Source organism: Paenibacillus sp. UASWS1643 (assembly GCF_008693195.1).
Taxonomy (GTDB): Bacteria; Bacillota; Bacilli; order Paenibacillales; family Paenibacillaceae; genus Paenibacillus; species Paenibacillus amylolyticus_B.
On the sequence record NZ_VXKZ01000104.1, the window covers coordinates 57,672 to 173,014 of the forward strand.

Here is a 115,343-nt window from a genome sequence, read left to right on the forward strand (position 1 = left end):
TTGGATAATGTTCTGGCCATAGCCGCTTTGGCAGATGGAGATTTGGCTTTGATTGTCATAGGTATTGCAATCAGTATCCCCATCGTCGTATGGGGGAGCGGGTTAATTGTTGGTTTGTTGAAGCGATTTCCGATTCTTGTATTCGCCGGAGCAGGCATCTTAGCCTTCACAGCAGGTGAGATGGTGATGAAAGACCCCAAGTTAGGAGAATGGCTGGGAGGTATGGCATCAGAGGTGCATACGCTGCTACCCGTAGCAATGGCTTGTCTTGTGGTTGCGATTGGAGGCGCACATAAATTTGTGCGTAAGAACGCATAGTTTAATTTTGGATAAAAGCTTGAACATATGACCGTCTGAACCGTCGGGTTTAGGCGGTTTTGTGTTGAGAGAATACGCTTGTAAATACAACAACCGTGGGGCTAGTCATAAGTTGCACATTTTAGGGTAATACAGGTAAAGGACACACGCAAAGTGCGACATAAAGTATAGTTTTTTGCCGAAACATCGGATACACTAGAAGCAGGATTACAGGTTAAAAATCAACAGTCAGTATGGAATGCGTATCGTTTATTAAGAAATAAAGTACATAGCCATGATATAAGAGGTGATTGCAGATGAGGATGAGAAATGAAAAAGCGATTGGACTATTTATTGCAGCTGCGGGAATTATTATTCTGCTTGGCAAGTTTGGCGTGTTTGGATTTATTGGTCGCAATTTCTGGCCTTTGCTGATCCTGCTGCCAGGCATCGCCCTTCATGCGTTATATTATGCGCGTATTTCACCATCGTGGTCACTCGTTCCTGCCGGCATACTAACGGTGTATGGTGTGTTATTCAGTATAACCAATACATGGGGTGCTGGACTTATGAGCAGGCTCTGGCCAGCAATTTTGCTTGGGATCGCCATAGGGCTGCTCGAATATGGAATGGCTGAGCGTCGAAGACCGGAATATGTATTACCTGCAGCTTTGATCCTTGGTGCGGTATCCATCATATTATTCGGTTTTACCTTGCTGCAAACAGGAATAATCTATGTCCTTGCTGTTCTTTTGATCCTGGGCGGAGTCTGGTTATTGCTTGGACGAGGACGGCAAGGGAGAGGCTGGTAACATTCCCAATGGTCTTTTCGTGCGAAATATCTTGATTTTTACCTATAATAAACTATAATATAAGGGATATAGACATGCGTCGGGATATCACCGACGCTTATTTTGTGAGTAACCTGCGAAATTGCGGGAAGTTTAGTAGATAAGAATTGAAATTGGAAAGGATATGGATACAAACCATGCATTCAAGAGAACACATTCGCAATATTGCGATTATTGCCCACGTCGACCACGGGAAAACTACGCTCGTCGACAAGTTGCTCCAGCAATCCGGTACTTTCCGTGATCACGAAACGGTACAGGAGCGCGCAATGGACTCCAACGATTTGGAGCGTGAACGCGGTATTACGATTTTGGCCAAAAACACGGCTATAACTTATAAAGATTATCTGATCAACATTGTGGATACACCAGGACACGCCGATTTCGGTGGGGAAGTGGAACGTATCATGAAAATGGTTGACGGCGTATTGCTCGTTGTTGATGCTTATGAGGGCTGTATGCCACAAACGAAGTTTGTACTTCGTAAAGCACTGGAGCACAACCTGACACCTATCGTTGTTGTAAACAAAATTGACCGTCCAGCGGCTCGTCCGGCTGAGGTAATTGATGAAGTATTGGACCTGTTCATTGAACTGGGTGCCAACGATCAACAACTTGAATTTCCTGTTGTATATGCTTCCGCATTGAACGGAACATCCAGCATGGAAAGTGATCCTGCTAAACAGGATGACAACATGATGGCGATCTACAATACGATCGTTAGTCATATCCCACACCCTACCGAAAATGTTGAAGAACCACTCCAATTCCTCGTTACTTTGATGGACTACAATGAATACCTTGGCCGTATTGCCATTGGTCGTGTTAACCGCGGTGTGATCCGTCAAGGACAATCGGTAACGGTTATTATGCGTGATGGCAAGAGCAAAACTGCACGTATCGAGAAACTGTTCGGTTTCCAGGGTCTCAAACGTATTGAGACGGAAGAAGCAGGAGCAGGCGACATCGTTGCCATTGCAGGGATCAAGGACATCAACATTGGTGAAACCATTGCCGATCCGAACAATCCAGAAGCACTTCCAGTTTTGAAAATCGATGAGCCTACACTACAAATGACGTTCCTCGTGAACAATAGTCCATTCGCAGGTCGTGAAGGTAAATGGGTAACTTCCCGTAAACTTCGTGAGCGTTTGTTGAAAGAACTGGAAACTGACGTTTCCCTTCGTGTTGATGAAACGGAAAGCCCGGATGCATTTGTCGTTTCCGGACGCGGTGAGCTTCACTTGGGTATCCTGATTGAGAACATGCGTCGTGAAGGATATGAGCTTCAAGTATCCAAACCAGAAGTTATCGTTAAAGAAGTTGACGGTAAGAAAATGGAACCTGTTGAGCGCTTGTTGATTGATATCCCTGAAGAGAGCATGGGTTCCGTAATGGAGAGCCTGGGTGCACGTAAAGCAGAGATGGTTAACATGGTTAACACAGGTAGTGGTCAAGTTCGTCTGGAGTTCCTGATTCCAGCACGTGGTTTGATCGGATATAGCACAAACTTCCTGACATTGACTCGTGGTTACGGTGTTATGAACCATGCATTTGACAGCTACGCTCCAGTAGTATCTGGTCAAGTGGGTGGACGTCACCAAGGTGTACTGATCTCAACTGAAACGGGTACATCTACGTTCTATGGCATGATGGGCGTTGAGGATCGCGGAACGCTCTTCTTGGAGCCGGGTACTGAGATCTACGAAGGTATGATTGTTGGTGAACATACACGTGACAATGATATCGTTGTTAACATCTGCAAAGAAAAACAACTGACTAACGTTCGTTCATCTGGTAAAGATGATACAGTTAAAATTAAAACTCCGATTATCTTCTCATTGGAACAGGCGCTTGAATATCTGAATGAAGATGAATATTGTGAGATCACACCGAAATCCATTCGTCTTCGTAAGAAGATCCTGAATAAATCCGAGCGTGAGCGTGCAGAAAAACAACGCAAAATGGCTTCCAAAGCCTAATAACAACAAAATAATTTATATAAGTTAGCATTTGATGGAACACAGAAGTTAACGATGTTATGCACAGTGGAAGTAGTGAAGGGATCGGAATCGATTCTGCAGAAGCGAAGCGTTCGCCTTTATCCCCGGATTTTACCATTGAAAAATGATCAAAAAAATCTGGGGATAACAGCGATCAAAAGAACGATCCGATACCGGAACGGTCACCTCCGATGTGTGTTTTATTCAGAGTTATCGAAAGGGTTTCACAATAGTTAATTTATATCCTAGCATGAACACGAAAGGAGCTGGCTGTGCATGCAAGCATGGTTCGCATCACACCCGATCGTAGCCTACATCGTCATCTTTGTATTGATTACTTACGTATATAACAAGGTGTTTCGGGTACGTCAGAAATTGCCGCTTGGTAAGGAAATCGTTCTCTATATTTTGATGGCGATGGGCACATTCATGCTTCTTATTTTTCAGATCGACAAGCTGCCCATCATTCAATGTTTGTTGGTCGCGGTTGGTTTGATGTTGTTAGTGAGAGTGCGTTATTTTATTGAAGGTCGTCAAAAGAAAAAAGCGGAAGCTGCCGCTCGAAACTCATAAATCCTGTCTTGTACAGACCATCCGTTTTCCTTAGGGAAAGCGGTTGTCTTTTATTTAGACAAAAACAGATGTGATAAAGGTGTTGAAGATATGAACTCAAATTCGAACGGACTGCCTCCACGGAGACAGGCACCAACACAATCCGGTGCTTCTGGATCGAAGAATGGCAAGGGCAAGCAGCCTAAGAAGAAAAAGAGAATGAATGCTTTTGGCAGAATCTTTTTAAGTCTATTGGTTATTGCCATTCTGGTAGGCGGTGGATATGCGTACTGGGTATACAATCAAGTCGTGGACACAGGCATCGATAAACCAGTACCTCCCGGCATGTCAGCCACAACCAAACCGATCACGATGCTGTTATTAGGCACAGATAACCGTCCTGAAACGGGCACATATCTCTCGGATGTTGTTATGGTGGCTTCGTTGAATCCCGAGACCAAGACGGCAACCATTGTATCTTTGCCTCGAGACACGCGTATTCAATTGGATGGGTACAAATCCAACAAGCTGAATTCCTATTATCCGAGGTTTAAAGCACAGGAAAAAACCACTGGCAAAAATGCAGAGGATCAGATGAAAGAAATGATGAGTAAGTATTTGGATGTAGATATTAATTATACAACCGTACTGAATTTCCAGGCTTTCCGTGATGCTGTTAATGCCGTGGGTGGCGTGGATGTGACCGTGGATAAAAATATGTGTTATAGAGATACAGCCGATGGTACAGATATCAATCTGGTCGCAGGCGCACAACATCTCGATGGTAAAGCAGCACTGGATTTTGTTCGTTACCGCAAATCCAATTGTAATCCAAAGACTGATGAATCCAATGACTTTGATCGTAACAAACGTCAAAACCAAGTGCTGAACTCCATGCTGGATCAGATGAAATCTCTTGGGGGCATTACAAAGATCAGCAAAGTGATTGGTGCAGTTGACAAGAATATGACGACAGATGTGGAATCGGAACAAATGAAAAACTTTATCTCGACGTATTGGAACATTTCCACCGCGGATGTGCATTATACTCCGGTTACCGGAGAGTGGAGAAGTCCATATGTGTATATTAATGAGACGGAACTTGCCAATGCAAGGCAGGCTTTACAAGATACACTTTCAGGTAAAGTAACGGCTTCACCTTCAGGCGAATAACCTACATTCTTTTGGGATTGGAAGCACGTTAATCGGTATGCTATAATAACATAAACCAAGTACAAGAATTGCATAAAGAAGGTTAGGGGGGCTGGTTGAATGTCCGAAGCCGTCACACAATTAACTGAATCTCTTTTACAGCAATTCAAGAATGAGACCTTTGTGCTTCTGAGCACAGTGGATGTAGAATCCGGAGGTCCGACTTCAACAGCCATCTCCTGGATTTATGCGGAGAATGCTTCTACTTTTCGTTTAGCGATCGATCATCGTTCACGTTTAGTGAATAACATGATTACTAATCCGCTCATTACGGTAACTGTCTTTGGAGAAGAGACGGTGTACGCAGTGAATGGACGTGCTGAGGTACGTCAAGATCCGCTGCAGGACGTTCCATTTAATATGTGCTGTTTCGACATTACAATTGAAGCGGTGAGGAATGCTCTGTTTTACGGCGCTCAATTGTCCTCTATGCCTCAATATGTCAAAATATATGATCAGCGTGCTGCTGAGAAATTAGATGAGCAGGTTTTTGCTGCCATGAAAAAAGCCTAGTGAGAGATCACTGGGCTTTTTGTTGTCTTTTGTCAGATGAATGCAGCTGCTGCATTTGTTGTTTTTGATTCATGTGTTCATCCGGATTTTGACGGACTTTGACGTCTTTCGGGAGTTGAGGGATAATTCGTCCCACCATGTCAGCAAGTTCTGAAGCAAAACCGGAGATTGGGTGCCCTTGACGAATATGTTCACCAATTTCTTTAATTCGTTCAGTGACATCTGCATCAGCAGTAACAATGGAATCCAAGCCTTCTGGGTCTTTGCGAAGTGCTTCGGCAACAGCGTATTTGATGGTACCTACCCGAGCACGTTCCAGTTCACCATCAACATCAATACCAACTACGGCTGTATTACCGAGTATGACGCAGTTCGCATCTTCAACACCTTCCACTTGCTTGGCAAGTGCTTTAAGGTGATTGATTCGTTTTTCATTAGGCATCCGGCCACTCTTTGCATCATCCGCAAAGTTGGTATCGTGGACTTCACCTGTATTTTCATTAAGACGATCCAAACGTGAAGGATTCATCCGATCTTCCTGTGCATCGAGCATGTGAGATCCTTTCCTTTGATCTTGCTGAGTTGTAATATTTCCTCCGTAGCTTCTTGGATGTGACGTATGCGGTTCCTGAGAAGCGTTACGTGTGGTACTGTTGCAACCTGTAAGTATAAAGATCAGAAGCAGCGTGCAAACCCATATTTTCATAAATGTTCATCCTTTCTTGGAGTTTTTCAGAATGGTTGACAATTATTTTGCCCTAGTCGAATACATTTATGTATGGGATCATGATTGTCCATGCCGCTGCTGAAAGATCACACTATCCATGCCTTTAACGACGCCGCTTTGGAGGGGATTGAATGAAAAAGATTTTTGTATTGGATACCAACGTGCTTCTGCATGACCCCAATGCCATATTTGCCTTTGAGGAACATGAGGTAATCATTCCCGCGGTTGTATTGGAGGAGATCGACTCCAAAAAAAGAAATGCCGATGAAATTGGGCGTAATGCCCGTAATGTATCCAGATTGTTGGATGGATTACGTGAGCTGGGTCACCTGCACAGTGGGGTGCCTTTGGCTAATGGAGGTAATCTGAAAGTAGAGCTGAATCATCGGAGTTTCGTGAAAGTTCAGGAAATGTTTGGTGAAGTATCCAACGATAATCGCATTCTGGCTGTCGCACTGAATTATCAGATCGAGGAAAATGAAAAGGAAGTAGTTGAGCGTCAGGTCGTGCTTGTCAGTAAAGATGTACTTGTGCGTATCAAAGCGGATGTACTTGGTCTGTTCACACAGGATTACTTATCAGATCGGACGGCAGGACTTAGTGAGTTATATCCAGGTTATACGGCCCTAAAAGTTCATCCGTCAGTGATTGATGAGTTTTACACATATCGTTTTTTACCAATCAAACCGTTACAGTTGTCTTATTCGTTGTATCCGAATGAATTTGTCATTCTCAAGGATGAGATGGGAACCAATAAATCGGCTTTGCTTAAAGTAAATACAGAGGGAACAAAGCTGGAGCCGCTTTTCCTCAGTAATGACAATGTCTGGGGCATTAGCGCACGTAACGCACAACAACGCATGGCACTGGAACTGCTTTTAAATGATGACATCCCGCTTGTTACCATCACGGGTAAAGCTGGAACGGGGAAAACCTTGCTGGCACTTGCAGCAGGTCTGCTTAAGGTAGAGGATGATCATAAATACAAAAAACTGTTGATTGCTCGTCCTGTCGTTCCGATGGGGAAAGATATCGGTTACTTGCCTGGTGAGAAGGAAGAAAAACTACGTCCATGGATGCAGCCGATTTATGATAATCTGGAGTTTTTGTTTGACACCAAAAAAGCCGGAGATATCGATAAAATTCTAATGGGGCTTGGCAGTATTCAGGTGGAGGCCTTAACGTATATTCGTGGGAGATCGATACCTGGACAGTTTATCATTATTGATGAAGCCCAAAATCTGTCCCGCCACGAAGTGAAGACCATTGTATCAAGGGTCGGTGAAGGCAGTAAAATTATTTTGATGGGAGACCCCGAACAGATAGACCACCCGTATCTTGATTCTGCCAGTAACGGCCTGACGTATATCGTGGAACGGTTCAAACAAGAGGGAATCAGCGGACACATCATGCTTGAAAAAGGAGAACGGTCCAAGCTGGCACAGCTTGCAGCTGATTTATTGTAAAATTTAAGGGGTTTATTTCCCGGAAAATGTTGTTATTAAAGCCGGCTCCAGGAGCCGGCTTTTTGCTGAAAAAATAAGTAAGCGTTATTACACAGAACTCGATATGCTCGTATTATGCAAAAATCCGAAAAAGTGTTTTTCGGCAGGGTAGGACAAGAGTACTACTTATTTGTTACAATAATTGCTGCAGGAAAAAACTAGGTGAACAGGGAGGGAAGTTAATGAAGCGTAGACATCAGGTTGTTTTATTCGCGGTATTGCTGCTTTCGTTAACGATCTTGTCACCGAGTTTTGATTTTAGAGGTTCGCAGCTCAATCAGGAACACGACCAGGAAAAGGATGCTTTTCCTGGGTCTTCGTCCCGTAATGAAGATGCTCAAGCTCCACTGGAGATTGTAGTGGCCATGTCGGATGAAGAGTTTCAAGTCTTTCAAAAGATAGCCAAAGAAGTTGCTGCTTCCCAGCTGGTAGAAATTAATCTTCGGAATGAGAAGCCGGATACATATAAGCATGTTTTGGATCTTGAATTTTCACTAGGGGAGAACGGTGATGTTGTTCTGCTTGATAGTGAGGAAGTGCAATACTATGCCCAAAAAGGGTACCTGTATCCGTTAAACGGAACAACATTATCGAAGTCACTAGGAGATACGGTAGTTGGGTTACGGGGAATGACAGAGTGGAATGGTTATCAGTGGGGAATGCCTTTTGATTTTGATCCGTATATTCTGGCTGCACAATCTTCATTTCTGAAAAGAGCTGGTCTGGAGTCATTACCTCGAAATAAAGATCAGTGGGTCAAACTTACTCAACAAGCTATTGCGGAAGGCACCCCTTTAATTACAATGAACATCAATGATATGTACGGGACGAATGCGTGGCTGAATCATTTGGAACCGAGAATGGCACCAGATCAAGTTAAACGAACACAAATAGATTCGCAAACGGGGGATCTTCAGCAGGGGATTCAGTTGATGAATCAGATTCAGCCCCTTATTAGGCTTGAGTCTACCAATCCAGAGTTCTCTCCAACTGCTGACCAAAACGACACACCAATGGTTGTATCATTATTATCTCAATTATTGAATGCGGATCAAGCGAGTACAGTTGATAAAGATTCTTTGAAGCGGATTTCTTTCGAAACCTTGGAAACTGTAAACTCCAGAAGTCTTGTCATTACTGCGGGTTCGTTTGAGGCTGAGGAGGCAAGTAGATGGATTGAAGGAATGACGTCCGCTACGACACAGCTGAAATGGTACCAACAGGTTAACCGGTTGCCCGCAAAGCAACAGGAGCTAGATTTGGAGTCTGAGAAACTCGTTGGACCTTATGACATGACAAAGGGACAATCCTGGTTCTCAACCACCCCAGATGTCCCCGCTGCAACGACCAAAAATCATGCTCTAATAACTCGTTTTCATAAAAAAGTTAAACAATTCTTAAAAGGAGAAATTACAGCGAATCAATACGTAGATAGTATTGGAACGACGAATTAACTTTAAGTTCGTGTTCAAAAAGTCTGATTTTCAACTTCTTGCTGGTGATGCCACAAGGCATCCTTCGTAATCAAAAGCGGACTTTTTGAACAACCTCTTTAAAATGATATAGCTAGTTTTACTTCAAGGATGCCTTCACTTGTTGAAACATCGGTTGCTTTAACAAACGACAGGATTTTCTGTGGATAGAACCCAAGGTCAAATTCTCTTTCCAGCATTCGGCGAGTCGTATCTGGTAGTTCAAGCTGGTTGAATACAAGTTTGTCCACATGAAAACGAATGGAGTTTTGAGGTTCATTTTCTACCGTATAATGTCCTTCAATGCTTAATTGCAACTGATCCCGCTGACCGGAAGCTATAATCTGATCCTGGTTAAACTGAAAGGCAAAGTCTTCAAAGATTGGATTTTGGGAACGCAGAAATGCATTAAGCTCATCCTGCTGAATTAGAATCGTATACGTTGTTCCAGTCGTGGATATGCCTCCGTTTTGTTTTTGGATAAAGTCAGGCAGGTTCTGCATGGCAGATGCCAATGCTTTGAAATATCGTTTCACCTCATAGATGCCGATATTCTCCCAATAAAGGGTTAGTTCATCCATCAGTTTCTGAATCGCTGCCGCATCTCCGCTGGTGGCTATTTGGGCATCCATTTCTTTTTGCAAGGTGACTACACGTTCCCGCTGGTTTTGAAGATTAGTCTTCATTTCGGTTAATTCTGTTGTAGTCTGACGAATCTGAGTGGAAGTCTGTTGCAGGTTGCGATAACGGTCCTGATACTTGTCCAGCACAGCCTGATCCCGTCCGATAATAATCTGGTAATAATCATACAGTACAAACAGGTCTTTGAATGACCTGGCTCCCAGGACCGTCATGAGGAGGCTGTCGCGTTCTCCTGTGTAGTAGGATCTCACTACAGCTCCGGCCCGATCTTGCTGAATATGTATCTGCCCTTCCTGTTCCTGAAGCTGGACGGATAATGTCTCGTATTGTTGAGCCAGCTGTTTCTGCCTTTCGGCGATGCGTTCGATTTCGTGATCGATTTCAACGATGGATAGACTTTTTTGCAATATCTCACGTGTATCCTCAGGTGAAGACTCCCCATAGGCATGGGCTAAAGGTAGCTGGAGTAATAAAATGATGCATAATATAAAGGCTGAAATGCCGTATTGACGTTTCACCGATCCATTCTCCTTTCCACTTCTTAAATGACAATCGTACAGGCTTGTTGTCTTCCAGACAATATATGAAACAAATACGTGAAATATCCTTAGTGGTTACATAACACCATGAACACTCATTTAATCTGAACACAACAAAAAAGCAACCCGACAGATATCGGATCACTTTGATGCTGCAGGTGGATTAGAGCGGCAACCCCATTTCGAATACGGTCCAGTAGCTGAACCCCGTGAATGTTACGATCATATAACCCCAGAAGAGCAATATGTACGTTCGCTCGGTAAATTTCAAGTATCCCAAAATGACAAAAAACGCAGTCTGCAGGAAAAAAAGCAAAGCCATTTCGACCAGATCTCCCGCAAAAGCCATCAGGCCAATTGCAAGCGTGAAGAACCCGAGTACCCGAAACATGCGTGCCACGGTAAATCCTCCTCTCCTAAGTACGTTCATAGATTGTCTACACAACATTATACCGGGAAAGGAAAAACGTGTAAACAAATTTGGATATGAAAGCGAATTCTTTTTTTACTCAAAGTAAGTATAGAGGGATATGTTTTACGTATGTCACGTATGAGCAAGCCTGAATGTGGAAATACATTTTAGTATGAAATCAATTCTATGAACTCTATGAGAGGCATAAGAATGAATGAAGCAGCTTTTATACCTAATTCACATACCGGGCTTCCGGTAATGCGGACGGTTATTTTAGGATGTTGTTAGGAGGGTATTATAGCATGACTGCAGTGAGACAGGATGCTTGGAGTACAGAGGACGATTTGATATTGGCTGAGGTTACTTTGCGTCATATTCGGGAAGGCAGTACACAATTGGCCGCTTTTGAAGAGGTGGGCGAAAAAATAGGCAGAACATCTGCCGCATGCGGTTTTCGCTGGAACAGTTGTGTACGTAAAAAGTATGATTCTGCCATCAGTAACGCCAAGGCACAACGACAAAAACGAAGTTATCTCAGAAAGCAACCAGCTATGCTCGGACCGCAGGTTGCAGCACTGTCTACACTGGACACTGAAGAACATCTGTACAAATCAGATGGGATCACAGACGATTCATTATCGATGGATGCAGTAATCCGCTTCCTGCGACAATGGAAGGGAACAGTGCAGGAGAGTAATCGTCAACTCAAGATGCTGGAGAAGGAGCTTCGCGAGAAAGAAGATGAATTGCTTGAACTACGTCTTGAGAATGACCGTCTTTCCAAGGAAGTGAATGAAGTGCAGACGGATTACCGTGTTGTGAATGACGACTACAAAGCTTTGATTCAGATTATGGATCGGGCTCGCAGACTCGCATTTTTGTCCGAAGAAGAAGAGGAACTTAAGACACGTTTCAAGATGGATGCCAACGGGAATCTGGAACGAATTGAATAACAAGTTCAGACGTTTGATTTGTGAATGTCAGGTATGAACCCGCCACACCTCCGTTATACAACGGCAGGTATGACGGGTTTTTAGTTTGGTGTTTTTGTTCTATTATAGATATTAGAAGAGCAACTACTGAAGCGGAGAGGAGTGCATCATATGATCATTGACATCGTAGGAGCGGGGGCACTGGGTCTTTTGTATGGCGGGAAACTGCTGGTGTCAGGTAACCAGGTCAGATTTTGGACCAGAACAATTGCTCAGGCAAACCTCCTCAGCCGTGATGGAGTAACCATTGTGGAACAAGACGAGGAGATACATATTCTACCGGATCATATACAGGCGAAACCAATAAGTGAGCTGACTGACACATGGAAGAACACACCAGGAGAATGGTTACTGCTCATGGTTAAGCAGACAAGCATTGAAGATTTCATTCATGAGATTAGTCCATTACAAGATCATGTGCTGAATATCGCTTGTTTTCAGAATGGGATGGGCCATCTGGCCAAACTTCAAGCAGCTTTGCCAAAGTCGCTTCTGTGTAGTGCGGTTACAACAGAAGGTGCGAAGCGTACACAGAGTCAGGTGACTCGTGCAGGTACAGGTGAAACCAGGCTGGGAAGGTACAACATACCTATAGTAGCCTCTACCTCTATAGAGGAGAAGAGAACATTTACTCTGTCGGGATCGTTGCAGCAGGCAGGATTTGACTGTACAGTGTCGAATGAAATCGATAAGCTGATATACAGGAAACTATTGATTAATGCAGTCATTAACCCGCTTACAGCATTATGGCGAGTCCCTAATGGAGAATTGATCATCAAGGAAGAACGAAAGAGGCTAATGCGCCAGTTATATGATGAGGTATTGTTGATCTACTCTGCAAGTGGAATATGTTTGGATCAGGATATGTGGGATCAACTAATATCGGTTTGTCGTTCTACTGCCACGAATACTTCCTCCATGCTTGCAGATGTTCTCGCTGGACGTGGTACAGAAGTGAGGTCAATTAACGGTCATATTGTAAGAATGGCACAGAAATTGGACCTTGTTGCACCTACACATGAAATACTGCTTCATCTGATTGAAGGAATGCAAACGGAAGGAGTGAATTAATGGGACTTTTTATTGTGTTGAGCATATTGCCCTTTTTTCCGTTCTTTCTTGTTTATTGGGGAATGTACGTATGGAAAAAAGACAAACGGAACGCCATGCGGATGGCAATGGATGTAACCACTTTTTTTCTTGTTTTTTCAGTATCGGCGTTATTCAACTTAACATTTGATTCGAATTTTGGTTTTTATCTGACACTATTACTCATACTACTAGCACTTGGATTTATCGGAGGTGCGCAAAATCGACTAAAGGGGAAGGTCGATGGGGGTAGAATGTTCCGGGCCGTATGGCGCATGGCCTTCATCATTATGAGTTTCGGGTATGTTTTGTTTACTTTATTTGGATTATTTAGATACTTCATGAAACAGATGTGAGGTTACATAACGCAAAAGAGGCAAAAAATGTGTCGATTTTGTCGAAAACTGAAAAAAACATTACTTTCTGAAAAAGTAATGTAGATTTTTTTGACCGGTGGTTGTATAATCTATAAACATATAAACCATATCAATTTAGGGGGAACGTGTTAGATGAAAAGGAAAAGTCTATTAGTCCTTTTGACGCTGATTTTGGCGTTCGGTACCGTACTTGCAGCGTGCGGATCGAAAAACGAAGGCACAGGTAACACCGATACTGGTTCTGCAAACGAAGGAAATGGTCTTGCTAAAGATCAAATTCTGAAAATCAACCTGTCAGCTGAACCTCCTACGTTGGACCCGGCTCAAGCAAAAGACAGCCAAACCAACACAGTTTTGAAATTCTTGTACGAAGGTCTTGTACGCATCGATGCTGATGGTAAAGAACAAGCAGGCGTAGCTAAAGACTGGACAATCTCCGAAGATGGTTTGAAATATGTTTTCAACCTGAATCCGGAAGCTAAATGGAGCAACGGTGATGCAATCACTGCCGAAGACTTTGTTCGTTCTTGGGAACGTGCTTTGAAACCGGAAACAGCTTCTCCATATGCTTACCAATTGTACTACATCAAAGGCGCTGAAGGTTACAACCTCAGCAAAGATGAAACATACAAAGGTACTAAAGTCACAGATTTCTCACAAGTAGGCGTTAAAGCTACTGATGAGCACACATTGGAAGTAACGTTGGAAAACCCAACACCTTACTTCTTGGGTCTGACAGCATTCTACACGTACTACCCAGTACATGCATCTGCTGACACAAATGACAAATTCTTCACAGACTACAAAAACATGATCGTTAACGGACCATTTGTAATGGATCAATATTCTAAAGGTCAAAAAATTGTTGTGAAGAAAAACGATGGTTACCATGCAGCTGCCGATATTAAATTGGCTCAAATCGATATGTCTCTGACGAACAGCAGTGCTTCCGAACTGCAAGCTTACAAATCAGGACAATTGGATTACACTGGTGCACCTAACGGTGAAATTCCATCCGACCAAATTCCTTCTGTAAAAGCGGAATTGCCGGACGAGTTCAAAGCTACTGGTATTGCAAGTACGTACTACTATCAGTTCAACGTAAACGAAGCACCATTTAACAACGTTAAAATCCGTAAAGCATTTGCAATGGCAATTCAACGTCAGCTGATTGTTGACAAAGTTACACAAGGTGGACAAATTCCAGCATTCGGCTTTGTACCTCCAGGTATCCGTGGTGAAAACGGCGAATTCCGTGATGAGCACAAAGACGATTACTTCACAGAAAATGTTGAAGAAGCTAAAGCATTGCTTGCTGAAGGTATGAAAGAAGAAGGTTACACAACATTGCCAGCTGTTACGTTGATCTACAACACTAGTGATGGCCATGCAAAAATCGCTTTGGCGGTTGCTGACATGTGGAAACAAAATCTTGGTGTTGATGTGAAAACAGAAAACCAAGAGTGGGGCGTATTCCTTGAGAACCGTCAAAACCAAAACTTCCAAGTAGCTCGTGCAGGTTGGTCTGCTGACTACAACGATCCATACAACTTCTTGGAAATGTGGACTACTGGAAACACAAACAATGATTCCAAATTCAGCAACGAACAGTATGACAAAGATGTTAAAGAAACTGTAAAATCTGCTGATCCAGCTGCACGTATGGCTGCATTTGCTGACGCTGAGAAAATCCTGATTCAAGATGAAATGGGCGTTATGCCAATCTATTATTACACTAACGTATCTTTGACTAAGCCTTACCTGAAAGGTGTACAACTTGATTTCAGTGGAGCTATTGACTACACTCGTGCATATCTGGAAGAGAAATAAGTTGTTCTGAAGTCTAATATGAATACTTCGGGATATATATGTGGAATTCCATATATATCCCGATTTTTTGTATGTGCACCGATTTTCCTTATAATTCTTGAAATTTCCGATAAATGGATTGGACTTTATTTCTGTCTAATTCTACAATCGATTTGTATACAAAATATTGTTTGTGGAGGTGTGCAAGGGTTGGTTAAGTATGTGTTGAAAAAACTATTATTTATGCTGCTATCGCTTTTCATACTCGCATCTGCAACCTTCTTCCTGATGAAGGCTATTCCGGGTGACCCTTTTACATCCGAGAAAAAAGTATCGCCTGAAATTCGGGTTTTGCTGGAACAGAAGTATGGATTGGACAAACCGATGTATGAACAATACCTGAAGTATATGGGTGGAATCCTTAAGGGAGATTTCGGAGTCTCAATGAAATATCTCAATCGAGATGTAGCCGGAATGATCGGCGAAACATTCACCGCTTCGCTGAAGCTTGGAGTGTTTGCAATTGTTATCTCCATTATTGTGGGTGTTTTGCTGGGCCTTATTGCGGCAGTTTACCATCGTAAACTCATTGATGATATCACGATGATCCTCGCTGTCATAGGTATAGCTGTTCCGAGCTTCTTGCTTGCTTCACTATTGCAGTATCTCTTTGCTACTAAATTAGGCTGGTTTAACGTTATGGGCTTTGATGGTCCATTGGATTACGTTCTTCCGGTTGCAGCGCTATCTGCATCTCCGATTGCTTTTATCGCTCGTTTGACGCGTTCGAGCATGCTTGAAGTCTTACATGCAGATTATATCAAAACAGCTAAAGCCAAAGGTCTGAAATGGCCTGCAATTATGTTTAAACACGTTGTAAGAAACGGTATTCTACCGGTAGTAACTTATGTTGGTCCAATGACAGCGAATATCATCACAGGTTCCGTTGTAATTGAACAGATCTTTAACATCGGGGGAATTGGTAAAGTATTCGTAGAGAGTATCACAAACCGTGATTACACTATGATCATGGGGATTACAATTTTCTATGGTATCCTCCTGATGTTGGCTCGTTTCTTTACGGATATCGCTTACGTGCTGATTGATCCTAGAATTAAGCTGGAAAGCCGGAAGGGGGCATAACGTTGTCTGGCACGAATAATAAAAAGAATGAAACGGCGAACACGAACCTGACTAGTCAGGCAGCGGTTAAACCGCAAGAAAGTGTATCCCTTTTTAAAGATGCCATGTACAGACTTGCAACCAATAAGGCTGCTATGATAAGTCTGGGTGTATTGGTTCTTGTCGTGATTTTCTCTTTGATTGGTCCAACTTCTTTGTTTACAAGTTATAATTATTATTCCAATGATTTGTTGAATGCCAATGCAGCGCCGAGTGCGGAGCACTGGTTCGGTACGGACGAGCTTGGTCGTGACGTGTGGGTAAGAACTTGGGTAGGAGCACGTGTATCCCTAACTGTAGGTTTGGCCGCAGCCTTGATTGACCTTGTTATCGGGGTTATTTATGGAGCGATCATGGGTTTCTACGGTGGACGTGTAGATGGAATTATGAACAAGTTTTCCGAAATCCTCTACTCCTTGCCGTACATGCTTGTTGTAATTTTGTTGCTGGTTGTACTGGAACCAAGTCTGACAACGATTATCATTGCCCTCACCATCACAGGCTGGATCAGCATGTCATGGATTGTGCGTGGTGAGATTATGCAACTCAAAAACAGAGACTTTATTCTTGCTGCAAGGTCCATGGGAGCAAGCACAGGGCGTCAATTGTTCCGTCATTTGCTGCCCAATGCAATAGGACCGATTCTTGTAACATTGACATTGTCTATTCCAAATGCAATCTTTGCCGAAGCGTTCCTGAGCTTCCTTGGATTGGGTGTATCTGCACCAAGATCTTCACTTGGTTCTATGATCAATGATGCACTTACAGGCTGGACGCTATTCCCTTGGCGGATGTGGTTCCCAGCAGGTCTGATGGTTCTTACAATGCTTGCATTTAACTTGCTCGGAGACGGTCTGCGTGACGCACTCGATCCGAAATTACGTAAATAGAAATAGGAGGTGGGATTATGGAGCCGATTTTAACAGTCAAAGACCTGAGTGTGTCGTTCTCAACACGTTCTGGTGAATTTGATGCCGTTAAAAATGTGAGTTTTGAAATTGGCAAAGGAGAGACGCTGGGGATCGTAGGTGAATCGGGTAGTGGTAAGAGTGTTACCGCCCAAACCATCATGAAATTGATTCCCTCCCCGCCTTCGAAGGTCAAAAGCGGAGAAATTACTTTTCACGGGCAAGACCTGCTGAATAAGACAGACAAACAAATGGAAGCGATTCGTGGTAAAGATATCGGTATGATCTTCCAAGATCCAATGACTTCATTGAATCCTACCATTAAAATTGGTAAACAAATTACTGAAGTATTGCGCAAGCATCAGAACATGTCCAAACAAGCGGCGAATAAAGCGGCTTTGGAGATGCTGGAACTTGTAGGTATTAAAAATGCGGCTATTCGCATGAATCATTATCCTCACCAATTCTCTGGTGGTATGCGTCAGCGTGCCATGATTGCGATCGCACTTGCATGTCGTCCATCCCTTCTGATTGCGGATGAACCGACAACTGCACTTGACGTTACAATTCAGGCTCAAATTCTGGATGTCATGAAAGACATGCAGCAAAAGCTGGGAACATCGATTATGCTGATTACGCATGACCTTGGTGTCGTAGCGGGTATGTGTGACCGTGTTGTTGTTATGAAGGAAGGCGAAGTTGTTGAAACAGGAACAACTGCTGAAATCTTTAGTAACCCTCAACATCCATACACGATTAAATTGCTGAATGCTTTGCCTCGTCTGGACGAGCCCAAAAAGGAAAAACCAGCTCCGGCTGGTATTATCAAAGGCAGCAATAAGCCTCTGGTACAAGTGAAAAACTTGAAACAGTACTTTAATTTGGGTAAAGGTAACATTCTCAAAGCGGTCAATGACGTAAGCTTTGATATCTTTGAAGGTGAAACACTTGGCGTTGTAGGCGAGTCCGGCTGTGGTAAATCCACAACAGGTCGTACTATTCTGCGTCTTTACGAGCCAACTGGTGGAAATGTTAACTTTAACGGAACGGATATCTACAAGTTGTCTCCGCGCAAAATGAAAGAAATGCGTAAAGATATGCAGATGATCTTCCAAGATCCATATGCATCCCTTAACCCGCGTTTCAACGTAATGGATATCATCGGGGAGTCCCTCGATATTCATGGTCTGGCTTCCAGCTCTAAAGAGCGTAAGAGACGAGTGGAGGAGCTGCTTGATCTGGTAGGTTTGAACCCAAGTCATGCACTGCGTTATCCACATGAATTCTCCGGTGGTCAAAGACAACGGATCGGGATTGCGCGTGCACTTGCTGTAGACCCCAAATTCATCATCTGTGATGAGCCATTGTCTGCACTGGATGTATCCATTCAGGCGCAGGTCGTTAAATTGCTTGAAGAACTTCAGCAACGTCTCGGCTTGACGTACCTGTTTATTGCGCATGACTTGTCGATGGTTAAACATATCAGTGACCGTGTCGCTGTAATGTACATGGGTAAAGTGGTTGAGCTCGCAGAAAGTGAAGAACTGTATGCGAACCCTGTCCACCCTTATACCAAAACATTGCTTTCAGCAATCCCTGTACCTGATCCGGAAGTGGAAGCGAACAAACGTCGCATTTTGCTGCCGGAAGAGCATATGAGCCCGATTCAGAATGGATCCGGTGGTCCTGCAAATGACCCGTACAACCTGGAAAATGCTCAATTGATTGAGGTTTCCAAAGGTCACTGGGTTGCAGAACCTTACGTATAACAGGAATATTAAAGCGATATGCTATTATTGATGTATTAAATGCCGCCGACTCGTTCGGCGGTTTTTTTTTGTATTTTAATCACTTTCTTTTGACGAAGCGGCCTTGAATTCGGTACAATCAAGAAAGGCTCTTTGAAGCAGAATAGGAGGCAGACCTCATGAACGGTATTACCGAGGCACTCCGCAGCGGATCAAGACTTGCAGAAGATTATATCTGTTCAAGAGATGCTGCGCGTGGCCTTTACGAGTATGACATTCGCTGGGAATCAGGACTTCAGGCACGTGCCGAGTGGCTGGACCAATCGGAAAACACACGTATTGATCGTCGTGATCTGGCAGAGTATTTACGTATATATAATAAGCGGGTGAACGACCATGGAGAGGTTCATGCGTCCATCACACGTCTTGCAGAACAAGATGCACTAGTGGTTACAGGAGGACAGCAGAGCGGTTTGCTCACCGGACCCCTGTTCGTCATATACAAAGCCGCCAGCGTAGTGGCAGCTGCGCGTGAAGCGGAAGAAAGACTTCAACGCCCGGTAGTCCCAGTATTTTGGATTGCCGGTGAAGACCATGACTGGGATGAGGTTAACCACACATATCTACCTGATCATCAGGGAGACATGAAGAAGGTCAAGTTACAAGGACGATTCGCAGGAAGGGATTCTGTGAGTAATGTTCATGTGGATTCGCAGCAGTGGGTGAATGTACTCGAACAGGTGGAACATCTTTTACCTGATACGATACATAAACCAGGACTGATGAAATGCATCACAGAGATCCATCAATCCAGTTCAAATCTGAGTGATGCATTTGCCCGCATGATATCTGCTTTGTTTGCCAGTAGTGGACTTGTTCTAATGGATGCATCGGATCCAGATTTACGCAGGTTGGAACAGCCCGTGTTTGAGCGGCTGATACGAAAGAATGAAGTGCTGCGCAGCGCATACACACAAGGTGCTTCGCTGGTACAACAAGCTGGTTATGCTATGCCTGCCGAAGTAGCGGAGGATGGAGCCAATCTGTTCTACATTCATGAAGGTACGCGTCTGCTCTTGTTGTTGAAGGACGGTTTATATAATGATCGCAAAGGTTTGGTTTCTTTCACAGAGGAGCGTTTGCTTCAGGAACTGGAAGAACATCCGGAGCGCTTCAGTAACAACGTATTGACGCGACCTTTAATGCAAGATTCCGTACTGCCTGTAGCCGCTGTTATTTTGGGGCAAGGTGAAATTGCATATTGGGGTTTGACTCGGGAAGCATTCCGTCAGTTCGGACTGCAAATGCCCATTTTGTTGCCGCGGTTGTCCTTCACCATTATGGAAGATATTCATTATAAACATATGAAACAATATGGGCTTTCTTTCCAGGATGTACAATATCATATGGAAGAAAAGAAAGAACAGTGGCTCGCACAACAGGAGACGTTCCAGGTAGATGAACAGTTTGACAAGGTACAGGAAGCATTTCTTGAACTGTATGGACCGTTGCTAGATGAGATCGCGGAGATTCATCCGGGGTTGGAACGAATTGGCGATACCAATTTGAGTAAAATCAACGAGCAAATGCAGTATCTGAAACAGCAGACTCACAAAGCCATTGAAGATAAACATAATGTGAGTCTAAGGCACTGGAACGGCATTCAAAACTCCTTGTTTCCAACGGGCAAACCACAGGAACGAGTACATAATGCACTCTTTTACCTGAATCGTTATGGCTCCGAGTGGATCGATGAACTGATTAAGGCCTCAAGCGAATTCCTTGGAGAGCACAAGGTTATTGCACTATAGAGCCCTTTATAATAGAAGAAACACATAAACAAGGAGGATATGGAATGACTACATCTGCGTTGCAAAACAGTATTGTGAAAGATATGGGACTCGCTTCAGAGGGTCATCTGAAAATTGACTGGGTAGAGGCACATATGCCGGTATTAAACCGCATTCGTCGCCAGTTCGAACAGGATCTGCCTTTCAAAGGTTTGAAGGTCGCGATTTGTCTTCATTTGGAGGCGAAAACAGCTTACTTGGCAAAAGTGATTCAAGCGGGTGGGGCGGAAGTAACGATTACGCACAGCAACCCATTGTCTACACAAGATGATGTCTGCGCAGCATTGGTGGAAGACGGCGTTACAGTGTATGCGAAATACAATCCGGAACCTGCGGAATTCAAATCATTGCAACTTCGTGCGCTAGAGGTGAAGCCTGATCTCATTATTGATGATGGCGGAGACTTTGCTACCATTATTGCATCCGAGCGCCCTGACCTCGCAGCAACAATTCGCGGCGGAGCAGAAGAAACGACAACGGGTATTATTCGTTTGAAAGCATTGGCGAAAGAAGGCCAATTGAAGTTCCCAATGGTTGCGGTTAATGACGCATACTGCAAGTATCTGTTCGATAATCGCTACGGTACAGGACAATCTGCATTCGACGGAATTATTCGTACAACCAACTTGGTTATCGCTGGTAAAAACGTAGTTGTAGCAGGTTATGGCTGGTGTGGTAAAGGTGTAGCGATGCGGGCCAAAGGTCTTGGAGCGAATGTGATTGTAACTGAGATCGATCCAATCAAAGCAGTAGAAGCACACATGGACGGATTCCGGGTCATGACGATGGTGGAAGCCGCCAAATTGGGCGATTTCTTTATTGCGGTTACAGGAAATAAGGATGTTATCACGGGTGAGCATTACGATGTGATGAAGGATGGAGCAATCCTGAGTAATGCGGGTCACTTTGATGTTGAAGTGAATAAACCTGAACTGGCCAAACGTTCGGAATCGATTCGCACAGTTCGCCGTAACATTGAGGAGTACCGTTTCAAAGACGGTCGTAAAATGTATCTTCTTGCAGAAGGTCGTCTTGTAAACCTGGGTGCAGCAGATGGTCACCCTGCCGAAATCATGGATACGACGTTTGCCCTGCAGGCACTTGGTCTGCGTTATGTAAGTGAGAATTATGAAAACTTGGGTAAAAACGTTGTTAATGTACCTTATGATATTGACCAGCAGGTTGCCAGCTATAAACTTGAAAGCCTGAATATTGGCATCGACTCCTTGTCAGCTGAGCAAGAGAAATACCTGGATAGCTGGAAATTTTAAGCACTATCCAATAATTACAAGCTGATGAAATGATTCAATAGGTATAGAATGGTATATTGATGATATGGCTCATGTGCGGGTAGATATAAGATTGCCCGTTTAAGGGAAGCGTCTTTGATCCTGAGTGACAGGATCAAGGACGTTTTTTTATGCTGAAAAATTAAAAAATCAAGTAATGCAAGAAGGGTTTTGATTTTTTTGTGCGAATCTATTATGCTTAGGTGGTGGAAAGTGGGGCAAAGTGGGAGAAACGGGTGAGGAGTGAGTGGGCCAATGTTTATGGGGGAGTTCCAACATAGCATTGATGATAAGGGTCGGGTTATCATTCCGGCTAAATTCCGCGAATCTCTGGGACCGTCTTTCGTTGTCACACGGGGTTTGGACCAGTGTCTTTTCGTGTACCCCATGGAGGAGTGGGGGGTCATGGAACAGAAGCTCAAAGCACTGCCATTGATGAAATCTGATGCACGTGCGTTTACCCGGTTTTTTTTCTCGGGTGCAACCGAATGTGAACTGGACAAACAGGGCAGGGTAAATCTGCCGGGCAATTTAAGAGAGTATGCCAAGCTGGACAAGGATTGTGTTGTTCTTGGCGTGTCGAACCGGGTGGAGATTTGGAGCAAAGGCATATGGGAGAGTTATTTCAATCAATCCGAAGAAGCATTCAACGACATTGCCGAAAAGCTGGTCGATTTTAATTTTGATTTATAAAGTCAGGAGGGGTGCAGGTTGTTTCACCACATAACCGTACTCAAAGAAGAGGCAACAGAGGGATTAAACATCAAGCAGGACGGTATATACGTGGACTGCACTTTAGGCGGTGGCGGTCATAGCTCCGTGATTGCTTCCAAGCTCGGTCCAGGGGGACGTCTGATCGCACTTGATCAGGATGATTGGGCTTTGGATAATGCTCGCGAGAAGCTCGCTGCTTATGGAGAACGTGTAACATTGGTGAAAACCAATTTTCGAGATCTGGAACAGGTACTCAAGGATCTGGATGTACCAATGATGGATGGTGTGCCACAGGTCGACGGTATATTGTACGACTTGGGTGTGTCATCTCCGCAATTTGATGAAGGAGAACGTGGATTCAGTTACAATCACGATGCTCCGCTCGATATGCGAATGGACCAGGATGCAATGCTGACGGCCAAAGAGATTGTGAATGAGTGGCCAGAAGAAGAGATTGCTCGAATTTTGTATCGCTATGGTGAAGAGAAGTTTTCGAGAAGAATTGCCCGTGTTATCGTCGGAAAACGAGCGCAGTCTACCATTGAGACGACAGGTGAACTCGTGGAACTGATCAAGGAAGGCATCCCGGCGGCAGCTCGACGTACTGGTGGACATCCTGCCAAACGCAGCTTCCAGGCACTACGCATTGCCGTCAACGATGAGTTGGGTGCGTTTGAGGAAGGCTTGCATCAGGCTGTTCGTTGTCTGGCGCCAGAAGGACGTGTATCTGTTATTACCTTCCACTCCCTAGAGGATCGGATATGTAAACAGATTTTCAGCAGTTATCTGGAAAAATGTACATGTCCACCCGATTTTCCGTTGTGTGTATGCGGCGGCAAGGGGACCCTGCGATTAGTTAACAGAAAACCGTTGATTCCAACGGAAACGGAATTGACCGAAAATTCACGTGCTCGTTCAGCCAAGCTGCGCGTAGCCGAGAAATTGTAGATCAAGAGTGGAGGAGAGAATCGGAGTATGGCATATACACGTGGTAATCTCGCTGTAAAAGAAAAAGCGTCCCAGGAACGTGTGACCCAGCAACGATACAAAGAAACCACCAAAGTGGTGACCCGTCGTACGGGTCTTCCGGCACGCGAGAAGATTTTGTATCTGATTACCCTGGTTGCGGTCATCCTTGTTGGAGGAGCCTTGATGTCTCGTTATGCTCATATCTATGATCTGAACAAGCAGGCTCAGTCCACTATTTCGGATATCAAGGGGTATGAAAAGACGATTGCAGACCTGCAGGTAGAAAAAGAAACATTGAACAACCAGGTCATCGAAAATGCAAAACAACTTGGTTACGTTGAAGCTTCCGGTAAGGATGTCATTTATGTGCCTCGCTCAACAAGTACGAAATCAACTGGTACTGAGTCATCCTCGAATACAGCAAGCAGTAAGTAAAGAGGTGTTCCGATGATAAAAAGAATAAAGATGCGCACGTTGCTTATAGGGGGATGTATTACCCTCTTTTTTCTTGTACTCGTAACCCGAATCTTTTTCATTCAAGTTGTGAATGGCGGTGTATGGCAGGAACGGGCAGCCGGTTTGGTAGAGCGGGAACAGACGATTAAGGCAGCACGTGGGACGATTACGGATCGCAATGGTAACGTTCTGGCTACTGATTCGCCTGCATACACGGTTTCCGTGAATCCTCTATTAATTAATGAACTTGGGATTCAGGATGTAGTGACAGAAAAGCTCTCAGCCCTTCTTGGGAAAAATGAGAGTGAGATGCGTGCTCTGGTCACAGCCAAAAATGCAAAGGGTAAGTTTTTTCAGCAACGTGAAGTGCGCAGTGAAGGATATAAAATAAGTCCTGAACTTGCGGCACAAGTCAACGAGTTGCGTGAAGAACTGCAAGATGAATATAAGGCGCGTAATGCAATTGTGATGGCTCAGGAGTCGAAGCGTTTTTACCCTGAAGAAACACTTGCCTCTCACCTCTTGGGATATATGAGCCGTGATGGGAAAGCTGTCAATGGACTTGAAGTCTCATATGATGAAGCACTGACTGGTACAGACGGATATCTGAATTATCAGAAGGATGCCAAAGGCATTAAACTTCCGGATTCACAGGATAATTATCTGCCACCTCAGAACGGTAAGAACCTTACGCTGACCATCGATGATACGATCCAGTTCTACATTGAGGATGCAATGAAAGAAGCCGTTGCCAAGTATAATCCATTGAGCATGACGGTCATTGCTGCGGACCCAAACACCATGGAGATTCTAGGGATGGCCAACTGGCCAACTTTTAATCCGAATACGTATGGGAGTACACCTGATCAAAAGAATTTTATTAACCATGCTACTCAATCCATCTATGAGCCAGGCAGTACATTCAAAATAGTTACGCTAGCAGGGGCTGTAGAAGAAAAACTCTTCGATCCCAATGCAAGTTTTGAATCCAAACGCATGTATATTGGTGGTTTCCCAATTAGTGATAATGGTCATGCCTATGGTTGGATCTCGTATCTCGAGGGTGTCAAACGGTCAAGTAACATTGCTTTTGTTAACTTGGGTTACAACATGCTTGGCGGTGAACGTCTGCGTCATTACATAGACGAATTCGGTTTCGGCAAAAAGACGGGTATTGATCTGCCAAATGAGGCAGCGTCCCCGATCAAGCCACTGGTTTACAAATCCGAGATTGCCACGGCAGCCTACGGGCATGGTCTTGTACAGGTAACACCAATTCAACAGGTCGCAGCCATCTCTGCGATTGCCAACGGCGGCAAATTGCTGGAGCCACATCTGGTGAAGGAGATCAAGAACCCGAATGATGGGACAACGGAAGTGATCAAACCCAAAGTTGTTCGTCAGGTGATTTCCAAGGAATCTTCCAAACTGGTGAGCGGTTATTTGGAACAAGTGGTTGCAGACCAAACGATTGGTACCGGTCGTAACGCCTATATTGAAGGTTACCGTGTAGCTGGTAAGACAGGTACGGCAAGAAAGGTTGTTAACGGAGCATACAGCAAGTCAAAAGACGTTGTATCGTTTATTGGATTCGCGCCCGTGAATAATCCGAAGATTGCTATACTTGTTGTCATTGACCAACCGGATGGAACCAACATTGGGGGAGGAACCGCAGCTGCGCCGGTGTTCAAAAAGATTGTCAGCCAGACTCTTCAATACATGGGAATACCCAAAGATACAGCCAAAACTCCTGACAAAAAGTCAAAAGAAGTCTCTGTCGTGCAAGCCAAGGCACCTGACCTAAGTGGCAAGACAGCCAAACAGGCCAGAAGCCAGCTTCTAAGCGCAGGTATTGCTTATGTGACTCTTGGTCAAGGTGATAATGTAATTCGGCAGTATCCGGTTGCTGGCGCTTCTATGAATCCAGGCCAACGAATCTATCTGCTAACGGAAGAAAGCAGCAAGATGAAGATTCCCGATCTAACAGGTGAATCTCTCCGTGATGCCCTTGAAGTACTTTCTCTCATGAAGGTGGGGGTTACGGTAAAAGGTGAGGGTTATGTCGTGAAGCAAACCGAGCAGGTCGCAGGTGAGCAGAGAACTGTGCAGTTGAACTTGCAAACTGCCAAAGCTGCAGTGACAGGTATAGCCGATGAGGCTCCGATCTCTTCTGATCCGTCGTCAGAAGCTGAAGTGAAGGAACAAGAGCCTTCGGGCGGAGAAGGTAAAACCGACGGAACAGACGAAACAGATGAAACAGATAACAATAAGGCTCCTGCCAATGAATCGGAATCCTCTGATGATCCAGCCACAAACGGAGCTTCGCTTCCTTAGGGAGCTCTGACAGCTTGTTCTAACCCCCGGTTGTCCTGAATATTCATGAATGGAACGAATGTCATGATTTTGGGACGAGTGGGGGGATCTTTTCGTGAAGGGATCAAGCGTAAATCTGCGGCGCAGGTTGCTATGGAGTTTAATGATTTTAGTTTTGTTATTTTCGGCCCTGATGATCAGGCTTGCTTATGTACAGCTCGGGGAAGGCCCTGAATTGTCAGCAAAAGCAGAAGAATCCTGGCGGCGTAATATTCCTTACTCAGCCAAGCGGGGGGAGATCCTGGATCGAAATGGAACCTCTCTGGCCTATAATGTGACAACACCAACCATTATGGCCATTCCGGCTCAGGTTAAAGAAGCTGAAACGACAGCTAAAGCGCTGGCCCCATTGCTTGGGATGACGGAAGAAAAAGTGCTCGCAACCATCAAGAAACGAGAACTCATTGTACGACTACAACCCGGCGGCCGCAAAATTACGATGGAGAAAGCTCAGCGCATCCGTGATTTGAAGCTTCCGGGTATCGTTGTTGCTGAGGACAATAAACGTTTTTATCCTTATGATGATTTGGCTGCCCATATTCTTGGTTTTACGGGCATTGATAATCAGGGCTTAACAGGTGTCGAGAAGAAATATGATGATAAGCTGAATGGTTTGAATGGCAGTGTGTCCTACTTGTCCGATGCGGCCGGAAGGCTAATGCCGGGCTCATCCGAGAAGTATGTGGAACCGAAGGACGGCCTTAACCTCAAGCTGACCATTGATAAATCCATTCAGTCCATCATGGAGAGAGAATTGGATCAGGCCATGGTGAAGTTCCAGGCGAACTCAGCATTGGCCATAGCGATGAATCCCAAAACGGGTGAAATCTTGGGGATGTCCAGCAGGCCGGGATACGAACCTGCCGATTATCAGCAATATCCAGCGGAGATATACAATCGCAATTTACCGATCTGGATGACCTACGAGCCCGGCTCCACATTTAAGATCATTACTTTGGCAGCAGCGCTTGAAGAGAAAAAGGTCAATCTGCAACAGGATCAATTTTTTGATCCCGGATATGTTGAGGTGGGTGGAGCCCGTCTGCGTTGCTGGAAAAAGGGAGGCCACGGAAGTCAGACCTTCTTACAAGTTGTGGAGAACTCATGTAACCCGGGCTTTGTGGCTTTGGGGCAGAGGCTGGGCAAAGAATCGCTCTTCTCCTATATTAAAGACTTTGGTTTCGGTACCAAGACAGGGATCGACCTCAGCGGAGAAGCCAGTGGAATTCTGTTCAAACTGTCCAGAGTGGGACCTGTCGAGCTTGCAACGACTGCTTTTGGTCAAGGTGTATCCGTAACGCCCATTCAGCAAGTAGCAGCTGTGTCAGCGGCCATCAATGGGGGTAAACTTTACAAGCCTTATGTTACCAAAGCGTGGGTCCATCCGGTCACAGGGGAAGTTATGGAAGAAGCCAAGCCGGAACTGGTTCGTCAGGTGATCTCGGAGAATACATCCAAACAAGTACGTGAAGCACTCGAGAGTGTTGTCGCAAAAGGTACCGGGCGTCCGGCATTCATTGATGGATACCGGGTCGGTGGCAAAACAGGTACAGCCCAGAAGGTTATCAACGGACGTTATTCCTCGACTGAGCATATCGTATCCTTTATCGGATTTGCACCAGCAGATGATCCACAGATTGTGGTCTATACCGCAGTTGATAATCCAAAAGGAATTCAGTTTGGAGGTGTGGTTGCCGCCCCGATTGTGCAGAACATCCTTGAAGATGCTTTGCATTATATGAATGTACCTGTTCGGAAGGATCAGGTCGCCAAAGAATACAAGTATGGTGAAACCAAAATCGTGACAGTCCCAGACCTGACAGGAGCTACTGTTGAAGATCTGTACGAAGACCTGAACATGAATTTTATGCTGGCGAAGTCTGGCAGTGGTAAATACGTGATTAATCAGGCACCTAAACCTGGCGCGAGGGTAGATCAGGGATCAACCATCCGCATTTATATGGGGAATGTACTGAACGATGCACATGATCACACAAAGGATGAATAACAGGACTTAGGGGTAGTTTGAGGCTTCTAGCGCAACAAAATTCATCCAAGTGCGTTTCATTATAGGGTTGTATTGACGATATTAATAAATACAGACATATGTTAAAACTGAAGTATAATTGGAAAAGTGAGGTTATTCATGTGCTTTTAAAACAATTTGCATCGATGCTGACCACCGCCCGCCTCGTGGGCGAATCAAATACAGAATGCCAAAACCTTCAGACAGATTCCCGGCAGGTAAAACCGGGTGATCTGTTTATCTGTCTTCCGGGACATACGGTAGATGGTCATGATTATGCAGAAAAAGCTGTAAATGCCGGTGCAGTTGCATTGGTGGTTGAACGGCAGCTGGATCTGCCTGTACCACAATTACTGGTGAAGGACAGCCGATTTGCGATGGCTGTTCTGGCAGATTTCTTTTTTGACTCGCCAAGCCAGAAGATGAATATGATTGGTGTAACGGGAACGAACGGAAAAACAACGACCACCTATTTAATTGAAAAAATCATGAGTGATTACGGGCGCAAGACGGGATTGATCGGTACTATTCAAATGCGGTATGACGGTCGCACCTACCCGATGTCAGGAACGACACCAGAGGCGCTTGATCTGCAGCGTAGTCTGCATGATATGGTTCAGAAGGGTACGGACTGCTGTGTTATGGAAGTTTCTTCTCACGCATTGGAACAAGGACGAGTAAAGGGAACAAATTTCCGTACTGCGGTATTTACTAACCTGACGCAAGATCATCTGGACTACCACCATTCCATGGAGGAATATCGCGGGGCCAAAGGATTGTTCTTTGCACGTCTGGGTAACGGTTATACGGAAGATGTTTCACAGCGTAAATTCGCTGTCATCAATGCAGATGATCCGGCTGCGGCTTATTTCATCTCTGTGACTGCGGCTGAAGTGATTACATATGGCATGGGTGAAAAGGCGGATGTACGCGCATCCCAAATCTCAATCACGTCTCAGGGAACTTCTTTCCACGTGGATACATTTGCAGGCAGCGCGGATATTCGATTGCGCATGGTAGGCAAATTCAATGTGTACAATGCAATGGCAGCAATCTCTGCAGCGCTGGTGGAAGGTATTCCGCTGGAAGAGATCAAGCGCAGTCTGGAGACGGTTCCGGGCGTGGATGGACGTGTTGAAGGAGTGGACGAAGGACAGCCATTTGCTGTTATTGTCGATTATGCCCATACACCGGATGGACTGGAGAATGTGCTGCGGACGGTGAAGGAATTTGCCGAAGGACGTGTAATTTGCGTGTTTGGCTGTGGTGGTGACAGGGACCGTACCAAACGCCCTCTCATGGGGAAAATTGCTGCGAATTATAGCGATTTTGTACTAGTTACTTCCGATAATCCACGGACAGAAGATCCGGATCTGATTCTCAAAGACATTGAACAGGGCCTGATTGAAGAATCCGTTCCTGCTGAACGTTATACGATGATTGTGGATCGACGCCAGGCGATTCATGAAGCTATTGAAATGGCAAGCCCAGCCGATGTAGTATTGATTGCGGGCAAGGGTCACGAGACTTATCAGATTATCGGCACAACCAAAACCGATTTTGATGACCGAATCATAGCCAAAGAAGCGATAAGGGGCAAATCCAATTGATAAAAAGAACATTGGCACAATTGGCCGAGATGTGTGGAGGAACATTAAGTGACGTTGCCGCTCAGGGCAATGTAATAGTCGAAGGGGTGTTTACCGATTCGCGTAAACCTCTGGAAGGCAGTTTATTTATCCCGCTAGTGGGTGAAAGGTTTGACGGACACGAATTTGTGCAAGCCTGTCTAGAGAAGGGAGCTGCAGGCGCGATCTGGCAAAAGGATCATGGTATTCCGCCACAAGGAGCTGTCATTGTTGTTGACGACACACTTGTCGCACTGCAAGCACTCGCATCTGCTTATCTTACGGAGAATAAAGCGGCTGTAGTCGGCATTACAGGCAGCAACGGCAAGACAACAACAAAGGACATCGTTGATGCCATTCTCTCAACGACGTTCAAAGTGCATAAGACGCAAGGCAACTTTAATAATCACATTGGTTTACCACTGACTGTATTGAGTATGCACCCGGATACCGAGATTATCATTTTGGAGATGGGTATGAGTGGTCGCGGGGAAATTAACGATTTGTCGGTTATTGCTCAGCCAGATGTAGCGATTATAACCAATATTGGTGAATCTCATCTGCTTCAGCTGGGATCCAGATTGGAGATTGCCAGAGCCAAAGCCGAGATTGCCGCGGGATTGAAGCCTGGCGGGTTACTGATCTACAACGGAGACGAGCCTTTAATTGCACAAGTCCTTGAAGAGCCCGCAACGAAACAACCTGAGGGATTGCAGCGGTTTACATTTGGTCTGCAAACCGATAATGATGACTATCCTACCGGACTTATGAATGCGCAGAACGGCGTAGTTTTCACCACCAAACAGTCTGGAGAACATGCATTTACGCTACCTCTGCTGGGAACGCATAATGTCGTTAACTGTCTGGCTGCTTTGGCTGTAGCCCGTCATTTCAAAGTGACGACGGAGCAGATTGCAGCGGGATTGTCTCGCTTGAAACTGACAGGCATGCGTATTGAGGTTACTCAAGGCGTTAGTGGTCTAACCCTGCTGAATGATGCATACAATGCAAGTCCAACCTCCATGAAGGCCGCAATTGATGTACTAGAGGGTCTGAAAGGATACCGCATGAAAGTGGCTGTGCTTGGTGATATGCTTGAACTTGGACCTGAAGAACAGAATCTGCATCTTGGAATTGGTGAGTATATTACATCTGCCAAAATGGACATGGTGCTCGTATATGGTCCGCTATCAGCACATATTGCTGAAGGAGCAAGAAAGCATATGCCGGCAGAGGGTGTTCGTGCTTTTATAGATAAAGAAGAAATGACCCGTTATCTACTGGAGAAACTACATCCCAGAGACGTTGTCTTGTTCAAAGCCTCAAGAGGCATGAAGCTGGAGGACGTGGTCGAAGCATTACAAATAGCACCATTACAGAATCGAGTAGACTAGAGGGGTGAACCCATGGATTTTCAGGTATTACTGTTAACAATCGGTGTTTCATTTATTCTGGCGGTGATTGCCGCACCGCTCCTGATTCCGCTGTTACGTCGAATGAAATTTGGACAGCAAGTTAGGGAAGATGGGCCTCAGAGCCATTTGAAAAAAAGCGGAACACCTACAATGGGTGGAGTCGTCATTTTAGTTGCGTTCACATTGGCCTTTTTGAAATTTTCGGCAGTCAAGAATACAGACTTTTATGTCTTGCTTGTGGCTACGCTGGGATTCGGGCTTATAGGTTTCCTTGATGACTACATCAAAATTGTGTTCAAACGTTCGCTGGGACTGACGGCCAGACAAAAAATGCTGGGGCAGTTGTTCTTCAGTGCAGTGATGTGTTTCTTGCTGATTCAGAATGGACACAGCACAGCCATCTCTATTCCGGGTACGTCATTTTCGTTTGACTGGACCGGATGGTTCTATTATCCATTTGTCGTATTCATGATGCTTGCCATTACCAATGCGGTTAACTTTACCGATGGTCTGGATGGTTTGCTGTCAGGTGTAAGTGCGATTGCCTTTGGCGCGTTTGCCATTGTGGCGATGCAAGCCACGTCGATGCCGGCAGCAGTGTGTGCAGCAGCGATGATCGGAGCCGTACTCGGTTTTCTGGTATACAATGCACATCCGGCCAAAGTGTTTATGGGAGACACCGGTTCTCTGGGGATTGGCGGTGCGATTGGTGCGGTAGCCATTGTAACCAAGACAGAGCTTCTTTTTGTCATCATTGGCGGTATTTTTGTTATCGAGATCCTGTCTGTCATCATTCAAGTGGTATCTTTCAAGACTCGTGGCAAGCGTGTATTCAAAATGAGCCCCATTCACCATCACTTTGAATTAAGTGGTTGGTCAGAATGGCGGGTTGTTATTACCTTTTGGGCGGTAGGCGCAATTTTGGCCGCTCTTGGACTTTATCTCAACAAGGGGTTGTAGATCATGAACCATCCTGAATCATATCGCGGACAACAAGTAGTCGTGCTCGGATTGGCGAAAAGTGGCGTACAGGTCGCCAAAGTGCTGGATCGCGCCGGAGCGAAGGTTACAGTAAATGATAAAAAAGAGAGAGATCAATGTCCCGAAGCTTCCGAATTGGAGGCTTTGGGAATTTCTGTTGTATGCGGAGGACATCCGGATAATCTGATTCACAGTGGTGTGAAGCTGGTCGTTAAAAATCCGGGTATCCCATACCATGCAGCTCCTGTGCAGCAAGCTATGGCATTGGGCATTGAAGTGGTGACCGAAGTAGAGGTAGCTTATCATCTATGTGCTGCACCCATGATCGGGATTACGGGTTCCAACGGTAAAACAACAACGACCACTTGGGTGGGTAAAATGTTGGAGCATGCCGGCCTCAAACCGATCGTTGCCGGTAATATCGGAACACCTCTCTGTGAAGCGGCAGAGCAAGCTTCTCCAGATAACTGGATGGTTGTTGAGCTTAGCAGTTTCCAGCTCAAAGGAACGGTTGATTTCCGTCCCCGGATTGCTAGCTTACTTAACGTTGCAGAGACACATCTGGACTATCACGGGAACATGGATGATTATGTGGCTTCCAAAGCCAAACTGTTCGCCAATCAGCAGCCTGACGACGTAGCCATTCTAAATTGGGATGATGCGGTATGTCGTGGTCTGGTTCCTTACATCAAAGGCAGATTGATCCCCTTCTCAGTGACAGAGAAATTGGATACAGGTGTGTATGCAGATCCTCCTTATGTGGATGGAGATGAGGACGATGTGAAGCGTCAGGTTATCTACGCAGATGAAAACGGAGATCACCACATCATTATCGACATCGAGGATATTGGCCTTCCTGGGCGATTTAATGTTGAAAATGCACTGGCTGCTGTAGCCATTGCGGTAGCGGCAGGAGCTGATCCTGCGGTGCTGGCTGCACCGCTCGCAGACTTCAAGGGAGTTGAACACCGACTTGAATATGTCCTGGAGCATAACGGCTCTGCATACTACAACAACTCCAAAGCAACCAATTCGAAAGCTACGGTCATGGCCCTGAATTCGTTCAAGGAACCGGTCGTATTGATTGCCGGTGGGCTAGATCGTGGATCAGACATGATGGAGTTGTTGCCCTTGTTCCAGGAACGGGTAAAAGCTGTCGTTGCAATTGGAGAGACACGGACAAAAATTGCCAAGGTCGCGGAACTTGCCGGATTAAAGCAAATTAAGGTCGTCGATAATGAGGAGGACGCTGCCCGGACGTTAACCGTTGCTGTGCAGGAAGCATCGAAGCTTGCCAGTGCCGGTGATGTCGTTTTGTTATCCCCGGCATGTGCAAGTTGGGACATGTTTGCTTCCTATGAAGAGCGGGGACGCATTTTTAAAGAGGCGGCGCATAACTTGTAAGTAGGGGGGTGGAAAAGCCCCTACTTCCATGCAAGGGGTGGCCTCCTGATGAAACAGACGCGACCGGCACCAGATATTTGGTTGCTGATTTGTATTTTGGCATTGCTTGCCATCGGCATTATTATGGTATATAGTGCGGGCTCGGTGCTTGCCTTTCATGACTATGGCGATTCATTTTATTTTGTGAAAAGACAGGCCCTGTTTGCGGTGCTTGGGCTTGTGGCCATGTTCGTAACTGCTAACGTAGACTACCGGGTGTGGAGGAAATATGCCAAGCCTATATTGATTGCCTGTTTTATTATGCTCATTGCGGTGCTCATTCCTGGAATTGGTGTGGTTCGCGGTGGTGCAAGAAGTTGGCTGGGCATTGGTTCGTTCGGTATTCAGCCCTCGGAATTTATGAAGCTGGGCATGATTCTGTTTCTCGCTCACTGGCTGAGCAAGGAGCCGGGCAAAATCAAAACCTTCACAACGGGGCTTCTGCCACCGCTGGGATTGATCGGTTTGGCTTTTGGGATTATTATGCTGCAACCTGATTTGGGGACTGGCACCGTGATGATGGGCGCATCGATGCTTATTATTTTCACAGCCGGAGCGCGAATGAAACATCTGAGCTTGCTTGCTCTTGGCGGCGTAGCGGGGTTTGCAGCTTTGATTGCAGCAGCACCCTATCGGTTGCAGCGTATCACAGCGTTTTTGGACCCGTGGTCCGATCCATTGGGTGCCGGATATCAGATCATTCAATCCTTATACGCGATTGGTCCGGGTGGACTGGCGGGATTGGGACTGGGTATGAGCCGGCAGAAGTACAGTTATGTACCTGAACCGCAAACGGACTTTATTTTTAGTATTTTGGCCGAAGAACTCGGCTTTATAGGTGGAATGATTGTATTATTGTTGTTTCTGGTGCTGGTGTGGAGAGGAATGCGTGTAGCCATGACCGTTCCGGATGCCTTTGGCAGTCTGCTTGGTGTTGGTATCGTAGGTATGGTCGCCGTACAGGTCATTATTAACATTGGTGTTGTCATTGGCATGATGCCTGTTACGGGCATTACATTGCCCCTGATCAGTTACGGCGGATCATCATTGACCCTCATGCTCACAGCACTGGGCATTTTAGTGAATTTATCCCGTTATGCGAGGTGACTATGCGATGCGAGTCGTTCTAAGCGGTGGCGGCACGGGTGGACATATCTATCCGGCCGTTGCCATAGCAAGACAATGCGAGGCGGAGAACCCGGACTCGACATTTCTATACATTGGAGGAACCAGAGGGCTGGAAAGCAAGCTGGTTCCCCAAGAAAATATTCCTTTTAAATCCATTGATATTACGGGCTTTCGGCGGAAATTGTCCATCGACAACCTGAAAACGGTCATGCGTTTCATTCAAGGTGTACGCAAGTCCAAAAAAATGCTGAAGGAATTCAAACCGGATGTTGTGATTGGTACAGGTGGATATGTGTGTGGACCTGTGGTATATGCAGCAACAAAACTGGGAATTCCGAGTATAATTCATGAACAGAACGCCATTCCTGGTCTGACGAACAAATTTTTGATGCGTTATGTGGACACGGTTGCCGTTAGTTTTGAAGGTTCTGAAAAATCGTTTTCCGGCGCAAAAAAGGTGATCTACACCGGTAATCCCCGAGCGACTACGGTAGCCCAAGCTAGCCGTGATCGTGGTTTTGCCACGTTAGGTGTACCGATGAACAGCCGTGTTGTTCTTGTGGTTGGTGGCAGTCGCGGGGCAAAAGCAATCAATCAGGCCATGGTGGACATGGCTCCATTGCTGGAACAACTGGACGATGTACATGTAGTTTACGTGACAGGGGATACCTATTTTGATGAAACGCGTGAAGCCATTCGCAGCTCATTGGGTACGATGCCAAACCACCTGCATGTCCTGCCTTATGTGCACAATATGCCTGAGGTGCTTGCCTGCACATCCTTGATTGTAAACCGTGCAGGTGCATCATTCCTTGCGGAGATTACATCACTGGGTATTCCTTCGATCCTGATTCCGTCACCTAACGTGACTAATAATCATCAGGAAGCCAATGCACGTACGCTTGAAGGTGGAGCCGCATCACTCACGATGCTGGAGAAGGATCTTACAGGCAAAGTCCTGTATGAAGCCATCGCCAAGATTATGAATGATGAATCGGGACGCAAACGAATGGCTGAAGCCTCTAGGAAACTGGGGAAACCCGATGCAGCTGAAGTGCTTGTTCATGAAATTCAGCGTCTTGCTGCACGCCGATAAAGTGTGTTTGTGGGCGATTGTCACACACAAGACGGGGCTGACATAAGATACCGTATAAATCGTGACCATCGTTCCATGGCGCCAGAACACGGTCTGTCACAACAGAACATACCGTGCTCATCGGTTTTGAAGCAAAGGAGGAAGCAAACATGCATCAGTGGATATCGTTACTATCCCAGAATAATGTTGGCAGAGTTCTTGAAAACGAATCGCTAGCCAAATACACCACATGGAAGATCGGCGGTCCTGCGGATGCACTGGTCATTCCCGAGAATAAAGAGCAGATGATGAATCTCATTCAATTGCTTCACACGTATCAGATTCCGTGGATGCAACTTGGACGGGGCTCAAACATGCTGGTGTCAGACAAAGGAATACGTGGTGTTGTGGTGAAACCAGGCGAGGGCTTTGATTATGCCGAATTTCACGAAGGTGGTGTAACTGCCGGAGCGGCGCATTCTTTTGTTAAACTCAGTGTGGTTGCTGCCAAAAAGGAATGGGCCGGTCTGGAATTCGGCAGCGGTATCCCTGGCACTGTCGGTGGAGCTGTGTACATGAATGCAGGCGCGCATGGATCGGATGTGTCACGGATATTCAAATTCGCTGAGATTGTACTGGAGACAGGGGAATTGGTACGTTACAGCAAGGAGGACATGGATTTTGCCTACCGCCACTCTGTTCTGCATGATCGGAGAGGCATCGTGCTGGAAGCTACATTTGAACTCCGGCATGGAGAGCGCAACGTCATTTCGGAAACCATGGCGGCTTACAAAGATCGCCGGCGCCGCACACAGCCACTGCAGATGGCATGTGCAGGTAGTGTATTCCGAAATCCACCGGGTGATCATGCAGCCCGCCTGATTGAAACAGCAGGGCTGAAAGGAATGACCCAGGGAGGCGCACAGGTATCCACCATGCATGCCAATTTCATTGTTAATACAGGCCAAGCAACAGCAGAGGACGTTATCACCCTAATGCAGCAGATACAGAGCACTATATCATCTCAAAACGGTATTAACCTGGTACCGGAAGTCTTCGTAGTGGGTGAGCGGTAAACCCCGGAGGTGATACATTGGACAAATTGGTGATTGAAGGCGGGAAACCCCTCTCAGGATCCATACGCATCCATGGAGCAAAAAATGCCGCTTTACCGATTATGGCCGCAAGTTTGTTGGCAGATGGAGAAGTTACACTGCATAACGTTCCACACTTGCTGGACATTGAAGTGATGCTGTATATCCTGGAACGGCTTGGATGCACGTGTCGGCATGAACAGGGAACAGTGACGATTAATACCTCGTCTATCCGGTCATATGATGTGCCAGAAGATCTAATGAAGCAGATGCGCTCTTCCATTTTTTTGATGGGACCATTGCTGGCTAAGTTTGGGCAAGTGTCAGTGTATCAGCCAGGCGGCTGTGCCATTGGAGAACGCAAAATTGATCTTCACCTCCGGGGCCTGGAAGCGCTCGGAGCTTTGATTGAAGAGCAGGACCAACAGATTATCTGTCATGGGCACAATCTGGTGGGTACAGATATTCATTTGGATTTCCCGAGTGTGGGAGCGACCGAGAATATCATGATGGCAGCCGTTATGGCTAAAGGGACGACAACCATTTGCAACGCGGCAAGAGAACCTGAAATACAGGACCTGCAACACTTTTTGAATGCTATGGGTGCAAGCATTATTGGTGCAGGAACGGATACAATCACGATCAATGGCGTTGAGAAACTGAAGCCTTGTTCCTTTGAGATTATACCGGATCGAATCGTTGCCGGAACTGTGATGATTGCAGCAGCAGCAACGCGAGGCAATGTTACGCTTACACACTGCAATCCTGCTCATCTTACTTCACTTATACATGTATTGAAGCGCACTGGTGTTCAAATCACAGTCTGCAATGATATAATGACGGTGAGCTGTATGAGCCGTCCCAAATCAGTAGACCGTATTGTGACTTCTCCGTATCCTTCGTTTCCGACAGATTTGCAATCGCAAATCATGGTGCTGCTCAGTCTGGCAGACGGATTCAGTGTGATGAAGGAAACGGTATTCGAGGGCCGGTTTAAACATGTGGATGAACTGAATGTGATGGGGGCTGATATTTCAGTCGATCTGAACGCAGCATTTATCCGTGGTGTTCCCCGTCTGTACGGGGCTACAGTAGAAGCAACCGATCTTCGTGCAGGTGCAGCTCTGGTAATTGCTGGTCTGGCTGCTCAAGGCAAAACGGTTGTGGAGCAAGTGCATCATATTGACCGGGGCTACGATCAGATCGAGAAGTTATTCCAAAGTCTTGGAGCATCGGTTGAGCGACAGTCGCCCGTTTCAAAACAGTTGGATTTTGCCAATTAACGTCCTTGGAGTCCCCTTCTTGAAGGGAGGGGACCTGAGGCTTTGTGGAGCGCTACTTATGCCTAAAAGTCAAATTCCGGTTCTGAAGAAGAATCGGCCAAAAGGAAACACAAGCCGCAAAATTGTAATTATTCTCTTATTATTATTTATTGTATTGCTCGCTGTATTATTCTTTCGTTCTTCCATGAGTCGGATTTCGGCAATTGAAATTACGGGTAATGTATATACAGCAACTTCAGAACTGCTGGAGAAAAGCGGGCTGAAAGAAGGCGAACAATTTTTTGGGACAAGTACTGCCGAGGTTATTGAGCGTCTCAAGACCATCAAGGCGATTTCCGCCGTTACCGTGGACAAGCAATTTCCGGGTATTATCCATATCAAGGTTCAGGAATATGCCACGGTTGCTTATGAGCTTGGTTCTGACGGTACGTTAAAAGCGATATTAGCCAGTGGGACAAGCTTGACGGTTCCGGCAACAATTGGTGTTGCTGTGGAGAAGCCCATATTGACCCAATGGAAGGCTGATGATCCACTCAAAGCCAAACTGAGCCAGACACTGGCTAAAATTCCGAATGAATTGACGACGGATATTTCGGAAATTATTCCGAATCCAACGCCTTCATTTCCGGATCAGATTCGGATGTATACCAAATCACAGTTTGAAGTGATTACAACCGTCTCTCTTTTATCGGATAAAGTGGAGTATCTGAATCAGGTGATTGAGACCGAACGGCCTGGGAAAATCACCATGCTTGAGGCAGATACCTATGTCCCTTTCATCCCGGATGACCCGGAAGATGATGCTGAACTAGGAGCAACCCCCTGATCTTTGCCATGATGAGGCTGGACTGAATATGAAAGCCTAGGCAGGTCGGGGTTTGGCCCCGTCAGAGCAATGAAACTTGTTCTTTCTGAGATGAAGAAAAAATGATACACTTGAACTTATGGCACATGAGTTGCCTCCTTCTTTTTTCTTCAATGTTTTATGTCTGGCAACCAGATTTTGACACCCAAAAACATTGTAGAAAAAAGAGGGAAAGCCTGAAGTGTGTTGAATATGTTTTAAGAGTGTTTAAATTCGAACGTAATTTACTATTGGAGTCAGGAGGTGCCACAGACTTGAGCAACAATGACATCATTGTTAGTTTGGACATCGGTACATCCAAAATTCGCGCTATTATTGGGGAAATGAATAATGGAACCTTTAATATTATAGGAGTTGGATCTGCCGACTCGGAGGGAATTCGCAAAGGTGTAATCGTAGATATCGATCAGACGGTGCAGTCGATTCGCAACGCAGTGGATCATGCAGAACGTATGGTAGGTATTCAAATATCCGAAGTGTATGTTGGAATCTCGGGAAATCATATCGGACTGATGAGCAGTCACGGCGTCGTGGCTGTGTCTAACGAGGATCGTGAAATCGGAGAAGAAGACATGGAACGGGTGTTGAAAGCAGCCGAAGTCATTGCAGTTCCGCCGGAACGGGAAATTATTGATGTTGTCGCCAAGCAATATGTTGTAGATGGCTTGGAGGGCATACAGGACCCCCGTGGTATGATTGGTGTTCGTCTGGAAGTTGAAGCAACGATCATTACGGGTGCAAAAACCGCGATACATAATCTTTTGCGCTGCGTGGAAAAAGCGGGTCTGAAAGTAAGCGATCTGGTTCTCATGTCGCTTGGAGCGGGTCAACTGGCTTTGTCCAAAGATGAAAAAACGATGGGTTCAGTGCTTGTTGATATTGGAGCAGGTGCAACAACCATCGCCATTTTTGAAGAAGACAGTCTTGTTGCAACATCAACGTTGCCTATAGGTGGGGAATTCGTAACAAATGATATCGCCTATGGCTTACGCACGTTAACGGATCAGGCAGAGAAGGTGAAACTGAAATATGGCTGCGCCTGGTTGGATGATGCTGCTGCGGATGTGATGTTCAAAGTCACCCGAATTGGCAGTAATGTAGACAAGGAGTTTTCACAGGAGGATCTGGCAGCAATTATTGAACCTAGGGTTCAGGAAATATTCCAGATGATATCCCAAGAAGTGAAGCGTCTTGGTTACAACGAGCTTCCTGGAGGTTATATACTAACGGGAGGTACGGTCTCTATGCCGGGGGTTCTGCAGGTCGCTCAGCATGAGCTTGCTGCTTCGGTACGAGTTGCAGTTCCGGATTATATTGGTGTGCGTGACCCTGGGTTTACAAGCGGAGTCGGCATATTGCACAGTGTAATTCGCAGTTTGCGCATTCGTCCCTCGATCAATAACGGCGGTGGAAATAACAACAACAATAATAACAACAAGAAACCGACCAACCGTCCGAAGCCAAATACGGCACAGGAATCGGAGCAAAAACCCGGTCTGTTCGAGCGGCTGAAGAATATGTTCAGCGAATTTATATAACAGGTTGGATCCATTTCATACATTCTTGAAGCCGTCTGAATGCGCCGGTACTAAAATAAACGCTTTCGTTCGTCGATATATGAAATTGATTCGGTTCAAATCAAAAATTGGACGGGCCATCCATGCACATTGAGGGGGAGATGGAATAATATGTTGGAATTTGATTTCGAGATGGAGAGCTTGGCTCAAATTAAAGTCATCGGTGTAGGCGGCGGCGGAAGCAATGCAGTCAACCGTATGATTGAAAATGGTGTACAAGGTGTTGAATTTATTACGGTAAATACGGATGCTCAGGCGTTACACCTGGCGAAATCCGAGCATAAATTGCAAATCGGTGATAAATTGACTCGTGGTCTTGGTGCTGGTGCCAACCCGGATGTAGGTAAAAAAGCAGCGGAAGAGTCCCGAGATCTGATCATGAACACGTTGAAAGGTGCAGACATGGTATTTGTTACAGCCGGTATGGGTGGCGGTACAGGTACAGGTGCGGCTCCGGTTATTGCCGAAATCGCTAAAGAGTGTGGTGCACTTACCGTTGGTGTCGTAACTCGTCCATTTACATTTGAAGGACGCAAGCGTTCCAGCCATGCAGAGCAAGGTATTGAAGCCCTCAAGGAAAAAGTCGACACACTGATCGTGATTCCTAATGATCGTTTGCTCGAAATCGTAGACAAAAAGACTCCTATGCTTGAAGCATTCCGTCAAGCGGATAACGTACTTCGTCAAGCTGTACAAGGTATCTCTGATTTGATCGCTGTACCGGGTCTGATCAACCTTGACTTTGCTGACGTCAAAACGATTATGCACGAACGTGGTTCAGCCCTTATGGGGATTGGTGAATCAACTGGTGAGAATCGTGCCGCAGAAGCAGCACGGAAAGCCATTATGAGTCCTTTGCTTGAAACTTCTATTGAAGGTGCTCGCGGAGTAATCATGAACATTACGGGTGGCGTTAATCTGTCCCTGTATGAAGTGAACGAAGCGGCAGAGATTGTAACGTCTGCTTCCGACCCGGAAGTGAACATGATCTTTGGTGCCATCATTGACGAAGACCTGAAAGAGGAGATTAAGGTTACAGTTATTGCAACTGGTTTTGAAGATAAACCTGCTCCACCACCACCAGGACGTAAGCCAGCTCCAGCAACAGCGGAGACGACAGATACGCGTTCGCCGAACCTGCGTCCTTTCGGAAATCAGCCGAGCAATGATCAGCTGGATATTCCGACATTTTTACGCAATCGTTCACGCAATAATAACAACGATTAATACGCAAATCAATTTTTTGGAAACCCGGTACTCCTTATGGAGCGACCGGGTTTTTTCTGTTTATTTAGATATCATAGCATACAGCAATGAACAAATTCTGAACAAAGGGCCTGAGCAATTCCGACAAAAAAAGTTGGAACCACACCCCCATGATTAGACAGACTTTGAACAGGGGGCTCCGTATACTTGTGAATATGCTCATGAATATCAGGATATCGGGTACCGGTATTTCGATATGTTGCGCGCAGGCAGGTGAAGACTTTGGTTGTTTATGTGGATCTAATTTTTTTGACAAACCTGTGTATTGACGGTGCACTCATCGGAATGACCGCTTGGATGCGCAAGACAAAGCTGGTTTGGTGGCGATGGTTGCTGTCAGCCATTGTCGGTGCATTATACGTGGTCATGATGTTTGTACCGGAGTTTGATTTTATGTTCACCTTTTTGATCAAGTTCGGGTTCTCGCTGGTCATGCTTACGATTGCTTTTGGTTTTAAAGGTCTGCAGGCTTTTGCGAGGACGCTGGGTACCTTCTATGTGATTAATTTTGTCGCTGCTGGAGGTATTCTGGGTGTGCATTACATGCTTCAGAGCTCCGGTGAGTTGTTTAACGGCATTTGGTTCACGGCTTCTGGCGGTATGTCATTTGATCTGAAAATTGCTTTCTGGTTCACGTTTATCGTATTTTTTGCTGTCCTGTTTTTATTCAAAGCTGTGCAGAGTTCAAAACGGAAAACGGATCGCATGACGACCTATTTGGGCAAAGTTGAGGTCTGCATCGATGAGGTAGTCATTTCTTGTACAGGCCTTCTGGATACGGGCAATCAACTTACAGATCCCTTATCGCGCATGCCGGTCATGGTTATGGAGGTTTCGTTATGGCAAGACATGTTACCTGCTTCATGGAAGGGTAGACTCAAGGACGAAGCGCCGGACAACCTTATTCTGGAGCTTGATCAGGAAAGTTTTCAGTGGCAGGATCGACTGCGGCTGGTGCCTTATCGGGGCATTAACAAAGGGACTGCGTTTATGCTGGCAATGAAGCCGGACCGGGTGAAGGTGACGATGGAGGAAACATGTTATGAGACGACAAGGGTACTTATTGGGCTGGATGGAGGTGTTTTGTCGTCGGATGGGAAATACCAGGCCGTGATTCATCCTGAACTTGTGCAAGACGCTGCTTCTGCGCAGTCTACGGCTCTCTCTGCGGGAGCAACAGAAAAGCCGCTGAATGTGGTATAGGAGGAACGTACATGCTTGTGAAATGGAAACTGGTGGCGCAGCTGCAATATTACCGTCTGTTATTTTTATTGGGACTCAAAAGCGAAGAGATCTATTATATTGGGGGAAGTGAGGCACTTCCGCCGCCATTGACACGGGAAGAGGAAGAGTTTTTGCTGCAAAAATTATCCTCGGGAGACTCGGCCATTCGCGCGATGCTCATTGAGCGCAACCTGCGTCTGGTGGTGTACATTGCACGCAAATTTGAAAACACAGGAATCAATATTGAGGATTTGGTCTCCATTGGAGCCATCGGATTGATTAAGGCAGTGAATACATTTGACCCGGAAAAGAAAATCAAACTGGCAACCTATGCTTCACGTTGTATCGAAAATGAAATTTTGATGTACCTGAGACGTAATAGTAAGATCCGAACTGAAGTTTCTTTTGATGAACCGCTTAACATTGATTGGGATGGAAATGAACTATTATTATCCGATGTATTGGGTACTGAAAACGATACAATCTATCGGAATATTGAAGAGCAGGTAGACCGGAAACTTTTGCACAAGGCACTGGAAAAATTAACGGAGCGCGAGCGAATGATTATGGAGCTTCGTTTTGGCCTGACGGATGGGGAAGAAAAGACACAAAAAGATGTAGCCGATCTCCTCGGAATCTCCCAATCCTACATCTCTCGTCTCGAAAAAAGAATCATTAAAAGACTCCGCAAGGAGTTCAATAAAATGGTCTGAAATACATGATTGGTCAGAATGGGTATTACTGGCAAGGGTGCCAAGTACGAATAAAAAAGCCTGCCCCGGAGATAATGTACATTAATGTTTCTCCTTGGGAGGTAAATCACGATGACCCGAAACAAAGTCGAGATTTGTGGCGTGGACACCGCAAAATTGCCTGTCCTCACCAACACTGAAATGCGGGAATTGTTTCATTCCCTTCAGCAACACCATGATCGCTCAGCAAGAGAGAAATTAGTGAATGGCAACCTGCGTCTTGTGCTCAGTGTCATTCAACGTTTTAACAATCGGGGGGAGTTTGTCGATGATCTGTTCCAGGTTGGTTGCATCGGCCTGATGAAAGCCATTGATAATTTTGATTTATCCCAGAATGTCAAATTTTCAACCTACGCGGTGCCGATGATTATCGGTGAAATCCGTCGATACCTGCGTGACAATAACCCGATTCGGGTATCTCGCTCCTTGAGGGACATTGCTTACAAAGCACTTCAGGTCCGTGACAGCCTGACGAATAAAAATTCCCGGGAACCGACGATATTTGAAATTGCGGAAGTACTGAATGTGCCGAAGGAAGATGTTGTTTTTGCATTGGACGCCATTCAGGACCCGGTCTCGCTCTTCGAACCGATTTATCATGATGGTGGAGATCCGATCTATGTAATGGATCAGATCAGCGATGACAGAAACAAAGATGTGTCATGGATCGAGGAAATTGCACTCCGTGAAGCGATGCATCGTCTTGGTCAGCGGGAAAAAATGATTCTGTCGATGCGGTTTTTCGAAGGGAAAACCCAGATGGAAGTGGCTGATGAAATTGGCATTTCCCAGGCTCAGGTATCACGTCTGGAGAAATCAGCGATACAGCAGATGCAAAAACATGTAAAGTCATAACAGGATGCAAAGGCAGAAGGACGATCAATCGGGGCAGTGTATACCGTTGGTCGTCTTTTTGTTTTGGACTGTTTCCACATTCGATGAAAAACAGGACATTTTTCGCCCCTGAAACATATATTGTATAGAAGCGTGAAGAACGGGCAGAAGAGGAATAACAGGGGGCGGAAATGAATGAAAGTAAATACGAGCGAAATAGCGGCACGAGGCATGAAAATCTCGGACTTTCAGACAAAGGATGTCATTAACATTACCGATGGTAAACGCCTCGGTCAGATCAGTGACTTGGAGCTGGATCTGAAGCAGGGACGAATTGAAGCGATTGTAGTGCCAGGGTACAGCCGTTTTATGGGACTCTTTGGAGGGGGGACGGATCTGGTGATTCCCTGGAGAAACATTGTGAAGATTGGTTCAGATGTGATTCTGGTAAAGATGGATGAGGTGAAGGAAAATGCGTATGACGAGCGTGATCGCGAAGCGCGCCTGTATGATGAACAGCAGCATAACCGTACAGAGCGTGTGGAACGCATTGAACGGTCGGAACGTAATCAGCGTCGAACGATATAAATGAGACAGAATGTGGCTCATTTGGTACACTGGAAGTGGTGAGGTGAGATAATGGAACCCTTTGTATTGGATAAAGAATTACTTGAACGGACCAAGAACCCAAATTCAGATTTCGGTCCTGATCCGTTATTATTATATGTTGAGCCCTGGACACAGCAATTTGAACAACTGTCAGTCGGGTTTACGACGAGGCATGGTGGAGTCGGAAAAGTTCCGTATGCCACGCTCAATTGTGCTTATCATGTGGGGGATGACCCTGAAGTTGTACTTAACAACCGCAGGCTTGTAACCAAGAAGCTTGGCTTTGCAGCAGAAGCATGGACCTGTGGAGAGCAGGTGCATGGAAAACATGTGGCTGTAATTACCGCTGAAGATCGGAGCAGAGGATTACTTGATCGTCAATCTGCGTTGCAGGATACGGATGGATTGGTCACGAATGTGCCTGGCGTGCTGCTGACTTCTTTCTACGCAGACTGTGTTCCGCTTTATTTCTATGACCCTGTGCAGCAGGCGGTAGGTCTTGCTCATGCCGGCTGGAAAGGTACAGTCGCGGGTATCGCTGTATCCATGGTGGAGACGATGGAACGGGAGTATGGCAGCCGTAGGCAGGACATTCGAGCTGCAATCGGTCCGTCGATTGGGGATTGCTGTTATGAAGTGGATGAGGCGGTCATGCAGCATGTAGGGGTTTGGTTTGATGATTCCCCGGTTAATGATGAATACAAGGATTCTGCTTCCAAACAAGTATATCGAGCCGTGAATAACGGTAAAACGATGTTAAACTTGAAAGAATGTAATCGACACATTATGATGAAAGCAGGAATAATGCCGGATCATATCGAATGTACAACATGGTGTACAAGTTGTCATCCCGAACTATTTTTCTCCTATCGGAAGGAAAATGGTGTTACAGGGCGGATGGCGAGCTGGATTGGGCTGGAAGAGAGGTGACCCTCTGTGTCATTGGAGGAGCGTATTCAACAGGTAAATCAGAAGATCGAGGACGCATGTCGGCGCAGTAACCGTCATCGTGATGATGTGAATGTGATTGCGGTCACGAAATATGTCTCACTTGAAACAACGGGATCGGTGCTGAATCATGGTCTTGAGCATATTGGAGAAAACCGGTGGCAGGATGCACAGGCCAAATGGGAAGCTTTTGGTCAGCAGGGTACCTGGCATTTTATCGGTCATTTGCAGACAAATAAGGTGAAGGATGTGATTGGCAAGTTTCGTTACATACATTCACTGGATCGTTTGTCATTGGCGAAGGAGTTGGATAAAAAAGCAGCTTCACTTGGCATCCAAGTGGAAACGTTTTTGCAGGTGAATATTTCGGGTGAAGAGAGCAAGTATGGCTTACAGCCTGAACAGGCAAGTTCTTTTTTGCGTGATATTCGTTCGTTCAACAATCTCAAGGTCGTTGGCCTGATGACCATGGCACCTCATGAGGAAGATCCGGAGCTGACACGTCCCGTATTTCGTGGATTGCGTGAGTTGAGAGATCAATTGAATGGACAAGCCCTTACAGCAGAGCCATTGACTGAGCTGTCAATGGGGATGTCCAATGATTTTGAAGTGGCCATTGAAGAAGGGGCAACCTGGGTACGGCTAGGATCGATTCTCGTAGGAAAAGAGGAGGGTTCACGATGGGCGTAATGAATAAATTTATGAATTTCCTCGGACTTCAGGAAGAGGAAGAGATTGTGGAACGTGAACGAATGGCTGCGCAGGAGGAAAATGAGTCTGAACATCAGGAAGCTGAAACCTCCAGTCTCGATAAACGTAGAAACCAAAGGGGGAATAATGTGGTGAGCATTCATTCCCAGAAAAATGTTAAAGTTGTCCTGTATGAACCGCGTTCTTATGACGAGGCTCAGGAAATTGCCGACCATCTGCGTTCGCATCGTACCGTTGTGGTAAACTTGCAACGAATTCGCCAGGACCAAGCGCTGCGCGTTATTGATTTTTTGAGTGGCACGGTATATGCATTGGGTGGCGGTATTTCCAAAATCGGCGGAAACATTTTTCTCTGTACGCCAGATACGGTTGAAATTCAGGGCTCAATTACGGAAATACTGGCTGACAGCGAGCAAGATTATAACAGAATGAGGTGAGCCACTTTTGTATCAGATTGAAAGCGTGTTGTACACGTTATACCAGATTTACTTTTACATGGTCATTGTCTACATATTGATGTCTTGGCTTCCCAATGCGCGGGAAAGCTTCATCGGGGAATGGCTGGGCAAATTAGTGGAGCCATATCTAAGACCATTCCGTCGATTTATCCCCCCTTTGTTCGGTGTGCTGGATATTTCTCCGATTGTGGCGTTAATCGTTCTGCAACTCGCGCTTAACGGGCTGATCTCTATACTTCGGTATTTTGTATATTAGGGTAGGGTGACATAGATGAGCGGTGAAATTTACGAACATTTTAGCCATGATGAGCGAGATTTCGTAGATAAGGCTTCGGACTGGGTTGAGCGTGCAGGCAAGTATCATGACATGAAGCTAACTGACTTTCTTGACCCAAGACAGGTGTTTATCTTACAAACTCTTGCCAATCGTCGTAATGACGTTCAGATTCGTCTGGATGGTGGTTACGAGGCTGCTGAGCGCAAGCGTGCGCTGGTTGCACCTGATTACATGTATCTGGATGATGAGGATATGGGTATGCAGGTGCTCAGCATCACGTCTGATGATCAGAAAATCTCGGAGCTGGAGCATGGGGACTATATGGGTTCCCTGCTCGGGCTTGGGATGAAACGTGGAAAGATCGGGGATATCCAAGTGCTGGAGGACGGTTGCCATACAGTGGTGGCGGCGGAAACCGGCGCTTTTTTATCGCTTCAACTGAATCAGGTGCATCGGTTACATGTGTTTACAGAGTTACTTCCTTTGGATCAGATGCGATGGTCAGAGAGTAAACTGGAGACGATGGACATTACGGTCGCTTCTCTTCGTTTGGATGGAATCTGCGCAGATGTGTATCGGCTTAGTCGCAGTAAAGTGCTGGTGCCGATCAAAGCTGGTCGCTGCCGTGTGAACTGGAAAGTTGAGGAAGATCCCTCCAAATCGCTAAAAGCGGGTGATGTCGTATCCATTCAGGGATTTGGCCGTTTCAAGGTTATGGAACAGGATGGGATGACCAAAAAAGGGCGCTGCCGAGTGAAAATCGGCAAATTTGCCTGAGTCTGTTGCAGGAAAATCCGCTTTCTTGTCGAAATGTTTATCATAAAGGTGTAGAAAATACGCGGTGTATCCGATATACATTAAGTCAAAGCTTTACATGAACGTTGGAGGATGTAATTCTGATCCTGCATTCCGTATACGTTGCCAAGGTTAGGCACCAACGATACGGCCCCTTGGGTGGTACCCATATGCTGCAAACCTTCTCTGGACGGGAAGGAACTTTAACAGGAGGTGGACAGCATGCCATTAACGCCGCTGGACATACACAACAAGGAATTTTCCCGACGTTTGCGCGGGTATGACGAGGATGAAGTCAATGAATTCCTGGATCAAGTCATCAAAGATTACGAAGGCGTCATTCGCGAGAACAAAGAGCTGAGCAATCAGTTGCTGTCCGTTCAGGAAAAGCTGGATCATTTTGCCACGATTGAAGAGACACTTAGCAAAACGATCATCATTGCGCAGGAAGCTGCTGATGATGTGAAGAACAATGCGAAGAAAGAAGCGTAGTTGATCGTGAAGGAAGCAGAGAAAAATGCAGACCGGATCGTGAACGAATCGCTGGGAAAATCACGCAAAATTGCTTTGGAAGTGGAAGAACTGAAAAAGCAGGCATCGATTTATCGTGCCCGTTTCCGCACGCTTGTTGAAGCGCAGCTTGAACTGTTGACTCAGGATGGTTGGGAAGTGCTGGAGAGCCGGGAGCAGGAAGTGCGTGACCGTGAGCGGGAGATGAAAGAAATTTATTAGTCTGTTGCCTGGTTGACTTTTGTCTGCAAAGAGGCTATAACTATATTCATAATGAATAGTGATTCCATGACGGGTTCAGTACGTTATGATCTCATCCCTCAGAGAGTTGGTGGTTGGTGCAAACCAATGGATGAGTTATAGCCGAATATCTCCCCGGAGAAGTGACGCTGAAGCGGTGATCGTGATTGCCGTGTGTAAGCCGAACCGTAAGCCGTACGTTATAACGGCACCCTGCGGTAGTATAGTGGGGCATAAGCGCTGTTGATGACAGAGCATACCCAGGCTTGCCTGGATGTGGTTTGTGATGAACAGAATTAGGGTGGTAACGCGAGTATAGCCTCGTCCCTTTCCAGGGACGGGGCTTTTTTGTGTCCAAAAAAGGCGAACGCCCATGAGTCCCGAAGGGACTTCAGGGAGAGAGCCGCCTGCCGGGGGAGCGAAGCACCCGGCAGCCGGGGTTTCGCTAAGGCGAACGTCCATGAGGCCCAAAGGTGCCTCAAGGAGAGAGCCAACCGCCGGGAAAGCGAAGCACCCGGCAACCGGGGTTTCGCCAAGGCGAACGCTCATGAGGCCCGAAGGTGCCTCAAGGAGAGAGCCACCCGCCAGGGGAGCGAAGTACCCGGCAACACCCGCCTCGCGGTAAGGCCATGCGGCGTTCACGCAGGGAATAGCCGCAAAATGGCCGCCACCACGCACATAAACCCTCGCCCATAAGCGCAACTATCCCCCAACGACAACCCATTCCGGGTGTCCAGAGGGCGGAGCGCCTATGGGGTCCCCCTTGGCAAGGGGGATTTAGGGGGATTGAAACGCTTTTTGTGGACGGTCCACAATCCAACCAAAGAAAGGGAAGATAATCATCATGCAACGAGTTGACGTCAAAGAGAAGGCACGTGCCAGAGAATTACGCGTGTTGGACAAATGGAAAACGGAGAATACATTCAAAAGATCCATCGAAAACCGGGAGGGCAAGCCAAACTTCGTATTTTATGAAGGGCCGCCTACAGCGAACGGTAAACCACATATCGGTCACGTACTGGGACGGGTAATCAAGGACTTTGTTGGTCGTTATAACACGATGAAGGGTTACCGTGTTGTGCGTAAAGCAGGCTGGGATACACATGGTCTGCCTGTAGAACTGGGTGTACAGAAGAAGCTTGGTATCTCCCACAAGTGGGAAATCGAAGACTACGGCGTGGAGAAATTCATTAACGAATGTAAAGCGAGCGTATTCGAGTACGAGCAACAATGGCGTGATCTGACAGAAGGTATCGGATATTGGACGGATATGGATAACCCGTATATCACCCTTGATAACAACTACATCGAGAGTGTATGGAATATCCTGGCGACGATCCATGAGAAAGGCCTGTTGTATCGTGGTCACCGTGTGAGTCCGTATTGCCCATCTTGCCAGACAACACTGAGTTCCCATGAAGTTGCACAAGGGTACAAAGACGTCAAAGACCTGAGCGCTACAGCGAAATTCAAACTGAATGACAGCGGAGAATTTGTACTGGCTTGGACAACAACACCTTGGACGCTGCCTTCACACGTAGCACTTGCCGTGAATCCGGATATGGATTACTCCCGTGTTCGTCAAGGTGATGAAGTGTACATCATGGCAACCAATCTGGTTGAAAAAGTGATGAAAGATACCAAGGGTGAGTATGAGATCATCGGTGCACTGAAAGGTGCCGAATTGGTTGGCAAAACGTATGATCCTCCGTTCAACTACGTTCAGGCTGAGAAAGCCAACATCATTCTGGGTGCAGGCTTTGTAACGGATGCAAGTGGTACGGGTATCGTACACATGGCTCCTGCCCATGGTGAAGATGACTACCGAGTATGCCGTGAGAATGGGATCAGCTTTGTGAACATGGTGGACCTGGAAGGTAAATTTGTCGCTGAGGTTACTGACTTTGCCGGACGTTTCGTGAAGGATTGTGATATTGATATCGTGCGATATCTGTCTGAAAATGGACGTTTGTTCAGCAAAGAAAAATATGAGCACAGCTATCCATTCTGCTGGCGTTGTGATACGCCACTTCTGTACTATGCAATGGACAGCTGGTTCATCCAAACAACAGCCATCAAGGACCAATTGATTGCCAACAACAGTGAAGTGGATTGGTACCCGGGTCATGTTCGTGAGGGTCGCTTCGGGAAATTCCTTGAGGATTTGGTGGATTGGAACATCAGCCGTGATCGCTATTGGGGAACTCCGCTGAACATCTGGGTGTGCGAGGAGACTGGCGAACAATTTGCTCCACACAGCATTGCAGAATTGCGTGCCCGTGCGGTAGGTGATGTGCCTGAGAATCTTGAATTGCATAAACCGTATGTGGATGACGTTAAAGTCATGAGCTCTTGTGGCAAATATGAAATGAAACGTACACCGGAAGTGATCGATGTCTGGTTCGACAGCGGCTCCATGCCGTTTGCCCAGCAGCACTATCCATTTGAAAATAAAGAAGTCTTCGAACAGCAGTATCCTGCTGATATGATCTGTGAGGGAATTGACCAGACACGTGGCTGGTTCTACAGCTTGCTGGCGGTTTCCACCCTTTTGACAGGCAAAGCGCCTTACAAAGCGGTTATGGCTACAGGACACGTTCTGGATGAGAACGGACAGAAGATGTCCAAATCCAAAGGTAACGTTATCGATCCTTGGGAAGTGATTGAAGAGTACGGTACAGATGCATTCCGCTGGGCTTTGTTGTCTGACAGTGCACCGTGGAACAGCAAACGTTTCTCCAAAGGTATCGTAGGCGAAGCCAAATCCAAAATGGTGGATACGCTGGTTAACACCCATGCATTCCTGACGCTTTATGCTACCATTGATGGATTTGATCCACAGGAGCACCCGTTCCAACTGTCCGCACACAAGCTGGATCGCTGGATTCTGTCGAGACTGAACAGCCTGATCCTGGTTGTAGAAAAAGCGTTGCTGGTTAACGACTATCTGAACTCTTCTAAAGCGATTGAAGCATTTGTTGATGAGTTGAGTAACTGGTATATCCGTCGTTCCCGTGACCGTTTCTGGGGAAGTGGCCTGACAGACGATAAACTGGACGCTTATCGTACATTGACTGAAGTACTGGTGACTACTGCGAAGTTGGTTGCTCCGTTCACACCGATGCTGGCAGAAGACATCTATCTGAACCTTGCAACAGGCGAGAGTGTGCACATGGAAGACTATCCGGTAGCTAATGAAGCGCTGATTGATGCAGGACTGGAACAGGATATGGAGACGGCTCGCCGCGTGGTTGAACTTGCCCGTAACGTTCGTAACGAAACAGGCATCAAGACACGTCAGCCGCTGTCCGAATTGATCGTTTCTTTGGATAAAGGGTTTGACCTGGCAAGTTATGAAGAGATCATCAAGGAAGAGATCAATGTAAAAGGAATCCGTACGGAGCATAATGATGCGGAATTCGTTGACTTTACATTGAAGCTGAACCTGAAAGTTGCAGGTAAGAAATACGGTAAAAACGTAGGATTCCTGCAAAACTTCTTCAAGGGAATGTCGGCCGATGAGACGCGTAAAGTGGTTTCGGAGGGTGTGCTGAACATCGTTTCTCCGGAAGGCGAAGAGCTGCAAGTGACAAGCGAAGAATTATTGGTTGATAAACAGGCCAAGTCAGGTTTTGCTTCAGCATCAGGTTACGGTCTGACGGTTGCGCTCAATACCGAAATCACGCCAGCATTGGAACAGGAAGGCTGGGTCCGTGAAGTGGTTCGTGCTGTGCAGGATACCCGGAAACGATTGGATCTGCCGATTGAGAAAAGAGTACGTTTGACACTGGATGTGGATGCATCCCTTCAGGAAGCTATTCAGGCGTTTGATGATGTATTGCGTGAGAATGTTCTCGTAACCGAAGTGACATTTGGCACAAATGAGGCCATGGAACGTGTTGAAGCCGGAGGCAAATCGATCGGTATTTACATCGAAGCGTAATTCGGAGCATCACCCATTCAACAGGGATAGAATATAGAGAATAAACAAACGAGCCGCAGATAAAGGGACATATTCCCTGTATCTGGGCTCGTTTGTTTTTTAGGCAAAAAGGCAATGATCTATAGTGCAGTCAATCTATATTGATCAAAGGAACTGACCAAAACATGAGCGAACATGACAAGCAAACCGTATCCACTTCACAACAATCAAAATCAGATAATCTCAATTCCCATGACAAAATTGAAGAGTTACATACCCTGACGAACCGTCTGGCTAATGAACTGGAACGTTCAAGAATAGCGCAATACACAGAATTGCTGAACAGACCATGGAAATTGATCGGACTTAACCTGTTGTCTGGAGCCGCACGAGGTGTGGGGATTGCGATTGGGTTTACCTTTTTCGCAGCAACGATTATTTACGTTTTGCAGCTACTTGGGGCGCTCAATCTTCCCATTGTTGGAGATTACATCGCAGATATTGTGCGCATTGTCCAGCGTCAGCTGGATATGAACACCTACTAAGAGATTAAAGGTGAAAGATATCAAAGTGCATTTAGTACATTTCATCCGTCTCCATATCCGGTTCTAACAGACCCTCGCCCTCACGGTTCTCCAGGTACTGGCGATATTGCCGATTGCGCACGATGGAGACGTCATGACCATAGATGTCCGTGGCAACAAAGCTTTCGTACGCTTCAACGCAGCCTTCTACTTCATCGGTGGCTTCAATCGCCATAACATCATAGCTGTCGATATCGCGTCCCTCAGCCATGGCTGGTGAGTTCGATGTGCCCCAGCTTTCAACAATCTGCCAGGTGTCTTCACCATCGAAGCCATTTTGATCATCACGCTCGTCCAGACTGGTTCGACCAAATGCCGGGGCAAGGAACTCTTCCTCTACAGGACGGTTTTCGGAGACAACGGTTTCCGGTTGATGTTTTTTGCAGTATTTGGTGTAGGGAACAGCTTCCATGCGTTCATAAGGGATGGGTTGCTGGCAGACCGCACATGTACCGTAATGTCCTTCTTCGATGGAGTGCAGTGCAGAATCGATTCGTTCCAATTGGAATTCATCATGTTCCAGCAGGGAAATATCTTTCTCGCGTTCATACACCTCCGTAGCTATGTCACCAGGATGATTATCAATCGGTGATAACTCACCTGTCTGTAGTTTAAGGGAGTCTCCAAGGCCATAATGCTCGTTTTCCGAAAGTCTATGTTCAATATCGCGCTTATCGGACATCAGTTGGGAACGTAAAAATTGCAGTTGTTCGGTAGTAAAATGTGACATGATTTTCCCCTTTCTGATTTCATGCTGGAATCCGGATTTTGACTCTATTGTAGGATGTGCCATTATGGGCAAGATTACAGAAGGGAAATGTTATCGTTTTTGCCATAAGCATTGTGATATAGCCACGTCGTGGACGATTTCCAAACAGCTGTGCTACAATAAACAAGTCTGGCGTAAGCCTGGTATCGTTTGGAAAAGACAAGAACGGAGTGACAAACAAACGTGGTGTATTATATCCTCGCTTTTATCGTATTTTTATTGGATCAGGGAACCAAGTATCTGATTGCAACCCGGATGGAACTCAGAGAAGAAATTCCGGTCATTGGCAATTTCTTTGTCATCACATCACATCGTAACTCAGGAGCAGCATTTGGCATTCTGCAAGACCAGCGTTGGTTCTTTATCGTGGTTACGTTGATTGTGGTCGTTGCCTTGATTTGGTATTTGCAAAAGGTAAAAGATACCCCGCACAAATTGCTGCCTTTGGCGCTTAGTTTGGTGCTTGGTGGAGCAATTGGCAACTTCCTTGACCGGGCATTAACCGGAGAAGTTGTAGATTTTGTGCAACTTAATTTTGGAAGTTATACGTTTCCCATTTTTAACATCGCCGATTCGGCAATCTGCATCGGTGTAGCGTTGATCATTGTGGAGACGTTGCTTGAAGGACGGCGCGAAAAAGCAGCCGCGAAGATTGAAGGGAATGAACATCATGAGTAATCCGAATCAGGAACAGATTAACGACGAAGAACTAATGAATGGCAATGAACGTATGGAATGGACAGTTGCCGCTGAACATAAAAAAGAACGAATTGACAAATATATTACGGAAGCTGTGGATAACGTATCTCGCTCCCAGGTTCAATTGTGGATCGGAGACGGGATGGTTACGGTAAATGGTGCTGTTGTCAAAGCCAATGCCAAGTTATCCGAAGGTGATCTGATTGAACTACAGATTCCTGAACCGGCTGCCGTTGAGATCGTTGCCGAAGATATTCCGCTGGAAGTGGTATATGAAGACAGCGACCTGATCGTGATTAACAAACAGCGTGGTCTTGTAGTGCATCCGGCACCAGGACATACGTCGGGTACCCTCGTTAATGCACTCATGTATCACTGCAAAGACCTCTCGGGTATTAATGGGGAGTTGCGCCCGGGTATTGTGCATCGTATCGATAAGGATACATCCGGCCTAATCATGGCTGCCAAGAACGATCGTGCTCATGCATCACTGGCTGCTCAGTTGAAGGACCATACGGTGAACAGACGGTATATTGCGCTTGTTCATGGTCACCTTAACCATGATCAGGGGACCATTGATGCACCGATTGGACGGGATACCAATGACCGCAAAATGTATACGGTCACGGAACGTAACAGTAAACATGCCGTTACGCATTTTACCGTTACAGAGAGGATTAATGATTATACCTTGCTGGAATTGAAACTGGAGACAGGACGTACTCACCAGATTCGGGTTCACATGAAATTTATTGGTCACCCGCTTGTAGGAGATCCAACTTATGGACGGAATAAAGGCATCAAAATGCAAGGACAGGCTCTTCATGCGGCTATTCTTGGATTTGTGCATCCAACAACGGGAGAATACCTTGAATTTTCAGCTCCGATTCCGCAAGATATGGAAGACGTGCTTGCCTCGCTACGCAGTCGTTAACAGCTCCAAGAAAGTACAAATGTTCGGATACTTTGTCCATGGCTTTGATCACGCAAATGCTTCATATTAAAGTGTAGAAATTTGCGTCAAATGAGGAGATGAACAACGTTATGAGTATCGATAAATATCAAGAAACTTACATTCAGACTAATTTTGCCGACCGTATCGGTGGCTCCAACTATGGTAAAGACACGAACATTTATAAATTCGAGAAAATCAAACGTGCCAAAGCTTCGGCCAAAAAAGATTTTCCTGATGTGGAACTGATTGACCTTGGTGTAGGTGAACCGGATGAAATGGCTGATGCAGGCATTGTAGCTGCACTTGCAGAAGAAGCTTCCAGACCTGAGAACCGTGGTTATGCCGACAATGGTATTCCTGAATTCAAAGCTGCTGCTGCTTCTTACCTGAAAAACGTATTCAACGTAGAAGGTATCGATGCAGATACTGAAATCGTGCACTCCATTGGTTCCAAACCGGCTTTGGCGATGATGCCTTCATGCTTCATCAATCCGGGTGATGTGACGATCATGACCGTTCCAGGTTACCCGGTTATGGGTACACATACGAAGTATCTGGGTGGAGAAGTGTTCAACATTCAATTGACGAAAGAGAACAACTTCCTGCCTGATCTGACGGTGATTCCGGAAGACATCGCAAAACGTGCGAAGTTGCTCTACCTGAATTACCCGAATAACCCGACAGGCGCAAGTGCGACGGTGGAGTTCTTCACTGAAGTCGTGGAATGGGCTAAGAAATACAATGTTGTGGTTGTACATGATGCTCCATACGCAGCATTAACGTATGATAGCAAAAAACCGTTCAGCTTCCTGTCGGTACCTGGAGCGAAGGATGTCGGCGTAGAGCTGCACTCTTTATCCAAGTCCTACAACATGACAGGTTGGAGAATCGGATTCGTAGCGGGTAACCCGCTTGTAGTCAAAGCATTCAGCGACGTGAAGGACAACAATGACTCCGGTCAGTTCATCGCGATTCAAAAGGCTGCTGCTTATGGATTGAATCACCCTGAAATTACGGAAAAAATTGCAGAGAAATATTCCCGTCGTCACGACATGCTCGTTGCCGCATTGAATGAACTGGGCTTCCAGGCTGAAAAACCCAAAGGTTCATTCTTCCTGTATGTAGAAGCACCAAAAGGAGTGGTTGGCGGACGTCGCTTCGAATCCGGCGAAGATTTCTCCCAATTCCTGATCCGTGAGAAACTGATCTCATCCGTACCTTGGGATGATGCTGGTAACTTTGTTCGTTTCTCCGTAACCTTTGAAGCGAAGGGTGAAGAAGAAGAGAAACGTGTTATTGCTGAAATCAAACGTCGACTGAGCGACGTACAATTTGAATTTTAATCGCATTACCCAATAGTTAAATCACGTACTAACGAAGAGACCGGAAACGGTCTCTTTTTTATGCCCATATTAGATTTTTTTCATTTACTCCCTTTACAAAATTATACAAGCAACATATGATTAGATCTTTACGTTATTTGTTATATACAGAATTTGTTTTTGAAGGGAGTTATTACAATTGTTATCATCACGAACAAGTACGGTGTCTTCACCGGCTACAGGAACAGGCAGTACAGTGTCAGGATTATTCAGATTGTTAAGACCCAAACAGTGGACTAAAAATCTGCTGTTATTTGCTGCGTTATTATTCTCTTTTGAGGAGATTCGGGCTGAAACCATTCTTGCGACGTTGCTCGGTTTTATTCTATTTAGCCTTGTTGCAGGCTGTGTGTATATTTTAAATGACTTTGTAGACAGGGACAGGGATCGACAGCATCCGGTGAAAAAGTATCGTCCTATGGCTTCTGGGCAGGTGAATCCGAGTCATGCTTTGTTGTTTGGCATTATTCTATTAATCCTTTCCGTAGGAACGGCTTTCATGATGAACCCTCTATTCGGGGTGTTATGTATCGTCTATTTCATGTTGAATGTATCGTATTCATTTGTGCTGAAACATCTCGTTATTCTGGATATGATGACCATTGCAGCCGGGTTTGTACTTCGTGCCATTGCAGGTGGTGTGTTGATCCATGTGCCGTTCACACCGTGGTTTTTGATCTGTACAATGCTGTTGTCGTTATTTCTGGCCATTGGCAAACGCAGAAATGAACTTACGTTGCTTGAGGGAAATACGGGATCACATCGTAAGGTTTTGGATAACTACTCCATTACGTTACTGGATCAATTCAATACGATTGTGACGACAGCTACGATTATCAGTTATTCCCTGTTCACATTCACTTCAGATCGAACCATTCATCTCATGTGGACGATTCCATTAGTCATTTACGGCATGTTCCGTTACCTGTATCTGATCCACATGAAGAACCAGGGAGGTTCGCCCGATCGTGTGCTGTTTGAGGACAAGCCCATATTAATTACGGTTATGTTGTATGTGATAAGTGTTGTTACAATCTTTGCAATCTTTGAATAAAGGCTGAGGGGGATCAGGGTGAAAAGCACGAAAGTCGCAATTTTTGATATTGATAAAACGATCATACGCAGTGATTCCATGTTTCAATTTGTGCATTACGGTGTTCGCCGTTACCCGTGGCAGGTATGGAGATTACCTGTCATTGCATTACATACCGTGTTATTCAAGGCAGGCTTCATGACGGTTGAACAAGTCAAACGATCCTACTTTCAAGAAATTGAGCGTATGTCTGAAAAAGATCTCGAACATTTCTTTGATACCCGCTTGCGTACATCCATTTTTGCCGAGGCCAGTGTAGAGATGCAACATCGTAAAGAAGCAGGCTATCATGTCTTGCTGGTAACCGCATCTCCGCATGCCTATATGAAATACTTTAAAAACTTTCCTTGGGTGGATCATGTAATTGGAACTGAACTTGTCCGACATGAGAATGGTTACACATGCAGAATTGATGGCAGCAATTGCAAAGGGGAAGAGAAGGTACGCCGAATTCAGGCTTATCTGAATGAGAAAAATATGGTAATTGATTATGACCAGTCATGTTCCTACTCGGACTCCTTATCCGACCTTCCAGTCATGCAGCTAGTGAGTCAACGATACTTTATTAACAAGCGTGTTCCGGACATGGAGGCATTAACGTGGGGGAAATAAAATCGCGTCATACCGGTAAATGGTTGATGCTCGTCTCCGCATTTCTGACAGCAACGGGTCAATTGTTCTGGAAATGGGGACTAACCGAATGGATCTACCTGGGTGTTGGTTTTCTTTGTTATGGACTTGGAGCGATTTTGATGATTAAAGCTTTTGCTCTGGAAAAACTCTCTGTTGCTTATCCTCTGATGTGTGCCAGCTACGTATTTGCCTTAATCTATGGATATTTTTTGCTTGGGGAAGAAATTACGGTGCAGAAGCTGGCAGCAGTTGTGTTGCTTGGAATCGGGGTGACATTAACCAGTGTTGATCGATAGCTGGATGGTTGCCGTATTAATTGTCATGACGTTGTGTGGTGCACTGGGCGGGGCCGGACTGAAATCTTATGCATCCAGTCGCAATCGTCTGCATGTACTCATGGGACTTGGATTCTACGGAACGGGTGCGTTGCTGAATATTGTATTGCTGAAGTTTCTTCCATTAACCGTAGTGTTGCCTGCGAACGCATTAACATATGTGTGGACTCTCATCATTGCGATGTTGGTATTTAAAGAGACAGTGGGCCCCTTACGCTGGATGGGTGTGGCCTGTATTATGGGCGGGCTATGTTTATTGGTGTTCTAGAACTTAATTAATCAGGATGTGAAATGAAAGCATGAACTTTTTAGATTACTTATTTTATAATCGCAGAGCCAACTGGACAGCCTTTTACCTGTTTGCGGGATTTGCTCTGTTCTATGGTTTAATGAACGGCTCGTATGTTCTGTACATTGAAAATAATGCAGAACTGCTTGGGAAGTATACCCCATTTAATACGACGCTGTTTCCAATCAATTTATTCAACTTTGATCCTTCAATGTATTATGGGGACAACAGTTCTTCCGTGATCCATCCGCTGATTTCCTTTCTTGCAGTCACCCTTGCGGCTGTAGCGAAACTGCTGGGAGGCAACTGGTTCTTTCTAATCTTGCAATCACTAGTGAATGCGGGTTCGGTGGTGTTGGCCTATCTGTTCCTGAGTCAAAAAGAAGATAAACAGACCATCGTACCGTTGCTGTTCGCCTTACTGTTTGGTTTCAGTTCCTACCTGATGTATACTGCGTTGATTCCGGACTCGTATCCGTATGTACAGTTCGTTATCCTTCTCTCTGTAGTTTACATGCAGTATAATCGTGAGCGTCAGGACGTACGTTATGTACCCAATGCATTGCTTGCGTCGATTAACTTTGGACTAACCTCGACTAATATCGTACCATTTGCTGCTGCCACATTCTTCAATATGGATGCATGGCGTAATAAGGCGAATCTGAAAAAATACATCGGCATCATGGCACTGGCGGTTCTGATCATCGTCGTATTAACTGGTATTCAGTATGTTGCCTTTGGAGGCCGCAGCTGGGTTAGTAACTGGCTGTTGGGCATTCAAAATGGTGGAACCAGCTATGCAACGCCATTCCAGTTTGCTGTTCATTGGAAAGCATTGAACATGTTAACCATTAATCCGATGCTGACACCGAAGATGCATTTACTGGACCCGGGCATGGCAGCCTTTGTTACGGATCTATCCCGTTCCAATCCAATCTATGTGCAGATGACAGGTATCTTTATTTTACTACTGGCATTCATGGGCTTCATTAAAGGAATTCGTGAACGAGAAGTGTGGACCCTTGTGCCATATATTCTGTTTGCCTTTTTGCTTCATGTAGTCGTGGGCTTTGGTCTGGCTGTATTTCAATATGATATGTACCTGTATGCGGGGCATTATCTGTTTGCGTTCTTCATGTTGGGTGGAGGTTTTGTCATCAGCCTTCGTCCGGGATTGGGGAAAAAAGTGGTTATAGGCTTGATCATGTTATGTGTTATCGTTACGGCAAGTAACAACATCTATCGCCATGTAGAAACATTAACAACAATCAAACAATCCTATAACCAGTTGGAACTGGAACGCTCAGTGAAATAATCAAGATGCAGCGATTCATATAAGGAAATAAGATAAGGCCATGGGATGGAAAGTCCAATGGCCTTATCTTATTAGTGTCCAGCTAATGAGTTAAGCAATAATTTTGGTCTTCTTGGCATTCTCGGCTGAACGTTTGGTGAGACTGCTGAGTGGGCGTTTCAAAGCGAGAGCAACAATGAGACTCAGCGCGATGAACATACACAACCAAAGAATATCCTTGATGGCAGTAGACCACAATATACCGCCGACCGACTCACGCAGCAGACTGATCGCATACGTGAAGGGCATGAACGGATTCAATGCCTGGAAAAAGGGGGATGTCATGCTGATTGGGAACGTACCGCCAGAGCTGGAGAACTGGAACACCATAAAGATGATGGCGATCCCTTTTCCGATATTTCCAAAAACGGACAGCAGGGTGTACGTGATGGTGACAAATACGGCACTCACCAGCATGGCAAACAGGACAAACCACAGTTTATCAACGACATAGGTACCCAGGATTAAGATATCTCCCAAGGTGACGCATATCGCCTGAAGCAACCCAATGGTCAGAAAAGTAGCGAGGCGTCCAAGATATAACTCATATCCCCGGAACTTGCCCTCTGGATTCTCAGCTTCGGCACGAAGCAGAGAAATCAGCAGTGTTGAGCCGACCCACAAGGACAGCACGCCATAAAATGGTGACATGGCCGATCCATAATTCGGAATCGGGTAAAGTTGCTGTTCCTTGATTTGCACTGGGCTTGCAAGGAAAGCACTCTCTTCTTCGATATCGCCGCGCAGAAGTTTGGCGAGCTCGGCAAACTGGTTATTACCTTCGACTTCCCGAAGTTTGTCTGCCGCTTTGCTGATGGCACTTTCTAATGCTGGCAGATCATCACGTACCAGCGTGGCAACACGATGTACTCCTATTTCGACCTCCGGAAGCTGGTTCTGGACAAAATCGGATGCCTTGCCTATCTGTTTCTCGGCATTAGGCAGATCATTACGAACAAAATTAGCGGCTTCGTTCAGTTTGTTTCCCAGCTTGGGCAGATCGTTTCGAATTAATGAAGACACTGTGTTTAAAGCTTGGATAAAACCTTCACTTTTGTTCGCGAGTGTCTCTGATATCTCATGGATCTTCGATTGTATTTGGGGCAGTTCGCTCTGGATTTTCGTCAACTCGGTCTGCCCGAACATAATCCCTTCTTTGGCAGATGCCAGAATGTCAGCAATATCCGGAATACGATCCTTTGCTCCTTGTAGAGTTTCTGATGAAGTGGAGAGGATAGACCTGAGTTTATCCGCACCAACTGCAAGTGCAGGCGATATTTCACTTTCATAGGTGTTTAAGATATTGCCAATCCCGCTGCTGATGTCCTTCGAGAGAGTATCTAACTGAGCGATGACGTCTGTCGGTGGAGTTGTATTACGACGCATGGCATCACTGATGATGCCAGCCAAGCGGATTTGCAACTGAAGTTTATCTGAAATGGAGTTCAATTGTGTAATTTTATCGGCAAGTGGTTGGCTTGGAAGCAGGTTATTGATGTTGCCGAGTAGTTCTGCCATACTGTCGACGAGTTTTACCGCAATCCCTAAACGTGAAGCAATCCGGTCGAGATCTTCTACTGTAGGAAGGTTTTTAAGATCCGAATTTTGCAATTGTGCAAATACGTCTCCTGCAGCGTTAGTAATCTGCTGCACCAGTAGCAGATTTTGGTGGATCGCCGGGCTAATTGTCTGGAACGCTTCTTCACTGGAATCCACGAACTGATTTAATCCCTCTGCAAGCTCAATCCCGTTGCCAGCGATTTGTGATACTTTGTCCAGATCTTGTTCTGCGGCCGTTACGATAGACAGAGCTTTGTTGGTTTTATCCAGCGCCGTTTGGATGACATCTGATACCTGACCAAAGTTTTCATCCACTTCTCGAATGCGTTCTACCGCTTTTTGTATATCCGGTATCCGCCCTTGAATAGCCAGCACCTCGGAAGCCGCATCATTAATTTGTGGCCAATACTCCTGCACCTTGAGAACACACTGTGCTGCTTCATTGATTTCAGGCAGTTTTTTCTCAATTTCAACGATTTTTTGAGCATCTTTTACAATCTCAGGCATGGCTTTTTCTACTTCCAGAACCTTTTGACCTGCGGCTTGAATAGCCGGAAGATTTTTCTCCAGCGTAAAAATGCCATTCTCCATTTTGCGTAATGTTGGAAGCTGGGAATTAATCTCAACCCCGGCTTCATTCAACTTGGTTAGAACGGCCTCACTGACGGCTTCAGTGAAATTTTCATTGATTTGTGTTGTTATGGCAGATACACCAGAGCCTGTGATTTTAGGAGCAATGGCATTCACCTTTTCATTAACGGTATAGATTACCTCTGGGCGTTCCAGCTTTCCGTCAACGATACCTGTAATTTTGGACGAAAAGTCTCCGGGAATGAGCAGGCTGGCATAATATTCTCCTGTTTGTACCCCCCCGACTAGCCTCAGCTCGATCTACAAAAGTCCAGCCCAGCTTTTCGTTGTTTTTGAGGCTGGATACCAGTTCGTCTCCGATATTAATATTGGTTCCTTGAACAGTCGCACCCGCGTCCTCGCTTGTCACTGCAATTTTGATCCCTTGGGTATTACTGTACGGGTCCCATACGGACTTCACGTTGACCCAGTCATACACCCCGGGAAGTAGAATAATAGCCACAATTAGAAATATACCTGTGGGAACCTTCAGAATATGTAACCAGTCTGTTTTGTAAACGTGCCAAATGTGACGCATGACTTCCTCCTAAATGTACATAAATGTAGGGCGTATCTTATTTCTATGTCGCATATTTGTGAATCTTATGTATATCGGCATTATTGCAGCATCTATGAATGGGTTCATGTTTATAAACTGTACCCATTTCACTTGGTACTAATTCAGAGCCTTCGTATATCGCTTAAAACGAAACTCACCGTTTGTTCTCAAAAGAAGTGTTTTGTCTCTACTTAAGTATAGTTAGAGGTTTATTTTGGTTATATCAAATTTCTCATTTGCCTATGGATAAATATGCAGAAATGTTGTATAATTATGAATAACCAATGAGATGTATTGTGCATGGATGTTTTTCAGCCTAACTGCTGATTCTAAGAAGAACGTAGCAGAGGGTTTTCACCTGCGATGGTGAGGTGTTGACAGGGGGGTGTCTTTCTGTCATAATTCATGAAGACAAACGGACATATTGATTACAGAACCCTGTGAGGTCCTGCAATATGAACGACATGAATAGCACCTTTAAATCAGTCCCGTGAGACTGGCAAGGTAACGTGAACGATACATCGTTTTTTTGCTGCGGCAAATGAAGCGATGCATCCCCGAGAGTAAACTTTCTTCAGAGCGGTCTGAAGTTCGGAGACTCCTTGCCAATAAACACGGCAAGGAGTCTTTTTTTTTCTCCTCGTCACGGGGCCATGATGCTGAAGGGAAATCCTGAGGAGGCTGAACGCATGAGCACAGAGACACATGTCATTATGGATGAGACGGCGATCCGCCGCGCACTAACACGGATTGCCCATGAGATATTGGAGAAAAACAAAGGAATCGACGATTGTGTGTTGGTCGGTATCCGCACACGCGGGGTTTACCTCGCAGAACGGATTGCCGCAAAGATTGAAGAAATCGAAGGCGCCAAAGTCCCCTGGGGAGAACTGGATGTGACTCCTTACCGCGATGACCGCTTGGACGAAAATAAAGCGAATCGCAAGGAAATGTTGATTATGACACCTGAATCACTTTCGATCCATAACAAAAAAGTGATTTTGTTCGATGATGTGCTCTATACCGGACGGACGATTCGCGCAGCGATGGATGCCCTGATGGACTGTGGAAGACCGCAGAACATTCAGCTGGCTGTACTCGCAGACCGCGGACACCGGGAACTTCCAATTCGACCTGATTTTATCGGCAAGAATGTGCCGACTTCCAAATCAGAGGAGATCGAAGTTGCACTCATGGAAACGGACGGACAGGACGAAGTCAAAATCACTCAGAACCGGGGGGAGCAAGCATAATGATCACACAGACAGCATTGAGAGACCGAAGCTTGCTTGGACTGAAGGAACTTAGTCGAGGAGAAATCGAGTCCATTCTGAACAGGGCGGCTCACTGGGAAGCACAGAAAGAGAAACTGGCTCCTGTACTGGAATCACGCTTTGTTGCGAACATGTTCTTTGAGAACAGCACACGTACCCGCTTCTCCTTCGAAATGGCAGAGAAACGCCTGGGTGCACAAGTGCTGAACTTTACGGCAGCCGCATCCAGTGTGGAAAAAGGAGAGTCCATCTACGATACGGTACGAACACTTGAGTCGATGGGCATTGATGCAGGCGTGATCCGGTTGAAACCGGCAGGCGTTCTGCAACAACTGGCTCAGAAAGTGAATGTACCACTCGTGAACGCCGGAGACGGCAACAATGAGCATCCCACACAGGCGTTGCTGGATCTCTACACGATGAGGAAAGCATTTGGCGAACTGAAAGGCTTGCGTGTTTCCATCATTGGTGACATCCTGCATAGCCGTGTAGCTCGTTCCAATCTGTGGGCACTGCAAAAGTTTGGTGCAGATGTACGCTTCTGTGCTCCGCAAACGATGCAGGCACCGGAACTCGCAGAGCATGCTCCTTATGTCGGTCTTGAAGAAGCGCTGGATGCAGATGTGGTCATGATGCTCCGTGTTCAACTGGAACGTCATCAACATGGCTTAATTACTTCAGCTGAGGATTATCGCGAACACTACGGATTGACGGAAGAACGGGCATCACGCCTAAAACCAAGCACCATTATAATGCACCCTGCTCCTGTGAATCGCAATGTCGAGGTAGATGACGCGGTTGTGGAGAGTGAAGCATCGCGGATCTTCCCGCAGATGGCAAACGGCGTTCCAATCCGCATGGCGGTTATGGAACGTGCGATGAAACTGTAACAGGGTCTGGCTGTGGGTCATAGGCTGACGGTACGGTAGTTCTTATAGAGCAATAAGAGAGTACACGATAAAGAAAATCATCCGGCTTGCCTGGTAAGCCGGACAGAACCGAAGCGGAGGGCAATTATGCTACAGATTATAAAAAACGCGAACATCTTGAACCAAAAAGGGGAACTTGAACGGAAAACCATCATTATAGATGAAGGTAAAATTAAAAAGATCGTTGGTCTGGAAGACCAAGCGGTACTGGATGCCGAAAAGTCAGCGCAAAGTGTGACAGACGCATCAGGCAAACTGGTCATTCCGGGATTGATTGATATGCACGTGCATCTGCGTGAACCTGGATTCGAACACAAAGAGACGATCGAGACAGGTGCCCGTTCAGCAGCACAAGGTGGTTTTACAACAATTGCTTGCATGCCGAACACAAGACCAGTAACAGATACAGCGGAAGTTGTGAAGCTGGTGCTGGATAAAGCCAAAGAAGCTGAACTGGTTAAAGTGTTGCCTTATGCAGCCATTACAAAAAATGAACTGGGTCGTGAACTTACCGATTTTGCCGCATTAAAAGAAGCAGGCGCTATTGGATTCACGGATGACGGTGTAGGCGTACAAAACGCTCAAATGATGAAAGATGCCATGAACCTCGCGGCAAGCATGGATATGCCAGTGATCGCTCACTGTGAAGATGATTCACTGGTTGTCGGTGGATATGTGACGGAAGGTGAGTTTTCGAAGCGCCACGGCATCAAAGGCATTCCAAATGAATCCGAGGCCATCCACGTAGGTCGTGATATCCTGCTTGCAGAAGCAACCGGAGTTCATTACCACGTCTGCCATGTAAGTACAGAGCAATCGGTTCGCCTGATTCGTCTGGCGAAGTCCATCGGAATCAAAGTAACTGCTGAGGTATGTCCGCACCATCTGGTGTTGTCGGATGAAGATATCCCGGGCATGGACGCCAACTGGAAGATGAACCCGCCGTTGCGCTCACCACGCGATGTGCAGGCTTGTATCGAAGGTTTGCTGGACGGCACGCTGGATATGATCGTAACTGATCACGCGCCACACAGTGAAGAAGAGAAAGCCAAAGGCATGGAGCTGGCACCTTTCGGAATCGTAGGATTCGAAACAGCCTTCCCGCTGCTGTACACCAAGTTTGTGGAAACAGGACTTTGGAGCTTGGACTTCCTGGTGAAACGTATGACAGCTGATCCGGCACGTGTATTCCGACTGGATACAGGCAAACTGGAAGAGGGAGCACCAGCCGATATCACAATGATTGACCTGAACGAGGAAAAAGCGGTTGATCCTGCAACGTTTGCCACCAAAGGAAGAAACACACCATTCACAGGTTGGAAGCTGAAAGGCTGGGCCGTACAAACTTGGGTGGATGGCAAAAGCGTGTGGCATAACACGGTACAACAGTAAAACGGTAATTTAGTAAACTGATAAATTAGTAACTCTATATCTTTAACTCTTTAACTCAGTAACAGTAATTCTTAACTTTTATAAAACAACAAATCTTTCTAATTCTAAAACTTAATTATAACTTTTTTACCAGTAACATCTTTTCAACTAACTCGAGGCAAATCATGCCGAGAGTCTAACATACGAAACAAGCAAAGTTGAATGTCATGATTTTGAACTTGGACACCAACGTAACTGCGGAGCGGACAGAAAAGACCCGAAGAAGCAAAGCGTTCGCCTTTATCGCCGGATCATATCATTTGAAAAATGATGAAAAGTAATCCGGGGATAACAGCGATCAAAGGGTTTTCTGTACGCGGAGCCGCACAATCGTAACGTCCCCCATGTTCAACCCAAATGCCATTCAACGTTGATAAACACAGAGGAGTGAAATGGGATGCAGGCACAGGCAAGATTATTGTTGGAAGACGGCACACTGTTCACCGGGAAAGCATTTGGTGCTGAAGGTGAAACTACAGGTGAGGTCGTTTTTAATACGGGAATTACAGGCTATCAAGAGGTGCTTTCGGATCCTTCCTATTGCGGTCAAATCGTAACCATGACGTATCCGCTGATCGGAAACTACGGCATTACGCGTGATGACTTTGAGTCGATTCGTCCATACGTACACGGTTTCGTTGTGCGTCGTCATGAGCCAACGCCAAGCAACTGGCGTGCGGAATACAGCGTAGACAACCTGCTCAAGGAATACGGCATCGTAGGAATCAGCGAAATTGATACACGCATGTTGACTCGCCGGATTCGTCACCACGGCACAATGAAGGGAATTCTCACAACAGGATCGAAGCCTGTGGAAGAACTGCTGGAGATGATGGGAGACACCACCATTGCCGAGCTGCGTAACCAGGTGCCAATGACTTCTACAGAACATGTCTACAACAGTCCGGGAACGGCTGAGCGTATTGTGCTCGTGGATTATGGTGCTAAAACAGGAATCTTGCGCGAACTCAGCAAACGTAACTGTGACGTTGTTGTTGTTCCACACGATGTAACAGCAGACGAGATTCGTCGCTTGAACCCGGACGGCATTCAACTGTCCAACGGCCCTGGGGACCCGAAAGACGTACCTCATGCAGTTAAGATGATCAGTGAACTGCTTGGCGAATACCCGATCTTCGGTATCTGCCTGGGTCACCAGTTGTTCGCACTTGCGGCAGGAGCAGACACCGAAAAACTTAAGTTTGGACATCGCGGAGGAAACCACCCGGTGAAAGAACTGGAGAGCGGACGTTGCTTCATCACATCCCAGAACCACGGATTTACCGTAAATGAAGAGTCTGTGAAGAGTACAGATCTGGAAGTTACACATATCAACAATAACGATAAGACCATTGAAGGTCTGAAACATAAATCATTCCCGGCATTCTCGGTTCAATATCACCCTGAAGCAGCCCCGGGTCCTTACGACAACAGCTATCTGTTCGACCGCTTCATCGAGATGATTCGCGAGCACAAGATCACTAACCCGCAAAAGCCGCGTCAAGCCGTATTGGCAGCCGCAGTGAAAGGAGCACAATAACATGCCGATTAACAAAGATCTCAAAAAAATCCTGGTGATTGGTTCCGGTCCAATCGTCATCGGTCAAGCGGCCGAGTTCGACTATGCCGGTACACAAGCTTGCCAGGCTCTGAAAGAAGAAGGCGTGGAAGTTGTACTCATTAACAGCAACCCGGCGACGATTATGACAGATACAAACATGGCTGACAAAGTATACATTGAGCCAATCACCCTGGATTTTGTAACCCAAATCATTCGTCAGGAGCGTCCAGACGGCTTGCTGCCAACACTGGGTGGTCAGACGGGTCTGAACATGGCGGTAGAACTGGCACGTGCAGGCGTGCTGGAACGTGAAAATGTGAAATTGCTCGGAACACAGCTGACATCCATCGAGAAAGCGGAAGATCGTGATCTGTTCCGTGACCTGATGCGTGAATTGGAACAACCTGTACCTGAGAGTGTGATCGTAACGACACTTGAAGAATCACTTGAATTTGCAAATGAGATTGGTTATCCAATCATCGTGCGTCCAGCCTATACGCTGGGCGGAACAGGCGGCGGAATCTGTGCGAACGAAGAAGAGCTGCGCGAGACTGTGGTAGCGGGAATTCGTTACAGCCCAATCGGGCAATGTCTGGTCGAGAAGAGCATTGCAGGCATGAAAGAAGTCGAATATGAGGTTATGCGGGACAAAAACGATAACTGTATCGTTGTCTGCAACATGGAAAACTTCGACCCGGTAGGTGTTCATACAGGCGACAGTATCGTTGTAGCACCAAGCCAAACTCTGTCGGACCGTGAATATCAAATGCTGCGTTCAGCTTCCCTGAAAATCATCCGTGCCCTGAACATCGAGGGTGGATGTAACGTACAGTTTGCACTGGACCCACACAGCTTCCAATACTATGTTATCGAAGTAAATCCACGGGTAAGCCGTTCATCGGCTCTGGCTTCCAAAGCAACGGGTTATCCGATTGCCAAAATGGCTGCCAAAATTGCCATGGGTTACACGTTGGATGAAATCGTGAACCCGGTAACAGGCCAAACGTATGCTTGCTTCGAGCCTACGCTGGATTATATCGTGAGCAAAATCCCACGCTGGCCATTCGACAAGTTCATCTCGGCGAACCGTAAACTGGGAACTCAGATGAAAGCAACAGGCGAAGTAATGGCGATTGGCCGGACATTCGAAGAGTCGATCCACAAAGCAGTTCGTTCCCTGGAAATTGGCGTACATCGCCTCTACCTGAAGGATGCCGAAACGCTGGACGAAGCTACCCTGAACGAGCGTCTGATCAAAGCAGATGATGAGCGTATCTTCCTGATTGCCGAAGCATTCCGCAGAGGTTATACGTTGCAACAGCTACAGGATTTGACCAAGATTGACTGGTGGTTCCTGGACAAAATCGAAGGTCTGATCGCATTCGAAGATCGCATTCGCGAAGAATCCGAATTGTCCTCCGACATTCTGTATCAAGCGAAACGCCTTGGATTCACAGACCGTGCCATTGCTGAACTGCGTGCGCAAGGTCAACCAGGAGGCACATTAACAACTGAAGCGGAAGTTAGAACTCGTCGGGAAGCAGAGAACCTGCGCCCAGTGTACAAAATGGTAGATACATGTGCGGCTGAGTTCGAAGCCACAACGCCATATTACTACTCAACTTACGAGACAGAGAATGAAGTGATCCCTTCCGACAAGCAAAAAGTTGTGGTACTGGGTTCAGGACCAATCCGGATCGGTCAAGGTATCGAGTTTGATTACTCTACTGTACATGCAGTATGGGCTTTGCAAAAAGCAGGATATGAAGCAGTCATTATCAATAATAACCCGGAGACGGTGTCTACGGACTTTAATACATCCGATCGCCTGTACTTTGAACCGCTCTTCTTCGAAGATGTCATGAACGTGATTGAACAGGAGAAACCAGTAGGGGTTATCGTGCAGTTCGGTGGTCAAACGGCCATCAATCTGGCAGCACCACTGCGTAATGCAGGTGTAACCATTCTCGGAACGGATCTGGAAAGCATCGATGAGGCGGAGGATCGCAAGAAGTTCGAACGTCTGCTCTCCCGTCTGGAGATTGCACAGCCAAAAGGTAAAACGGTCATTTCCGTTGATGATGCGGTAGAAACAGCTCAAAGTCTGGGCTACCCGGTACTGGTTCGTCCTTCCTATGTACTCGGCGGTCGTGCGATGGAGATTGTATACTCCGATGCTGAATTGCTGACATACATGGAACAGGCGGTTAAAATCAATCCAGAGCATCCGGTCCTGATCGACCGTTACATGATGGGTAAAGAAGTTGAGGTTGACGCCATCTGTGATGGTGAAACGGTATTGATTCCGGGAATCATGGAACATATCGAGCGTGCAGGGGTTCACTCTGGTGACTCCATCGCGGTATATCCTCCTCAACATTTGTCCCAGGATTTGAAAGAGAAGATTGTAGAGATTACAATCAAAATTGCGAAAGAACTGAAAACGGTTGGTCTGGTCAACATCCAGTTTGTTATCCATGATGGCCAAGTGTACATTATCGAAGTGAACCCGCGTTCATCCCGTACCGTACCATTCCTGAGCAAAGTAACCAACATTCCGATGGCGAACTTGGCAACACAAGCCATTCTGGGTGTGAAGCTAAAAGATCTTGGTTATGTCGATGGACTGTGGCCTGAATCGGATCATGTATCTGTCAAAGTTCCGGTCTTCTCCTTCGCTAAGCTGCGTCGTGTAGAACCAACCCTCGGACCTGAGATGAAGTCTACAGGTGAGGTTATGGGTCGTGACCCGAATTACGCTAAAGCGTTGTTCAAAGGTCTCATCGGCGCAGGAATGAAAATTCCGGCAACCGGAGCGATTGTTGTGACTGTGGCAGACAAAGACAAGGACGAAGCGGTTCCTTTGCTCGAAGGTTTCTACAGACTGGGTTACAAAATCATGGCTACGGGCGGAACAGCAGCTGCGCTTGAAGCAGCGAACATTCCGGTAACGACTGTGAACAAATTAAGTGAAGGTTCGCCGAACATTCTGGATATGATCCGCAGCGGCGAAGCGAACTTTGTCTTCAACACACTGACCAAAGGCAAAACACCGCAGCGTGACGGATTCCGAATTCGTCGTGAAGCGGTAGAAAACGGCATTGTATGTATGACTTCATTGGATACGATTCGTGCGCTGCTGATCATGCTGCAAACGATCAACTTCTCTTCGGAAGCAATGCCTGTCTTTGTAAAATAAATAAGTCTCTGATGAAGGACATCAGTCAGCCTGCGGGCTGGCGGGATGTCCTTTATATCGGGCAAAAACGGAAAAAATGAGCAAGTGGAGGGGAGCGCTGGTGATGAATCAAGCGAGTTTCAATGAAATGGCTGGCCGTCTGATGGTGGCACTGGATTATCCTGGAGCGGAAGAAGCGAAAGCATTGGTACAAGCTCTTGAAGGCATTCCCTGTTATCTGAAGGTGGGCATGCAGCTGTTCTACGCAGCAGGACCGGACTTTATTCGGGAGCTAAAATCCAAAGGTTGCTCCGTTTTTCTGGATGTGAAAATGCATGACATTCCCAACACCGTTCGTGGCGGTGCTGAAAGTATCACACGTCTTGGGGTAGACATGTTCAATGTACATGCAGCGGGTGGAGCCCTCATGATGCGTGCTGCACGTGAAGGTGCTGAGGCAGCAATCGCTGCCGATCCTTCCCTTAGCAAGCCTGAGATCATTGCAGTCACCCAACTCACCAGTACAAGTCTGGAAACGATGAATAACGAGATTGGCATCCCGGGAAGTGTGGAAGCTGCTGTGGTCCGTTATGCAGGACTAGCCCAAGAGGCCGGACTCGATGGGGTTGTTGCTTCTCCACTGGAAGTACCCGCAATTCGGGCAGCGTGTGGCAGTGCTTTTCACACCGTTACACCAGGAATTCGTCCAGCGGGTAGTGGTCTGGGAGATCAGACACGAGTCTTGACGCCGGGTGAAGCCATTGCCAGAGGAAGTCATTACATTGTTGTAGGCAGACCCATTACAGGCGCTTCCAATCCGCGTGAAGCGGCAGAAACCATTTTGAAGGAGATGTTGAACGCATGATCGAACTGAATGAGATTCCGAATCATATTGCTTCCCAACTGTTGAAAATTAAAGCCGTGGCGTTACGTCCGCAACAGCCATTTACATGGACATCCGGCATCAAATCACCAATATACTGCGATAACCGTTTAACGATGTCCTATCCCGAGATTCGTAATGATATCGCTGAAGCCTTTGCAACGATCATTCGTAACCAATATCCGGATGCAGAAGTCATTGCAGGTACGGCAACCGCGGGTATCCCGCATGCTGCCTGGGTGGCTCAGAAGCTGGATCTGCCGATGGCCTACATTCGTGATAAAGCGAAAGGACACGGCAAGGAGAACCTGATCGAAGGTTTGATTACCGAAGGACAGAAAGTGGTTGTCATCGAAGATCTGATCTCTACAGGTGGAAGCTCGATCAAAGCAGCCGAAGCCGTACGTGTAGCAGGCGCAACACCGTTGGCCGTGCTTGCCATTTTCAGCTACCAGCTGGATAAAGGTGTTAAAGCATTCGAAGATGCTGGAATTCCACTTCAGACGTTGTCCAATTATACGGCTCTGATGGATGTGGCTTTGGCTCAGGGAACGATTCAGGAAAGCGATTTTGAATTGCTCAAATCCTGGCGTGAAGATCCTTCTTCATTTGGTAAATAATTTAATTGATACCTCGAAAAAATGTTCATGAATGAACGGTATCAAAATTGTAATGATTGCCGTCATATCGGCAAAACCATCGAATATGCAAGAGGCATCCCGCACTTTGGGGTGCTTTTTTTGTTTGTTCATCAAAATATTAACTTTTTCACTCTACCGTTGTAAAAAGCTTGTAACTTTTAGTTGGGATCGGTCGTTTATAATTCAGTGTAGGTTGGAACAGATTTCTAATTTTAGGTTTTTTGAAGAAATGATCGGGATATCAAGAAAGGATGAGCGTGATTGCTGGCATGAAGAATTTATTTCTCAGAAAAAGACCTGCCAAGAGCCAGTCAGGCGATGAACATCAACAGGGGGAAACACCGTTGGAGGCATCGACGGAGTCGGGAGAAAATACATACATAGGTGAATCAGCGCACCCGACAAGTGAAGTATCTTTATCTGAAAGTGAAATCGCTTCGGATGAAGTGGCTGCAGCTACTATCACCACCGTTGATGAACCCCAGAGGAAGATCAAACCAAAGAAGGATATGCTGCCTCCATATGATGGACCTGTACTGGAGGTGCGTAACGTGCATCGCAGTTTCCAGACAGGCAGTCGCATTATCCATGTGCTCAAAGGCATTGATATGGAAGTGAATCCGCAACAACTGGTCATGCTGAAGGGGCGATCGGGCTCAGGCAAAACAACGCTGCTGAATATGCTCGGTGGACTGGATCAGCCTTCAAGTGGAGACATTCTGTTCTCTGGCCAGCCTCTTCAGGATTGGGGAGACCGGAGGCGGACCGCTTTGCGGCGCAAAGAGATCGGTTTTATTTTTCAGGCATATGCACTCATGCCCTTATTATCTGCTTGGGAAAATGTAGAACTGTCGCTGCGCATGGCGGACGTTCCGCGAGCGGAATGGAAGGACAGGGTTGGTCACTGTCTGGATCTGGTTGGACTATCCAAACGGGTGAAGCACCGTCCATTCGAGATGTCCGGGGGAGAACAACAGCGGGTGGCTATAGCCAAGGCCATTGCCCATAGACCCAGATTGTTGCTTGCGGATGAGCCTACAGCGGAACTGGATTCCAAGATGGGCGCTCAGGTTATGGCCGTATTCCGCAATATTATTGAAGTAGAACAAGTAACAATATGTATGACTACACACGATCCTACAATTTTGGAGGTTGCGGACCATGTTTATGAAATGGCGGACGGCAGATTTATCAAGTAAAGGGGCCGCTCCGAAGAGGGGGAAACGCGCAACACTTATTGTACTTGGTGCGATAATGGTTGCAACGATGTCCGGCTGCTCATTGCTGCCGTCAGAAACAGAGGAAGAAGTACTTCCGCCTATTACACCACCAACGATCTCCAAGAAACCGGAATATGAAGTCCGGACGGAAACGTTGGAAAAAAAAGTAAGTGGCAGTGGAAAAATGATGAGTCAGCGGGAAGAGAAGGTGTACTTCACGCTTGATGGCATGCATATCAAAGAGTTAAATGTTAAACCAGGGGATAAAGTGAAAAAGGGCCAACTTCTGGCCGTGCTCGATGTGGAAAGTGTAGAGAAAGAGATACGTGGCAAGAAACTGGCTATTCGCAAATCCGAAGTTCAAATGAAGGAAACACTCCGCAAGAAGGATGAGATGGACCCGGTAGAGTTCGAAGAATCAACGATTGCGTTTGAAGAACTGCGCCAGGAACTCGCTGATCTGGAGGAACAACTGGGCAAAGCCACGTTGACAGCTCCGTTTGGCGGTACCGTTATTGCTGTGCAGGTAGAGAAGGGTGCAGCCGTGAAAGCGTATGATCCGATTGCTACGATTGCGGATACATCCAATCTGGTTGTGGCAGCTACCTTTGCCAAGGAAGATCTGGAGAAGTTCTCCGCTGGTATGAAGGCAGAAGTAGATATTAATGGAGCTGGTAAAGTCTCTGGCAAAATTAAAGTTATGCCTATCGCGGAAGCATCGGGAAGTGGCAGTGGCGAAGGAACGGGGGAAGACGGGACGCCTCCAACCAAGGAAACACTGGATAAGTATGTTATCGTTACACTTGCAAAAATGCCAAAAGGCGTGGAACGTGGCACACCCTTATCCGTCTCGATTGTAACGCAGCGTACGGAGAACGCGATTGTGATTCCTGTATCCGCTCTACGCTCCATCGGTTCAAGAACGTATGTGCAAGTCGTGGAGAGTGATGGCAGCAAGCGTGAAGTGGACGTTGAAGTGGGCCAGCAGACGTCGACAGATGTCGAGATTCTGAAAGGTCTGACCGTCGGCCAGAAAGTAGTGGGACGCTAATGGGGCTGCCATTGCTTCGGCTGCTGTTCCGCAAAATGTGGAACACGCGCTGGATGACCTTCAACACATTAATCGGATTAATTGTGGCGGTTGCGTTCACCGTCAGTATTCCAATGTATGCCGATGGTGCGTTGAAACGGGTCGTCGCGCAGACGCTGCAGGATAACAGTGAAGGATTGCCAGCCGGTTCGTTGCTTATGAGTTATCAGGCACCCGGTGGCGTGAAGACAGACACTCGGGGTCTGGATGAAGTAGATCGTTATATTCGTGAGGATGTTCCTCGCGACATCGGGTTTCCTTTTCATACGTATGTGAATTCAAGATCTATTCGCAGCACAGAGGTGAGCCCGGAAGATCCAACCAAAGTGGATGCCAGCAGGGCGCGCAGTATGAGTCTGGGTACGATGAGTGGGCTGGATGCACAGGTGAATTACTCTGCCGGGGTGAAACCTGGAAACCAGGTCAAAGATGACACGATCGAGGCAGTCATGTTGGAAGAGGGCATGTACCGTAACGACCTGCATATCGGTGACATTCTGGAATATCCGGTGTATAGCGGTCTTGATATCACGTTACGTGTGAAGATTACGGGTTCCTTCAAGGCAGATGATCCGAACAGCCCTTACTGGGTACAAGGATTTGACGGCATGATGAATGGACTTTATGTGGATGAATCGGTTTTTAATGATGTTTTACTGAAGGAAAAAGGGATTCCACTTCAAAATTCACGTTGGTATTATGCCTTTGATCTGAAAGAAATTCAAACCAGCCAGTTATCAGGTCTGACTTCCATGCTGGAAAGGCTGGATATCGATCTGTACCAGCGGCTGAAAGATACAAAAGTGGATATCACCTTTGGTGATCTGCTTAAGCAGTTCCGCAGTCAGAGTCTGCAACTGCAGACGATGTTGTTTACCTTGGCAGCACCAATGATTGCGATGGTCTTTTATTTTATTGCCATGAATGCCAGACAGTCATTACAAAAGCAAGAGAGTGATATTGCGGTATTGCGCAGCCGTGGAGCTTCAGCTCGGCAGATCTTCTCTCTCTACCTGCTTGAAGGCATATTTCTGGGCGCTATTGCACTGGTTATTGGGCCGTTGCTCGGTTGGTTTATGGCCAAGAGTATCGGTTCAGCAAGTGGCTTTCTCTCGTTCGTAGATCGGAAGTCTATTCCGATCGGTGTATCAAAAGAAGCTATCCTCCTGGGCGTAGCAGCGGTCCTTGTTGCGATCATCGCATCACTTATCCCTGCGATAACCTATGCACGGGCAACCATTGTATCTGCCAAGCGGCGGCAAGCACGGACAGACCGTGCTCCAGTATGGCAACGCTGGTTCCTGGACGTTGTGTTGCTGGGTCTGGCTGGATATGGATACTACCTGTTCTATGAACGTCAGATGTTGACCTTCCAGACCGGAATGACAACCGATCAGCTGCAGGTACAGCCGTTTCTGTTCTTTGTACCCGCACTCGCGATCTTTGCGCTCGGACTATTCTTCCTGCGCTTGTTCCCGTGGATATTGAAGCTCATTCAGTTGATCGGTCGCAAGTTTCTCCCGGTCCCGTTGTATCTGACATTAACACAGCTATCGCGATCATCTTCTTCATATTATCCGCTGATGATCCTCCTTGTACTGACACTGGGACTTGGGGTGTACAACTCGGCTGCTGCTCGGACGATTGATCTGAATTCCACTGAGCGTACCTTGTACCGTTATGGTTCTGATGTGATTATGCAGACTGTGTGGGAAGGGACACCTGAGGTTAAACCCGGTGGTTCCGGACAGAATGGCGGTACGGGTGGGGGTCAACAAGGTGGTGGCAATGGAGGAGGAGGTTCTGCTGGTGGTGGTTCCGGCGGAGGCAATGGCGGTGGAGGTGCTCCAGGTGGTGGCGGCGGTTCTTCGCAGCCATCCAAAGTCATCTACTCCGAACCTCCATTTGAAGTGTTCCGCAGATTAGACGGGGTTGAACATGCAGCACGAGTGCTGCAGACCAAAGGCAATATTATCGTCTCTGGTAAATCGGGCGGACAGGGGATGCTGGTCGGAATTGATAATGTGGACTTTGCTCAAGTGGCATGGTTCCGCAACGATCTGTTCCCGGCACATCCCTACAAGTACCTTGACTTGCTTGGTAAATATGAAGGAGCTGTATTGATCTCTTCCAAATTTGCTGACAAATTTAAGTTGAAAACTGGAGACCTCGTCTCCATGGGTGTACAGGGACAGGCGATTGAATTCGTCGTGTTCGGGATCATTCCATACTGGCCAGCCCAGTATCCGGATCAGATGCCATTCTTCGTGGCGAATCTGGATTATATCTATGATCAAGTGCCTTTGATTCCTTATGAGGTGTGGCTGAAAATGAAACCGGATGCCAAAGTGGCTCCATTAATGGAGAAACTCGCAGCAGAAGGCATTGAGTTATCTTCTGTACGTGACGTCCGCTCCGAATTGGTATCTCAGGGTAAACATCCGTCAAGAGGTGGCGTATTCGGGATATTGAGCCTTGGATTCCTGGTATCGGTTATCATCTCGTTGATCGGATACGTGCTGTACTGGTTTTTCAACTTGTCCGGACGTGTTGTGCAGTTTGGTGTATTACGGGCCATGGGTTTATCCCGGGCACAACTGAGCGGTATGCTGCTGCTGGAGCAGGTGTTCACAGCGGGGCTATCGATCCTGCTAGGTATTGGAATTGGTCAGGTATCCAGTCGTTTATTCCTGCCATTCCTGCAAACGACGGATAATGTCTCTGCTCAGGTACCTCCGTTCCGGATTGTGTTTGAACAGCAGGATATGTTGCAACTGTATGGGGTCACCGTGGTGATGTTGGTCATTGGTGCAACGATGTTGCTCTGGCAGATTCGCAGATTGCGGGTTCACCAGGCAGTCAAAATGGGAGAGGAGAGGTAAACGTGATCCAATGCGAAGGACTTGTCAAAATTTTTAAATCCAGCGATGTGGAAGTCGTTGCCCTTCAGGGTCTCAACCTGACTGTCAATCAAGGTGAAATGATGGCCATCATCGGTAACAGCGGTAGCGGTAAATCCACGCTGCTGAATATTCTGGGCGGGCTTGATCGTCCTACGGCTGGTACGGCTGTTGTGGGAGACTGGGATTTGCTCAAGATGACAGATGCCCAATTGGTCGAATACAAACGTCATACGGTAGGTTTTATCTGGCAAAATAACGGTCGTAACTTGCTGCCTTATCTCACTGCACTGGAAAATGTGGAGACTCCCATGATTCTGGGAGGCAAGCGTGATCGTGCTTACGCGAAACAGTTGCTCGAATGGGTAGGCCTTAAGGATCGGATGCATAACAAATTGCATCAGTTGTCAGGAGGAGAGCAGCAACGGGTAGCGATTGCGATCTCATTATCCAATCGTCCCAAAATTCTGCTTGCAGATGAACCAACCGGTTCGGTCGATTCCGAGACATGTGATACAATCATGGGCATTTTCCGAAGAATGAACAAGGAACTCGGTGTTACGATTGTCATCGTTACCCATGACTTGACGCTAGCTGGCAAGGTAGACCGGATCGTTGCGATCCGGGACGGCTTGACCAGTACTGAGTTTGTGAAGCGCAACCCGAATCTGGATGATGAGCATAACTTGTCCGAGGCGGGTATGCCAGACATCCATGAAGCATTTGTCATTATAGACCGTGCAGGACGACTTCAGGTGCCAAAAGAGTATCTGGAGGCCTTATCCATTGATAACCGGGCTACATTGGAATTTGACGGTGAACGTATTGTCATTACACCGCCAAGATAATTAAGAGGGGGAACTGGGAAATGAAGAATAGTATGTGGGGAAAACGTGTGCTGGCTGTCATGGCTACTGCGACGCTAGCATTGCCGCTGATTGCTGGCTGTACGGCAAGTGAGGCGAAAGATACAGAGCAACGTGTATTACGTGTGGCTACAATGTGGGGAGGGCAAGATGACAGTTATTTCCGTCAACAGTTTACTGATGCTTTTGAGCTGACCCATCCCAATGTAACCATTGAGATTGTAGCTGCCGTTGATCAGAGCAGCATGTATGGATATGGCAACACCGAAGAACAGCAGGAAGTTCCGGATACGATGGAAAGTCTGAAGAAGATTATGACTGGCGATAACCCGGTTGACGTCATCGTGGCGGATACCGCTACAGTGAAATCATTAATTCAGGAGAATCTGGTGAAACAGCTGGACCCACTGATGCAGGAAGATAAGTTTGATACCAGTGATATCGTGCCTAGTGTACTGGAGGGAATTAAGGACCTTGGGGATCAGAGCATTTATGCATTGACACCAACATTCTCCTCATCGGCTTTGTTCTATAACAAGGGTATGTTTGAAAAAGCAGGCGTGGAACCGCCAACGGACAACATGACATGGGACGATATTTTCAATCTGGGTACCCGTCTAACGAAAGGTGAAGGTAAAGATCATGTATTTGGTTTCTCCTTCACGACATATCAGGGTGGTTCGCCGTACTACTCCATGCAGCAGTACTACAGCTCGTTGCAGCTGAAGACGTTTGATGACAAAGCAGAGAAGATGACAGTAGATTCTCCTCAATGGGAGAAAGTATGGAGCACCATCAGCAAACTTGCGATTGACAAAGTTATTCCTAAAGGCGACGAACCACAGGATCAGAATCCGAGTGGGCGTTATGATCCAGTACAGGGTGACCTGTTCCTGAGTGGCAAGTCAGCCATGGTTATTGGTGATTACAGCTATATTAATCAATTAATTGATGCCAATAAAAATGCGGATAAAATGAAAGACTTTACGAAAGTGGATTGGGATGTGGTAACACCTCCAGTTCACCCGGAAGCTCCTGAAATTGGAGGTAGCATCTACCTGAGCAACCTCATGGCGATTAATAGTGCGGCTCAGAATCCGGATGATGCGTGGGAACTGATCAAGTACATGAACAGTGAGGACTGGGCTAAGATCAAAGCACGTAGCAGCTATGAGATGGTATCACGGAAGAGCTTCATTAAGCCCAAAGACGGCCTGGATTATAACATTCAAGCATTCTATGCGCTGAAGCCGATTCCGCCAACAAATACCAATCTGGATAAGATGTACCAAAAATCCCCAGGTTTATGGCAAGTCAATGAAAAAGGTATGGAATATTTCAACCAAGTACTAGAGAACAAAAAGACACCAAAAGAAGCACTTGGTGAGTGGGCAGCCAAAGGAAACGAGATGCTGGAGAAATTGAAAAAGGATCCTAAAGCTACGTTTCAATGAGATTTGATGAAGTAGTCATATCATAAGTTAAGGATAGCCGCTGAAGATTTTAATCTTTGGCGGCTATTTTTATGAAAATGGGGTATTCTACAAAAAGCAGGAATAAATGACGACTCCGGAAAGGACGAGCGGTATGCACTGGGTATATTTCAGCAAGTTGTATGCAACCAAATTTCAGGCAGGATGTCTGGCCAAGCGGATGGAGCAGGATGGATGGATTTATGGTCATAATGAACCGGCGGAAGTGGAAGTTTATCGATCACGCAAAGGTCGTTACGGTGTACGATTTATTCCCTGACATTACCCCTTGACTTATAGGGTATCAATAGTGTATATTAATTAAGTCGCTGTTTTAATATTTCTTACTGACGCGGGGTGGAGCAGCCCGGTAGCTCGTCGGGCTCATAACCCGAAGGCCGCAGGTTCAAATCCTGCCCCCGCAATTTAGTTTCACTTGGATGATTTACAGCCATCATCTGCACGTTTTACATTATGTCTAGGGCCCTTAGCTCAGTTGGTTAGAGCGGTCGGCTCATAACCGATTGGTCACAGGTTCGAGTCCTGTAGGGCCCATACTCTTGAAACCCTTGCCTAGCAAGGGTTTTTTTCTGTCTACAATTAAGTGCTGGAGCAAAAAGGTAACTTGTTAATGGTATCTTTCTAATATGCCTTTTTTTGCGAATGTCAGTGTATGTCCATGCCATATCTCAAATCTCGCATATACTACCTTATCCCAACCCATAGGAGGTAGATTTCATGAGTCAATTTATTGATGCAAGAACTTCGCAGAATGCGAGTTTGGCTAACTCTATCGCCATTCCAATCCTTGTAATTAACACACCTCAATTATTTGGACAGATTGGTTTGGTGTCCACAGCTGGTATCGGAGCTAACCCACGTGTTCAATTCAAAGGAACAGTCTCTGTACAGCTTCCATTGGCGCTTGCTGGAATTACGATTACTATAGTTAGAGGGACTTTAGCAACAGACCCAGTTATTTATTCTGCCACTTCCACATTTAATCTGAGTGTTCTCGCACCTCAGGTTATTACATTCTCTGCTGATGACTTCAATCCACCAATTACGCCACAATTGACGTACACTGCATTTGTCAGCTCCAACTTGTTGGGCACAATCCGTGTAGGCCCTGAGAACTTTGACGGCGTATTATATTCCGACTAATATTAAGCATCCTCATCTATGTGAACTAGAAATAATCTATTGTATGAAGCACATTACAGACCTGCCCTCAAAAGCAGGTTTTTTTCCTGTTGAAGGGGAAAACTGAACTTCATCGAGTAGGTAGGGTTCTATGATATAATGCATTACAGAGATTGAATGGTATTGGACATAAAATAATACGTGAACATCTGAGAAACGTATGAAATTAGTGATAGAAAGCAGGTTTCCGTTTAATGACGTCAAATGAAAGTCAACGTTTTCGTTACAGTGAAGCTCCGGTCTGGGATTGGCAGAGAGCTTATTATGAACAGAAGGGGCTACAAGCTTGGACAGAGAACCAAGTCCCTCAATATATTACGAGTAATCCGATGATTGCCACGGCGTATGCAGAGATGATCTTTGGCTTTCTTCAAGACCTCTCGAACAAAGGAAAGATCAGCGAGACCGTAACCATTCTTGAACTTGGAGCGGGTGTAGGGCGTTTGGCACACCAAATTCTCCTGAAACTGCTTGAGTTGAAGGAGTTTTCTGGAATACAGTTACCGCCTTTCAGATATGTAATGACCGATCTCGTAGCAGAGAATGTGCTGGGTTGGCAGGAGCATCCATCCATGCAATCCTTTATTCAACAAGGTATAGTGGATTTTGCACGTTTTGACGCTGTAAAGGATACGGAATTGAATCTGGTTGTCGCAGGCACGGTTATTCGGCCTGGTGATCTGAAACAACCGTTGTTGTTGATTGCCAATTACTTTTTTGACAGCATCCCGCAGGAATTAATCTATATTGGGTCCGGCGAGATATATGAGTGTGATCTGCTCCTTCAGTCTCCGGATCGTCGTCTTAATCTGGATCCCGCTGAGATGTTGAAGAACATGACGCTGAGTTATGAGTATCGCCGGGCACCTGAATACAGTGCAGATAACTATCCTTATTCGGAACTGATTACGTTGTACAAAGAGGAACTGGAGGATTCACACATCCTTTTCCCCGCAATTGGCTTGTCCTGTCTTGAACGGTTGAACAAGCTGTCGCAGTCAGGTTATGTGTTGATTACCGCTGATAAAGGGGATCATCGTCTGGATAACTGGAAGTTCGCAGAGCCACCTGAATTTGTTCTTCACGGGAGTTTTTCGCTAACTGCTAACTACCATGCGATTCAATATGTTCTGGAACAACAGGGAGCACATACTCGATTCACAACACATCATTATAAAGATCTGAATGTTGGATGCATGTTGATGGTGGATGAACCGATTCGTTATGTGAACACGAGACTGGCCTATCATCGATTTGTGGAACGTTTTGGACCGGATGACTTTTTCAGCATGAAGCAATGGGTAGACCAGCGGATAGAGAGCATGGAGTTGAAGCATATTTTGCCGTTTTGGCGTTTGGGCGGGTATGATGCCGAGTTCTTGATTCACAGCGCGACGCACATCTCCAGTCTTCTTCCTGATGCAAGTGATGAGGAAATGCTCGATATTCAGTCAGGAATTCATACAATGTGGTCGTCCTATTATGTGATGGAGCAGGAAGGGGGGCTGGCATTTTTGGCAGGTCAGCTATTATATGAAATGTATATGTATGAGGATGCTAAACGGTTTCTGGAGATATCGTTGGTTGCAGATCCGAGTAATCATAATCCAGCTGTCTTATACGATTTGGCTGTGTGCTGTTATGAACTTGAACTGGAAGAAGAAACACTGTCATATACCCGTAAGGTACTAGCTCTGGAACCTGATCATGAAGAGGCAGCAGCGTTGCTCCAGAGTTTCGAGATGATCTGACCGGAACAATTTTAGTTTGTCTCCTGTATGTAAAATGTTGGTTATGGTTGTGTATAAAATTGAAACTTATTTGGGATGTAATCGTATTAATGGGATATTCAACCAATCATCTATTTCAACAGCAAAGGAGACAAAGACATGAAAAAAGCCTTATCCGTTGCATTATATCCACTTGCTTGGGTGTTGGGGGCACTGAGTATTTTATCTGGAAATGCAAACAGTGTCCTATTGGTGAAAGATATCGCTACAGATCGAAGCTATGATGGGCAGGCAATATATGATAGTATTGAACGTAGAAATGCCTAACTACATATCATTCAACTGTAAAGGTAATTGTGTCGTCGAGCAATAACATGAGAACCAATTACTCTTGAAGCGAAGTACGGTGAGCAGGAGTTCTGTCCGTACAACCTTTAAGCCGGTTTTGTACCTTATTCAGGTATGAACCGGCTTTTATTTATGAATGGGGGATATTAGATGAAGATTATCATCGGACAACCGAGGTTGGAACAGCACCTGCTGCAGCTTGAACCGAACTCAAGCAACAATCTGATGCGGATATATTGTTCTTTCCTGAAGGTTATCTGAACCAGAATGTTGAGGAAGCTTGCAGGTTGGCGGCTGAATATGGGACCATGATTGTATCAGGTCATCGCAGACTGGACGAACGTCCAAAGGACCGATCGATTATCATCAGTAAGGCTGGAGAGATTGTATTGGAGAAAGCTAAATATACACCTGCTGAGACGGTTGAGGAACAGGGTTGGGTAATAAGCACTTTGTTGTGTGATGAGCTGATCCTGCAAGGATTTGGAAATGAGAATATAGGGAATGTGGACATTGTGATGCATTCCATTGGTGTGGGCATGTTCAGTGAAGAGCAGTACAGTGAGTGGGTCGAAGAGGCTCGGCAGATCGCCTTGAAGCATCAATGTATTGTCATGGGGACTAGCCATGCGGATGGTTCGTATCGTGATAGCGAGATCTCCATTCCTATCGCCTATTGTATAATACCTGATGGAGAGGTTGTTCTGGCATCCCGAAGTGATACACGTACTCGTACAATCCTTCTGCACAGAGGAAATACAGACCCTTCACCTCAGGAGTCACAAGAAAAACAACTGAAAATTTCCATCGACCCATCTAGTTAAAGTTACCAGACATGAATCCCAGATGAATGGGCTGATGAACTTGCCGATTCGCCCGGTCACTTTCACGGAATACGCATATGTTATGGCATACCTTGAAATTCAAAGGAGGCCAGTCAAATGAGTCAAGTTGGATACGGTTGTGGCAATGTTGGTGGATTCGGCGGCGGATGGACTTCCACAAGTGCAATTCTCGTGCTGTTCATCCTGCTCGTGATCATCACAAAATCTTTCTGGCTGTAAGTCACGTATAGAAACGTGCAAACAGTGGCTCCGCTGAGACTTCAGCGGGGCTTTTCCTGTTTATAAGAAGCAACATATGCCATCCATGACATTTGACAACTGAAAACAATGTGCTTAAAATCACATAAGAGACTATTAACAGAGATTGAAGGGATAGCAATGCCGTTTATTCGCTTTAAAGGATTCACAGGTCCTCAGCTAGAGGAAGTTGTACCCCAAATTACAGAGCAGATGGCCCTAATTACTCATATTCCAAGGGAGAGAATGAAGGCAGAGCGTCATGATGTACAAGCGCTAACACCTTCTCCGGCTTCTATAGAGATTCTGATGTTTCAACGTGACCAGGAGATTCATAATCGGATTGCATCGTCGGTGCAAGCTATTTTGGAAGAAGCATACATGCCGGATGTGCATATTTTCTTCAATATACTGTCACCTAATTTGTATTATAAAAAAGGCAGGCCGCTGACCGATTATCGATTGGATTGAGATTGTGAGGGACGAGCAGAATGTTGCTCGTCTCTTTTGATTTACATATTTTTCGTATGTTTAACAATGGGCTGGTTTCTGTGAACCCTGTTCAACGATAATGAGCATAACGCAGACACAATAAACAAGACTCCACCGGTAAGGTATACCCATCGAACACCCAGTTGATCAGCGACTAGACCAAAGATGACTATGGATACACTCATTACCGCGGGTATCAGGACGCCATGGGTGGCGTATACCTTGGTTAGGGATTCGACAGGTACACTGTTCTGAAGCGCTGTCTGCTGAGCCACATCACGAATCTGATGAACTGGACCCATGAGTATGCATAACACCAGAGCGAGCCATGGCAGGTTGTTTAGACCATAAACTACGGTCAGCAGGCTGAAGAGAAGAGAACCCATGGTCATACTAGCGATTAGATGCTTCTGAATACGTTTGGCCAGTGCAAGAGCCAGAATACCTCCAAGCATGGTTCCAGCAGCGTAACTCGAGTTCATGAGTCCCCACCAACCTTCTCCTCGTCCCAGAGCTTCTTTTGCAAAGGCCAGCGTAACAGCTCCGATCCAGATGGAACCCGCAAGAGCCTGGGCAATGTCCATAAGCGTGATCAGTCGTAATGATGGATTGTTCCAAAGTATACTCCAGCCTTCCCTAAATACTTTCCGCGATACAGCAGATTTGTGGGGTTGTTCTACATTCCGTGTGAGCGATCCCATGGTAATCATGAAGATCAGAACGGCCCAGGATAGGCTTGTAGCTGCCCAGAAGGTCTGTGCCGCCCCCCAGTTCATCACGGCGAATCCCGTCATGGCATAACCGACAATGGTTACAGTCTGATTGGAGACGGATAGTAGGCTATTTGCTTTTATAAGATCTTCACCTTGAACCAATTGTGGCGTTAAAGCATTCAGTAACGGGGTTTCCCATCCGTCCAAAAAGGATAGTATGACCACTGCGAGCAATAAAAGCGGCAATTGTGAAATCAAGTGATTCAACGAAATGGCTATACAGGTCATGATTAATGTTTTGGCTATGGAAATGCGGATCAATAGTTTGGAGAATGGGAAATGGTTCACAAGTAATGGCAAAGTGAAACTTGCTGTTATACGTGTAATGATCTGAACTAGTGGAAACATTGCAGCATAGAGTACCGATCCAGTGTGACTGTAAATAAACGTAGTAATGACCATGATATATATGACATTAATAAGCGAGAGCAGCGTTTTGGCGGCCCAATACGGATAAAATGCGATGTTCATGCCAATGATGTCCTTTCCGAAACGATATATCTATATTACGGGCATTGTCATCATTGCACCACAAACAAAGTTATCATTTTCCCGTCATTTCAGCTCAAAAAAAGAAACTGCCCAACAGGGCAGTCATCTTCTAATGGTTATAGTTCATGCCATGGTGAGTGTGAAGGCGATAAGTAACATCAGCAGGCTGGTCGTTCTCACCATCGTCATATAAGGCCTGCTGGGTTCTGCCTCACCGCGGAAAATCCAGCCATAGCGCAGATACCAGCCGAATTTTGGGAAACAGAAATTGATGATACAGAGTACCATGAATATAAAAAAGAGGGTTCTCATACCCATCTTCCTTTCTCCCTTACATAACGGATCTCATCTTAACGTTTGCGTCTGGTAAAAAAGACTACAATCAAAATGATAATGATGATAATTAACAGAAATTTCATGTATGTTCCTCCTAATGAGTAGTTAGGTTATTGTGTAAGCTTAGTTATCAACTATTACCCAAGAACCACATGACTTGAATAACTGTGTTACAATTAAAATATATTGATTTAATATCAACACATTCCGACTGGTTAGTTTTCTCTCCTTATAATGTACGATTGCAGAATATATAAACATTAATGTGTGTGAGATGAAGGAGGAAGGCATGAGCCAACATAATCACCCCTCATTACAATGGGAATTTATCATCTCGAAAGTGAAATCCTCCGTTACCGTGGTCGATGCTACCTTGTCTGAGCTTCCGCTCATGTATGTAAACGAACACTTTACTCGGCTGACAGGATACACGTATGAAGAGTCTGTAGGACAGAATTGCCGATTTTTGCAAGGACAGGACACAGACCCCGAAACGGTAATGCAGATTCGTGATGCATTAAAGAAACAACAGTCCATTAAGATTGATATCTTAAATTATACAAAAAGTGGTCAGAAGTTCTGGAACGAACTGAATATTGATCCGATCTTTAATGAATCCGGAGAGTGTTTATATTTTGTAGGCATTCAATACGATATTTCAGAACGGAAGTATGCTGAACAGCAGTTGAAGTTTGCAACTTCCATGGCTGAGATGAATAGCAGAGGGCAATTGGAATTCATCGGCAAGCTGAATCACGAGCTTCGTACCCCGCTTAACGGCATTATGGGCATGATCGAACTTGCCAGTATGGGTGAAACTACGGATGAGCAGAAAGAATATCTGGAGCTTGCACGTCAATCAGGTGAGGCGCTGCTTAACATCATTAACAATAGCCTGGATATGGCGAAACTGGGCAGAGGCAAAATGGATGTTGAAAACATTGAGTTTCAACCATTGAAGCTAATTCCACAGATTGTGAAGACACATGAACCTGCGGCACAGAATAAACAAATACGTCTGCTCTGTCATGCTGATCTGAATGTTCCTGATGTGCTTATCGGTGATCCGCTAAGACTTCGGCAGGTACTGGATAATTTGCTGAGTAATGCGATCAAGTTCACAGAACAAGGTGAAGTGCAGTTACAGGTGGATGTGAGGCAACAAATGATGGATACCGTTGTATTGGTATTCTCTGTGCGTGATACGGGAATTGGCATTCCTCAGCATCAGATCGAACAATTGTTTGATGCATTCACCCAGACTGACATCTCCCATGCGCGCCGATTTGGCGGAAGCGGTCTTGGTCTGACCATCTGCAAAGAACTGTTGGAACTGATGAATGGTCAGATTTCGGTGGAGAGTACAGAAGGGAAAGGTACACAGTTTGAGGTGACACTGCCCTTGCTGCGCCAACAGGCCATTCCCAATGTAGGATAATCAAACAAGCAGGACAGCCGGGCGGTCTCGGCTGTTTTTTTATTTTATTGGATTGTTTTACGAACGGGCGTTCTGTTATAATGCAAGTGTTGAATGGGGGAGGCACAGCATGAGTAAGAGACGCACAAGAAGAAAGCGTAAAAGTAAGCAAGGTTTCAAAAGGCAGGTTCTGACACTGGTAGCGATGCTGCTGGTAGCCCTCTACGCCTTGGCTGGGGGAGAATGGCCGGAGGAGATACCTAATCCATTCGCTGGGACGAATAAGAGTGTTGACCATACCATTACGTTCCCTTCAGAGCGTTATCCCGAAACGGCCAACCATATTAAAGCTGCCATCAAGGCAGGGCATTCGGATGTATGCACCATTGATCGTAATGGAGCCGAAGGCAATCGGGAGCTATCACTCAAGGGTGTTCCGGTCAAAAAAGGTAAGGATCGTGACGAGTGGCCTATGGCGATGTGCGCTGAGGGAGGCACAGGTGCAGATATCCAATACATTACCCCGAAGGATAATCGTGGTGCAGGTTCATGGGTAGGGAATCAGTTAAGTACATATCCAGATGGAACACGAGTGAAGTTTGTAGTGAAGTAACAACGGGATATGGGAGAGCAGAAACAATGATAGTAGGGCCTTTGTTGTGAGGTCAGTGGCGGTATGTTACAGGATAAGTAGAAGAGAAAAACCAGACGTGCATGCGTCTGGTTTTTTGATATGATGTGCTGGCATAAATAGATCTAGTTAACGTATTTTTTTATAAGGGAAGTGAGTTTCTAGGATTACAGATCCGACTATACGAGTTGCATTCCGCTTAAATGATGAGACCGGATGCTTAACAGACGTGTAACATGTTCAACCTCATCAAACGGTATCCACAGACTTCCGTGGACGGTACGTAAGGAGAGAATGGATGTATCAGCGGTGCGCTCGGGAAAACCGGTTACCGTCTGACCGCTTGTATTACGAACCATGATCTGTTGCTTGCGCCGGATGGCAATTTCTACCTCTTTTTTCATAAGTCATTGCTCCTGATTATGAGATGTTAAATCCATATGTCAATGTTTTCAATGGTTAATTTGTCTTCTTTATCTAGTCTATCAGAACTAGGTATAGATTTCCAGAAGAGAAATCAACATTCTTCTAGGTGATTTGTCTTAGCTGAGGATGATCCGTTTTTGAATGGGGATTACGGGGTTATATTAGGGTAAAAGGAGGGGAACGGAATGACACAATTGATTATTGGGCTTGCCCGTACCGAAAACGAGGCTATATTGATGTTGAATCAGGTGAAAGAGGAAGGCATCAAGGATAAATATTTAGGAGCGGTGGCAAAGGAGCAGCTTAATCTGGAGCTGGTGAGCGAAAAGACGGGGTTGCCCAAACCTCTGAAGGGTGCCGGAACAGATGGTGCCTTTGGCGCTCTGAAAGGCATATTGGCTGGTCTGGGGAAGCGAATGGATCAGACGATGTCGATCGGAAATGCAGTGCGCAGGCTCGCTGGTAATGAGATTGGGAGTGAGACTGATGATTTGGTGCTTACACTGACTGAAGCGGGGATCTCGGAGGAGGATGCGCGGTATTACGAAGATTGGTTGTTAAAGGACCATATCTTGGTTATCGTGGAGTGCAGTGAGGAAGAAGCGGCTCGTGTTCGACCTATTTTACTTTTTTAGTTTAATTTAAGGCTGATTTTAGGTTTCTTTAATGTTGGGGAGGTATTCTTATCTCACACCTCCCTTAATATAGATTGGTTTACCGGAAGTCCGGGACCGCAACTCGGACTTTCTAGGCACTGTGAGCTGACGCTTGCAGTGCCTGTTTCATTTTTTATAAGTTGAACTAAAGATTATTTACACTGACACTACGATGGCAGAATAACCTTCTAATCGCTGTTATCCCCAGATTTTTTCGATTCCCTTTTGAAAGGGAAAATCCGGTGATAGCGTATGCTTCCGATGTAGCTTTCTTTCAGAAAGCTTTTAGGCGAACGCTTCGCTTTTTCAGTTTTTCTGTCCTCTCCGTTATCGTGTAAATCATTAGTTAAACTTATATAGTTGGATTATTTTTAATAAAAGTGTTGCAAAGTTAATTAGTTCATGGTAAGATATTTCTTGTCGCCAAGAAATAATATCCATGCCGGGGTGGCGGAATTGGCAGACGCACAGGACTTAAAATCCTGCGGTAGGTGACTACCGTACCGGTTCGATCCCGGTCCTCGGCATCTTAAAAAGAAAAGATCGCATGACGCTTGTTAACCAAGCGTCATGCGATCTTTTTTTATGTTCTTTAATATCAATGTCACTTCATTGCAGACCACTTTACCATGCAGTTCATAAACATAAACCCTGCATAATACATATCAGAAGGTACATTTATCTGACTTTTATGAAGAGACGGAACAATGGTGTATACTATCCGTAGGCATATATTACCTTTACCTTGCTGAACGATATAAGTTCAACTACACATTTACACGATAACGGAGAGGACAGAAATAACCTGAAGAAGCGAAGCGGGCGCCTTTATCCCGGGATTTTCCCTTTCAAAAGGGAATCAAAAAAATCTGGGGATAACAGCGATCGGAAGGTTGTTCTGTCATCGGAGTGCTAGTGTAAATAACCATATTTGAACTTATGTAGGGTCACAAAACCAATAAAACAATCTTATGGACGGAGGACTCAAGTTTATGTTGAAACAGCTTAAGCCATACAAGGTGTTACAGGAGCGCAGAATCGAAGAACTGAAATCGGATGCGTATCTGTTGGAGCACCAGAAATCCGGAGCCAAAATTGTACTTTTGTCCAATCAGGACGACAACAAAGTATTCAGTATCGGTTTCCGTACACCTCCGGAAGATGATACAGGGGTAGCCCATATCCTCGAACACTCCGTGCTCTGTGGGTCCAAGAAATTTCCGGCCAAGGATTCTTTTGTTGAGTTGCTGAAAGGTTCATTGAATACATTCCTTAACGCCATGACGTATCCCGATAAGACGATCTACCCGATCGCGAGTCGTAATGATCACGACTTCCATAACCTGATGGATATTTATCTGGATGCGGTTTTAAATACGAATATTTATGAGAATGAAAAGATATTTTTACAAGAAGGCTGGAACTATAATCTGGCCTCAGCAGATGATGAGTTAACCTACAACGGAGTTGTATATAACGAGATGAAGGGTGCCTTTTCTTCACCGGAACGAATGGTGCGCAGAGAAGTGTTGAATTCCCTTTTCCCGGATACCACATACTCCTCCGAGTCTGGCGGATTCCCGGAAGCTATTCTGGATCTAACGTATCAGGGCTTGCTGGATTTCCACACGAGATACTATCATCCTTCCAACAGTTACATCTATCTCTACGGGGATATGGATATGGAAGAGAAGCTGCAATGGCTAGATGAGAACTATCTGAGTGCATATGATCGAATCGAGATTGATTCGGCCATTCAACTTCAACCTGCCTTTGCAGAACGGGTAGACACAGTTAAGACTTACTCTGCGGGAAGTACGGAATCGGAAGTAGATAACAGCTTTTTGACCTATAACGCGGTGATCGGCACAAGTCTGGACAAGGAACTGAACATTTCGTTCCAAATTCTGTTATACGCCCTGCTGAACGCTCCGGGAGCGGTACTGAAACAGGCTTTGCTGGATAAAGGAATTGCGAAGGACGTCTATGGTTCGTATGATGACAGCCTGTATCAGCCTGTGTTCACTGTGGGACTGAAGAAGAGTAATCTAGCGAGCAAAGAGGATTTCCTGGGAACGGTCAAAGAAGTGCTTGAGCGTGTGGTAAAAGAAGGCTTTGATCCAAAAGCGCTGCTTGCTGGAATTAACTCGTATGAATTCAATCACAGGGAAGCGGACTATGGCAGAATGCCGAAAGGCCTGATCTACGGATTCTCCTCCCTGCAAAGCTGGTTGTACGATCAAGAGGCACCTTTCACTCATTTGGAGGCTAATGACGTATTTGCTGAGCTGCGGACAAAAATGAACGAAGGTTACTTTGAGCAGCTGATTGAGAAGTATTTATTGCAAAACACACATACTTCTTTTGTGGCGCTTACCCCGGATAAGGGGCTGAACTCACGCAAGGAGGAAGCATTGAAAGAACGTCTGAAAACCATTCAGGCCGGGCTTAGCGAGGAAGAAGTTCAGACGCTGATTCAGAAAACGGAAGCACTCGCCGAATATCAGAATACACCTTCAACCAAAGAGCAGCAGCAGGTCATTCCGACGTTATCGATCGAAGATATTGAACCGAAGGCTTCTACGTTGCATCAAACGGTGAATCAGGTCGACGGCACAACTATTCTGCATCATAACCTCTATACCAACGGGATTGGTTATCTGAGACTGCTGTTCGATATCAAAGAAGTACCACGTCATCTGCTGCCGTATGCAGGATTGCTGAAAAACGTACTGGGTTACGTGGATACTCAAAACTACTCGTTCAATGAATTGTCCAATGAAATCCACATTCATTCTGGTGGTATTCATAGCGGGATTGGATCTTATGCCAATGCGCATAAGCACAATGAATTCAAGGCTACCTATGAGTTCAACGCAAAAGTGTTATATGACAAGCTTGAATTTGCCTTTGATATGATCAAAGAAATTGTGTTCACATCCCGATTCGATAATTCGAAGCGATTGTATGAGATCATCTCCCAGATGAAAGGTAATCTGCAACGTAATCTGATCAATAGCGGACACTCTGCGGGAATTGGCCGGTCTTCGTCCAAACATTCAGCGGTTGCCGATTTCAGGGAAGCTGTAAGTGGGATCGCCTTCTACCAGTGGTTGGAGGATCTTCAGGCGAATTTTGAGGCCAAAAAAGAAGAGTTATCTTCCAGCCTGCAAGAGTTGACGGGGTATATTTTCAGACCGGAGAACTTGCTTGTCAGTTACACTGCCGATGAGCAGGGATATGAAGGACTGGAACAACAGGTTTCCAATCTGAAAGCGAAGCTGTTCACACATGAGGTTGCCAAGGAAGAGTTTACATTCCTACCTGCTACTCATAAGGAAGGATTCCGTTCACCTTCAGAGGTGCAGTACGTGGTGCAAACGGGTAATTATATCGACAAAGGGTATCAATACACCGGTTCACTACGGGTCTTGCAGGGAATCCTGTCTCTGGATTACTTGTGGACCAATATCCGCGCCAAAGGCGGAGCATATGGTTGCATGTCAGGTTTCAGACGGAACGGAGACAGCTACGTTGCATCGTATCGTGATCCTAATCTCGATAAAACGTACAAAGTATATGAAGAGATACCGCAATATTTGACCGATTTCCGGGCAGACGAGCGGGAGATGACACGTTATATCATTGGTGCGATCCAGGATCTGGATACGCCGAGAACACCTTATGGCGAAGGAGCATTCTCTCTGGAGTGTTATCTGTCGAATGTGACTGAAGCGGATCTGCAACAGGAACGTGACGAAGTGCTAAGCACAAAGGAAAGCGACATTATCGGTTTTGCTGAGCTTTTATCGGCCATACTTGAACAGCAACAGCGCTGCGTGATCGGTAATGAGAACAAGATTGAGGAACAGAAGCAGATGTTTGACGAAACGCTGGATTTAATCAAAAACTAAGCGTTAGTCTCGCTTATTCCCGGATCGAATAGGCATCAAAGCGAAAGGCACTTTTATGAGCTGGTTTCAACAGCTTATAGAAGTGCCTTTTCTAATGGGGAGGAATGTGGACCAACTGTCGCCGACCCATAATGAGAATGGGTGACACGCTGCGTTGTTCAAGTGACAGCGAGCATGTTGTATATTTTCAGTGTCCGCAGATCTTCCTTTGAGATTTTCAATTCATTATACAACTCCTGATTCTCGGGCAGCGGGGTTCTGGAGAATAACATTTTGAGCGCGATCGGCATGAAAGGTCTGAAGGAGACACCAGCCATCAGTCCCCACTTTTTCTCCGATTCCTGGAAAGAAGCCAGAATATTAATATATAGATTCTCCAGCGGTGTGGCCTGATTTTTCAAAATCAGCGTGGTGAGTGTATCATAATGCTCGGTGTGGCCCCAGTACATATTCTCGCATTCCTGGTAGTTCTCAAAATCCTTCACATTCATATACATCACGGTGCGATAACGGTTGGCATCCGATTGAGCCATCATGTCAATGACACACCGAATGAGACTGTTGTTACGCCCGTCATAGAAGTAGGAATAGAAACGTGTAGAATTCTTGAAAAAGCTGGACGGGACCGCATTCATCAGGGGAGATGCATGCCTTGGTTCTTGGTACAAGAGTTGCTCCACCTGAATGTTGAGCGCGTTAGCAATATGATGTAACGTGACCAGATCAAGTGTAATATCTCCGCTCTCATATTTGGACAGCGTACCTTTGCTTTTGAAGATCTGATCCGCCAGCTGTTGAATGGTCAGTCCCCGCCACTTCCGAAAGTTTCGTATTTTCTTGCCAACTTCCTGATTGATATTGTTCATAACTGGTTCTCCTTATGCAGTGTTTCTTGAGAGTACGTGAAAATGGTGAAAGTCATTCATAAAAATGATGTTATATGAGAAATATATCACTTTCTCACCGAAAAACCTATTCTGGAGAAACAATAAACTTTATTTGTTTCTTCAGAATAGATTGTATCGCATTTGATGCAATTTCTACGTCATGGAATAATAGATCTCATACGACATGAACCGACAATGAAAAGTTCAACAGACAGAGGAGCAGAAGCTACTATGAAATATAACTTTGATGAGATTATAGATCGCACAGGTACAAATGCCATGAATACGGATGGTTTCCGTCAATATATTTTTAACGCGACAGAGGACATGACTTTTCCATTCAAAGATGAAGAATTTATTCGCATGTGGATTGCAGATATGGAATTTGCCACACCTCCCGAGATTCTGGATGCAGTTAAGGAACGTCTGGACCGTAGAATCATGGGTTACTCTCAGGTATTTGATCCGGCATACTATGAAGCTGTTTCGAATTGGATGAAGAGATACTATGATTGGTCCTTCCCAAAGGAGCATTTGGAGACCTCAAACGGGATTATTCCCGCTTTATATGAATTGGTGGAATATATCTGTCAATCGGATGAGAAAGTACTGATCGTGACCCCATCCTATGGTTTCTTCAAGTCAGCTGCGGAGCATAACAATCTTGAACTGGTGTGTTCGGATATGATCAACGAGAAGGGACGTTACTCCATTGATTTTGAGGATTTTGAAGCCAAGGCGAAGGATGAGAAGGTAAGGGTATGTATTTTCTGTAACCCGCATAATCCATCTGGACGTGTCTGGACAACGGAAGAGTTACAACGTGTGGGTGAGATCTGCCTGCGGAACAATGTATGGGTCATTTCAGATGAAATTCACTGTGATCTGCTGCGGACTGGAAAAAGACATACGCCACTTGCGAAGCTGTTTCCCGATACGGATCGAATCGTTACATGTATGTCTCCGAGCAAAACATTCAACATGGCTGGTCTGATGTTCTCCAATGTCATCATTCCGAATAAGGAACTTCGAGACATCTGGCAGGCACGCCATTATGGTTTCAAAAACCCACTGAGCATCGCTGCCACGCAAGCGGCTTACGAAACGGGTGATGAATGGCTGAAACAATTAAAAGGTTATCTAGACGCCAATTTCGCCTGCGTAGAACAGTATGTGAAGGAGCATCTGCCACTGGCCGTTTTTCACATCCCTGAAGCCACATATCTGGCCTGGATTGATATCTCGGCATATGCTCCACAAAATGTAAGTTTACCTTTATTCTTTGCTGAGCAAGCGGGTGTGCTGCTGGAAGATGGTCATATGTTTGTAGCCAATGGTGAGGGTTGTATTCGGTTGAATCTGGCTTGTCCGCGTTCTGTTCTTCAGGAAGGATTACGGAGAATCAGTAGTGTGCTTGTGAAAGAAGTCGAAGAAGTGCCCGTTCAAGTGTAAAGTCATCAAGTCATCACGCAACAGCGAGGTGACTTTTTTGTATGAGTATACTGAATGTAGCAAGAATACGATTTTTTTGAGGTGAACTTACACCTGATGCGCAATTCTGGTCTGCTGTCCCCGGTTATGTTAAAATGGTGGATAGTCTATGAGTTGCATGGCATGCGGCTCTCAGAAGGAAGAGCCCAGTAGTTGGGCTGCACGAAACTGCACTCATCAGGGGAAAGGAGCCTATACATATGTTTGGAAACGATTGGGACAAGGTGCTTCAGGAAGAGACGGAAGCTGAATATTTTAACAAGATTCGTTACACTCTCGCCGCCGAGTACAAAACGCAGACGGTCTTTCCGCCCAAAGAAGACCTGTTCTCCGCACTGAAGCTGACGCCATATCATCAGGTTAAGGCCGTTATTATTGGTCAGGACCCTTATCACGGAGCGGGACAGGCTCATGGATTAAGCTTTTCGGTTAGACCCGGGGTACGCGTACCGCCTTCTCTGAAAAATATATATAAGGAACTTCATGCCGATCTGGACCTGCCAATTCCGAATCATGGATCCCTGGTTCATTGGGCACAGCAGGGAGTCCTGCTATTAAATGCTGTTCTGACGGTTCGTGAAGGTCAGCCTAACTCGCATCAGGCACTAGGGTGGCAGACATTTACGGATGCTGTCATTCGCGCATTGAATGAACGTTCAGAGCCAATGGTATTTATGCTATGGGGCAGTCATGCCCAGAAGAAAGGTGCTTTTATTAACAGGGACAAGCACCTGGTACTGGAGTCTACACATCCTAGTCCGCTGGCTGCGCATCGTGGATTCCTCGGCAGTCGTCCCTTTTCCAAAGCCAATGATTTCTTGACCTCCAAAGGTATTGAACCGATCGATTGGAAGATACCTGAAAACTAGACAGATGGAGGTGAGAACATTGCGACATTGGATAGGACGAAAAGTAGCGGTATATCGTGCAACAGGCATACGGGAGCCATTGAAGGGAACGCTGGTCGAGTGGGATGAAGAAGCGGAATGTGTACGGATCGGACCGAAACGGATCAAGGTATCGTTTGACAATATCGCAATGATCAGACCTCTTCCCGAAGAGAGTCTTCCCTTAAAGAAAGCACGTTCTGAAGTGCACAAGGTTGGATATGTGATGAAAAAGGCGATTCAGTTCGAAAATGCAATCTATTTCAAGTCACAGGTTATGATCTGGCGCCGGGCCAAAATTGTAGCGTTATCCACGACGATTCTGCGTCATGACGAGGATCAGGTTGAACTTGCAGATGGTCGGGTTCTTCGTAAAGACAAGCATATGTTTGTCGTACGTTCACGCCGCGGGATACGTTAGTTATACGAAGATTTAATATTCATTTCATGCAAAGATCATATGGATTTAATGTTTGGTCTATATATTAGGTAGTAACAACCCCTTCTAAATTGATGTGTATTAAAACGGGAGCCCGGCCGGCTGCAAACGGTCGGGTATTTTTTTGTCCATGGGTTCTGTTAACCTGTTGTACATACCCATTACATTCATGTTGTATACTATTAAAATAGATCATGAGAAGGAGTGAAACCCAATGAAACGTATAGCTGTTTTTGCAGGCTCCAATCCGGGAAATCACCCCGATTATACAGAGAAGGCTGTCCAGCTGGGCAAACAGATTGCCGATAGTGGGTATGCACTGGTTTATGGTGGTTCTTGCATGGGCTTGATGGGTGCAGTAGCCGATGCTGCTCTTGAGCAAGGGGGAGAAGTAATCGGGGTTATGCCTACGGGATTATTCCGGGGTGAGGTTGTTCATGGAGGGCTTACACAACTGATTGAAGTGGGAACCATGCATGAACGCAAGGCTACGATGGCTGAATTATCCGATGGGTTCATTGCGCTTCCTGGAGGTATGGGTACATTTGAAGAACTATTCGAGGTACTGTGCTGGGCACAGATCGGTATTCATCGTAAGCCTGTCGGCTTATTGAATGTCAACGGATACTATGGACCGCTGATGAAGATGGTAGAACATAGTGTACAAGAGGGATTCTCCAATACTTCGCATCTCAGTCTGTGGAGTCTGGAATCTGATCCGGCTGAACTGATCAAACAAATGTCATCCTACATTCCTGCAGAGCTGACTCAGAAGTGGTCACAACTCAACGGGAAATGAGTGCATAAGAAGACGGGCCTGGACCCACTCGTTCCTCGGGAGAATTTTCGATCTGCCCAAGCAAGTTGCGCTATCGGACATAGTCTATAGTGTACTTCGATGAAGAGGGGAGTGTCACTGATGAGCGAACTCAAAGGTACAGGTTACGGATATTGCGGAGGCTTCGGTGGTGGAGCATGGACATCAACAGGTGCAATTCTGGTATTGTTCATTCTGTTGGTTATTATCTCTCGCACATTCATTCTGTAATTCGGTCAAATCCCGGGACGGGGATCACGCTGCAGAGGCAGCGCCCGAATAAAAAATGACCTTTCCAAAGAGACGCCGGTATATTCCGGCGTTTCAGGGGAACGGTTTTTTGACGTTTCCAGCATACGTTAAGTAATTGAAAAAGCAAAAACCTGCCCCTGAATAAGGTCAGAAGCAGGAGAAAGCCTCCTGAGCCATTAGCTGCACAACAAGCAGCTTACACCACAACAGCAGTTTGATCCGGATTACTTAACGATTTCCAGGCGATATATAGCCCGATGGCGGCTGCAATTAAGGAGAGTATTGCTGCAACAATAGCCAGCTGATCCAGTGTGTTGGGTGAACTGGAGTTAAGAGAACGCTGATTAGCCGTCTTGCCGGATTTGTTTTTGATATGGACAGATGATCTGGAAAGCCTGGAAGCCGACTGTAACTGGGATGTGTGAGGACGCGTAGGTATCGGTTTTTTCTTTGAGGGATTCAATAGTCAACCTCCTTATAACGGAGTTCAGTGCTTCCATCGTTCATACTATGTTATGTCGATTTTCAGATTGAGTTCGCAAAAATGAGTGAATCCCCAGCCCGTTAGATGTTCAACCCGGTCGCGAGTATTAGCGAAGCAAGCAACCGATTATACGCTCTGTTAATACAGGTCTAACAAACGGCGTTTATAGTGAAGATCATAGAGTTAACGTTGAACGCAGGAGGCGCTGGAATGAGGAACATGGAGATTATTGCCCACCGTGGTGCATCTGCCGTATGCCCGGAGAATACGATGAGCGCTTTTGAACGGAGTCTGGAGCTTGGAGCAACAGGTATTGAAACCGATGTGCAGATGACGAATGATGGCAGACTGGTACTGATTCATGATGAGACGTTAAGCCGAACTGGCGGCGCAGAAGGCTGGGTTAAAGATACGACATACGATCAATTGCGCACGCGGGATGCCGGGTCATGGTTCCATGCCGATTTTACCGGGGAACGTATTCCTTCTCTGGAGGAGTTATTCAAGCTGGTACAGGGGAAAGGAACCCTGCTTAATCTGGAATTGAAAAATGGTATTGTGAGTTATAAGGGGATGGAAGAGAAGGTTATACAAGCGATCCGGGACTGGAATCTGGAGCAACAGGTCGTGCTGTCCAGTTTCAATCATGCTTCGCTCGTGAGATGTAAACGTCATGCCCCGGAGATTCGTACAGCACTTCTATATATGGAAAAGTTGTACCGTCCCTATGATTATGCCGCCAAACTCGAAGCTTCAGGCCTTCATCCCTACAAGCTGGCTGTCACACAAGAAGATGTTGCTGCTGCATTAGCACATGGCGTTGTTACCTATCCATTTACGGTGAATGATCCTGCCGAGATGCAGGCCATGATTGACATGGGTGTGCAAGGAATCATTACCGATGTTCCGGATGTCCTGGCATCCTTACTTACGGTACATGCCCGTTAATCAAGTCTGTATTTTACATGTTCTACATATGCAATGATAAGGCTGTGTTCGAGCTTTTTGGCTCCTGCGCAGCCTTTTTTCGTGTAAAATTGTGTGCAAATCTTCATATATGCAATAAACATGTCCTATTTGTCCATTGCCAGAGCCCGTGGATTCACTTACAATGGTCTATGGGAATGAGAATCAATATCATTAAAGTTCGGTATTTATAGAGAGGTGATTGTTATGTACATAGGTTTGAGCAGTTCCACTCATAACGAGGGTGGGCGCGTATGAGTTCACAAGCTTCACCAGAAAAACATAATCCGGATTCACCCACAGCGAAGATACACACTCGTCCGTGGGCAGCCACACTTATTCTTACAGGGGGAGTTTTGCTACTCGCTCTGGGTATGGCGTTGTCCATTTCATTTGGCGCTGCTGATATTAAGCTTAGTGTAGTCTGGAAGGCTATCTTTGATTTTAATCCTGAGCTGACTCCACATCAAATCATATGGGAGATTCGATTACCACGTATCCTTGGAGGAGCAATGGTAGGTGCATGTTTCGCTGTAGCTGGTGCGATCATGCAGGGCATGACTCGTAACCCACTGGCCGATTCAGGTCTGCTTGGGTTGAATGCGGGAGCTGGATTTGCGCTTGCAGTTTGTTTTGCCTTCTTCCCTGGCTTGCCATTTATGTATATCATCATGTATTCCTTCCTTGGAGCAGGGCTTGGTGTCCTGTTGGTGTATGGTTTTGGTGCAGCTTCCAAATCGGGTCTTACACCACTACGCCTTGTGCTTGCAGGTGCGGCTGTATCAGCGATGTTGTCGGCACTCAGTGAAGGGATTGCTTTATATTTCAGGATTGGACAAGATCTGGCTTTCTGGACGGCCGGTGGTGTAGCCGGAACGAAGTGGTCTCAACTTGAGGTCATGTTCCCATGGGTACTCGCTGCACTAATCGCAGGTCTTCTCATCTCCCGTTCCATTACTCTGCTTAGTCTCGGAGAAGATATTGCAGTGGGCTTGGGGCAACGTACTGGGCTGATCAAGCTCATAGGCCTGATTGTTGTACTGATTCTCGCGGGTACGGCTGTATCCGTGGTGGGTGCGGTCGGTTTTGTTGGACTCATTATTCCCCATCTCACGCGGAAGCTGGTTGGGGTCGATTATCGCTGGATTATTCCATGTTCCGCTGTGATGGGCAGTCTGTTGCTTGTATTTGCGGATCTGGCTGCACGTATGATTAACCCGCCGTACGAGACGCCAATTGGCGCGTTGGTTGCCCTCATCGGGGTACCATTCTTCCTGTATCTGGCGCGTAAAGAAAGGAGGACTCTGTAACGATGGAATCCTCAACAATAGTTGGAGCAGAGCGCAAGAAGAGAACCAAGAGTACGATTGTCCTCATTGTGCTTGCCCTATTAATTATTACGGCTTTTGTGGTGAGCATGAACACAGGTTTTACCAAGCTTTCGCCGCTTGAGGTGATGCGAACTCTGTTTGGTGGAGGCACGGCGAAACAGGAATTGATTCTCTTTGAATTCCGTCTGCCACGTATTGTGATTTCGGTTCTGGTCGGGGCCGGACTTGCGTTATCTGGTTGTATTTTGCAGGGAGTATCTCGGAATGCGTTGGCAGATCCGGGGATTCTCGGGATTAATGCAGGTGCTGGTCTGGTCGTCATGTTATTTGTTTCCTTTTTCCCGACAACGACAGCAGCGCCGGTATTTCTTTTGCCAATTCTGGCCCTGATCGGTTCCGGTTTTGCTGCATTTCTGATCTACGTTCTCTCTTACAAAAAAGGAGAGGGCATCCTGCCTACGCGTATGTTGCTTACAGGGATCGGGGTAGCGGCGGGAATCAGTTCTGCCATGATCGTGCTTACGTTAAGGCTTAGTCCGGAAAAGTATCAATTTGTAGCTACCTGGATGGCAGGCAGCATCTGGGGTTCGAACTGGAAATTTGTAACGGCATTGCTACCGTTTCTTATTATTCTTGTCCCGCTTGTCCTGTATAAGGCACGTGTGTTGAACGTACTGAATCTGGGGGACCAGACTGCAAGCGGACTCGGGACTCCGGTTGAGCGTGAGCGACTGATTTTGCTTGCGGCTGCTGTAGGGCTTGCCGGCTCATGTGTATCTGTGAGTGGGGGGATCGGTTTTGTAGGTCTGATCGGACCGCATTTGGCGCGTCGTCTGGTGGGTCCAAAACATCAATTCCTGTTACCCGCATCTGCACTGATCGGTTCATTGCTTGTATTGGTTGCAGATACGCTGGGTCGTGTCATCCTACAGCCTTCGGAGATTCCTGCGGGGATCCTGGTTGCCATTATTGGTGCGCCATACTTCCTGTACCTCTTAAGCAAGACGAAATAGAACGTAATCATCATTGTGTGGTTGCATAAGGAGGACATTAGTCCATGCTTCGCCGTTTCTTTGCCTATTACAGGCCTTACAAAAAGCTCTTTATTCTTGACTTTAGCTGTGCGATTCTGGTCGCGCTGCTTGAACTTGCTTTTCCACTGGCGGTCAACCGGGTAGTCGATGATCTGCTGCCAGGCGGTCGCTGGGACTGGATTCTATGGGCGTGTCTGGCATTGCTCGGCATCTACTTATTGAATTCATTTCTCAACTTCGTGGTTACCTATTGGGGACACAAGCTCGGTATTAACATCGAGACGGATATGCGTAAAAGTCTGTTCAATCATGTACAGAAGTTATCGTTCCGTTTCTTCGATAATACAAAAACAGGACACCTCGTGTCCCGCATGACTAATGACCTGATGGATATCGGTGAGATTGCCCATCATGGTCCAGAGGATGTATTTATCGCGGTCATGACGCTAATTGGTGCATTCAGCATCATGATGAGCATTAACGGGAATCTGGCGGTGTTAACCTTTATCATCGTACCGCTGATTATTTATCTGTCACTCTACTTTGGTAGCAAAATGTCCAAGGCATTCAGTCGAATGTTCGGAGATATTGCGGACTTCAACGCTCGTGTAGAGAACAATATTACAGGTATCCGTGTTGTTCAGGCTTTTGCTAATGAAGAGCATGAAAAAGCACAATTCGCTGTGAACAACGGTCGTTTCCGTCAAACCAAGCTAATCGCATACAAAATCATGGCCTGGAACTCCTCTGTCAGTTATATGCTGATGAAGCTGGTATCCCTCTTTGTTCTGGTATGCGGAACATGGTTCGTCATTAAAGGCAGTATGACCTACGGTCAGTTCATTGCATTTATCATGCTGTCCAATGTGTTCCTGACACCAATTCAGAAGATCAACTCGGTTATTGAGACGTATCCCAAAGGGATTGCAGGCTTCAAACGTTATACGGAGCTGCTCGATATGGAGCCGGATGTGGAAGATCGTCCAGGGGCCGTTGCGGTATCCCATTTGCGTGGAGATATTCGTTATGAGCAAGTGACCTTTGGCTATTCCGATCAGGAACCTGTTCTCAAAGGTATCGATCTGAACGTGCAAGCAGGTGAAACCGTCGCTCTTGTCGGTCCATCCGGGGCGGGTAAAACAACATTGTGCAGTCTGCTGCCGCGATTCTATGATGTGCTGGAAGGTCGCATCACGATCGATGGGCAGGAGATTCAGAATATGACGCTGGATTCCTTGCGTAGTCATATCGGAATTGTACAACAGGACGTATTCCTCTTCGATGGAACCATTCGGGAGAATATTGCCTACGGCAAGCTGGATGCATCCGAAGAAGAAATCTGGATGGCTGCCAGACGTGCACAGATGGAACCGTTGATTCAATCGATGCCGGAAGGACTGGATACGTTAATTGGTGAACGCGGCGTGAAGCTGTCCGGTGGACAGAAACAGCGTTTGTCCATTGCCCGTATGTTCCTGAAAAACCCGCCAATTCTAATTCTGGACGAAGCCACATCGGCTCTGGATACAGAGACGGAAGCAGCCATTCAGCAATCGCTGGCTGAGTTGTCCGAGGGCCGGACCACACTGGTCATCGCTCACCGATTGGCTACGATCAAAAATGCAGACCGCATTATTGTCGTTGCTGAACAAGGGATTACGGAGCAGGGACGTCATGAAGAATTACTCGCAGCAGGTGGGGTGTACAGCCGCCTTCACTATGCGCAGTTTGGCGCATAACGTATCAGATGTGGATGTGAAAATGTAAATATGAGAAGTAACGCCATCGTTCTTGACTTGGAAGGGGTCAGGACGGTGGCGTTATTTTCTATTTCATGATCAAGTGTGGTTCAGGGGTACTGTGCTCTGATCTGCCTGTGATCATGGATATGGAAACGGGTAATATAGTAAAGAGAACACTTAACGTCTAAGATATGTTCATCATCTTGCAAGATGTAGGAGGTACACGATATGCAGTTGAACGATATGCTGAAAATTTTTATAACCTGTCTATTATTTATTCTGATTTGGTGGCTACTGACTCAAGGGATTCGTAAACTTTCCAGTACTCGTGCGGGGTCCGGTTTCCGACGCTGGGGTGGATGGTCCATTGGGCTTTTCATTGTTGGCGCCGTGCCACTCGGTTTTTCGATGTATACGGAGATCTTTGATGAGCGCCTGGATGCCAACATCGGGTTGGGGCTTGCCATGTTTTTTGTATGGGCTTATTGTGCAGTCTTGTTATGCGCAACATTGGTGATCTGGGGAAGGTATGTGTATAAAAGGGATATGAGGAAGTGAATGCAACAATAATCTGACCGGGTACGTTAAATTTAGATAGAGGTGTTATTAAAGGGGGATTCACATGTGATCAATCTTCGTCGAGTCCTTATATTGCTCTCTATTCTGTTCGTATGCCTTACGGGATGTTCAGGACATATCGAGTGCAACTCTGTGCAGGCTCAAGCCAATGCACCAAGTGAAGATGGATTCAGTGGTTATGTGGTTGATCGCAAAGACGATTCCATTCTTGTGGTTGATCCTGCCTACCGCGATAACAGTTCCAATGGAGGAGCCGATCGATATTATCCTGCAAAATGGTTCTCCAATGCGCCTGATCCACAGATCGGCTCTTATGTTGAAGTCTGGACGGATGGAAGCCCGGAAAATCAGCCTTATCCCGGGCAAGCCAGAGCAGATAAGATAGCGGTATCTTGTCCAAATACGCCAGACGGTGCTCATATGACGGATGCGGATGCGATTCGTAGCGGACTGCATTCACTTGATACAGAGAACATGCATATTCCCGTCATAGAGGACACACGGTTTGATGCAGATACAGGGACTTGGACCATTCAGATGCGAGATGTGAAGACAGCGAATGAAGGGCAAGTAGTTCATGTTACCGTGAAGGACGAGAAGCAAGTTAAGATACAAGGCGAAGAATAAGGGGCTCATAGCTTTATGATGGTGGAGGAACGCGCGTTGCACATGAATATGATTCAAATTGAAAGAAATGATGTGGATTAGATTCATTGCAAGCTATCATGATTTTTGAACCGCCTGTAAGTTCCCTTACTGTCCATCATGTATTATGATTTTATAAAAATGGAAAGGAATCTTCTGCTCATGGAATTATCATGTGTAGAACGTTCATTCAAGTGAGGTGCGAATTGATATACAGGAGGTTGCACATGAATTTGATATTAGAAGCATTATATAATGGACGACTTCGACCGGATGAGATGATGATGCCGACACATCCTGAATACCAAGCGTTAGGGCGGCAGATTGCAGCTCTGACAGAGCAATGGAAGAATCGATTGAGCGAGAATGAATTTCTTGAGCTTGAACAGTTATTTGACTTGTGTGGCAGATGTGAGGGCATGCATGCGGAAGCGGCGTTTGCACAAGGTTTTCGTCTGGGTGTCAACATGCTAATTGAAGTCATGAGTCAGCGGGAGGAATAGGTATTGGAGTTTAACTAAGTTTAATTATGTGAGCAGAGATCAGGTTTACTTTTACAGTTACATTCTCAGGAATGACATGCATACAACATACTCATTTTGCATCATAAAATTGTATCATAAATTGATTATAACAAAGCCCTCAAATCCTCTCTGCATTCAGCAGCAGTGTTTGAGGGCTTCACCTAAACATAGAGTTAACAATATATATAGGGAAAGAAACTGTTAAACAACTTGTTCCTTAATCCGCAATATTCCCAGCCATTTTCAGACGGCGAGCAATTTCCTTAAAGTCTTCTTGAGATATACCTGGTGCGAACTCCTCCTCGACCGCAGGAGCTTCTGGAATCGGGAAACCTTCTGGTATACCCTGGATTACTTCCAGAGGTTGTCCATCTTCAGGGTGAGTTCCTTTCCAGATCTGGCCGATCGCATTGAAGTCTTTATCACTATAGGTGTACAGCTTGGTGTGTACGCCTTTTTCTTCATATTTGCGAGCCTCGTTGAAGGCTTTGTTGTTCAGTGAAGGGATAGGCACCAGTTTGGTCACATTTACGCCAGTTGCAATCTCAAGTGCTTTCGCATATGCAACGACATGCACACCACCACGTACCAGCAGGAAACCAACTACTTCCCGGGCTGCCGGGTGATCCGTCATCTCATATACTTTCATTTTATGGGTACGAGCGCCACATTCTAGGAAGAAGTTATGCAGCAGATCCTCGACCAGGTTGCCACTGTTGAAGACGTTTGCTCCCGTCCATGGATTACCCATAGAGTCGAAAGGCATTGCGCCTTGTGCACCTGCCAGATAGTGATATGACAGACGAGCATCTTTCACCGAACCTAGCGGCGTATCGTCGGGCTCTTTGTACTCAGTTGAACCTCTGAGGCACTTATTAATGCCATGAGACACGAGTTCAACATGACCCAATTCTTCAGCCGTTATGCTCATGACGAGGTCATAGAAGGGCTTTAGCTTTTCTTTGGATCGAAAATTAAACGATTGATAGAGGTAGTTGTTCAACGTTGACATTTCTCCGAATTTGCCGCCGAGTAATTCTTGTATGGCTGCCGCAGCATTCGGATCGGGCTTCTCGACATTGGGAATCTCAATCAGGATTTCATCCAAGCGTTTGAACATTCGGGTGTAACCTCCTCGAATTGGTATTACAGATCGTGTAGGGTTTCAGATCGTGAAGTCACTCTGTCATGGCCTATTACACGTATGTTGGGTTTTTTAAACAAAAAAACAACCAAATGGGACTTAAGCATCGCATAACGCATGCCCCATATTTTCTGCCACTTGTTATTTCCTACTATGGTAAAATTTTTGTATAATAAAACATTCAAACAAGTCTTCACGTACAAGAGAAGAGAGCCATGAATTCATAAAGGAGTAAGAGATGAACAAGCGTTGGATACAAATAGTTGGGATTGTAATGTTTCTAATGATTCTGATGTACATAAGCAGCGAGCCTGTCACAGCATATTGCGTTACAAACGAGGTTCAGGTGGATGAAGCAACGAGGCAGTTACTTGAAAAGAAATACGAGTTGGAACGTCCTCAGGAAACACAGACGCAGCAACACGTTTTCTCGGGTGACTGGGGAATGAGCTTCCGGACGGAGCCTCCTGATTCGTTTGACCGGCTTGTTCATGTGGTTCCTTTTTCCCTACGGCCACTGGCCTGGATCTTTCGTTTATTCGTGTAAAATGAAACCCTGACGGGCAATATAACAGAAACATATTGTCCCAAGGAGTGAGTGAAATGAGAATGCTCATCGTTACCGTTATGTCGGTAGTCCTGAGTTTAGCCGGAATTACATCAGGAACAGGTGGCGCTATCCCTGATTATGCGAAGTGGGGAATTATTGCGGTCAAAGAAACACAGACCAAGTATAATGTGGATATTTTGGACTATAAGCATATCGGTCGTACCTCTCTAACAGCGGATCAATCACGGGAACAGTTCAAGCTGTGGGTTCGTGCTAAAGACGGCAAGCAATTCGCAGTCTATGTGAATGTTGATTTTAATCCATCTACACAGCAGTTAAAGAAAGTACAATTTTCGGAATCGGATCGACACTGATCCGTTACTGAACTTGGTCATTACAAGCCATGTTTTCATATTAGCTATACTATGGGTTGAACCAGACTGCCTTGATCATTAAGGTGAAAGTCTGGTTTTTTATTTTCAAAAACCCTTTTTTTACTATTGAATAAAGAACTTATGTTCGCATATAATATGAAATACAAACAAACGTTCTTATCGGAGGGATGATTATGCTAGGGAAATATATTGGCCAGATGGTGGAGCTTGTCTACATGGATCGTGCAGGGCAGATTACACAGCGACAGATTCGAATTAACAGTGTACGTGGAGGGATGATTAGAGCATCAGCGGGAAAAGAAGGCTCACCCCGAACATTTCTGGAGCAAGGTATTCTGGCATGGCGTCCTGTTACCGATCTGAATGGGGAGGTAAAGTATGCTGAACGACTTTGAACGCAAGATTTTGCGTATTATGGTGAACTATGCAGGACAACGGCGCAGGCTGCCGCGTATGGATGAACTGGAGAACAAGACGGGACGAAGCAGAGCTTACATTCATGAGTCATTGCTGGAGCTTGAACGCACCGGGCACATTGCCTGGGAGAACCGATCTACTCTCGAAGGGATACAGATTTTGCAGGCATGGGAACAGGTACAACAGCCGATTCGCAAAAACCAGCCTTCCGGGGACTCCGCAAAATATTTTACGGACTACTGATCATAATAAGAAAACGCCAACCCGGATATCCGGATCGGCGCTTACTGTGTCACACATACAACGTGTGCATCTATTTTAGAAATGGGGAAGTTGGTCCAGGTTGTTGGTTGGGTCACCGTCGGCATCTCCGCGAATGTACATTTCGCCATCCTTGCCTTTAAATACATTCACACCGGCAATAGCGCCAGCTTTTACTTCTGCAAGTGCCTGCTGATAATCCAGTACGCGTCCTGCTGAAGTCTGAAATGCTGTCAGGTCACCGTCGCCATTTTTCTGTACGGCTGTGAAACTCTCGCGTGTTGTTTGATCCATGATGTCACACTCTCCTTATATGACGAGATAGGAATCTGCTTACCTGATTAGCCTATCCGAATTCTTCGGAAGTATGCACCATATGCTAATAAGACCTGCCAACGCCGAGGTTTTACAGGCTCTTTCTCATACGAACATGCAGAATATCTGCATCATAAAAAGGTTCTTCCGAAATCACTTCATAACCCAGTTTTTCATAGAATTTCTGTGCCTGACATTGAGCATCCAGTACAGAATAGGATAAGCCGAGTTCACGTGCTCGCTCCTCCATCGCGAGCAGAAGCACACGTCCATAACCAAATGAACGATGAGACTCAAGCACCGCGATCCGCTGCATTTTCGCCGTATCCTTGCTGTAATAGATCAAACGTCCTGTAGCTACAGCTTGGCCATCCGTACTTAACAATACATGATGCACATCCGGACTAATGACATCGTATTGATCAATCTCAATCTCGGCAGGAACCTGTTGCTCGATCACAAAAACGTGATTGCGAATACCCAGGGCTTGTTCCAGTTGTTCTTGCGTCGTTACATAACTAATCTCAGCTGCCAATTCCATTCCTTCTTTCTGCTCTTGCGCGACATATCAGACTGAATTATACAAAAAAATGTTTTTCCTGTATAGTGAAGTCTGGGACATATTGGGAGAGGAGGGGGTAGTGATGGGCATGACAGGCATCATGGTCATTACCTTGTTAATGTCGGCTGCAATGATTGCTCTGTTGTATTACGTGACCAAGAAAGCATACTCACGCAAGTGGGATGAAGATGAGTAATTCATCTGTTAACCTTCACGGCAAGACTTCACTGCTTCCTCGCGGAGAATATACATCTTGAATTACAGATTTGGAGTATACGTCCAGCCAAACGGGCAGAGCTTCACCATTTTCATTGGGCTGTTGTAATTGTTGGAATTGAACTGTATGTTCATCCCTCTCTAAGCTGCAACCAGTAACGGTTGTACTGAGAAGCACAAGCCCAGCAAAGAGAAAGAAGCATTTGGTAAATGTATATTCATTGGATTTTGACCGTTTTGTTAAGTTTCTCATAGGGAATTCACCTCGTTGTAGAAATGGTAATCTTTCCTTTATTGTGCACCATTTCGGGTGAATTATAACCAAATAAATCATTGACAATGAACACGGTTACTTGATATGATACTGTTACTTGATTGGGAAACATTTATATATCATGATCTGTTAGCTCAGCTGGGAGAGCACTATCTTGACAGGGTAGGGGTCAGTGGTTCGAGCCCACTACAGATCATACATGAGAAGCCTTACATTGTAAGGCTTCTTTTCTTTTTTTTTACATACAAACATGAATGCGATTTGCGATAGTTTCAGTTTCTCTTCCTCTTTTTAAACAAAACTTAAATAAAACATAAATTCAGCGTAAGGTTCGTCTTCTATACTTGGTTCTGAGGTCAATATAGAACAGGAGAAGGAGAGAACTTATGAATTATTCAAGTCCATTTACATCAAAGTTAGCCAGAGTAGGGATCGCGGGTACACTGGCTTTAATACTGGCAGCAAGCCCACTTGCCAACATGGGGGTTGTTGCCGCGGAAGCAGGCCCAGCACCTGTATCTACGAAGATATATAACACACAGAAAGACTCCCTGGAGCAGTCCCCGATTCAATACCAGATCGAAGCTCGACTGAATGATAAAGACATGACGATCCAGGGGAGCGAGAAGGTAAGGTATCGTAACACAAGCAAGGATGCACTTCAGCAGCTGGTCCTTCATACATATGCTGACGCGAACCTCTCCAAGTCTACACAGGCGAGCATGTTCCAACAGGACAATGAACAGATTAGTGAAGATCATCCGGAGAAGACAGCGGAGGACTTTCTGGGTGGCATTGATATTCAGGCTGTAACAGCAGATAGCCAATCGCTGGATTTCCATAAGGAAAACCAAGCGTTGACCGTGCAGTTGAAAGAGTCGGTTCAACCAGGCGAATCGGTAACACTTCAATTGGAATTCCACCTGAAGATACCTTATGGCTCACAGCGCGTTTCCTATTACAAGGATATAATCAATGGTGCACACTGGTTCCCGGTAATGTCTGTATACGATGAAGTCAAGCATCAGTGGAACAAGGCACCGTATAGTCGAACATTCGAGAGCGATTATTACACCTCGTCGGACTTTGAAGTTCAATTAAACGTGCCTGAAGAGTATCAGGTAGCCATGCCTGGCTCTATCACCACTCAAAACAGTACAGAACATGGACGTAAAATTGTTTCCGCCGTAGCTGAGAATACGAGAGAGTTTGTTTTCTTTGCCAGTCCTAATCTTCAAGTGGAGCGCGCTACCCGTAACGGTCTGACGGTGGAATACTATTATTACAACGATGATCCATCCAAGAGAGAGATCGTTGACCGGTACATTAACCAGGCATTCAAAGTCATTGATTTTTATAATGAAAAATATGGCAAGTATCCCTATCCAGAGTTCCGAATTGTCGAGACGTATGTACAAGGTGTTGCCGTAGAGTATGCGAGGCTTATACAGATGGGACAGATTCAAAATGGTGCTATTCCAGAAGAAGACACAACCTTTGTTCATGAAATAGCGCATCAGTGGTTCCATGCATTGATCGGTAATAACTCGGAGACCGAATCCTTCCTGGATGAAGGCTTTGCCGATTTCTCCATGGTGTATTTTGCAGAGAAACAGGGAGATAAGTTAAATGGGTTCAGATCCGTACAGTTTGATACGGCGCCCGCAGAGATGGCGATTGCGTCAACAAACGATGAAGCTGGGGATTTAGCAGGTTTGGTATATTATCAAAAGGGAAGACAAGCGATCTATCAGCTTTACCGTACCGTCGGCGAAGAGAAATTTGACGAGTTGATGAGAACATATTTCAAACGCTACGTGTACCAGAATGCAACTTTAGAGGGGCTGCTTCACACCATTGAAGATGTGCTTGGTAAGGAAGTACGTTCAGAAATGCAGATGGCCCTATATCAGCCTAACTTTGTCTTAAAGCCGGAATACCAATTATCACAGGAAGAGACCGCCGCCTATGTACATGACATGTTACAACAACAGTATCAGGCTGTCATGGGCATGATCCCTAATCTGCCTTTTGAAGTGATGAATCGATTGATGGACAAAGTCCTTCAAGGCGAGGAATTAACCATTGTGCTCAGCGATCAGGTCAGTAAGCTTGCAACTAAACAGCAGGAAGATATGGTTAATCAGTTGACCGGATTCCTTGATATGACCGGTATGAGATACGACATTATACGGGATCGCAAGAAACTGAAGCAAAAGATGAAAAAAGAGATTGGCAACAGTAACCTTATTGTCATTGGCAATGCCAAGTCAAACGGATTGGTGCAGGCTTTAAAATTTAACATTATTGATCGAACGAAACAGACGGGTTTTCCTTGGAAAAATACCATGAACCAACCTCTCGCCGCGGGTGCATACGTTATCAAACATCCCTATAACCAGAATCGATTGATGCTTCATTATTTCTGGAATGAGGATCATCTGAGTGATGCGGCATTTGAAGCTTTTAAGCTGAAAACACAGGAGTCTATCGGATTCACTAACGACTTTTACCAGTACTATGTATTGGATAACCAAGGCAAGGAGAAATCCAATAAAAAAGCTGCGAATCCCATATCTTCACTTTTTGCGGAGTAATAAGTAATTGGTTTTGCAGTTTCTTCGTTCAAACAGGTTAGCCAATTCGTATTGGTTAGCCTGTTTTCTGTTTAGTCATGTTTAACATAAGCAAACGGTTAGTTATATGAAAACCAGACTGAGAATAATAGGCTGTAATATGGGCATAATGCTTTAACACAAAGGCAACTTCATGAATATACTTATCGGGAGAAAACAATAGGAGGGATTAATATGAAGGATCAACATTATCCGGGCGTACCAATGAAAGGGACAATGGCTGATTACAACGGTAAAGGAAATAAAGGAATGAACAAAATGAAAGCGTATTCATATGATGCTAGAATTCGTCCTATCATTCGTATTACTCAGGTGCCGGCTGCGAATGTGGGTAATGTTGTTGATTATTCAATCCTATTAGAGGACACTTCGGATGTTTTAGATTTGCGACCGGTAAATGGTAATCCCCTGCTCACGAAGGAGTTGAGTTCCTATGTCTACGACTGAGAATATTGCTCAGGCAGCACTCGACGCAGCGATGAAGGCCAACAGGGCCATTGCGCCTTATGATTATTGCGATGCAGAATCCAGACGGATGTACACGCCTCAATTTGATAAAAAAATGGACAATCCTATGTATACCGCTGCAATGGCGGGTCTTCAATCAATCTATTGGTTTCGGGCGATCAAGGTAAAGGGGCTTATCCCTGATGCAAAAGCAGATTATTATGCTACGTATTCTACCAACCATAATCGTATCGGTGGAATTGGACTTGCGTATTCCAACAGCCCGACAGGACCATGGACCAAACACGGACAGGTGTATCTAGATACTGTGGTTGGTAATTCGACGGAAACTCCATTTGTGATCTGGAACGATGAAGAACAATTGTTCTTTATGTATTATCAACAAAACGGACTGGGGATCAATCAATCAACGGCACTTGCGACCTCTGTAGACATGATTAACTGGACAAGAGTGGGTTTGATTTTGGACAAACCTCCCGGGTTCCCTGGTGATGGTCATACCGGTTACTTCTCGTGTTTCAGAAATGGCGGCAAATGGATCGGTTTCTCGGTGATGGGCGGTGGTGACTTTGGTCGTAAATGTATCTGGCATTCACATGACGGACGTAGCTGGTTAGCTGATCCAAGACCATTAATGGGTGGTAATGATGCCACTTTAACAGCGGGAGAAAACATTTCGAGATCCAATGCTGGTGTAT

109 protein-coding genes, 4 tRNA genes, 1 pseudogene and 1 other annotated feature (2 of these 115 cut by a window edge) are annotated in these 115,343 nt (G+C 45.9%); of the genes and pseudogenes, 99 read left to right on the forward strand and 15 right to left on the reverse strand.

Annotated elements, in window-relative coordinates; genetic code table 11:
* The 6 genes from FE296_RS10970 to FE296_RS10995 all read left to right on the forward strand — a co-directional run.
* Positions 1-318 carry the end of a TerC family protein gene (locus FE296_RS10970; protein ID WP_124116000.1) on the forward strand. The gene continues 342 nt to the left of window position 1, outside the view, so only the last 318 of its 660 coding nucleotides appear in the window; the start codon falls outside the window, past its left edge; its stop codon occupies positions 316-318.
* Positions 319-614: 296 nt separating this feature from the next.
* On the forward strand, positions 615-1,109 hold the full coding sequence (locus FE296_RS10975) for a hypothetical protein (RefSeq protein ID WP_124116001.1): 495 nt from the start codon (positions 615-617) through the stop codon (positions 1,107-1,109).
* A gap of 176 nt (positions 1,110-1,285) precedes the next feature.
* Positions 1,286-3,130, forward strand: coding sequence for a translational GTPase TypA (gene typA / locus FE296_RS10980; protein ID WP_124116002.1), 1,845 nt, complete (start codon positions 1,286-1,288; stop codon positions 3,128-3,130).
* A 297-nt stretch (positions 3,131-3,427) separates the two neighbouring features.
* Positions 3,428-3,724, forward strand: coding sequence for a YlaH-like family protein (locus FE296_RS10985; RefSeq protein WP_036614990.1), 297 nt, complete (start codon positions 3,428-3,430; stop codon positions 3,722-3,724).
* Positions 3,725-3,814: 90 nt separating this feature from the next.
* A complete protein-coding gene (locus tag FE296_RS10990) occupies positions 3,815-4,876 on the forward strand; it encodes an LCP family protein (RefSeq protein WP_150364959.1) in 1,062 nt (353 codons plus the stop codon).
* Between the two features lie 99 nt (positions 4,877-4,975).
* Positions 4,976-5,428 carry a pyridoxamine 5'-phosphate oxidase family protein gene (locus FE296_RS10995; RefSeq protein WP_150364960.1) on the forward strand — a complete coding sequence of 151 codons (453 nt, stop codon included), beginning with the start codon at positions 4,976-4,978 and terminating at the stop codon, positions 5,426-5,428.
* A gap of 7 nt (positions 5,429-5,435) precedes the next feature.
* On the opposite strand, the gene FE296_RS11000 is transcribed toward FE296_RS10995, so the two are convergent.
* Positions 5,436-6,134 (reverse strand): YhcN/YlaJ family sporulation lipoprotein, encoded by a 699-nt coding sequence (locus FE296_RS11000; RefSeq protein WP_150364961.1) that lies wholly within the window; start codon positions 6,132-6,134, stop codon positions 5,436-5,438.
* Between the two features lie 152 nt (positions 6,135-6,286).
* Between FE296_RS11000 and FE296_RS11005 the strand changes: the two genes are divergently transcribed.
* The gene (locus FE296_RS11005) at positions 6,287-7,621 is read left to right on the forward strand and encodes a PhoH family protein (protein WP_024628438.1); all 1,335 of its coding nucleotides are present in this window, start codon (positions 6,287-6,289) and stop codon (positions 7,619-7,621) included.
* 221 nt (positions 7,622-7,842) lie between these two features.
* A complete protein-coding gene (locus FE296_RS11010) occupies positions 7,843-9,114 on the forward strand; it encodes an ABC transporter substrate-binding protein (RefSeq protein ID WP_150364962.1) in 1,272 nt (423 codons plus the stop codon).
* A 98-nt stretch (positions 9,115-9,212) separates the two neighbouring features.
* On the opposite strand, the gene FE296_RS11015 is transcribed toward FE296_RS11010, so the two are convergent.
* A complete protein-coding gene (locus tag FE296_RS11015; RefSeq protein WP_150364963.1) occupies positions 9,213-10,292 on the reverse strand; it encodes a hypothetical protein in 1,080 nt (359 codons plus the stop codon).
* A 184-nt stretch (positions 10,293-10,476) separates the two neighbouring features.
* Positions 10,477-10,713, reverse strand: coding sequence for a DUF2626 domain-containing protein (locus FE296_RS11020; RefSeq protein WP_017687281.1), 237 nt, complete (start codon positions 10,711-10,713; stop codon positions 10,477-10,479).
* 314 nt (positions 10,714-11,027) lie between these two features.
* On the opposite strand from FE296_RS11020, the gene FE296_RS11025 reads away from it, so the two are divergent.
* The 37 genes and pseudogenes from FE296_RS11025 (at position 11,028) to FE296_RS11205 (ending at position 54,087) form a co-directional block, all read left to right on the forward strand.
* Positions 11,028-11,678, forward strand: coding sequence for an RsfA family transcriptional regulator (locus FE296_RS11025; protein WP_150364964.1), 651 nt, complete (start codon positions 11,028-11,030; stop codon positions 11,676-11,678).
* Between the two features lie 150 nt (positions 11,679-11,828).
* Complete coding sequence (locus tag FE296_RS11030; RefSeq protein WP_150364965.1) at positions 11,829-12,788, forward strand: ketopantoate reductase family protein; 960 nt, start codon at positions 11,829-11,831, stop codon at positions 12,786-12,788.
* Positions 12,788-13,162: a DUF3397 domain-containing protein gene (locus tag FE296_RS11035; protein WP_047843759.1), complete on the forward strand. Its 375-nt coding sequence runs from the start codon at positions 12,788-12,790 to the stop codon at positions 13,160-13,162. Before FE296_RS11030 ends, FE296_RS11035 begins: the two co-directional genes overlap by 1 nt.
* 153 nt (positions 13,163-13,315) lie before the next feature.
* Complete coding sequence (locus tag FE296_RS11040; protein ID WP_150364966.1) at positions 13,316-15,013, forward strand: peptide ABC transporter substrate-binding protein; 1,698 nt, start codon at positions 13,316-13,318, stop codon at positions 15,011-15,013.
* Between the two features lie 189 nt (positions 15,014-15,202).
* Entirely contained in the window at positions 15,203-16,135 is a 933-nt protein-coding gene (locus tag FE296_RS11045) for an ABC transporter permease (protein ID WP_076211567.1), read from the forward strand.
* Positions 16,136-16,182: 47 nt separating this feature from the next.
* Positions 16,183-17,064, forward strand: a complete 882-nt coding sequence (locus tag FE296_RS11050) for an ABC transporter permease (RefSeq protein WP_371129057.1) — start codon at positions 16,183-16,185, stop codon at positions 17,062-17,064.
* Between the two features lie 17 nt (positions 17,065-17,081).
* Complete coding sequence (locus FE296_RS33900; protein WP_150364967.1) at positions 17,082-18,851, forward strand: ABC transporter ATP-binding protein; 1,770 nt, start codon at positions 17,082-17,084, stop codon at positions 18,849-18,851.
* A gap of 158 nt (positions 18,852-19,009) precedes the next feature.
* The gene (gene bshC, locus FE296_RS11060) at positions 19,010-20,641 is read left to right on the forward strand and encodes a bacillithiol biosynthesis cysteine-adding enzyme BshC (RefSeq protein ID WP_150364968.1); all 1,632 of its coding nucleotides are present in this window, start codon (positions 19,010-19,012) and stop codon (positions 20,639-20,641) included.
* Between the two features lie 44 nt (positions 20,642-20,685).
* Entirely contained in the window at positions 20,686-21,951 is a 1,266-nt protein-coding gene (locus FE296_RS11065) for an adenosylhomocysteinase (RefSeq protein ID WP_124116015.1), read from the forward strand.
* Between the two features lie 273 nt (positions 21,952-22,224).
* Entirely contained in the window at positions 22,225-22,662 is a 438-nt protein-coding gene (gene mraZ, locus FE296_RS11070) for a division/cell wall cluster transcriptional repressor MraZ (RefSeq protein ID WP_017687291.1), read from the forward strand.
* An 18-nt stretch (positions 22,663-22,680) separates the two neighbouring features.
* Positions 22,681-23,631: a 16S rRNA (cytosine(1402)-N(4))-methyltransferase RsmH gene (gene rsmH, locus FE296_RS11075; protein WP_150364969.1), complete on the forward strand. Its 951-nt coding sequence runs from the start codon at positions 22,681-22,683 to the stop codon at positions 23,629-23,631.
* Between the two features lie 27 nt (positions 23,632-23,658).
* Complete coding sequence (locus FE296_RS11080; protein WP_036674831.1) at positions 23,659-24,087, forward strand: hypothetical protein; 429 nt, start codon at positions 23,659-23,661, stop codon at positions 24,085-24,087.
* A 12-nt stretch (positions 24,088-24,099) separates the two neighbouring features.
* Entirely contained in the window at positions 24,100-26,442 is a 2,343-nt protein-coding gene (locus FE296_RS11085; protein ID WP_150364970.1) for a penicillin-binding transpeptidase domain-containing protein, read from the forward strand.
* Positions 26,443-26,536: 94 nt separating this feature from the next.
* Complete coding sequence (locus FE296_RS11090; protein ID WP_036614879.1) at positions 26,537-28,489, forward strand: stage V sporulation protein D; 1,953 nt, start codon at positions 26,537-26,539, stop codon at positions 28,487-28,489.
* Between the two features lie 140 nt (positions 28,490-28,629).
* Positions 28,630-30,117 carry a UDP-N-acetylmuramoyl-L-alanyl-D-glutamate--2,6-diaminopimelate ligase gene (locus tag FE296_RS11095; RefSeq protein ID WP_124116018.1) on the forward strand — a complete coding sequence of 496 codons (1,488 nt, stop codon included), beginning with the start codon at positions 28,630-28,632 and terminating at the stop codon, positions 30,115-30,117.
* Positions 30,117-31,529 carry a UDP-N-acetylmuramoyl-tripeptide--D-alanyl-D-alanine ligase gene (locus FE296_RS11100; RefSeq protein ID WP_124116431.1) on the forward strand — a complete coding sequence of 471 codons (1,413 nt, stop codon included), beginning with the start codon at positions 30,117-30,119 and terminating at the stop codon, positions 31,527-31,529. Before FE296_RS11095 ends, FE296_RS11100 begins: the two co-directional genes overlap by 1 nt.
* Positions 31,530-31,541: 12 nt before the next feature.
* Positions 31,542-32,510, forward strand: coding sequence for a phospho-N-acetylmuramoyl-pentapeptide-transferase (gene mraY, locus FE296_RS11105; protein ID WP_047843751.1), 969 nt, complete (start codon positions 31,542-31,544; stop codon positions 32,508-32,510).
* Between the two features lie 3 nt (positions 32,511-32,513).
* Positions 32,514-33,935: a UDP-N-acetylmuramoyl-L-alanine--D-glutamate ligase gene (gene murD, locus FE296_RS11110; RefSeq protein ID WP_150364971.1), complete on the forward strand. Its 1,422-nt coding sequence runs from the start codon at positions 32,514-32,516 to the stop codon at positions 33,933-33,935.
* Between the two features lie 48 nt (positions 33,936-33,983).
* Positions 33,984-35,081 (forward strand): stage V sporulation protein E, encoded by a 1,098-nt coding sequence (spoVE, locus tag FE296_RS11115; protein WP_062835457.1) that lies wholly within the window; start codon positions 33,984-33,986, stop codon positions 35,079-35,081.
* 7 nt (positions 35,082-35,088) lie between these two features.
* Positions 35,089-36,198 carry an undecaprenyldiphospho-muramoylpentapeptide beta-N-acetylglucosaminyltransferase gene (gene murG, locus FE296_RS11120; protein WP_150364972.1) on the forward strand — a complete coding sequence of 370 codons (1,110 nt, stop codon included), beginning with the start codon at positions 35,089-35,091 and terminating at the stop codon, positions 36,196-36,198.
* 149 nt (positions 36,199-36,347) lie between these two features.
* Complete coding sequence (gene murB, locus FE296_RS11125) at positions 36,348-37,253, forward strand: UDP-N-acetylmuramate dehydrogenase (RefSeq protein WP_150364973.1); 906 nt, start codon at positions 36,348-36,350, stop codon at positions 37,251-37,253.
* 17 nt (positions 37,254-37,270) lie between these two features.
* Positions 37,271-38,554, forward strand: coding sequence for a UDP-N-acetylglucosamine 1-carboxyvinyltransferase (gene murA / locus FE296_RS11130; RefSeq protein WP_150364974.1), 1,284 nt, complete (start codon positions 37,271-37,273; stop codon positions 38,552-38,554).
* A gap of 58 nt (positions 38,555-38,612) precedes the next feature.
* The gene (locus tag FE296_RS11135) at positions 38,613-39,380 is read left to right on the forward strand and encodes a cell division protein FtsQ/DivIB (protein ID WP_124116023.1); all 768 of its coding nucleotides are present in this window, start codon (positions 38,613-38,615) and stop codon (positions 39,378-39,380) included.
* A 293-nt stretch (positions 39,381-39,673) separates the two neighbouring features.
* Entirely contained in the window at positions 39,674-40,957 is a 1,284-nt protein-coding gene (ftsA, locus tag FE296_RS11140) for a cell division protein FtsA (protein WP_036614863.1), read from the forward strand.
* A gap of 150 nt (positions 40,958-41,107) precedes the next feature.
* Positions 41,108-42,223, forward strand: coding sequence for a cell division protein FtsZ (gene ftsZ / locus FE296_RS11145; protein WP_017687306.1), 1,116 nt, complete (start codon positions 41,108-41,110; stop codon positions 42,221-42,223).
* A 261-nt stretch (positions 42,224-42,484) separates the two neighbouring features.
* Positions 42,485-43,465 carry a sigma-E processing peptidase SpoIIGA gene (gene spoIIGA / locus FE296_RS11150; protein ID WP_091014080.1) on the forward strand — a complete coding sequence of 327 codons (981 nt, stop codon included), beginning with the start codon at positions 42,485-42,487 and terminating at the stop codon, positions 43,463-43,465.
* Positions 43,466-43,476: 11 nt separating this feature from the next.
* Positions 43,477-44,199 carry an RNA polymerase sporulation sigma factor SigE gene (gene sigE / locus FE296_RS11155; RefSeq protein WP_017687308.1) on the forward strand — a complete coding sequence of 241 codons (723 nt, stop codon included), beginning with the start codon at positions 43,477-43,479 and terminating at the stop codon, positions 44,197-44,199.
* Between the two features lie 111 nt (positions 44,200-44,310).
* The gene (gene sigG / locus FE296_RS11160) at positions 44,311-45,093 is read left to right on the forward strand and encodes an RNA polymerase sporulation sigma factor SigG (protein WP_017687309.1); all 783 of its coding nucleotides are present in this window, start codon (positions 44,311-44,313) and stop codon (positions 45,091-45,093) included.
* Positions 45,094-45,267: 174 nt separating this feature from the next.
* Complete coding sequence (locus FE296_RS11165; protein ID WP_167483680.1) at positions 45,268-45,660, forward strand: YlmC/YmxH family sporulation protein; 393 nt, start codon at positions 45,268-45,270, stop codon at positions 45,658-45,660.
* 51 nt (positions 45,661-45,711) lie between these two features.
* Positions 45,712-46,611, forward strand: coding sequence for a peptidoglycan editing factor PgeF (gene pgeF, locus FE296_RS11170; protein WP_150364975.1), 900 nt, complete (start codon positions 45,712-45,714; stop codon positions 46,609-46,611).
* A 6-nt stretch (positions 46,612-46,617) separates the two neighbouring features.
* The gene (locus FE296_RS11175) at positions 46,618-47,319 is read left to right on the forward strand and encodes a YggS family pyridoxal phosphate-dependent enzyme (RefSeq protein WP_017687312.1); all 702 of its coding nucleotides are present in this window, start codon (positions 46,618-46,620) and stop codon (positions 47,317-47,319) included.
* Entirely contained in the window at positions 47,310-47,777 is a 468-nt protein-coding gene (locus FE296_RS11180; protein ID WP_017687313.1) for a cell division protein SepF, read from the forward strand. The genes FE296_RS11175 and FE296_RS11180 overlap by 10 nt, the downstream gene beginning before the upstream one ends.
* A gap of 7 nt (positions 47,778-47,784) precedes the next feature.
* Complete coding sequence (locus tag FE296_RS11185) at positions 47,785-48,054, forward strand: YggT family protein (protein WP_260632824.1); 270 nt, start codon at positions 47,785-47,787, stop codon at positions 48,052-48,054.
* Between the two features lie 15 nt (positions 48,055-48,069).
* Entirely contained in the window at positions 48,070-48,852 is a 783-nt protein-coding gene (locus tag FE296_RS11190) for a YlmH family RNA-binding protein (RefSeq protein WP_091014083.1), read from the forward strand.
* A gap of 240 nt (positions 48,853-49,092) precedes the next feature.
* A pseudogene (locus FE296_RS11195) lies at positions 49,093-49,602 on the forward strand (DivIVA domain-containing protein).
* Between the two features lie 57 nt (positions 49,603-49,659).
* Positions 49,660-49,952: a binding site (T-box leader), on the forward strand.
* A gap of 512 nt (positions 49,953-50,464) precedes the next feature.
* On the forward strand, positions 50,465-53,563 hold the full coding sequence (gene ileS / locus FE296_RS11200; protein WP_150364976.1) for an isoleucine--tRNA ligase: 3,099 nt from the start codon (positions 50,465-50,467) through the stop codon (positions 53,561-53,563).
* A gap of 164 nt (positions 53,564-53,727) precedes the next feature.
* The gene (locus FE296_RS11205) at positions 53,728-54,087 is read left to right on the forward strand and encodes a DUF5665 domain-containing protein (protein ID WP_150364977.1); all 360 of its coding nucleotides are present in this window, start codon (positions 53,728-53,730) and stop codon (positions 54,085-54,087) included.
* Positions 54,088-54,118: 31 nt separating this feature from the next.
* Here FE296_RS11205 and FE296_RS11210 read toward each other — a convergent pair whose 3' ends face one another.
* A complete protein-coding gene (locus tag FE296_RS11210; protein WP_150364978.1) occupies positions 54,119-54,856 on the reverse strand; it encodes a TraR/DksA C4-type zinc finger protein in 738 nt (245 codons plus the stop codon).
* A gap of 222 nt (positions 54,857-55,078) precedes the next feature.
* Here FE296_RS11210 and lspA point away from each other — a divergent pair, with 222 nt between their 5' ends.
* From lspA to FE296_RS11250, 8 genes are all read left to right on the forward strand, one after another.
* Positions 55,079-55,573, forward strand: coding sequence for a signal peptidase II (lspA, locus tag FE296_RS11215; RefSeq protein WP_150364979.1), 495 nt, complete (start codon positions 55,079-55,081; stop codon positions 55,571-55,573).
* Entirely contained in the window at positions 55,566-56,528 is a 963-nt protein-coding gene (locus tag FE296_RS11220) for an RluA family pseudouridine synthase (RefSeq protein WP_411860576.1), read from the forward strand. The genes lspA and FE296_RS11220 overlap by 8 nt, the downstream gene beginning before the upstream one ends.
* Before the next feature lie 110 nt (positions 56,529-56,638).
* Positions 56,639-57,892: an LL-diaminopimelate aminotransferase gene (locus tag FE296_RS11225; protein ID WP_150364980.1), complete on the forward strand. Its 1,254-nt coding sequence runs from the start codon at positions 56,639-56,641 to the stop codon at positions 57,890-57,892.
* A 202-nt stretch (positions 57,893-58,094) separates the two neighbouring features.
* Complete coding sequence (locus FE296_RS11230; protein ID WP_150365008.1) at positions 58,095-58,985, forward strand: decaprenyl-phosphate phosphoribosyltransferase; 891 nt, start codon at positions 58,095-58,097, stop codon at positions 58,983-58,985.
* 18 nt (positions 58,986-59,003) lie between these two features.
* Positions 59,004-59,636, forward strand: coding sequence for an HAD family hydrolase (locus FE296_RS11235; protein WP_150364981.1), 633 nt, complete (start codon positions 59,004-59,006; stop codon positions 59,634-59,636).
* Positions 59,637-59,662: 26 nt separating this feature from the next.
* On the forward strand, positions 59,663-59,953 hold the full coding sequence (locus tag FE296_RS11240) for an EamA family transporter (RefSeq protein ID WP_197997836.1): 291 nt from the start codon (positions 59,663-59,665) through the stop codon (positions 59,951-59,953).
* On the forward strand, positions 59,940-60,260 hold the full coding sequence (locus FE296_RS11245; RefSeq protein ID WP_317889411.1) for an EamA family transporter: 321 nt from the start codon (positions 59,940-59,942) through the stop codon (positions 60,258-60,260). Before FE296_RS11240 ends, FE296_RS11245 begins: the two co-directional genes overlap by 14 nt.
* A gap of 31 nt (positions 60,261-60,291) precedes the next feature.
* Positions 60,292-61,596, forward strand: coding sequence for a DUF6080 domain-containing protein (locus FE296_RS11250; protein WP_124116032.1), 1,305 nt, complete (start codon positions 60,292-60,294; stop codon positions 61,594-61,596).
* 90 nt (positions 61,597-61,686) lie between these two features.
* Here FE296_RS11250 and FE296_RS11255 read toward each other — a convergent pair whose 3' ends face one another.
* Both FE296_RS11255 and FE296_RS33255 read right to left on the reverse strand, forming a co-directional pair.
* Positions 61,687-63,942, reverse strand: coding sequence for a YhgE/Pip domain-containing protein (locus tag FE296_RS11255; protein ID WP_223868841.1), 2,256 nt, complete (start codon positions 63,940-63,942; stop codon positions 61,687-61,689).
* A gap of 46 nt (positions 63,943-63,988) precedes the next feature.
* Positions 63,989-64,363 carry a YhgE/Pip domain-containing protein gene (locus FE296_RS33255; protein WP_223868842.1) on the reverse strand — a complete coding sequence of 125 codons (375 nt, stop codon included), beginning with the start codon at positions 64,361-64,363 and terminating at the stop codon, positions 63,989-63,991.
* A 710-nt stretch (positions 64,364-65,073) separates the two neighbouring features.
* Here FE296_RS33255 and pyrR point away from each other — a divergent pair.
* The 21 genes from pyrR (at position 65,074) to FE296_RS11355 (ending at position 86,663) form a co-directional block, all read left to right on the forward strand.
* Positions 65,074-65,637 (forward strand): bifunctional pyr operon transcriptional regulator/uracil phosphoribosyltransferase PyrR, encoded by a 564-nt coding sequence (pyrR, locus tag FE296_RS11260; RefSeq protein WP_017687330.1) that lies wholly within the window; start codon positions 65,074-65,076, stop codon positions 65,635-65,637.
* Positions 65,637-66,548 (forward strand): aspartate carbamoyltransferase catalytic subunit, encoded by a 912-nt coding sequence (locus tag FE296_RS11265; protein ID WP_036614815.1) that lies wholly within the window; start codon positions 65,637-65,639, stop codon positions 66,546-66,548. The genes pyrR and FE296_RS11265 overlap by 1 nt, the downstream gene beginning before the upstream one ends.
* A 126-nt stretch (positions 66,549-66,674) precedes the next feature.
* The gene (locus FE296_RS11270; RefSeq protein WP_124116034.1) at positions 66,675-67,979 is read left to right on the forward strand and encodes a dihydroorotase; all 1,305 of its coding nucleotides are present in this window, start codon (positions 66,675-66,677) and stop codon (positions 67,977-67,979) included.
* A 436-nt stretch (positions 67,980-68,415) separates the two neighbouring features.
* A complete protein-coding gene (gene carA, locus FE296_RS11275; RefSeq protein WP_062835434.1) occupies positions 68,416-69,558 on the forward strand; it encodes a glutamine-hydrolyzing carbamoyl-phosphate synthase small subunit in 1,143 nt (380 codons plus the stop codon).
* Position 69,559: 1 nt separating this feature from the next.
* Positions 69,560-72,778 (forward strand): carbamoyl-phosphate synthase large subunit, encoded by a 3,219-nt coding sequence (carB, locus tag FE296_RS11280; RefSeq protein WP_124116035.1) that lies wholly within the window; start codon positions 69,560-69,562, stop codon positions 72,776-72,778.
* Between the two features lie 103 nt (positions 72,779-72,881).
* Positions 72,882-73,622 (forward strand): orotidine-5'-phosphate decarboxylase, encoded by a 741-nt coding sequence (gene pyrF, locus FE296_RS11285; RefSeq protein WP_150364982.1) that lies wholly within the window; start codon positions 72,882-72,884, stop codon positions 73,620-73,622.
* On the forward strand, positions 73,619-74,260 hold the full coding sequence (pyrE, locus tag FE296_RS11290) for an orotate phosphoribosyltransferase (RefSeq protein ID WP_036614805.1): 642 nt from the start codon (positions 73,619-73,621) through the stop codon (positions 74,258-74,260). The genes pyrF and pyrE overlap by 4 nt, the downstream gene beginning before the upstream one ends.
* A gap of 272 nt (positions 74,261-74,532) precedes the next feature.
* Complete coding sequence (locus tag FE296_RS11295; RefSeq protein WP_124116037.1) at positions 74,533-75,480, forward strand: ABC transporter ATP-binding protein; 948 nt, start codon at positions 74,533-74,535, stop codon at positions 75,478-75,480.
* Positions 75,443-76,552, forward strand: a complete 1,110-nt coding sequence (locus tag FE296_RS11300; protein WP_124116038.1) for an efflux RND transporter periplasmic adaptor subunit — start codon at positions 75,443-75,445, stop codon at positions 76,550-76,552. Before FE296_RS11295 ends, FE296_RS11300 begins: the two co-directional genes overlap by 38 nt.
* The gene (locus FE296_RS11305) at positions 76,552-79,473 is read left to right on the forward strand and encodes an ABC transporter permease (protein ID WP_150364983.1); all 2,922 of its coding nucleotides are present in this window, start codon (positions 76,552-76,554) and stop codon (positions 79,471-79,473) included. Before FE296_RS11300 ends, FE296_RS11305 begins: the two co-directional genes overlap by 1 nt.
* A 2-nt stretch (positions 79,474-79,475) precedes the next feature.
* Positions 79,476-80,339, forward strand: a complete 864-nt coding sequence (locus FE296_RS11310; RefSeq protein ID WP_036614799.1) for an ABC transporter ATP-binding protein — start codon at positions 79,476-79,478, stop codon at positions 80,337-80,339.
* Between the two features lie 20 nt (positions 80,340-80,359).
* Positions 80,360-81,811 carry an ABC transporter substrate-binding protein gene (locus FE296_RS11315; RefSeq protein WP_124116040.1) on the forward strand — a complete coding sequence of 484 codons (1,452 nt, stop codon included), beginning with the start codon at positions 80,360-80,362 and terminating at the stop codon, positions 81,809-81,811.
* 106 nt (positions 81,812-81,917) lie between these two features.
* Positions 81,918-82,109: a hypothetical protein gene (locus FE296_RS11320; protein WP_047843730.1), complete on the forward strand. Its 192-nt coding sequence runs from the start codon at positions 81,918-81,920 to the stop codon at positions 82,107-82,109.
* A gap of 71 nt (positions 82,110-82,180) precedes the next feature.
* Positions 82,181-82,254 (forward strand) — tRNA-Met (locus FE296_RS11325).
* A 56-nt stretch (positions 82,255-82,310) separates the two neighbouring features.
* Positions 82,311-82,384: transfer RNA gene (locus FE296_RS11330), tRNA-Ile, on the forward strand.
* Between the two features lie 183 nt (positions 82,385-82,567).
* On the forward strand, positions 82,568-82,993 hold the full coding sequence (locus FE296_RS11335) for a hypothetical protein (RefSeq protein ID WP_124116041.1): 426 nt from the start codon (positions 82,568-82,570) through the stop codon (positions 82,991-82,993).
* A gap of 233 nt (positions 82,994-83,226) precedes the next feature.
* A complete protein-coding gene (locus FE296_RS11340) occupies positions 83,227-84,783 on the forward strand; it encodes a tetratricopeptide repeat protein (RefSeq protein WP_150364984.1) in 1,557 nt (518 codons plus the stop codon).
* 138 nt (positions 84,784-84,921) lie between these two features.
* Complete coding sequence (locus tag FE296_RS32700) at positions 84,922-85,089, forward strand: hypothetical protein (RefSeq protein WP_190945137.1); 168 nt, start codon at positions 84,922-84,924, stop codon at positions 85,087-85,089.
* A 308-nt stretch (positions 85,090-85,397) separates the two neighbouring features.
* Complete coding sequence (locus FE296_RS11345) at positions 85,398-85,934, forward strand: hypothetical protein (protein ID WP_223868843.1); 537 nt, start codon at positions 85,398-85,400, stop codon at positions 85,932-85,934.
* Between the two features lie 117 nt (positions 85,935-86,051).
* Positions 86,052-86,174, forward strand: a complete 123-nt coding sequence (locus tag FE296_RS11350) for a sporulation protein YjcZ (protein WP_083679583.1) — start codon at positions 86,052-86,054, stop codon at positions 86,172-86,174.
* Between the two features lie 159 nt (positions 86,175-86,333).
* Positions 86,334-86,663, forward strand: a complete 330-nt coding sequence (locus FE296_RS11355) for a DUF1904 family protein (protein WP_091028528.1) — start codon at positions 86,334-86,336, stop codon at positions 86,661-86,663.
* Between the two features lie 41 nt (positions 86,664-86,704).
* Here FE296_RS11355 and FE296_RS11360 read toward each other — a convergent pair whose 3' ends face one another.
* A complete protein-coding gene (locus FE296_RS11360; protein WP_150364985.1) occupies positions 86,705-87,928 on the reverse strand; it encodes an MFS transporter in 1,224 nt (407 codons plus the stop codon).
* 144 nt (positions 87,929-88,072) lie between these two features.
* On the reverse strand, positions 88,073-88,267 hold the full coding sequence (locus FE296_RS11365) for a DUF6199 family natural product biosynthesis protein (protein ID WP_223868844.1): 195 nt from the start codon (positions 88,265-88,267) through the stop codon (positions 88,073-88,075).
* 307 nt (positions 88,268-88,574) lie between these two features.
* Here FE296_RS11365 and FE296_RS11370 point away from each other — a divergent pair, with 307 nt between their 5' ends.
* On the forward strand, positions 88,575-89,723 hold the full coding sequence (locus tag FE296_RS11370; RefSeq protein WP_167483682.1) for a sensor histidine kinase: 1,149 nt from the start codon (positions 88,575-88,577) through the stop codon (positions 89,721-89,723).
* A gap of 109 nt (positions 89,724-89,832) precedes the next feature.
* Positions 89,833-90,315 carry a NucA/NucB deoxyribonuclease domain-containing protein gene (locus tag FE296_RS11375; protein ID WP_124116047.1) on the forward strand — a complete coding sequence of 161 codons (483 nt, stop codon included), beginning with the start codon at positions 89,833-89,835 and terminating at the stop codon, positions 90,313-90,315.
* Between the two features lie 197 nt (positions 90,316-90,512).
* Here FE296_RS11375 and FE296_RS11380 read toward each other — a convergent pair whose 3' ends face one another.
* Positions 90,513-90,737 carry a hypothetical protein gene (locus FE296_RS11380; protein ID WP_017687353.1) on the reverse strand — a complete coding sequence of 75 codons (225 nt, stop codon included), beginning with the start codon at positions 90,735-90,737 and terminating at the stop codon, positions 90,513-90,515.
* A 207-nt stretch (positions 90,738-90,944) separates the two neighbouring features.
* On the opposite strand from FE296_RS11380, the gene FE296_RS11385 reads away from it, so the two are divergent.
* The 3 genes from FE296_RS11385 to FE296_RS11395 all read left to right on the forward strand — a co-directional run bounded on the left by FE296_RS11385 (position 90,945) and on the right by FE296_RS11395 (position 95,329).
* Positions 90,945-91,394, forward strand: a complete 450-nt coding sequence (locus tag FE296_RS11385) for a general stress protein (protein WP_124116048.1) — start codon at positions 90,945-90,947, stop codon at positions 91,392-91,394.
* Between the two features lie 462 nt (positions 91,395-91,856).
* Positions 91,857-91,942: transfer RNA gene (locus FE296_RS11390), tRNA-Leu, on the forward strand.
* Positions 91,943-92,407: 465 nt separating this feature from the next.
* Positions 92,408-95,329, forward strand: coding sequence for an insulinase family protein (locus tag FE296_RS11395; RefSeq protein ID WP_150364986.1), 2,922 nt, complete (start codon positions 92,408-92,410; stop codon positions 95,327-95,329).
* A gap of 158 nt (positions 95,330-95,487) precedes the next feature.
* On the opposite strand, the gene FE296_RS11400 is transcribed toward FE296_RS11395, so the two are convergent.
* Positions 95,488-96,195 carry a helix-turn-helix domain-containing protein gene (locus FE296_RS11400; protein WP_017687366.1) on the reverse strand — a complete coding sequence of 236 codons (708 nt, stop codon included), beginning with the start codon at positions 96,193-96,195 and terminating at the stop codon, positions 95,488-95,490.
* A gap of 252 nt (positions 96,196-96,447) precedes the next feature.
* Here FE296_RS11400 and FE296_RS11405 point away from each other — a divergent pair, with 252 nt between their 5' ends.
* From FE296_RS11405 to FE296_RS33740, 5 genes are all read left to right on the forward strand, one after another.
* A complete protein-coding gene (locus FE296_RS11405) occupies positions 96,448-97,668 on the forward strand; it encodes a MalY/PatB family protein (protein WP_124116050.1) in 1,221 nt (406 codons plus the stop codon).
* A gap of 239 nt (positions 97,669-97,907) precedes the next feature.
* Positions 97,908-98,576 (forward strand): uracil-DNA glycosylase, encoded by a 669-nt coding sequence (gene ung, locus FE296_RS11410; RefSeq protein WP_076211477.1) that lies wholly within the window; start codon positions 97,908-97,910, stop codon positions 98,574-98,576.
* Between the two features lie 19 nt (positions 98,577-98,595).
* Complete coding sequence (locus FE296_RS11415; protein ID WP_017687369.1) at positions 98,596-99,015, forward strand: hypothetical protein; 420 nt, start codon at positions 98,596-98,598, stop codon at positions 99,013-99,015.
* Between the two features lie 232 nt (positions 99,016-99,247).
* Positions 99,248-99,832: an LOG family protein gene (locus tag FE296_RS11420; protein ID WP_091014155.1), complete on the forward strand. Its 585-nt coding sequence runs from the start codon at positions 99,248-99,250 to the stop codon at positions 99,830-99,832.
* Between the two features lie 120 nt (positions 99,833-99,952).
* Positions 99,953-100,081 (forward strand): hypothetical protein, encoded by a 129-nt coding sequence (locus FE296_RS33740; RefSeq protein WP_255319930.1) that lies wholly within the window; start codon positions 99,953-99,955, stop codon positions 100,079-100,081.
* Between the two features lie 217 nt (positions 100,082-100,298).
* On the opposite strand, the gene FE296_RS11425 is transcribed toward FE296_RS33740, so the two are convergent.
* Positions 100,299-100,565 (reverse strand): hypothetical protein, encoded by a 267-nt coding sequence (locus FE296_RS11425; protein WP_150364987.1) that lies wholly within the window; start codon positions 100,563-100,565, stop codon positions 100,299-100,301.
* Positions 100,566-100,796: 231 nt separating this feature from the next.
* On the opposite strand from FE296_RS11425, the gene FE296_RS11430 reads away from it, so the two are divergent.
* The 7 genes from FE296_RS11430 to FE296_RS11460 all read left to right on the forward strand — a co-directional run bounded on the left by FE296_RS11430 (position 100,797) and on the right by FE296_RS11460 (position 107,386).
* Complete coding sequence (locus tag FE296_RS11430) at positions 100,797-101,534, forward strand: glycerophosphodiester phosphodiesterase (protein WP_150364988.1); 738 nt, start codon at positions 100,797-100,799, stop codon at positions 101,532-101,534.
* A gap of 272 nt (positions 101,535-101,806) precedes the next feature.
* Positions 101,807-102,862 carry a FecCD family ABC transporter permease gene (locus FE296_RS11435; RefSeq protein WP_036614761.1) on the forward strand — a complete coding sequence of 352 codons (1,056 nt, stop codon included), beginning with the start codon at positions 101,807-101,809 and terminating at the stop codon, positions 102,860-102,862.
* 2 nt (positions 102,863-102,864) lie between these two features.
* A complete protein-coding gene (locus FE296_RS11440; protein ID WP_091028555.1) occupies positions 102,865-103,896 on the forward strand; it encodes a FecCD family ABC transporter permease in 1,032 nt (343 codons plus the stop codon).
* A gap of 44 nt (positions 103,897-103,940) precedes the next feature.
* A complete protein-coding gene (locus tag FE296_RS11445) occupies positions 103,941-105,656 on the forward strand; it encodes an ABC transporter ATP-binding protein (RefSeq protein WP_150364989.1) in 1,716 nt (571 codons plus the stop codon).
* A 231-nt stretch (positions 105,657-105,887) separates the two neighbouring features.
* Positions 105,888-106,217 carry a hypothetical protein gene (locus FE296_RS11450; RefSeq protein WP_150364990.1) on the forward strand — a complete coding sequence of 110 codons (330 nt, stop codon included), beginning with the start codon at positions 105,888-105,890 and terminating at the stop codon, positions 106,215-106,217.
* A 66-nt stretch (positions 106,218-106,283) separates the two neighbouring features.
* The gene (locus tag FE296_RS11455; protein ID WP_150364991.1) at positions 106,284-106,865 is read left to right on the forward strand and encodes a DUF3221 domain-containing protein; all 582 of its coding nucleotides are present in this window, start codon (positions 106,284-106,286) and stop codon (positions 106,863-106,865) included.
* A 245-nt stretch (positions 106,866-107,110) separates the two neighbouring features.
* A complete protein-coding gene (locus tag FE296_RS11460; RefSeq protein WP_150364992.1) occupies positions 107,111-107,386 on the forward strand; it encodes a DUF6809 family protein in 276 nt (91 codons plus the stop codon).
* Positions 107,387-107,624: 238 nt separating this feature from the next.
* Here FE296_RS11460 and FE296_RS11465 read toward each other — a convergent pair whose 3' ends face one another.
* Positions 107,625-108,527: a manganese catalase family protein gene (locus FE296_RS11465; protein WP_091014199.1), complete on the reverse strand. Its 903-nt coding sequence runs from the start codon at positions 108,525-108,527 to the stop codon at positions 107,625-107,627.
* Positions 108,528-108,789: 262 nt separating this feature from the next.
* Between FE296_RS11465 and FE296_RS11470 the strand changes: the two genes are divergently transcribed.
* The 4 genes from FE296_RS11470 (at position 108,790) to FE296_RS11485 (ending at position 110,156) form a co-directional block, all read left to right on the forward strand.
* Complete coding sequence (locus FE296_RS11470) at positions 108,790-109,098, forward strand: hypothetical protein (protein ID WP_124116057.1); 309 nt, start codon at positions 108,790-108,792, stop codon at positions 109,096-109,098.
* Positions 109,099-109,154: 56 nt separating this feature from the next.
* A complete protein-coding gene (locus FE296_RS11475) occupies positions 109,155-109,475 on the forward strand; it encodes a DUF3889 domain-containing protein (protein WP_124116058.1) in 321 nt (106 codons plus the stop codon).
* Positions 109,476-109,669: 194 nt separating this feature from the next.
* On the forward strand, positions 109,670-109,891 hold the full coding sequence (locus FE296_RS11480) for a hypothetical protein (RefSeq protein ID WP_017687387.1): 222 nt from the start codon (positions 109,670-109,672) through the stop codon (positions 109,889-109,891).
* Positions 109,875-110,156, forward strand: a complete 282-nt coding sequence (locus tag FE296_RS11485) for a hypothetical protein (protein ID WP_190945139.1) — start codon at positions 109,875-109,877, stop codon at positions 110,154-110,156. The genes FE296_RS11480 and FE296_RS11485 overlap by 17 nt, the downstream gene beginning before the upstream one ends.
* Positions 110,157-110,231: 75 nt before the next feature.
* Here the strand turns inward: FE296_RS11485 and FE296_RS11490 are convergent, their stop codons facing one another.
* From FE296_RS11490 to FE296_RS32705, 3 genes are all read right to left on the reverse strand, one after another.
* Positions 110,232-110,468, reverse strand: coding sequence for a DUF3892 domain-containing protein (locus tag FE296_RS11490; RefSeq protein WP_017687389.1), 237 nt, complete (start codon positions 110,466-110,468; stop codon positions 110,232-110,234).
* A 112-nt stretch (positions 110,469-110,580) separates the two neighbouring features.
* Positions 110,581-111,024, reverse strand: a complete 444-nt coding sequence (locus FE296_RS11495; RefSeq protein WP_124116436.1) for a GNAT family N-acetyltransferase — start codon at positions 111,022-111,024, stop codon at positions 110,581-110,583.
* Positions 111,025-111,262: 238 nt separating this feature from the next.
* Complete coding sequence (locus tag FE296_RS32705) at positions 111,263-111,520, reverse strand: hypothetical protein (protein ID WP_124116059.1); 258 nt, start codon at positions 111,518-111,520, stop codon at positions 111,263-111,265.
* Positions 111,521-111,664: 144 nt separating this feature from the next.
* On the opposite strand from FE296_RS32705, the gene FE296_RS11500 reads away from it, so the two are divergent.
* From FE296_RS11500 to FE296_RS11515, 4 genes are all read left to right on the forward strand, one after another.
* A tRNA-Val gene (locus FE296_RS11500) sits at positions 111,665-111,737 on the forward strand.
* Positions 111,738-111,927: 190 nt separating this feature from the next.
* Positions 111,928-114,138: a M1 family metallopeptidase gene (locus FE296_RS11505; RefSeq protein ID WP_150364993.1), complete on the forward strand. Its 2,211-nt coding sequence runs from the start codon at positions 111,928-111,930 to the stop codon at positions 114,136-114,138.
* Positions 114,139-114,351: 213 nt separating this feature from the next.
* Complete coding sequence (locus FE296_RS11510) at positions 114,352-114,624, forward strand: hypothetical protein (protein ID WP_124116061.1); 273 nt, start codon at positions 114,352-114,354, stop codon at positions 114,622-114,624.
* Positions 114,611-115,343, forward strand: partial view of a glycoside hydrolase family protein gene (locus FE296_RS11515; protein WP_124116062.1) — the 5' portion only. It continues 266 nt past the right edge of the window; 733 of the gene's 999 nt are visible here — the first part of the coding sequence; the start codon lies at positions 114,611-114,613; its stop codon lies beyond the right edge, outside the window. The genes FE296_RS11510 and FE296_RS11515 overlap by 14 nt, the downstream gene beginning before the upstream one ends.

Bases quoted from the DNA above. Each gene is read 5' to 3' on its own strand.
- FE296_RS10975 (WP_124116001.1), top strand. From the start codon at position 615: ATGAGGATGAGAAATGAAAAAGCGATTGGACTATTTATTGCAGCTGCG.
- typA (WP_124116002.1), top strand. From the start codon at position 1,286: ATGCATTCAAGAGAACACATTCGCAATATTGCGATTATTGCCCACGTC.
- FE296_RS10985 (WP_036614990.1), top strand. From the start codon at position 3,428: ATGCAAGCATGGTTCGCATCACACCCGATCGTAGCCTACATCGTCATC.
- FE296_RS10990 (WP_150364959.1), top strand. From the start codon at position 3,815: ATGAACTCAAATTCGAACGGACTGCCTCCACGGAGACAGGCACCAACA.
- FE296_RS10995 (WP_150364960.1), top strand. From the start codon at position 4,976: ATGTCCGAAGCCGTCACACAATTAACTGAATCTCTTTTACAGCAATTC.
- FE296_RS11000 (WP_150364961.1), bottom strand. From the start codon at position 6,134: ATGAAAATATGGGTTTGCACGCTGCTTCTGATCTTTATACTTACAGGT.
- FE296_RS11005 (WP_024628438.1), top strand. From the start codon at position 6,287: ATGAAAAAGATTTTTGTATTGGATACCAACGTGCTTCTGCATGACCCC.
- FE296_RS11010 (WP_150364962.1), top strand. From the start codon at position 7,843: ATGAAGCGTAGACATCAGGTTGTTTTATTCGCGGTATTGCTGCTTTCG.
- FE296_RS11025 (WP_150364964.1), top strand. From the start codon at position 11,028: ATGACTGCAGTGAGACAGGATGCTTGGAGTACAGAGGACGATTTGATA.
- FE296_RS11030 (WP_150364965.1), top strand. From the start codon at position 11,829: ATGATCATTGACATCGTAGGAGCGGGGGCACTGGGTCTTTTGTATGGC.
- FE296_RS11035 (WP_047843759.1), top strand. From the start codon at position 12,788: ATGGGACTTTTTATTGTGTTGAGCATATTGCCCTTTTTTCCGTTCTTT.
- FE296_RS11040 (WP_150364966.1), top strand. From the start codon at position 13,316: ATGAAAAGGAAAAGTCTATTAGTCCTTTTGACGCTGATTTTGGCGTTC.
- FE296_RS33900 (WP_150364967.1), top strand. From the start codon at position 17,082: ATGGAGCCGATTTTAACAGTCAAAGACCTGAGTGTGTCGTTCTCAACA.
- bshC (WP_150364968.1), top strand. From the start codon at position 19,010: ATGAACGGTATTACCGAGGCACTCCGCAGCGGATCAAGACTTGCAGAA.
- FE296_RS11065 (WP_124116015.1), top strand. From the start codon at position 20,686: ATGACTACATCTGCGTTGCAAAACAGTATTGTGAAAGATATGGGACTC.
- mraZ (WP_017687291.1), top strand. From the start codon at position 22,225: ATGTTTATGGGGGAGTTCCAACATAGCATTGATGATAAGGGTCGGGTT.
- FE296_RS11080 (WP_036674831.1), top strand. From the start codon at position 23,659: ATGGCATATACACGTGGTAATCTCGCTGTAAAAGAAAAAGCGTCCCAG.
- FE296_RS11085 (WP_150364970.1), top strand. From the start codon at position 24,100: ATGATAAAAAGAATAAAGATGCGCACGTTGCTTATAGGGGGATGTATT.
- mraY (WP_047843751.1), top strand. From the start codon at position 31,542: ATGGATTTTCAGGTATTACTGTTAACAATCGGTGTTTCATTTATTCTG.
- murD (WP_150364971.1), top strand. From the start codon at position 32,514: ATGAACCATCCTGAATCATATCGCGGACAACAAGTAGTCGTGCTCGGA.
- spoVE (WP_062835457.1), top strand. From the start codon at position 33,984: ATGAAACAGACGCGACCGGCACCAGATATTTGGTTGCTGATTTGTATT.
- murG (WP_150364972.1), top strand. From the start codon at position 35,089: ATGCGAGTCGTTCTAAGCGGTGGCGGCACGGGTGGACATATCTATCCG.
- murB (WP_150364973.1), top strand. From the start codon at position 36,348: ATGCATCAGTGGATATCGTTACTATCCCAGAATAATGTTGGCAGAGTT.
- FE296_RS11135 (WP_124116023.1), top strand. From the start codon at position 38,613: ATGCCTAAAAGTCAAATTCCGGTTCTGAAGAAGAATCGGCCAAAAGGA.
- ftsZ (WP_017687306.1), top strand. From the start codon at position 41,108: ATGTTGGAATTTGATTTCGAGATGGAGAGCTTGGCTCAAATTAAAGTC.
- sigE (WP_017687308.1), top strand. From the start codon at position 43,477: ATGCTTGTGAAATGGAAACTGGTGGCGCAGCTGCAATATTACCGTCTG.
- sigG (WP_017687309.1), top strand. From the start codon at position 44,311: ATGACCCGAAACAAAGTCGAGATTTGTGGCGTGGACACCGCAAAATTG.
- FE296_RS11165 (WP_167483680.1), top strand. From the start codon at position 45,268: ATGAAAGTAAATACGAGCGAAATAGCGGCACGAGGCATGAAAATCTCG.
- pgeF (WP_150364975.1), top strand. From the start codon at position 45,712: ATGGAACCCTTTGTATTGGATAAAGAATTACTTGAACGGACCAAGAAC.
- FE296_RS11180 (WP_017687313.1), top strand. From the start codon at position 47,310: ATGGGCGTAATGAATAAATTTATGAATTTCCTCGGACTTCAGGAAGAG.
- FE296_RS11190 (WP_091014083.1), top strand. From the start codon at position 48,070: ATGAGCGGTGAAATTTACGAACATTTTAGCCATGATGAGCGAGATTTC.
- ileS (WP_150364976.1), top strand. From the start codon at position 50,465: ATGCAACGAGTTGACGTCAAAGAGAAGGCACGTGCCAGAGAATTACGC.
- FE296_RS11205 (WP_150364977.1), top strand. From the start codon at position 53,728: ATGAGCGAACATGACAAGCAAACCGTATCCACTTCACAACAATCAAAA.
- FE296_RS11210 (WP_150364978.1), bottom strand. From the start codon at position 54,856: ATGTCACATTTTACTACCGAACAACTGCAATTTTTACGTTCCCAACTG.
- FE296_RS11220 (WP_411860576.1), top strand. From the start codon at position 55,566: ATGAGTAATCCGAATCAGGAACAGATTAACGACGAAGAACTAATGAAT.
- FE296_RS11225 (WP_150364980.1), top strand. From the start codon at position 56,639: ATGAGTATCGATAAATATCAAGAAACTTACATTCAGACTAATTTTGCC.
- FE296_RS11240 (WP_197997836.1), top strand. From the start codon at position 59,663: ATGCTCGTCTCCGCATTTCTGACAGCAACGGGTCAATTGTTCTGGAAA.
- FE296_RS11250 (WP_124116032.1), top strand. From the start codon at position 60,292: ATGAACTTTTTAGATTACTTATTTTATAATCGCAGAGCCAACTGGACA.
- FE296_RS33255 (WP_223868842.1), bottom strand. From the start codon at position 64,363: ATGCGTCACATTTGGCACGTTTACAAAACAGACTGGTTACATATTCTG.
- pyrR (WP_017687330.1), top strand. From the start codon at position 65,074: ATGAGCACAGAGACACATGTCATTATGGATGAGACGGCGATCCGCCGC.
- FE296_RS11265 (WP_036614815.1), top strand. From the start codon at position 65,637: ATGATCACACAGACAGCATTGAGAGACCGAAGCTTGCTTGGACTGAAG.
- FE296_RS11270 (WP_124116034.1), top strand. From the start codon at position 66,675: ATGCTACAGATTATAAAAAACGCGAACATCTTGAACCAAAAAGGGGAA.
- carA (WP_062835434.1), top strand. From the start codon at position 68,416: ATGCAGGCACAGGCAAGATTATTGTTGGAAGACGGCACACTGTTCACC.
- carB (WP_124116035.1), top strand. From the start codon at position 69,560: ATGCCGATTAACAAAGATCTCAAAAAAATCCTGGTGATTGGTTCCGGT.
- pyrF (WP_150364982.1), top strand. From the start codon at position 72,882: ATGAATCAAGCGAGTTTCAATGAAATGGCTGGCCGTCTGATGGTGGCA.
- pyrE (WP_036614805.1), top strand. From the start codon at position 73,619: ATGATCGAACTGAATGAGATTCCGAATCATATTGCTTCCCAACTGTTG.
- FE296_RS11295 (WP_124116037.1), top strand. From the start codon at position 74,533: ATGAGCGTGATTGCTGGCATGAAGAATTTATTTCTCAGAAAAAGACCT.
- FE296_RS11300 (WP_124116038.1), top strand. From the start codon at position 75,443: ATGTTTATGAAATGGCGGACGGCAGATTTATCAAGTAAAGGGGCCGCT.
- FE296_RS11305 (WP_150364983.1), top strand. From the start codon at position 76,552: ATGGGGCTGCCATTGCTTCGGCTGCTGTTCCGCAAAATGTGGAACACG.
- FE296_RS11315 (WP_124116040.1), top strand. From the start codon at position 80,360: ATGAAGAATAGTATGTGGGGAAAACGTGTGCTGGCTGTCATGGCTACT.
- FE296_RS11320 (WP_047843730.1), top strand. From the start codon at position 81,918: ATGACGACTCCGGAAAGGACGAGCGGTATGCACTGGGTATATTTCAGC.
- FE296_RS11335 (WP_124116041.1), top strand. From the start codon at position 82,568: ATGAGTCAATTTATTGATGCAAGAACTTCGCAGAATGCGAGTTTGGCT.
- FE296_RS11340 (WP_150364984.1), top strand. From the start codon at position 83,227: ATGACGTCAAATGAAAGTCAACGTTTTCGTTACAGTGAAGCTCCGGTC.
- FE296_RS32700 (WP_190945137.1), top strand. From the start codon at position 84,922: ATGAAAAAAGCCTTATCCGTTGCATTATATCCACTTGCTTGGGTGTTG.
- FE296_RS11350 (WP_083679583.1), top strand. From the start codon at position 86,052: ATGAGTCAAGTTGGATACGGTTGTGGCAATGTTGGTGGATTCGGCGGC.
- FE296_RS11355 (WP_091028528.1), top strand. From the start codon at position 86,334: ATGCCGTTTATTCGCTTTAAAGGATTCACAGGTCCTCAGCTAGAGGAA.
- FE296_RS11360 (WP_150364985.1), bottom strand. From the start codon at position 87,928: ATGAACATCGCATTTTATCCGTATTGGGCCGCCAAAACGCTGCTCTCG.
- FE296_RS11365 (WP_223868844.1), bottom strand. From the start codon at position 88,267: ATGGGTATGAGAACCCTCTTTTTTATATTCATGGTACTCTGTATCATC.
- FE296_RS11370 (WP_167483682.1), top strand. From the start codon at position 88,575: ATGAGCCAACATAATCACCCCTCATTACAATGGGAATTTATCATCTCG.
- FE296_RS11375 (WP_124116047.1), top strand. From the start codon at position 89,833: ATGAGTAAGAGACGCACAAGAAGAAAGCGTAAAAGTAAGCAAGGTTTC.
- FE296_RS11380 (WP_017687353.1), bottom strand. From the start codon at position 90,737: ATGAAAAAAGAGGTAGAAATTGCCATCCGGCGCAAGCAACAGATCATG.
- FE296_RS11385 (WP_124116048.1), top strand. From the start codon at position 90,945: ATGACACAATTGATTATTGGGCTTGCCCGTACCGAAAACGAGGCTATA.
- FE296_RS11395 (WP_150364986.1), top strand. From the start codon at position 92,408: ATGTTGAAACAGCTTAAGCCATACAAGGTGTTACAGGAGCGCAGAATC.
- FE296_RS11400 (WP_017687366.1), bottom strand. From the start codon at position 96,195: ATGAACAATATCAATCAGGAAGTTGGCAAGAAAATACGAAACTTTCGG.
- FE296_RS11405 (WP_124116050.1), top strand. From the start codon at position 96,448: ATGAAATATAACTTTGATGAGATTATAGATCGCACAGGTACAAATGCC.
- ung (WP_076211477.1), top strand. From the start codon at position 97,908: ATGTTTGGAAACGATTGGGACAAGGTGCTTCAGGAAGAGACGGAAGCT.
- FE296_RS11420 (WP_091014155.1), top strand. From the start codon at position 99,248: ATGAAACGTATAGCTGTTTTTGCAGGCTCCAATCCGGGAAATCACCCC.
- FE296_RS33740 (WP_255319930.1), top strand. From the start codon at position 99,953: ATGAGCGAACTCAAAGGTACAGGTTACGGATATTGCGGAGGCTTCGGT.
- FE296_RS11430 (WP_150364988.1), top strand. From the start codon at position 100,797: ATGAGGAACATGGAGATTATTGCCCACCGTGGTGCATCTGCCGTATGC.
- FE296_RS11435 (WP_036614761.1), top strand. From the start codon at position 101,807: ATGAGTTCACAAGCTTCACCAGAAAAACATAATCCGGATTCACCCACA.
- FE296_RS11440 (WP_091028555.1), top strand. From the start codon at position 102,865: ATGGAATCCTCAACAATAGTTGGAGCAGAGCGCAAGAAGAGAACCAAG.
- FE296_RS11445 (WP_150364989.1), top strand. From the start codon at position 103,941: ATGCTTCGCCGTTTCTTTGCCTATTACAGGCCTTACAAAAAGCTCTTT.
- FE296_RS11450 (WP_150364990.1), top strand. From the start codon at position 105,888: ATGCAGTTGAACGATATGCTGAAAATTTTTATAACCTGTCTATTATTT.
- FE296_RS11460 (WP_150364992.1), top strand. From the start codon at position 107,111: ATGAATTTGATATTAGAAGCATTATATAATGGACGACTTCGACCGGAT.
- FE296_RS11465 (WP_091014199.1), bottom strand. From the start codon at position 108,527: ATGTTCAAACGCTTGGATGAAATCCTGATTGAGATTCCCAATGTCGAG.
- FE296_RS11470 (WP_124116057.1), top strand. From the start codon at position 108,790: ATGAACAAGCGTTGGATACAAATAGTTGGGATTGTAATGTTTCTAATG.
- FE296_RS11475 (WP_124116058.1), top strand. From the start codon at position 109,155: ATGAGAATGCTCATCGTTACCGTTATGTCGGTAGTCCTGAGTTTAGCC.
- FE296_RS11480 (WP_017687387.1), top strand. From the start codon at position 109,670: ATGCTAGGGAAATATATTGGCCAGATGGTGGAGCTTGTCTACATGGAT.
- FE296_RS11485 (WP_190945139.1), top strand. From the start codon at position 109,875: ATGCTGAACGACTTTGAACGCAAGATTTTGCGTATTATGGTGAACTAT.
- FE296_RS11490 (WP_017687389.1), bottom strand. From the start codon at position 110,468: ATGGATCAAACAACACGCGAGAGTTTCACAGCCGTACAGAAAAATGGC.
- FE296_RS32705 (WP_124116059.1), bottom strand. From the start codon at position 111,520: ATGAGAAACTTAACAAAACGGTCAAAATCCAATGAATATACATTTACC.
- FE296_RS11505 (WP_150364993.1), top strand. From the start codon at position 111,928: ATGAATTATTCAAGTCCATTTACATCAAAGTTAGCCAGAGTAGGGATC.
- FE296_RS11510 (WP_124116061.1), top strand. From the start codon at position 114,352: ATGAAGGATCAACATTATCCGGGCGTACCAATGAAAGGGACAATGGCT.